Source organism: Sinomonas sp. ASV486, from assembly GCF_030908215.1.
Taxonomy (GTDB): domain Bacteria; phylum Actinomycetota; class Actinomycetes; order Actinomycetales; family Micrococcaceae; genus Sinomonas; species Sinomonas puerhi.
On sequence record NZ_JAVFJK010000006.1, the window covers coordinates 1 to 114,722 of the forward strand.

General features: G+C 69.8%; 101 protein-coding genes, 1 tRNA gene, 1 pseudogene and 1 riboswitch. Of the genes and pseudogenes, 67 read left to right on the forward strand and 36 right to left on the reverse strand.

The window, feature by feature from the left end:
* Positions 1-21: 21 nt before the first annotated feature.
* Complete coding sequence (locus tag RBS60_RS09830) at positions 22-1,230, reverse strand: IS481 family transposase (protein ID WP_307957383.1); 1,209 nt, start codon at positions 1,228-1,230, stop codon at positions 22-24.
* A gap of 277 nt (positions 1,231-1,507) precedes the next feature.
* Here RBS60_RS09830 and RBS60_RS09835 point away from each other — a divergent pair, with 277 nt between their 5' ends.
* Both RBS60_RS09835 and RBS60_RS09840 read left to right on the forward strand, forming a co-directional pair.
* Positions 1,508-2,932, forward strand: a complete 1,425-nt coding sequence (locus RBS60_RS09835; protein WP_307957384.1) for an MFS transporter — start codon at positions 1,508-1,510, stop codon at positions 2,930-2,932.
* Positions 2,922-3,323, forward strand: coding sequence for a YrdB family protein (locus tag RBS60_RS09840; RefSeq protein ID WP_307957386.1), 402 nt, complete (start codon positions 2,922-2,924; stop codon positions 3,321-3,323). The genes RBS60_RS09835 and RBS60_RS09840 overlap by 11 nt, the downstream gene beginning before the upstream one ends.
* A 49-nt stretch (positions 3,324-3,372) precedes the next feature.
* Here the strand turns inward: RBS60_RS09840 and RBS60_RS09845 are convergent, their stop codons facing one another.
* The 8 genes from RBS60_RS09845 to RBS60_RS09880 all read right to left on the reverse strand — a co-directional run bounded on the left by RBS60_RS09845 (position 3,373) and on the right by RBS60_RS09880 (position 12,146).
* Positions 3,373-4,083: a metal-dependent transcriptional regulator gene (locus RBS60_RS09845; protein WP_374049261.1), complete on the reverse strand. Its 711-nt coding sequence runs from the start codon at positions 4,081-4,083 to the stop codon at positions 3,373-3,375.
* Between the two features lie 16 nt (positions 4,084-4,099).
* Positions 4,100-5,362 carry an Nramp family divalent metal transporter gene (locus RBS60_RS09850; RefSeq protein WP_307957387.1) on the reverse strand — a complete coding sequence of 421 codons (1,263 nt, stop codon included), beginning with the start codon at positions 5,360-5,362 and terminating at the stop codon, positions 4,100-4,102.
* Between the two features lie 110 nt (positions 5,363-5,472).
* Positions 5,473-6,237, reverse strand: a complete 765-nt coding sequence (locus RBS60_RS09855; protein ID WP_307957388.1) for a class I SAM-dependent methyltransferase — start codon at positions 6,235-6,237, stop codon at positions 5,473-5,475.
* Between the two features lie 117 nt (positions 6,238-6,354).
* The gene (locus tag RBS60_RS09860) at positions 6,355-7,803 is read right to left on the reverse strand and encodes an aminotransferase class V-fold PLP-dependent enzyme (protein WP_307957389.1); all 1,449 of its coding nucleotides are present in this window, start codon (positions 7,801-7,803) and stop codon (positions 6,355-6,357) included.
* Between the two features lie 35 nt (positions 7,804-7,838).
* A riboswitch (SAM riboswitch) is annotated at positions 7,839-7,953 on the reverse strand.
* Positions 7,954-8,059: 106 nt separating this feature from the next.
* A complete protein-coding gene (hisN, locus tag RBS60_RS09865) occupies positions 8,060-8,878 on the reverse strand; it encodes a histidinol-phosphatase (RefSeq protein WP_307957390.1) in 819 nt (272 codons plus the stop codon).
* Positions 8,879-9,002: 124 nt separating this feature from the next.
* Positions 9,003-10,172: a ribosome small subunit-dependent GTPase A gene (locus RBS60_RS09870; RefSeq protein ID WP_307957391.1), complete on the reverse strand. Its 1,170-nt coding sequence runs from the start codon at positions 10,170-10,172 to the stop codon at positions 9,003-9,005.
* 1 nt (position 10,173) lies between these two features.
* Positions 10,174-11,538 (reverse strand): 3-phosphoshikimate 1-carboxyvinyltransferase, encoded by a 1,365-nt coding sequence (gene aroA, locus RBS60_RS09875; protein ID WP_307957392.1) that lies wholly within the window; start codon positions 11,536-11,538, stop codon positions 10,174-10,176.
* Complete coding sequence (locus RBS60_RS09880) at positions 11,535-12,146, reverse strand: DoxX family protein (RefSeq protein ID WP_307957393.1); 612 nt, start codon at positions 12,144-12,146, stop codon at positions 11,535-11,537. Before RBS60_RS09880 ends, aroA begins: the two co-directional genes overlap by 4 nt.
* Positions 12,147-12,385: 239 nt before the next feature.
* Between RBS60_RS09880 and RBS60_RS09885 the strand changes: the two genes are divergently transcribed.
* On the forward strand, positions 12,386-13,063 hold the full coding sequence (locus RBS60_RS09885) for a sigma-70 family RNA polymerase sigma factor (protein ID WP_307957394.1): 678 nt from the start codon (positions 12,386-12,388) through the stop codon (positions 13,061-13,063).
* A complete protein-coding gene (rsrA, locus tag RBS60_RS09890; protein ID WP_307957395.1) occupies positions 13,060-13,317 on the forward strand; it encodes a mycothiol system anti-sigma-R factor in 258 nt (85 codons plus the stop codon). The genes RBS60_RS09885 and rsrA overlap by 4 nt, the downstream gene beginning before the upstream one ends.
* A gap of 106 nt (positions 13,318-13,423) precedes the next feature.
* On the opposite strand, the gene RBS60_RS19640 is transcribed toward rsrA, so the two are convergent.
* The 5 genes from RBS60_RS19640 to RBS60_RS09910 all read right to left on the reverse strand — a co-directional run bounded on the left by RBS60_RS19640 (position 13,424) and on the right by RBS60_RS09910 (position 19,889).
* The gene (locus RBS60_RS19640) at positions 13,424-13,498 is read right to left on the reverse strand and encodes a 50S ribosomal protein bL37 (protein WP_369299106.1); all 75 of its coding nucleotides are present in this window, start codon (positions 13,496-13,498) and stop codon (positions 13,424-13,426) included.
* 84 nt (positions 13,499-13,582) lie between these two features.
* Positions 13,583-14,308 (reverse strand): PadR family transcriptional regulator, encoded by a 726-nt coding sequence (locus RBS60_RS09895; protein WP_307957396.1) that lies wholly within the window; start codon positions 14,306-14,308, stop codon positions 13,583-13,585.
* The gene (locus RBS60_RS09900; RefSeq protein WP_307957397.1) at positions 14,305-15,138 is read right to left on the reverse strand and encodes a DUF4097 family beta strand repeat-containing protein; all 834 of its coding nucleotides are present in this window, start codon (positions 15,136-15,138) and stop codon (positions 14,305-14,307) included. Before RBS60_RS09900 ends, RBS60_RS09895 begins: the two co-directional genes overlap by 4 nt.
* 150 nt (positions 15,139-15,288) lie before the next feature.
* A complete protein-coding gene (locus tag RBS60_RS09905; RefSeq protein ID WP_307957398.1) occupies positions 15,289-15,891 on the reverse strand; it encodes a GDSL-type esterase/lipase family protein in 603 nt (200 codons plus the stop codon).
* 167 nt (positions 15,892-16,058) lie between these two features.
* Positions 16,059-19,889, reverse strand: coding sequence for a multifunctional oxoglutarate decarboxylase/oxoglutarate dehydrogenase thiamine pyrophosphate-binding subunit/dihydrolipoyllysine-residue succinyltransferase subunit (locus RBS60_RS09910; protein ID WP_307957399.1), 3,831 nt, complete (start codon positions 19,887-19,889; stop codon positions 16,059-16,061).
* A gap of 418 nt (positions 19,890-20,307) precedes the next feature.
* Between RBS60_RS09910 and RBS60_RS09915 the strand changes: the two genes are divergently transcribed.
* From RBS60_RS09915 to RBS60_RS09935, 5 genes are all read left to right on the forward strand, one after another.
* On the forward strand, positions 20,308-21,633 hold the full coding sequence (locus tag RBS60_RS09915; protein WP_307957625.1) for a hemolysin family protein: 1,326 nt from the start codon (positions 20,308-20,310) through the stop codon (positions 21,631-21,633).
* On the forward strand, positions 21,633-22,700 hold the full coding sequence (locus tag RBS60_RS09920; RefSeq protein ID WP_307957400.1) for a hemolysin family protein: 1,068 nt from the start codon (positions 21,633-21,635) through the stop codon (positions 22,698-22,700). The genes RBS60_RS09915 and RBS60_RS09920 overlap by 1 nt, the downstream gene beginning before the upstream one ends.
* Positions 22,701-22,840: 140 nt before the next feature.
* Positions 22,841-23,818, forward strand: coding sequence for a metal ABC transporter solute-binding protein, Zn/Mn family (locus RBS60_RS09925; protein WP_307957401.1), 978 nt, complete (start codon positions 22,841-22,843; stop codon positions 23,816-23,818).
* Positions 23,819-23,928: 110 nt separating this feature from the next.
* Positions 23,929-24,729: an ATP-binding cassette domain-containing protein gene (locus tag RBS60_RS09930; RefSeq protein WP_307957626.1), complete on the forward strand. Its 801-nt coding sequence runs from the start codon at positions 23,929-23,931 to the stop codon at positions 24,727-24,729.
* On the forward strand, positions 24,726-25,637 hold the full coding sequence (locus tag RBS60_RS09935) for a metal ABC transporter permease (RefSeq protein WP_307957402.1): 912 nt from the start codon (positions 24,726-24,728) through the stop codon (positions 25,635-25,637). Before RBS60_RS09930 ends, RBS60_RS09935 begins: the two co-directional genes overlap by 4 nt.
* Positions 25,638-25,676: 39 nt before the next feature.
* On the opposite strand, the gene RBS60_RS09940 is transcribed toward RBS60_RS09935, so the two are convergent.
* Positions 25,677-26,150 carry a Fur family transcriptional regulator gene (locus RBS60_RS09940; protein WP_307957403.1) on the reverse strand — a complete coding sequence of 158 codons (474 nt, stop codon included), beginning with the start codon at positions 26,148-26,150 and terminating at the stop codon, positions 25,677-25,679.
* A gap of 137 nt (positions 26,151-26,287) precedes the next feature.
* Here RBS60_RS09940 and RBS60_RS09945 point away from each other — a divergent pair, with 137 nt between their 5' ends.
* The gene (locus RBS60_RS09945; protein ID WP_307957404.1) at positions 26,288-26,959 is read left to right on the forward strand and encodes an MBL fold metallo-hydrolase; all 672 of its coding nucleotides are present in this window, start codon (positions 26,288-26,290) and stop codon (positions 26,957-26,959) included.
* 18 nt (positions 26,960-26,977) lie between these two features.
* Here RBS60_RS09945 and RBS60_RS09950 read toward each other — a convergent pair whose 3' ends face one another.
* Positions 26,978-28,096, reverse strand: a complete 1,119-nt coding sequence (locus RBS60_RS09950) for a pyridoxal-phosphate dependent enzyme (protein ID WP_307957405.1) — start codon at positions 28,094-28,096, stop codon at positions 26,978-26,980.
* A gap of 75 nt (positions 28,097-28,171) precedes the next feature.
* Here RBS60_RS09950 and RBS60_RS09955 point away from each other — a divergent pair, with 75 nt between their 5' ends.
* Positions 28,172-29,092 (forward strand): sulfurtransferase, encoded by a 921-nt coding sequence (locus RBS60_RS09955; protein ID WP_307957406.1) that lies wholly within the window; start codon positions 28,172-28,174, stop codon positions 29,090-29,092.
* Positions 29,093-29,208: 116 nt separating this feature from the next.
* The gene (locus tag RBS60_RS09960; protein WP_307957627.1) at positions 29,209-29,637 is read left to right on the forward strand and encodes an HIT family protein; all 429 of its coding nucleotides are present in this window, start codon (positions 29,209-29,211) and stop codon (positions 29,635-29,637) included.
* 29 nt (positions 29,638-29,666) lie between these two features.
* On the opposite strand, the gene hrpA is transcribed toward RBS60_RS09960, so the two are convergent.
* Positions 29,667-33,821, reverse strand: coding sequence for an ATP-dependent RNA helicase HrpA (gene hrpA / locus RBS60_RS09965; RefSeq protein WP_307957407.1), 4,155 nt, complete (start codon positions 33,819-33,821; stop codon positions 29,667-29,669).
* Between the two features lie 68 nt (positions 33,822-33,889).
* On the opposite strand from hrpA, the gene RBS60_RS09970 reads away from it, so the two are divergent.
* Positions 33,890-34,636, forward strand: coding sequence for a DJ-1/PfpI family protein (locus tag RBS60_RS09970; protein ID WP_307957408.1), 747 nt, complete (start codon positions 33,890-33,892; stop codon positions 34,634-34,636).
* Here RBS60_RS09970 and RBS60_RS09975 read toward each other — a convergent pair.
* The 6 genes from RBS60_RS09975 to benA all read right to left on the reverse strand — a co-directional run bounded on the left by RBS60_RS09975 (position 34,591) and on the right by benA (position 43,171).
* Positions 34,591-37,563 carry a LuxR C-terminal-related transcriptional regulator gene (locus RBS60_RS09975; RefSeq protein WP_307957409.1) on the reverse strand — a complete coding sequence of 991 codons (2,973 nt, stop codon included), beginning with the start codon at positions 37,561-37,563 and terminating at the stop codon, positions 34,591-34,593. The two genes, RBS60_RS09970 and RBS60_RS09975, sit on opposite strands and share 46 nt — an antisense overlap.
* An 88-nt stretch (positions 37,564-37,651) precedes the next feature.
* Positions 37,652-39,097 carry an MFS transporter gene (locus RBS60_RS09980; protein ID WP_307957410.1) on the reverse strand — a complete coding sequence of 482 codons (1,446 nt, stop codon included), beginning with the start codon at positions 39,095-39,097 and terminating at the stop codon, positions 37,652-37,654.
* Between the two features lie 198 nt (positions 39,098-39,295).
* On the reverse strand, positions 39,296-40,147 hold the full coding sequence (locus RBS60_RS09985; protein ID WP_307957411.1) for a 1,6-dihydroxycyclohexa-2,4-diene-1-carboxylate dehydrogenase: 852 nt from the start codon (positions 40,145-40,147) through the stop codon (positions 39,296-39,298).
* Positions 40,144-41,220 carry a benzoate 1,2-dioxygenase electron transfer component BenC gene (gene benC, locus RBS60_RS09990; protein ID WP_307957412.1) on the reverse strand — a complete coding sequence of 359 codons (1,077 nt, stop codon included), beginning with the start codon at positions 41,218-41,220 and terminating at the stop codon, positions 40,144-40,146. The genes RBS60_RS09985 and benC overlap by 4 nt, the downstream gene beginning before the upstream one ends.
* 14 nt (positions 41,221-41,234) lie before the next feature.
* Positions 41,235-41,753 (reverse strand): benzoate 1,2-dioxygenase small subunit, encoded by a 519-nt coding sequence (gene benB / locus RBS60_RS09995; protein WP_307957413.1) that lies wholly within the window; start codon positions 41,751-41,753, stop codon positions 41,235-41,237.
* Between the two features lie 35 nt (positions 41,754-41,788).
* The gene (gene benA / locus RBS60_RS10000) at positions 41,789-43,171 is read right to left on the reverse strand and encodes a benzoate 1,2-dioxygenase large subunit (RefSeq protein ID WP_307957414.1); all 1,383 of its coding nucleotides are present in this window, start codon (positions 43,169-43,171) and stop codon (positions 41,789-41,791) included.
* 268 nt (positions 43,172-43,439) lie between these two features.
* On the opposite strand from benA, the gene catA reads away from it, so the two are divergent.
* Entirely contained in the window at positions 43,440-44,297 is an 858-nt protein-coding gene (gene catA, locus RBS60_RS10005) for a catechol 1,2-dioxygenase (protein ID WP_374049262.1), read from the forward strand.
* A 226-nt stretch (positions 44,298-44,523) separates the two neighbouring features.
* Here catA and RBS60_RS10010 read toward each other — a convergent pair.
* Positions 44,524-44,596, reverse strand: a tRNA-Arg gene (locus tag RBS60_RS10010).
* Between the two features lie 120 nt (positions 44,597-44,716).
* Positions 44,717-44,959: a DUF2630 family protein gene (locus RBS60_RS10015; RefSeq protein WP_307957416.1), complete on the reverse strand. Its 243-nt coding sequence runs from the start codon at positions 44,957-44,959 to the stop codon at positions 44,717-44,719.
* Positions 44,960-45,045: 86 nt separating this feature from the next.
* Between RBS60_RS10015 and RBS60_RS10020 the strand changes: the two genes are divergently transcribed.
* The 25 genes from RBS60_RS10020 (at position 45,046) to RBS60_RS10140 (ending at position 74,555) form a co-directional block, all read left to right on the forward strand.
* On the forward strand, positions 45,046-46,338 hold the full coding sequence (locus RBS60_RS10020) for an MFS transporter (protein WP_307957417.1): 1,293 nt from the start codon (positions 45,046-45,048) through the stop codon (positions 46,336-46,338).
* Between the two features lie 5 nt (positions 46,339-46,343).
* Positions 46,344-48,002, forward strand: coding sequence for an arginine--tRNA ligase (argS, locus tag RBS60_RS10025; RefSeq protein ID WP_307957418.1), 1,659 nt, complete (start codon positions 46,344-46,346; stop codon positions 48,000-48,002).
* A 12-nt stretch (positions 48,003-48,014) separates the two neighbouring features.
* A complete protein-coding gene (locus tag RBS60_RS10030) occupies positions 48,015-49,586 on the forward strand; it encodes a diaminopimelate decarboxylase (protein WP_307957628.1) in 1,572 nt (523 codons plus the stop codon).
* 78 nt (positions 49,587-49,664) lie between these two features.
* Positions 49,665-51,035 (forward strand): homoserine dehydrogenase, encoded by a 1,371-nt coding sequence (locus RBS60_RS10035; RefSeq protein WP_307957629.1) that lies wholly within the window; start codon positions 49,665-49,667, stop codon positions 51,033-51,035.
* Positions 51,035-52,195, forward strand: a complete 1,161-nt coding sequence (gene thrC, locus RBS60_RS10040) for a threonine synthase (RefSeq protein WP_307957419.1) — start codon at positions 51,035-51,037, stop codon at positions 52,193-52,195. The genes RBS60_RS10035 and thrC overlap by 1 nt, the downstream gene beginning before the upstream one ends.
* Complete coding sequence (thrB, locus tag RBS60_RS10045) at positions 52,195-53,208, forward strand: homoserine kinase (RefSeq protein WP_307957420.1); 1,014 nt, start codon at positions 52,195-52,197, stop codon at positions 53,206-53,208. The genes thrC and thrB overlap by 1 nt, the downstream gene beginning before the upstream one ends.
* A gap of 366 nt (positions 53,209-53,574) precedes the next feature.
* Positions 53,575-55,758, forward strand: a complete 2,184-nt coding sequence (gene rho / locus RBS60_RS10050; RefSeq protein WP_307957421.1) for a transcription termination factor Rho — start codon at positions 53,575-53,577, stop codon at positions 55,756-55,758.
* A gap of 93 nt (positions 55,759-55,851) precedes the next feature.
* Positions 55,852-56,925: a peptide chain release factor 1 gene (gene prfA, locus RBS60_RS10055; protein WP_307957422.1), complete on the forward strand. Its 1,074-nt coding sequence runs from the start codon at positions 55,852-55,854 to the stop codon at positions 56,923-56,925.
* A complete protein-coding gene (locus RBS60_RS10060; RefSeq protein WP_307957423.1) occupies positions 56,922-57,974 on the forward strand; it encodes a HemK/PrmC family methyltransferase in 1,053 nt (350 codons plus the stop codon). Before prfA ends, RBS60_RS10060 begins: the two co-directional genes overlap by 4 nt.
* Before the next feature lie 41 nt (positions 57,975-58,015).
* Entirely contained in the window at positions 58,016-58,921 is a 906-nt protein-coding gene (locus RBS60_RS10065; RefSeq protein WP_374049263.1) for an L-threonylcarbamoyladenylate synthase, read from the forward strand.
* Positions 58,914-60,764 (forward strand): glycosyltransferase, encoded by a 1,851-nt coding sequence (locus RBS60_RS10070; RefSeq protein ID WP_307957425.1) that lies wholly within the window; start codon positions 58,914-58,916, stop codon positions 60,762-60,764. Before RBS60_RS10065 ends, RBS60_RS10070 begins: the two co-directional genes overlap by 8 nt.
* Positions 60,765-60,767: 3 nt before the next feature.
* Complete coding sequence (locus tag RBS60_RS10075; RefSeq protein ID WP_307957426.1) at positions 60,768-62,300, forward strand: MraY family glycosyltransferase; 1,533 nt, start codon at positions 60,768-60,770, stop codon at positions 62,298-62,300.
* Between the two features lie 90 nt (positions 62,301-62,390).
* Positions 62,391-62,903, forward strand: coding sequence for a hypothetical protein (locus tag RBS60_RS10080; RefSeq protein ID WP_307957427.1), 513 nt, complete (start codon positions 62,391-62,393; stop codon positions 62,901-62,903).
* Positions 62,896-63,186, forward strand: a complete 291-nt coding sequence (locus RBS60_RS10085; protein ID WP_307957428.1) for an AtpZ/AtpI family protein — start codon at positions 62,896-62,898, stop codon at positions 63,184-63,186. The genes RBS60_RS10080 and RBS60_RS10085 overlap by 8 nt, the downstream gene beginning before the upstream one ends.
* Before the next feature lie 88 nt (positions 63,187-63,274).
* A complete protein-coding gene (gene atpB, locus RBS60_RS10090) occupies positions 63,275-64,075 on the forward strand; it encodes a F0F1 ATP synthase subunit A (RefSeq protein ID WP_307957429.1) in 801 nt (266 codons plus the stop codon).
* Between the two features lie 68 nt (positions 64,076-64,143).
* The gene (gene atpE / locus RBS60_RS10095) at positions 64,144-64,347 is read left to right on the forward strand and encodes an ATP synthase F0 subunit C (protein ID WP_307957430.1); all 204 of its coding nucleotides are present in this window, start codon (positions 64,144-64,146) and stop codon (positions 64,345-64,347) included.
* A gap of 57 nt (positions 64,348-64,404) precedes the next feature.
* Positions 64,405-64,953, forward strand: a complete 549-nt coding sequence (locus RBS60_RS10100) for a F0F1 ATP synthase subunit B (protein WP_307957431.1) — start codon at positions 64,405-64,407, stop codon at positions 64,951-64,953.
* Positions 64,953-65,783 carry a F0F1 ATP synthase subunit delta gene (locus RBS60_RS10105; RefSeq protein WP_307957432.1) on the forward strand — a complete coding sequence of 277 codons (831 nt, stop codon included), beginning with the start codon at positions 64,953-64,955 and terminating at the stop codon, positions 65,781-65,783. Before RBS60_RS10100 ends, RBS60_RS10105 begins: the two co-directional genes overlap by 1 nt.
* Before the next feature lie 91 nt (positions 65,784-65,874).
* Positions 65,875-67,512, forward strand: a complete 1,638-nt coding sequence (gene atpA, locus RBS60_RS10110) for a F0F1 ATP synthase subunit alpha (protein WP_307957433.1) — start codon at positions 65,875-65,877, stop codon at positions 67,510-67,512.
* A 77-nt stretch (positions 67,513-67,589) separates the two neighbouring features.
* Positions 67,590-68,480: a F0F1 ATP synthase subunit gamma gene (locus tag RBS60_RS10115; RefSeq protein WP_307957434.1), complete on the forward strand. Its 891-nt coding sequence runs from the start codon at positions 67,590-67,592 to the stop codon at positions 68,478-68,480.
* Between the two features lie 67 nt (positions 68,481-68,547).
* A complete protein-coding gene (gene atpD, locus RBS60_RS10120) occupies positions 68,548-69,999 on the forward strand; it encodes a F0F1 ATP synthase subunit beta (RefSeq protein ID WP_307957435.1) in 1,452 nt (483 codons plus the stop codon).
* Between the two features lies 1 nt (position 70,000).
* A complete protein-coding gene (locus tag RBS60_RS10125; protein WP_307957436.1) occupies positions 70,001-70,282 on the forward strand; it encodes a F0F1 ATP synthase subunit epsilon in 282 nt (93 codons plus the stop codon).
* Positions 70,283-70,292: 10 nt separating this feature from the next.
* On the forward strand, positions 70,293-70,724 hold the full coding sequence (locus RBS60_RS10130; protein ID WP_307957437.1) for a DUF2550 domain-containing protein: 432 nt from the start codon (positions 70,293-70,295) through the stop codon (positions 70,722-70,724).
* Between the two features lie 7 nt (positions 70,725-70,731).
* Positions 70,732-72,051 (forward strand): alpha/beta hydrolase-fold protein, encoded by a 1,320-nt coding sequence (locus tag RBS60_RS10135; RefSeq protein ID WP_307957438.1) that lies wholly within the window; start codon positions 70,732-70,734, stop codon positions 72,049-72,051.
* Positions 72,048-74,555, forward strand: a complete 2,508-nt coding sequence (locus RBS60_RS10140; RefSeq protein ID WP_307957439.1) for a DUF2156 domain-containing protein — start codon at positions 72,048-72,050, stop codon at positions 74,553-74,555. The genes RBS60_RS10135 and RBS60_RS10140 overlap by 4 nt, the downstream gene beginning before the upstream one ends.
* Before the next feature lie 135 nt (positions 74,556-74,690).
* Here RBS60_RS10140 and RBS60_RS10145 read toward each other — a convergent pair whose 3' ends face one another.
* From RBS60_RS10145 to nucS, 3 genes are all read right to left on the reverse strand, one after another.
* Positions 74,691-74,894, reverse strand: a complete 204-nt coding sequence (locus RBS60_RS10145; protein ID WP_307957440.1) for a cold-shock protein — start codon at positions 74,892-74,894, stop codon at positions 74,691-74,693.
* 320 nt (positions 74,895-75,214) lie between these two features.
* Positions 75,215-76,453: an amidohydrolase family protein gene (locus tag RBS60_RS10150; protein WP_307957441.1), complete on the reverse strand. Its 1,239-nt coding sequence runs from the start codon at positions 76,451-76,453 to the stop codon at positions 75,215-75,217.
* 92 nt (positions 76,454-76,545) lie between these two features.
* Positions 76,546-77,241 (reverse strand): endonuclease NucS, encoded by a 696-nt coding sequence (gene nucS, locus RBS60_RS10155; protein WP_307957442.1) that lies wholly within the window; start codon positions 77,239-77,241, stop codon positions 76,546-76,548.
* Between the two features lie 67 nt (positions 77,242-77,308).
* Between nucS and RBS60_RS10160 the strand changes: the two genes are divergently transcribed.
* Together RBS60_RS10160 and RBS60_RS10165 are read left to right on the forward strand one after the other, a co-directional pair.
* Entirely contained in the window at positions 77,309-77,653 is a 345-nt protein-coding gene (locus tag RBS60_RS10160) for an ATP/GTP-binding protein (RefSeq protein ID WP_307957443.1), read from the forward strand.
* Positions 77,654-77,743: 90 nt separating this feature from the next.
* Positions 77,744-78,532, forward strand: coding sequence for an alpha/beta fold hydrolase (locus RBS60_RS10165; protein ID WP_307957444.1), 789 nt, complete (start codon positions 77,744-77,746; stop codon positions 78,530-78,532).
* Between the two features lie 42 nt (positions 78,533-78,574).
* Here RBS60_RS10165 and RBS60_RS10170 read toward each other — a convergent pair whose 3' ends face one another.
* Positions 78,575-79,891, reverse strand: a complete 1,317-nt coding sequence (locus RBS60_RS10170; RefSeq protein ID WP_374049264.1) for an AI-2E family transporter — start codon at positions 79,889-79,891, stop codon at positions 78,575-78,577.
* Positions 79,892-80,082: 191 nt separating this feature from the next.
* Between RBS60_RS10170 and RBS60_RS10175 the strand changes: the two genes are divergently transcribed.
* From RBS60_RS10175 to RBS60_RS10215, 9 genes are all read left to right on the forward strand, one after another.
* Positions 80,083-81,825, forward strand: a complete 1,743-nt coding sequence (locus RBS60_RS10175) for a hypothetical protein (RefSeq protein ID WP_307957445.1) — start codon at positions 80,083-80,085, stop codon at positions 81,823-81,825.
* 127 nt (positions 81,826-81,952) lie between these two features.
* Positions 81,953-82,945 carry a tetratricopeptide repeat protein gene (locus RBS60_RS10180; protein ID WP_307957446.1) on the forward strand — a complete coding sequence of 331 codons (993 nt, stop codon included), beginning with the start codon at positions 81,953-81,955 and terminating at the stop codon, positions 82,943-82,945.
* Between the two features lie 81 nt (positions 82,946-83,026).
* On the forward strand, positions 83,027-83,815 hold the full coding sequence (locus tag RBS60_RS10185) for an ABC transporter ATP-binding protein (protein WP_307957447.1): 789 nt from the start codon (positions 83,027-83,029) through the stop codon (positions 83,813-83,815).
* Complete coding sequence (locus RBS60_RS10190; protein ID WP_307957448.1) at positions 83,800-85,413, forward strand: transporter; 1,614 nt, start codon at positions 83,800-83,802, stop codon at positions 85,411-85,413. Before RBS60_RS10185 ends, RBS60_RS10190 begins: the two co-directional genes overlap by 16 nt.
* Positions 85,414-85,541: 128 nt before the next feature.
* On the forward strand, positions 85,542-86,324 hold the full coding sequence (gene nagB, locus RBS60_RS10195; RefSeq protein ID WP_307957449.1) for a glucosamine-6-phosphate deaminase: 783 nt from the start codon (positions 85,542-85,544) through the stop codon (positions 86,322-86,324).
* 36 nt (positions 86,325-86,360) lie between these two features.
* Positions 86,361-86,672 carry a DUF3039 domain-containing protein gene (locus RBS60_RS10200; RefSeq protein ID WP_307957450.1) on the forward strand — a complete coding sequence of 104 codons (312 nt, stop codon included), beginning with the start codon at positions 86,361-86,363 and terminating at the stop codon, positions 86,670-86,672.
* 6 nt (positions 86,673-86,678) lie between these two features.
* Positions 86,679-88,142: an MFS transporter gene (locus RBS60_RS10205; protein WP_307957451.1), complete on the forward strand. Its 1,464-nt coding sequence runs from the start codon at positions 86,679-86,681 to the stop codon at positions 88,140-88,142.
* A complete protein-coding gene (locus RBS60_RS10210) occupies positions 88,139-90,013 on the forward strand; it encodes a DEAD/DEAH box helicase (RefSeq protein ID WP_307957452.1) in 1,875 nt (624 codons plus the stop codon). The genes RBS60_RS10205 and RBS60_RS10210 overlap by 4 nt, the downstream gene beginning before the upstream one ends.
* Positions 90,014-90,122: 109 nt before the next feature.
* Positions 90,123-90,713 carry an isochorismatase family protein gene (locus tag RBS60_RS10215; protein ID WP_307957453.1) on the forward strand — a complete coding sequence of 197 codons (591 nt, stop codon included), beginning with the start codon at positions 90,123-90,125 and terminating at the stop codon, positions 90,711-90,713.
* A 65-nt stretch (positions 90,714-90,778) separates the two neighbouring features.
* On the opposite strand, the gene RBS60_RS10220 is transcribed toward RBS60_RS10215, so the two are convergent.
* Complete coding sequence (locus RBS60_RS10220) at positions 90,779-92,107, reverse strand: nicotinate phosphoribosyltransferase (protein ID WP_307957454.1); 1,329 nt, start codon at positions 92,105-92,107, stop codon at positions 90,779-90,781.
* 89 nt (positions 92,108-92,196) lie between these two features.
* Here RBS60_RS10220 and clpS point away from each other — a divergent pair, with 89 nt between their 5' ends.
* From clpS to rdgB, 6 genes are all read left to right on the forward strand, one after another.
* A complete protein-coding gene (gene clpS / locus RBS60_RS10225) occupies positions 92,197-92,514 on the forward strand; it encodes an ATP-dependent Clp protease adapter ClpS (RefSeq protein ID WP_307957455.1) in 318 nt (105 codons plus the stop codon).
* On the forward strand, positions 92,507-93,088 hold the full coding sequence (locus tag RBS60_RS10230) for a DUF2017 domain-containing protein (protein ID WP_307957456.1): 582 nt from the start codon (positions 92,507-92,509) through the stop codon (positions 93,086-93,088). The genes clpS and RBS60_RS10230 overlap by 8 nt, the downstream gene beginning before the upstream one ends.
* The gene (gene murI / locus RBS60_RS10235; RefSeq protein ID WP_307957457.1) at positions 93,081-94,031 is read left to right on the forward strand and encodes a glutamate racemase; all 951 of its coding nucleotides are present in this window, start codon (positions 93,081-93,083) and stop codon (positions 94,029-94,031) included. Before RBS60_RS10230 ends, murI begins: the two co-directional genes overlap by 8 nt.
* Entirely contained in the window at positions 94,028-94,825 is a 798-nt protein-coding gene (locus RBS60_RS10240) for an MBL fold metallo-hydrolase (RefSeq protein ID WP_307957458.1), read from the forward strand. The genes murI and RBS60_RS10240 overlap by 4 nt, the downstream gene beginning before the upstream one ends.
* An 88-nt stretch (positions 94,826-94,913) precedes the next feature.
* Entirely contained in the window at positions 94,914-95,678 is a 765-nt protein-coding gene (rph, locus tag RBS60_RS10245; RefSeq protein WP_307957459.1) for a ribonuclease PH, read from the forward strand.
* A 47-nt stretch (positions 95,679-95,725) separates the two neighbouring features.
* A complete protein-coding gene (gene rdgB, locus RBS60_RS10250) occupies positions 95,726-96,379 on the forward strand; it encodes an RdgB/HAM1 family non-canonical purine NTP pyrophosphatase (protein ID WP_307957631.1) in 654 nt (217 codons plus the stop codon).
* A 111-nt stretch (positions 96,380-96,490) separates the two neighbouring features.
* Here rdgB and RBS60_RS10255 read toward each other — a convergent pair whose 3' ends face one another.
* Positions 96,491-97,267 (reverse strand): VTT domain-containing protein, encoded by a 777-nt coding sequence (locus tag RBS60_RS10255; RefSeq protein WP_307957632.1) that lies wholly within the window; start codon positions 97,265-97,267, stop codon positions 96,491-96,493.
* 69 nt (positions 97,268-97,336) lie between these two features.
* Between RBS60_RS10255 and RBS60_RS10260 the strand changes: the two genes are divergently transcribed.
* Together RBS60_RS10260 and RBS60_RS10265 are read left to right on the forward strand one after the other, a co-directional pair.
* The gene (locus tag RBS60_RS10260; RefSeq protein WP_307957460.1) at positions 97,337-98,371 is read left to right on the forward strand and encodes an exonuclease domain-containing protein; all 1,035 of its coding nucleotides are present in this window, start codon (positions 97,337-97,339) and stop codon (positions 98,369-98,371) included.
* 96 nt (positions 98,372-98,467) lie between these two features.
* The gene (locus RBS60_RS10265) at positions 98,468-99,091 is read left to right on the forward strand and encodes a DUF4395 domain-containing protein (protein WP_307957461.1); all 624 of its coding nucleotides are present in this window, start codon (positions 98,468-98,470) and stop codon (positions 99,089-99,091) included.
* Positions 99,092-99,175: 84 nt separating this feature from the next.
* Here the strand turns inward: RBS60_RS10265 and RBS60_RS10270 are convergent, their stop codons facing one another.
* A complete protein-coding gene (locus RBS60_RS10270; protein ID WP_307957462.1) occupies positions 99,176-100,246 on the reverse strand; it encodes an ADP-ribosylglycohydrolase family protein in 1,071 nt (356 codons plus the stop codon).
* A 162-nt stretch (positions 100,247-100,408) separates the two neighbouring features.
* Between RBS60_RS10270 and RBS60_RS10275 the strand changes: the two genes are divergently transcribed.
* The 6 genes and pseudogenes from RBS60_RS10275 to RBS60_RS19645 form a co-directional block, all read left to right on the forward strand.
* A complete protein-coding gene (locus RBS60_RS10275) occupies positions 100,409-100,765 on the forward strand; it encodes a DUF202 domain-containing protein (protein WP_307957463.1) in 357 nt (118 codons plus the stop codon).
* Positions 100,762-101,130 (forward strand): DUF202 domain-containing protein, encoded by a 369-nt coding sequence (locus RBS60_RS10280; protein ID WP_307957464.1) that lies wholly within the window; start codon positions 100,762-100,764, stop codon positions 101,128-101,130. The genes RBS60_RS10275 and RBS60_RS10280 overlap by 4 nt, the downstream gene beginning before the upstream one ends.
* Before the next feature lie 77 nt (positions 101,131-101,207).
* Positions 101,208-102,203 carry an aquaporin gene (locus tag RBS60_RS10285; RefSeq protein WP_307957465.1) on the forward strand — a complete coding sequence of 332 codons (996 nt, stop codon included), beginning with the start codon at positions 101,208-101,210 and terminating at the stop codon, positions 102,201-102,203.
* A gap of 82 nt (positions 102,204-102,285) precedes the next feature.
* Positions 102,286-103,446: an exonuclease SbcCD subunit D gene (locus RBS60_RS10290; protein ID WP_307957466.1), complete on the forward strand. Its 1,161-nt coding sequence runs from the start codon at positions 102,286-102,288 to the stop codon at positions 103,444-103,446.
* Positions 103,443-106,724, forward strand: a complete 3,282-nt coding sequence (locus RBS60_RS10295; RefSeq protein ID WP_307957467.1) for an SMC family ATPase — start codon at positions 103,443-103,445, stop codon at positions 106,722-106,724. The genes RBS60_RS10290 and RBS60_RS10295 overlap by 4 nt, the downstream gene beginning before the upstream one ends.
* Positions 106,725-106,971: 247 nt before the next feature.
* Positions 106,972-107,805: pseudogene (locus RBS60_RS19645) on the forward strand (MFS transporter); the annotation flags it as partial.
* Positions 107,806-108,051: 246 nt separating this feature from the next.
* On the opposite strand, the gene RBS60_RS10300 reads toward RBS60_RS19645, so the two are convergent.
* On the reverse strand, positions 108,052-108,765 hold the full coding sequence (locus RBS60_RS10300; RefSeq protein WP_307957468.1) for a helix-turn-helix domain-containing protein: 714 nt from the start codon (positions 108,763-108,765) through the stop codon (positions 108,052-108,054).
* A gap of 376 nt (positions 108,766-109,141) precedes the next feature.
* On the opposite strand from RBS60_RS10300, the gene RBS60_RS10305 reads away from it, so the two are divergent.
* From RBS60_RS10305 to RBS60_RS10315, 3 genes are all read left to right on the forward strand, one after another.
* Entirely contained in the window at positions 109,142-110,506 is a 1,365-nt protein-coding gene (locus tag RBS60_RS10305) for an MFS transporter (RefSeq protein WP_307957469.1), read from the forward strand.
* Between the two features lie 191 nt (positions 110,507-110,697).
* Positions 110,698-111,105, forward strand: a complete 408-nt coding sequence (locus RBS60_RS10310; RefSeq protein ID WP_307957470.1) for a hypothetical protein — start codon at positions 110,698-110,700, stop codon at positions 111,103-111,105.
* Between the two features lie 54 nt (positions 111,106-111,159).
* On the forward strand, positions 111,160-111,945 hold the full coding sequence (locus RBS60_RS10315) for an alpha/beta hydrolase (protein WP_307957471.1): 786 nt from the start codon (positions 111,160-111,162) through the stop codon (positions 111,943-111,945).
* Positions 111,946-111,996: 51 nt separating this feature from the next.
* Here RBS60_RS10315 and RBS60_RS10320 read toward each other — a convergent pair whose 3' ends face one another.
* The 3 genes from RBS60_RS10320 to RBS60_RS10330 are packed head-to-tail and all read right to left on the reverse strand — an operon-like array spanning position 111,997 to position 114,690.
* Positions 111,997-113,049: an alpha/beta hydrolase gene (locus RBS60_RS10320; protein ID WP_307957472.1), complete on the reverse strand. Its 1,053-nt coding sequence runs from the start codon at positions 113,047-113,049 to the stop codon at positions 111,997-111,999.
* A gap of 58 nt (positions 113,050-113,107) precedes the next feature.
* Positions 113,108-114,070, reverse strand: coding sequence for a helix-turn-helix domain-containing protein (locus RBS60_RS10325; protein ID WP_307957473.1), 963 nt, complete (start codon positions 114,068-114,070; stop codon positions 113,108-113,110).
* Entirely contained in the window at positions 114,067-114,690 is a 624-nt protein-coding gene (locus RBS60_RS10330) for a TetR/AcrR family transcriptional regulator (protein ID WP_307957474.1), read from the reverse strand. Before RBS60_RS10330 ends, RBS60_RS10325 begins: the two co-directional genes overlap by 4 nt.
* Positions 114,691-114,722 lie beyond the last annotated feature (32 nt).

Consider the following 114,722-nt stretch of genomic DNA (forward strand, 5'->3'; position numbering starts at 1 on the left):
TGTGATGACTCGGGACATCCTTCACGGATGAGTCGGGACATCGGTAACACCCCCGGTCTTCGGACCGGGGGTGTTGTGTTTTTTGGGCTGGTAGCCCTTGGTGGGGTCGATGGTGAATTCGGCGAGGATCTCGCCGGTGCCGTGCTCGATGGCGGTGACGTCGGCGTCGTGGACGAGCAGGATGAGTCTCTTGTGCCTGTGGGCCCTTCCGATGCCGAGGTGTCTGAGGCGTCCTGCGTGGCGGAGGGTTACCTTGCCGTCGGCGTCGACGCGGTCGGTCCGGACGCGGAAGTGTTCCCCCTGGGCGGCGATGGCGGGGGCGGCCTTGGGGGTCTGGGTATAGGCCTCGTGCGGGGTGTGCCGGCCGATGGCCCTGTGGGGGCGTTCGTGGTTGTAGATGTGGCGGAACTTGGCCAGGAGCTCGTTCAGGTGCGCGATGGTGTGGGCCTGGGGCTGGGAGGCAAGCCATTTCTTGAGGGTCTGGTGGAACCGCTCGACCTTTCCCTGGGTCTGGGGGTGGCCGGGGGACCCGTTCTTCTGGGCGATCCCGAGGGAGGCGATGAGGGTCTCGAAGGCGTTGCGGCCTCCTCTGCCGCCTGCCAGACGGGTGGTGTAGACCATGCCGTTGTCGGTCAGGGTGGAGGCGGGGAGGCCGTGGGCGGCGGCGGTGTCCAGGAAGGCCTCGATGACGATCGGGCCGGTGATGCGCGGGTGGGCGCTGAGGTGGAGCAGGTAGCGGGCGTGGTCGTCGAGGAAGTCGATGATCTCGGTGTCGGTGCCGTCGGCGAGGTGCCAGTGGGTGAAGTCGGACTGCCAGGTCTCGTTCGGCTGGGCCGCTTCGAAGCGGTGCAGGGAGGACTTGGGCCGCTTGCGGGGCTCCGGGGCGACGAGCCCGGCGGCGGTGATGATCCTGCGGATCGTGGAGACCGCCGGCGCCGTGCTGCCCTCCTTCTCGAGGTGCCATGCGATGGTCGCCGGCCCCGCGTCCAGGCCCTCGGAGACCAGCTCGGCCCGCAGTGCCAGCACACGGGCACGGACCTCTTCGCCTGTCGCGTGCGGGCTGGTGCGGGGTCGGCGGGAGCGGGCCTCCAGTCCGGCGTCCCCATGCTCGGCGTGGCGGACGAGGAGCTCGTGGACCCAGCGGCGGCTGACGCCGTACCGTCGCGCTGCTTCTGATCTGGACATTCCGCCCTCGAGGACCGCCAGGACGATGACCTTGTTCTTCGACATGGCCCATGCTCGGGCCCACCACCGGAGCGGGAACGATGCCGCGACTCACCCCGCGGCCGGTGAAGCATGTCCCGACTCACCGGTGAACGATCACCCGTGAACGATGTCCCGACTCATGCGGGAACGATGTCCTGAACTCACACACCCCCATCTCCACGTTGGTGAACAGAACACCCCCGGTCCTCGGACCGGGGGTGTTCTGTTTTCTGCGGTGGGGTGAAGATGCTCTCGCGTACGCCGCCTGTGCAACGGGGCCCCGGAAGGGCAGGATGGGCTTGTGAGCCCTTCAGCTGGCGGCAACCTGCGGCGGGTCCTGCTCGTGGCGATCGCCTCGAGCTGCCTCGTCATCATCGACTCGAGCGCCGTGAGCCTTGCGCTGCCAGCCATCCAGCGAGAGCTCGGCGGCGGCCTTGTCCTCCAGCAGTGGGTCGTGGACGGATACCTTCTCACTCTCGGCGCGCTCATCCTCGCCGCCGGTGCCCTCGCCGACCGCTTCGGGACCGCGAGGCTCCTCGCGGTCGGCACACTCTGGTTCACCGTGACGTCCGTGGTCTGTGGCCTCGCCCCCGCGGGATGGGTGCTCGTGCTCGGCAGGCTCACGCAGGGCGCCGCAGGTGCCGTCATTACGCCGAGCGCGCTCGCACTCATCACTGCCGCAGCGACGGGTGCGACGAGGGCCAGGCTCATCGGGCAGTGGACCGCGTGGATTGCCGCGGCCTCGGTCGCGGCGCCATTCTTCGGCGGGGCGGCTGTCGACCTCGGGAGCTGGCGCCTCGTCTTCCTCATCAACATCGTTCCGGCCGCGCTCATGTGGCGGCCGCTCGCCCGACTCCGCCGCGAGGCCCGGCCGCCCGCCACCGTGAAGGAGCCGTTCGACGTCTTGAGCGCCGTCCTGACCGCCTGCGGGCTGGGCGGCATCGTGCTGAGCCTCATCACCCAGTCGTCGCTCGGCTGGACCCACCCACTCGTCGCGATTCCGCTCATCGGTGGCGTGCTCCTCATGGCCCTCTATGTGCTGCGGCAGCGCCGTTCGGCGGCGCCGCAGCTGCCGCTGGGGCTCTTCCGCTCAAGGGCATTCGCGGCGGGAAATGGCGCAACGCTGTGGGCCTACGGCGCCCTTGGCATGGGTGGCTTCCTCGTGGGCCTCTACCTCCAGCAGCGCATGGGACTCACCGCGTTCGAAGCGGGCATCGGGATGCTTCCGGCGACGATCCCTATGCTCCTGCTCTCAAGCTCGATGTCCAGGCTCATGATCCGGACTGGGCCGCGCCTTCCGATGGCTCTCGGGCCCGCCGTGGCGGGTGCGGGGTACACGTGGCTCGCGTTCGCCGTGCCGCCGCTGGCCTACTGGCGTGACGTGTTCGGCCCCATGGTCCTGCTCGGGCTCGGGCTGGCGATCATGGTCGCGCCGCTCACGGCGACTGTCCTCTCGGCGGTTCCGCCGGGGTCTGAGGGCGTCGGTTCCGCCGTCAACAATGCGGTGGCGCGGATCGCCTCGCTCGTGGCGATCGGCGCCGCCGGGGCGATCATGGGCGGAGTGCTCGACGACGGCGGGTTCCGCCGCGGCGTCAGCGCGACGGCGATCCTCTTTGCCGCCGCAGCCGTGACCTCGGCAGTCTGGATTCCGACCGCTAGGATCGTGGCACCACCTGCGGGGGACGGTGAACCGTCGGAAGCGCGAAGGGGAGTCCATGACGAGTGATGGCACACGTCGGCGCGATGCACGGCGCCCCGCCTTCGATCCCGAGATGCGCGCGGGGGCGTGGGGCATGCTCCACGCCGTCCTCGCATTCGCCCTCGAGGTCGGAGCGCTCGGCGCCTTCTGGTATGCCGGCAGCAGGCTGGCCCCCGGCGCCGGAGGCCTCGTGGTGGGGTTCCTCGCAGCCGCAGTGTTCGTCGCGCTGTGGGCGATGTTCCTTGCGCCGCGGGCCCGCCGGCGGATTCCGTGGCCATGGCGCCCGGTCGTGGCGCTGGCCCTCTTCGTGCTGGCCGGAGCGTGGCTGCTGGCCCTCGGGCAATGGGCGGGCGCGGGCCTGATCGTCGTCGGCCTCGTGGACACGGCGCTCGGGTACTGGCTGCGCCGCCGCGATTAGCCGCGCAGCCTCGCCGCGGCCGGTGCAGCCGGCGGTGTCGGCGCCGGCGTCACGCCCGAACCGCGGTGCAGCCGGGGTGCGGGCGGTCGTTGTGGATCCAGACGGCGTCGGCCACCTCGTCCGGGACGTCGAAGTCCCGTGCTGTGCCGCCCTGGCCGATCCGCACCACAAGCGGTCCGCCGAAGGGCTTGCGGCGCACCACCGTCAGCTGGGTGTCGAGCGCGATCTGCTCGGCAGCGAGATAGCGCAGCATGTCGGGGTTCTCGTCGCTGATCCGGGTGATCGTTCCCTCGTGCCCCGGGTCGAGCTCGCTGAGCAGGCGGGCATCGACCAGCGGGACGACGCCGTCCGCGGTGGGGATGGGGTCGCCGTGCGGGTCCCGCTGCGGGTCGCCGAGCTTCGCTGCGAGCCGCTCGACGAACAGGTCCGAGACGGCGTGCTCGATCCGCTCCGCCTCGACGTGCACCTCGTCCCAGCTGTAGCCCAGCTCAGTGACCAGGAACGTCTCGAGGAGGCGGTGCCTGCGCACCATCGTCAGCGCCACGCTGCGGCCCTCGGCGGTGAGATGGACGGCCCCGTACGGGCGGTGGTCCACGAGCCCTTGGTCCTTGAGCTTCCTGACCATCTCGGACACCGAGGAATTGGCGACGCCGAGCCGCGCGGCCAGCTGGGACGGCGTGATCGGCGCATCCTGCCATTCCGTGAAGGCGTAGATCGTCTTCAGGTAGTCCTCGGTGGACGAGGAGAGTGGGCTTTTCACAGCGACCAGCCTACCCTCAGCCCGTGGGGGCGACCGTGAGCCACAGGAGGGTGAGGTTGAGCACGATCACGAGCCCCGCGCTGAGCCACGAGGCGATGACAAGCGGCATGCGCAGGGTGAAGTCGCCGACCACGGTCTTGGCCGTGCTGATCCGGATCAGCGGGACGAGCGCGAACGGAATGCCGAAGCTCAGCACGACCTGGCTCACCACGAGCGCCCACGTCGGGTCAACGCCGAGGGCGAGGATCACGACGGACGGTATGAGGGTGATGACCCGCCGCAGGACCAGGGGGATCCGCCTCTCGAGGAGCCCCTCCATGATCGTGGCACCCGCGTAGGAGCCGACGGCGGTCGAGGCGAGCCCGCTCGCGAGCAGCCCGACGGCGAACACGATGCCGACCACCGGTCCGAGGGCAGCCCCGATGGCGGCGTGGGCACCCTCGATCGAATCAGTCCCCTCGCTCCCGGCGAGTGTCGACGCCGCGAGGAGCAGCATGCCGATGTTGACGACCCCGGCCACACCGAGCGCAACGACGACGTCCACCCGGGTACCGCGCAGGAGCCGGCGGACGGCGGAATCAGACACCTCGGCATCCCGGTCGGACCGGTGGCGGTCCCTCGAGAGGGCGGAATGGACGTAGATGGCATGCGGCATGACGGTGGCGCCGAGCATCGAGGCGGCGAGCAGGACAGAGTCCGGGCCATCGAAGCGCGGCAGGAGGCCACCGAGCGCCCCGGAGGCCGAGGGAGGGCTCACCGCGAGCCCGGCGAGGAATCCGACCGTGATCACCACCAACAGCCCCACGATCGCGAGCTCGAAACGCTGCTGCGTGCGGAAGTCCTGGATCGCGAGGATCGCCATGGAGAGGACCCCCACGATGACCGCTCCGAGTGGCAGCGGGATCCTGAACAGCAGGTGCAGGGCCAGCGCGCCTCCGACCACTTCCGCAAGGTCCGTCGCGAGAGCCACGATCTCGGCCTGCGCCCAGTAGAGCCTGCGGATGCCCGGACGGAATCGCTGGGCCAGGAGCTCCGGAAGCGTGTGTCCGGTGACGACGCCCAGCTTGGCGGAGAGGTACTGGATGAGCATGGCCATGAGGTTCGCGACCACGAGCACCCAGACGAGGAGGTAGCCGTACCGGGCCCCTGCCGTGAGGTTGGCGGCGACGTTGCCCGGGTCCACGTACGCAACCGATGCGACGAAGGCGGGGCCGAGGACGCCGAGGAGGAGCGCGGAACGAGTCGCCCGCCTGCCGGACTTTGCCGTCCTGTTCGCCACCTTCAGCCCCTCTGCTGTCTGCCGTCCGCCGACTTAGATACGCCGGAAGACAATTTTTCGGTACACCGAAATCATACGGGGCCGGGCATCCGTCAGCAATCCGCGTGGCGTCAGCCCAGAGTCTCAGTGGCCCGCCACGCCTGGCTGATGTACGGGAGGGCCAGCGTCTGGCCGGGGGAATGGCCGAGGTGCTCGAAAAGGTACCACGCGAGGTTGTCTTCGACCTTGCGGCGGTGCTTCTCCGACGCGCGCAGATAGTAGCTGCGGGACTTGGTCAGCTCGATGATGCCCTCGGGCGTGATCGGGTCCTCCCAGCGCACCTCGACCTGCTCCCACCCGTGGAGTTCGGGGCCCGACGGCGGGCGGTAGTCGGGCTTGTGGACGTCGCCCGCGTGCATGATCCGGGACAGTCGGTGCACCCAGGGAACCCGCGTGTCGAGCTGATTCCACACAAGCCCCACACGGCCGCCCGGCTTCAGGAGGCGGGCAGCCTCCCGTGTGGCGGCGGCAGGATCGAACCAGTGCCAGGCCTGGGCCGCGACCACCACATCCGCGGACGAGCCGGGCAGACCCGTGTGCTCGGCAGGGGCCTGGACACAGTGCACTCCGGGAAGCCTCCGGGCCAGCTGGGCCAGCATGTCCGCGGACGGGTCCACGGCGGTCACGTCGAGCCCTTCCGCCACGAGGAGCTCGGTGAACTTCCCGGTCCCGGCGCCGAGGTCGACCGCCGTGCGGGCACCAGGAGGGATGATCCATGCGGCCGCCTCTTGCGGGTACCCGGGACGCACCTTCTCGTAGTGCTCCCCGCCGGCAGCGAACGCGGCGGCGAGCTCGCGCCGTCGCTCGTCGTCGAATTTCGGCCCGCCCCGCCACATCTTTGCCCTCCCGCAGTGATCCTGTCTCCCGCAGGAATCCGGGACCCTACTCTACGGGGACTTCCCGGCGCCCGGCACGCACGTGCCCGGGACCGGGCAGCGCGCGGACGACGGCGATCACTCGCCGACGAGGCACGGCGCGGCGCCCGCGGTGCCGGGCGTATTGGGCGCCCACGCCGGGAACGGCCGCGGATCGTGGGCCGGGACCCAGCGGCCCTCGTCGACGGTGTAGTCGATGCCGAGCCCGTGGGTGCGCAGCTCCCGCACGCCCGCGAGGAGCCGCTCCACGTCCTCGAGCCGCGATCCGAGGCCGAAGCTCGCGCGCAGTGACCCAGCGGGCAGGCCTAGACGGGCGAGGAGCGGGTGCGCGCAGAACTTGCCGTCCCGCAGCCCCACGCCGTGCTCGGCCGAGAGGTATGCGGCGACCAGACCGGCGTCGTGCCCGATCACCGAGAAGTTCACGACGCCGATCGCCGACTCGGAGTCCTCGAACAGGCGGTGGACCGTGATGCCTTCGATCTCGCCCAGCCCCGTGACGAGCGCGTCGCGCAGCTGCTGCTCGTGCCGGTGCCACGCACCCGGATCGAGGGCGCCGAGGGCCTGGGCGGCCCGTGCGAGGGTCGCCGCGCCGAGCACGTTGGGCGAGCCGGCCTCGTGCCGCGCCGGACCCACGGCCCAGTTCACGGACTCGAGGCGCACCTCGCGCACCGCCCCGCCGCCCGCGAGGTGCGGCCGGCCGGCGTCGAGCCAGTCCGGCCTGCCCACGAGAACGCCCGAGCCGAACGGCGCGTAGAGCTTGTGGCCCGAGAACGCGAGGTAGTCGATTCCCGTGTCCGTGCCGTCCGCTCGGCTGGTGCCCGTCATGTCGATCCGACGATGCGGGGCGAGCTGCGCGGCGTCGACCGCGATCCTCGCGCCGTACTCATGGGCGAGGGCCGCGAGTTCTGTGAGCGGCAGGATCTCGCCCGTGACGTTCGAGGCGCCCGTGACGGCGAGCAGCCCGATGCCGCCACCCTCGAGCTCAGCGCGGAGCCGCTCGAGGGTCTCGGCGAGCGTGCCCGCGGCCCCCACGCTGCGGTGCGCGCGGGCCTGCCAGGGGAGGAGGTTCGCGTGGTGCTCGATGTCGAGGTACAGGACGTCGAGGCCGTCGGGGACGCACCCGGCCAGGAGATTGAGCGAATCCGTCGTGTTGCGCGTGAAGACCACGGCGTCCTCGGCGCGGGCGCCGACGAATGCACGCACCACGCTGCGGGCGTTCTCGTACACGCTCGTGCTGATCTGCGACGCGTACCCGGCGCCGCGGTGCACGCTAGCGTAGAACGGCAGGATCTCCTCGAGGTGTTCGGCGACCTCGACGAGTGCCGGGGCGGATGCGGCGTAGTCGAGGTTCGCGTACCGGACCTCGCCGCCGCCCACGAGCGGGGCTTGGAGGTTCGCGCCCACTACGGCCGCGAGCGGCTCCCGGGCGTCGGGGTACCGATCCGTGCCGGCATGACGGACCGCATCAGGACGACGGTCGACGTCGCGGGGCTGGGAGAGAGAGGGTGCGGACAGGGCTGCGCTCACGGCGTATACCTCATCAGATGGGGGACCCGGGGACGGGTCCGCGCTTGCCGTATCCATTCCGGACCGGCCCGGTCGTCACCCGGGGCACCCCGCCGCGTTCAGGAGGGTTGCCGGCCAGCAAACCGGGGTTTCGCGCTGGCACTCGTGACCTTGGAAGAGACACTAGGCCACGCGGACGCCTCAGCGCACGCGTGGCCCGGTGTGTGGGGCCGAGTATGACGAACGGTGACTCAGCCTCCGGGGGAGGGGCGGGGCGTCAGTGCGGCAGCAGGTCGTCGTGCTCAGGGCTGAGCTTCTTGAGCACCTCGGAATGCAGGATCCCGTTCGTCGCGAGCGCGCTGCCGCCCCAAGGACCGTCCTGGCCATCGAGCGAGGTGAAGCGGCCCCCGGCCTCCGTGACGATCGGCACGAGCGCGGCCATGTCGTAGAGGGCGAGCTCAGGCTCCGTCGCGATGTCCACCGCACCCTCGGCGACGAGGCAGTAGGACCAGAAGTCGCCGTAGGCGCGCGTGCGCCAGACATCGTCCGTGAGGCCGAGGAAGCTGTCGAGGCTGCCGCGGTCCTTCCAGCCGGTCAGCGACGAGTAGGACAGGGATGCGTCCTCGAGCGTGGCCACGTTCGAGACCTTGAGGCGGGTGGCGGAGGCGAGGGAGCGTCCCGTATAGGCGCCGCCGCCCCGGACCGCCCACCAGCGGCGGTTCAGCGCGGGCGCGCTCACGACGCCCACGACGACCTCGTCCCCGTCCGCGAGGGCGATGAGGGTGGCCCAGACCGGAACGCCGCGGACAAAGTTCTTCGTGCCGTCGATCGGGTCGATGATCCATCGGCGCGAGCCGTGCCCGGTGGTGCCGAACTCCTCGCCGACCACTGCGTCCCTGGGGCGGGAGCGGGACAGCTGCCCGCGGATGGACTCCTCAGCGGCGCGGTCGGCGTCGGTGACCGGGGTGAAGTCCGGCTTCGTCTCGACCTTGAGGTCGAGGGCCTTGAACCGCTCCATGGTCTGGGCGTCGACGGAGTCCGCCAGCACATGGGCGAGGCGGAGGTCGTCGTTGTACGTCTCGGGCGCAGGGGTCATGGGCCCACGCTATCCCGTACCGGCGGCCGTGCGGGCGAGGCGCCCCGCGCGAAGCGCTGCTGCAGGTGCAAGCCCAGGGGCCCGGCTCAGCGGCCTCAGCTGCTCGGGCGGGCCACGGGTCCTGCTACGAGCCCAGTTCCTTGGCCTCCTGGGCTTCGTCGCGCGGGTCCGTGCCGAGGAGCCGCCGCAACGACGCGAGGCGGGCAGGGCCGGCGTCGCCCGCGTTCCCTTCGGCGACCCATGCATCGAGGCCGCAGCCCACCGCGGAGGCCGTGTGCCGGCAGCCGCGCTCGCAGGCATCTATCCCGGGCTCGAGGTCGGGGAAGGCCTGCAGGATCCGGTCCGGGTCCACGTGGGCGAGGCCGAAGGAGCGGATTCCGGGGGTGTCGATGATCCAGCTCCCGGCGGTCGCGTCGGTGAGGCGCAGGGCAAGGGCCGAGGAGGACGTGTGCCGCCCGCGGCCCGTGACCGCGTTGACGCCCCCGGTCGCCCGGTCGGCGCCCGTGAGCGCGTTGACCATGGTGGACTTCCCCACGCCCGAGTGCCCGAGCAGGACCGTGACATGCCCGTCGAGCTGGTCGTGGAGCGCCGCGACCGCCGCGGCGTCGAGCTTCGCCGAGGATCCGTCAGCGCCGCGTGCGTCGATGGCGTCCAGCGCGTCAGGGCCGTGAGACCCATCAGGGCCGTCAGCCGTATCGGCGCCGTCTTCATCGGCCAGCGGCTCCGTCTCGGCGGTCCGGCTCACGACGACGGTCAGCGGCAGCTGCTCATAGTTCGCCAAGAGGCCAGCGGGATCCTTGAGATCGGCCTTGGTCACGAGGAGGAGGGGCTCGATCCCGGCGTCGTAGGCTGCGACGAGCGCCCGGTCGATGAACCCCGTGCGCGGCTCGGGGTTCGCGGCGGCGACGACGATCACGAGCTGGTCTGCATTCGCGACGACGACACGCTCGATCGGGTCCGTGTCGTCGGCGCTGCGACGCAGGACGGTCTCCCGCTCTTCGACGCGCACGAGCCGCGCGAGGGTGTCCGGACGCCCGGTCACGTCCCCGACGAGGCCCACGAAGTCGCCGGGGACCACGGGCATCCGGCGCAGCTCGCGGGCCCGCGCGGCGATGACGAGCCGCTCGTCGGGGGTGTCCTCGTCCAGGATGGCCCTGTAGCGGCCGCGGTCCACGGTCACGATCCGGCCGATGACGGCGTCGTCGTGGCTGGGACGGTCCTTCGTGCGGGGACGGGTGCCCCGCTTGTTCGGACGGACCCGGACGTCGCTCTCGTCCCACTCGCGCTGGCCCATGCTAGGCGCGGGCCTCCGCATCGGTCCCGGCGGCGGGATCCGTGTGCTGCGCGAGCATGCGGGACCACATCTGCGGGAAGTCGGGCATCGTCTTGGATGTCGTTGCGATGTCCTCGACCTGGACCCCCTGCACGACGAGGCCCCAGACGGCGCCCGCGGTGGCCATGCGGTGGTCGGCATAGGAGCGCACGACGGCGCCGTGCAGCTTCGCGGGCCGGATGACGAGGCCGTCGGTGGTCTCCTCGGCGTCGCCGCCAAGCCGCGTGATCTCGTTCACGAGGGCCGCGAGCCGGTCGGTCTCGTGGCCGCGCAGGTGCGCGATCCCGGTCAAGTGGGAGGGCGTGTCGGCCAGCGCGCACAGTGCCGCGACGGTCGGCGCGAGCTCGCTCGTGCCGGCAAGGTCGGCGCCCGTGATGCGGTCCCCGCCGCGGACGGTGAGGGTGCCGCCGTCGAGCGTGACGGACGCGCCGAGCTTCGGCAGGATCTCCCGCCACGCATCGCCCACCTGGGTGGTAGGGGAGGGCCAGTTGGGGATACGGACCGTTCCTCGCGTTGCGAGGGCCGCTGCGAGGAACGGTCCGGCATTCGAGAGGTCCTGCTCGATCCGCACATCGAACGCGCGGATCGGCCCGGGCATGACGCGCCATTGATTCGGCACCGAGTCGTCGACCTCAACCCCGACACCGCGCAGCACCTCGACGGTCATGGCGATGTGGTCGAGGCTCGGAACCGGCGGCCCGACGTGCTCGAGGTGCAGGCCCTCGGCGAAGCGCGCGCCCGCCAGCAGGAGGGCCGAGACGAACTGGCTCGAGCCGCTCGCATCGACCACGATGTGGCCGCCGGCCACCTCACCGGTGCCGTGGACAGTGAAGGGCAGCGACATCGGTTCGGTGCCATCGGGCCCGGAGAGCTTGACTCCGAGGGCCGCGAGGGCCTCGATCACGGGACCCATGGGGCGGACGCGGGCGTGGGGGTCGCCGTCGAAGGCGATCTCCCCGCGCACGAGGGCCGCGACGGGGGGGACGAACCGCATGACCGTGCCGGCGAGTCCGCAGTCCACGGACGCTTTGCCGAGTCCGGGCGCCGCCGAGTCCTCGGCGGTTCCGCGGGTGGGGAGGGGGACGATCTCGAGGTCGGGCCCGTACTCGCCGTCGCCCTCAACTTCGGTGACGGTCGCGCCCAGAGCCCGCAGCGCGCCTACCATGAGCGCGGAGTCGCGCGAGTGCAGCGGGGCGCGCAGGCGCGAGGGGCCGTCCGCGAGGGCGGCGAGGACGAGGTAGCGGTTGGTCAGCGACTTGGACCCAGGCACTGTGACCGTGGCGTCCACCGGCCGCGCCGCGAAGGGCGCGGGCCAAGCAGCGGTCACGCGAAGACGTCCGAGGCCGTGCTGGCCACGTCATGCGCGGCCGAGCGCACGGTGTGCTCGGCACGGTGCGCTGCACTCTGGACGGCCTTCTGGGTCTTCCGCGCGGTCTTCTGGACTGTCTTCTGGGTTGCCTTCTCGACATCCGCAAGCTGGCGCCGCCCGGCCTTCGCCGTGTCCGCGGCGAGATGCTGCGCGCGCCACGCGAGAGAGGGCGCCCCGTTCGTGTCGACGCTCGCGAGGAGCACACCGCCGAGGAGGGAGAGGTTCTTGAGGAGGCCGGACCGGCGCGCACCGCGTCCTGCGGCGGTGCTGATGTCCGCGCTGCGCCACTCGACGAACGCGTTCAGCGCGCTGGTGATCGCGAGCACCGAGGCGGACAGCCGTGGGGCCTTCCCGAGCGCGAAGAGCACGCCGGCCCCGAGCTGCGAGGCACCCACGGCCCGGGCGAGGACCTTCTCGTCGACTCGGATCGGAAGGGCATCGGCGGCCCGACGGAGAACAGGGGAGAGCTGCTCTGCCGTGTCGTCCGCGTTCTTCAGCTTTCCCGCGCCGGCAACGATGAACGACGAGCCGAGGAGCGGGCGGGCGAGGATTCGGACTGCGGACATATGGCCTCCTGAGACGTGGATGGGCGGGTTCCGACGGGTCCCAGTCTCGCACCTTTGGGGAATATTTTCCTTCCATCGCCGCGTTGTGGCTGGTGTCTCCACGTTGGGTCGGGACAGCCGACGAGCCGTGTGGACTGACGTGATGCACGCGACTAAGAGGAAGGAACCGGGTGCTGGTCCTTGATCGTGCCGTTGGCATCGCGGAGCGCGCGGCGGCCGCGCCAGTAGACTGGGCGGCAATGAGCACTGCTGAGCCCCGCGAACGCCAGGTCCCGGACAACAGCCGGGAGGAGTCTCCCGTGCGCGACATCGCGTCCGAGACCGATGACGAGCGGCGTGAGCGCTTCGAGCGGGACGCAATGCAGTACGTTGACCAGCTCTACTCGGCGGCTATGCGTATGGCGCGCAATCCCGCGGACGCCGAGGACCTCGTGCAGGAGGCCTACGCAAAGGCCTTCGCGGCGTTCCACCAGTACAAGCCGGGGACCAACCTCAAGGCCTGGCTCTACCGGATCCTCACGAACACGTACATCAATCTCTACAGGAAGCGGCAGCGGGAGCCCCAGCAGGCCCAGACGGACACCGTCGAGGACTGGCAGCTCGCGCGGGCCGAGTCGCACACCTCGTCGGGGCTGCGCTCCGCCGAGGCGGAGGCCCTCGACCACCTTCCGGACTCCGACGTCAAGGACGCCCTCCAATCGATTCCCGAGGAGTTCCGCCTCGCGGTGTACTTCGCGGATGTGGAGGGCTTCGCCTACAAGGAGATCTCGGACATCATGAACACACCGATCGGCACGGTCATGAGCCGACTGCATCGCGGACGCAAAATGCTCCGTGACCGTCTTGCCGACTACGCCGCAGAGCGCGGATTCGCTGGTGCCCGCACTGCGGCAGCGTCACAGGAGAAGGAAAAATGAGCGATTGCCAGGGCCTGGGCGACTGTGACGACAGCCGCCTCCACCGGTTGTACGAGTACCTGGACGGGGCGCTGCCCGCGCACGAGGTCGCTGAGATCCGGACGCATCTCGAGTCCTGCTCGGACTGCCTCAGCGAGCACGATCTCGAGTGCATGATCCGCTCCGCCATGAAGCGGAGCTGCCATGAGCAGGCTCCAGCGTCCCTCAAGGATTCCATCCTGACCAAGATCCACACGGCGCGCAGCGAGGCCTGACCCGCCTCACGGCTGGGTACTGGACAGCGTCAGGCCCGACGAAGCGAGGCCCCGGACCATCAGGTCCGGGGCCTCGTCACGTTCCGCATAGCGGACCAGGCTGCGCTCAGGTGTTGGGGCGCTTGCCGTGGTTCGCGCCGCCGCGCTTGCGGTCACGGCGCTTGCGTGCACGCTTGCTCATGGCTGGCCTCCTTCTCTTGACTTCACTGATGGCCCCGGAACTTCCCCGGAACCGGACGAGTGGCCCAGAAGGCCATCGTCAAGTCTAGCGGATCGGGCCCCGGAGTGCCGTCCGGATGGCCGTCCGGGTGGCGTCGAGCGACTGGCGGAGTGCCTCGAGCGTCACATCCGTCATGGTGTGGGCTGCCGCAAACTCGCGCAGCTCGAGCCGCATGTCGTCTCGGAACCCGCGGATGAGCATCTCGGCCTCGGCCAGGGCACCGCGGTTGTCGCGGAGTGACTCGGCCCGGCCGCGCGGTGTGGGGGCGTTCGGCGAGCTCGCGGCCGGTTCGCCCGATGGGCCGCTCTCGGGGCGTCCCGCTGCTTCTGACTGCGTGCCCCCTGCGGACGACGGCGCGCCTCCGGCCTGCTTGGCGGCCTGCCGGGCCGTCTCGGCCGTGGCAGCGAGGTCGGCGCGCAGTCCGCGCATGCTCGACCTCAGCTCGTCACGTAGGGTGTCCGCCAGCCGTCGCACCGATGCTGAGATGTCCTGTTCGACGTCCTCGAGCTCCCCGCGCCGGTCCTCGACCTCCGCGCGCCCGGCGTCCGTGATCGAGTACACGGTGCGCCGCCCGTCCTGGGAGGTGGCCACGAGACCCTCCTCCTCGAGCTTGCCGAGCCTCGGGTACACCGTCCCGGCGCTGGGCGAGTACGTGCCGCCGAACCGGTCGCCCAAGGCCTTGATGAGCTCGTAGCCGTGCTTGGGTCCGTCCTCAAGCAGGGCCAGGAGGTACAGCCGCAGGGCGCCATGGGCGAAGACCGGTGGCGTCATGAGTGCTCGCCCTCGGGCTGCTGCGCCGGGGCTGGCGCATGGACCACGGAGATGTCCCCCGACACGGACTTCGCACGGACGGCAGTGCGGCGGTCCGCTGGGCCCAGAGTGGCGGACACCTTTCCGCCCGAGGTGCGCAGGCGGTCGTCGTCGACCACGACATGGCCCGACACCATGCTCGCGGAGAGGTCCACGCCGGTATCGTGCGGGACGCGGACGGTGAGGTCCCCGCTCATCGTGCTCACCGCGAGCGTCCGGCAGAATCCGCTCAGGTCGAACGAGAGCCCGCCGGAGACCGAGGTGGCCCGGACATCGGTCAGCGCGCCCGAGGCGGTGATCTCGCCCGAGACCGTCTTGGCCGTGAGGACGCCCGAGTGGGCGCGGGCGATGATGTCGCCCGAGACGGTGTTGAGGTGCATCTCGCCGTCTGTGTCGTCCGCGAGGAGGGACCCGGACACGGTGTTGAGCCGCGTGGTGGGTCCGGCGCCGGCCACAAAGCCCTCGCCGGTGACCGTGGCGATCTCGATGATGGTGCCGCGCGGCACCGCGATGCTCACGATGGCCGAGTTCATGCTGCTGCCGCCCACGGTGTTGAGGAGGCTCTTGAGCCAGCCCTGCGGGCCCTCCTCGCGATGGCGGACCTCAAGACGACCGTCGATGAGGGAAACGGTCAGCGGTTCCCCCTTCACCTCGGACACCTCGATACGGGCGCCCGGGCCGTCCCGGACGATGACGTCCAGCCGCCCGTCGACGATTCCGGCGCGCAGCGAGTCCACGGACTCGATGTCGATGGTCTGCGGTCCCGTCACGGACCAGGTTTCCGGTTCCATGTCCCCTCCTGGGATTAGACGCGATATATCGCGTATTAGGAACAAGATATATCGTGTCTGGGGACATGGCAAGGGCCGCGGTGACAGAACACCGCGGCCCTGGGAGAGCGCTGGATCTGGGGCCACCATCTGGAGCCCAGGAGCGCGGGGCTACTGGGGCTGGGGAAGCCGGAGCCAGGGGAACCATCCGCGGTGCAGGACGAGCCACGCGATGAGCCCGTAGCCAGCCTGCCCGGGGGTGCCGGCATTGGCCGCGAGGTCCCCGCGCCACTGCTCATGGTTCAGCAGCGGCGAGAAGGTGTCGACGTAGTAGTAGTTCCTGCGGGTCGTGACATCTGCGAACGCGGTATTGAGCTCTGCGAGGCGACGGTTCTGCGACGGATCCAGCGTAGGCGGGGGGCCGACCACGAACACCTCCGCGCTGTTCTGCTGGGCGGAATCGAGGATGTTGGCCACGTTGAGGCGGCTGCGTGCAGGGGAGAGGCCGAACTCGATGTCGCGTCCGGAGAGCCCGATCACGAGGCGGTTCTCATACCCCGCGCCGAAGCGTCGCATGACCTCGTTCTCCCAGCGCACCGCCAGGGTCTCGGTGCCCTCCTCCGGCGCGGCGAGCACGTAGGACTCCAGGACGAGCTCCTCACGCGGAGTCCGCGCCAGGACGCGGCCGAGCCAGCCGAGGGCCCGTGGATCCCCGTTGCCGGCCAGCAGCTCGTCGCCGATCGCTGCAATGCGCAGCTTCCTCTCGTGGGCCATCCACACTCCCCTCATCGTGGGGGCCAGCTTGCCCCGTCCTCGCCTTCACGAGTCTAGCGAAGCCGCCAGTGCGCTCCGGGGATTGAGGTCTATCGGGGCGAGCACAGCAAGGGCGGTCGGCCCCCTCGAGGGGACCGACCGCCGTCGTGCGCTGTCAGTGCTGGCGCTTAGCGCGCGAACACCTCGTGGACGAGGCCGTTGCCCTCGGCCGTGTGGCGCTTCATCGACCCTGCGCTCGTCGCGGCCGAGGCCGCGCGCGAGATGAGGCGCAGCCGCTGCTCGAGCGTCGGAGCAAGCGCGACCGCCATGTAGGGCCAGGGCCCCTGGTTCGCAGGCTCGTCCTGGGCCCACACCACCTCGGCGTTGGGGTACTTCGCGAGCTCGGCCTTGATCTCGGCCTCGGGCAGCGGGTAGAGCTGCTCGACGCGGACGAGCGCCGTCTTGACGTCCTTGGCCTTGGTCCGCGCGGCCAGCAGGTCGTAGTAGAGCCTGCCGGAGACGAGGACCACGCGGTCCACCGTGCTCGCGTCAAACTGCTCGTGCTCGCCGATGACCGGGCGGAACGTGCCCTGCGTGAAGTCCTCGACCGACGATGCCGCCGCCTTGAGGCGCAGGAGCTGCTTCGGCGTGAAGACGATGAGCGGCTTGCGCGGGCGGCTGAACGCCTGGCGCCGGAGCAGGTGGAAGTGCGAAGCCGGCGTGCTCGGCTGGGCAACGACCATGTTCTGCTCGGCGCACATCTGGAGGAATCGCTCGATGCGCGCGGACGAGTGGTCCGGGCCCTGCCCCTCGTAGCCATGCGGCAGGAGCATGACGAGCGAGCTGCGCTGGCCCCACTTCTGCTCGGCCGAGGAGATGAACTCGTCGATGATCGTCTGGGCCCCGTTGACGAAGTCGCCGAACTGCGCCTCCCACGCCACGAGGGCATCGGGACGCTCCACGGAGTAGCCGTACTCGAATCCGAGGGCGGCGTACTCGGACAGGGACGAGTCGTAGATCGCGAGCTTCGCCTGGTCCTCGGAGAGGTTTGCGATCGGGGTCCACTCGTTGTCGTTCGTCCGGTCGTGGAACACCGCGTGGCGCTGCACGAACGTGCCGCGCCGCGAGTCCTGGCCGGCGAGGCGCACCGGGACGCCCTCGGCGATGAGCGAGCCGAGGGCCAGGAGCTCGCCGAAGCCCCAGTCGATTCCGCCCTCGCGGGACATCTGCTCGCGCCGTTCGAGGATCTGCCGCAGCTTGGGGTGGACCGTGAAGCTCTCCGGCACCTCGACGTGGGCCTGGCCGATCCGTGCGAGCAGCTCTGGGCTGATCGCCGTGGGGCGCTGGATGCCGCCCGCGGCGTCGTCCTGCTGCTGGGCCAGCGGGCGCTCGAGGTCCGAGACGGCCTTCGAGTCCGCGGTGATGATCGGCAGCGGCGAGGTCTGCGCCGCGTGAGTCTCGGCGAAGACCCGCTCAAGGCGCTCCTGGTAGTCGCGCAGCAGCTGCTCGGCCTCGTCCTGCGTGATGTCGCCACGTCCGATCAGGCTCTCGGTGTAGAGCTTGCGGACGGAGCGCTTCGCCTCGATGAGGTTGTACATGAGCGGCTGGGTCATCGACGGATCGTCGCCCTCGTTGTGGCCGCGGCGGCGGTAGCACACGAGGTCGACGACGACGTCCTTGTGGAACCGCTGGCGGAACCGGTACGCCATCTGGGCGACGCGGACCACTGCTTCCGGGTCATCGCCGTTGACGTGGAAGATCGGGGCCTGGACCATCTTGGCCACGTCCGTCGAGTAGACCGACGAGCGCGAGGCCGACGGCGACGTCGTGAAGCCGACCTGGTTGTTGACCACGATGTGGATCGTGCCGCCCGTGCGGTAGCCGCGCAGCTGCGAGAGGTTGAGCGTCTCGGCAACGACGCCCTGGCCCGCGAAGGCCGCATCGCCGTGGACGAGGATCGGCAGGACGGGGAAGGCCTCGCCCTGGTCGAGCCGGTCCTGCTTGGCGCGGACGATGCCCTCGAGCACGGAGTCCACGGCCTCGAGGTGGGACGGGTTCGCGGCGAGGTAGACCTTGGTCTGCTTGCCGTTCTCCGCGGTGAAGGTGCCCTCGGTGCCGAGGTGGTACTTGACGTCTCCCGAGCCCTGGACGCTCTTCGGATCCTGCGTGCCCTCGAACTCGCGGAACACCTGGGCGTACGTCTTGCCCGCGATGTTCGTCAGGACGTTGAGGCGGCCGCGGTGGGCCATGCCGATCCCGACCTCGTCGAGTCCGTCTTCGGCGGCCTCGGAGAGCGTGGCATCGAGGAGCGGAATGAGGGACTCGCCGCCCTCGAGGGAGAAGCGCTTCTGGCCGACGAACTTGGTCTGCAGGAAGGTCTCGAACGCCTCGGCCGCGTTGAGCCGCGACACGATGCGCAGCTGCTCGTCCCGGCTGGGCTTCTTGTACGGGTGCTCGAGCTCGTCCTGGAACCACTTGCGCTCGGCGGGCTCCTGGAGGTGCATGTACTCGATGCCGGTGGTGCGGCAGTAGGCGTCGCGGAGCACGCCGAGGATATCGCGGAACTTCATCTTCGGCTTGCCGCCGAACCCTCCCGTGGGCCACTCGCGGTCGAGGTCCCAGAGCGTGAGGCCGTACGTCAGGACATCGAGGTCCGGGTGGCGCCGCTGGACGTACTCGAGCGGGTTGGTGTCCGCCATGAGATGGCCCCGCACGCGGAACGCGTGGATGAGCTGCTGGATCCGGGCCACCTTGTTGATGGTGTCCTCGGGGTTGACCTGGAGGTCGGGGCTCCAGCGCACGGGCTCGTACGGGATGCGCAGCGACTCGAAGATCTCGTCGTAGAACCCCTGCTCGCCGAGGAGGAGCTGGTGGACGATCCGGAGGAACTCGCCCGAGCCGGCCCCCTGGATGACGCGGTGGTCGTACGTCGAGGTGAGCGTGATGATCTTGCCCACGGCGCTCAGGGCCAGGACCTTCTCGGACGAGCCCTGGAACTCGGCCGGGTACTCGAGGGCCCCGACGCCGATGATCGCCGCCTGGCCCTTGGACAGGCGCGGCACCGAGTGCACCGTGCCGATGCCTCCCGGGTTCGTGAGGGAGACGGTCGTGCCGGCGTAGTCGTCGGCCGTGAGCTTGCCGTCGCGGGCCCGCTTGATGAGGTCTTCGTAGGTGTGCCAGAAGTCCGAGAAGTTGAGGGTCTCGGCCTTCTTGATGTTCGGGACCACGAGGAGGCGGGAACCGTCCGGCCTGGGCAGGTCGATCGCGATGCCGAAGTTGACGTGCGCGTGCTGGATGGCGACGGGCTTGCCGTCGACCTCCTCGTAGGAGACGTTCATCGACGGCATGAGCTTGAGTGCGCGGATGACCGCGAAGCCGATGAGGTGCGTGAAGGAGACCTTGCCCCCGCGCACGCGCGTGAGGTGGTTGTTGATCACGATGCGCTCGTCGATGAGCAGCTTCGCGGGGATCGCGCGCACGGTCGTGGCCGTCGGGACCTCGAGGCTCTGGACCATGTTCGTCGCGATGGCCTTGGCCGGGCCGCGCAGGGGCGAGACGACGTCTTCCTCGGTCGATTCGCTCTTGGCGGTCTTGGGCAGCTGCGCCGGGATGAGTCCGGTCGTTCCTGCCTTCGCGCCGTCGCGCACGACGGCGGCCGCTCCCTTCTTCGGGGCGGGCGCCGCGGGCGCTGGCGCAGAGGCAGCAGGCGCAGCCGACGCAGGCGCGGCCGGCGCCGCGGGGGCAGGAGCTGGGGCGGCCGCGGGAGCAGCGGCGGCGGGTTCAGGGGCCGCAGCCGGCGCCTTGACCGTAGGAATCTGCCGCGTGAGGGTGTCAACGGCCTGCGCCTTGGCGGTGCCGTTGGACGTGTGGCCGCTGTCCGAGTCGAAGGACTCGAACAGCGGCCACCACTTGGCGTCAACTGAGTTCTTGTTCTGCTGGTACTGCTCGTAGAGCTCGTCCACAAGCCACTCGTTGCCGCCGAATTCCTCGGGCAGGCGGTGGGTTGGCAGTTCTGGCACTGGAGATACGCCTCTTCCATCGATACTTAGGCCCGCGTATCAGCGGCTCCGCGCCTCCACCCCCGCACCGCACGCCTGTGTGCTCCACCGGGCGATGCCAGGGGCTGGCCGTATCCGCCGACCGCCGTGGGCGCCGTGAGGAGCCCACACTCAAGAGGACAGTCTAGTAAAGACAGACACGATTCGTGTGATTGTGAGTCGGCTGTCACACCAGACACTTGTGACACTCGCCTGAGCGCCCACTGATAATCTGGATTCACTATGGACGGCACCTCTAGATGCCGGCCCGGTCGTGGGGGCGCCAGTCGCCCGCTCGGCCGCCGAGCCGGCATGCCCCGTGAACTTGCCCACCTGATTCCTGCGCCGGCGATTCCCCCGCGTGCCAGCTGTCCCCGCCTGGAAGAGCGGTGCTCCTGACGTGGAATGGCTCCTTCTCGCGGTCGGCATCCTGCTCATCCTCGGCACTGGATTCTTCGTCGCCGTCGAGTTCTCCCTCGTCGCCTTGGACAAGTCGACCGTCCAGGGCAGCGTCGAGGCAGGGGAACCGGGTGCCCGAGCCCTCCTGCACTGTCTCGCCACACTCTCGACCCAGCTCTCGAGCTGCCAGCTCGGCATCACCCTGACCACGCTCCTGACCGGCTTCGTCATGGAGCCGTCGGTCGGACACCTCCTCGAGGTGCCGCTCACGTCGCTGGGCATCCCAGGGGCCACTGCCGTCTCTCTCACGCTCGCGATGATCTTCGCGACACTCCTGTCGATGCTCATCGGAGAGCTGGTTCCCAAGAACCTGGCGATTGCCCGCGCGCTCGTGGTGGGCCGCGCCGTCGCCCGTCCCCAGTTGGTGTTCACCGCGATCTTCAAGCCTGCGGTGCTGCTGTTCAACGGTTTCGCGAACTGGGTGCTCGGCCTCATGGGGATCGAGGCGAAGGAGGAGATCTCCGGCGCCCGCTCGCCAGCGGAGCTTTCGTCCCTCGTGCGCCGCTCCGCCGAGCTCGGCACCCTGGATGCAGGGACGGCGCGGTTCATCTCGCGCACCCTCCGCTTCTCCGGGCGCACCGCGGCGGACGTCATGACCCCGCGCAACCGGGTCACCATGGTCGACGTCGACGAGCCCGTGGCCGCCGTTGTCGAGGCGGCGCGGGAGACCGGCCACTCGCGCTTCCCGGTCATCGGGGATTCGCCCGACGATGTCCGCGGCGTCGTGCATGTCAAGAAGGCCGTCGCCGTCCCGGCCAAGAAGAGGGGCAAGGTTCCGGCGGGCGCCATCATGACGGAGATCCTCCAGGTGCCCGAGACGATCCACCTCGACTCGCTCATCTCGCAGCTGCGAGATGGCAACCTCCAGCTCGCCGTCGTGCTCGATGAGTATGGGGGCACCGCAGGGATCGTCACGCTCGAGGACCTGGTCGAGGAGATCGTCGGCGAGGTTGCGGACGAGCACGACAGGCGGGCCCCCGGCGTTCTCCAGAGCTCGGCGGGGGACTGGTATTTTCCCGGGCTCATGCGGCCGGACGAGGTGTCGGAGCAGGTGCCGGGCCTCGGCGTCGTCGATGACCCTGCCTACGAGACCGTGGGCGGGTACGTCATGAGCGCGCTCGGCCGAGTGGCACAGGAGGGCGATTCCCTCGAGGTCGGCGGCGGAACCCTCACTGTGGTCCGCATGGACGGTCGCCGGGTGGACCGCCTCAAGTTCTCCCCGCCCGAGCCGCCCGGCGCCGAGCACGGCGGCGGGAGTGCAGCCTGATGGGGGACTGGGGAGGAATACTGTGGCTCGCCCTGCTGCTGCTCGGCAACGCCTTCTTCGTCGCCGCCGAGTTCGCCATCATGAGCGCGCGCCGCAGCCAGATCGAACCACTCGCGGACGCAGGATCGGCCCGCGCCGCGACCACGCTGCGTGCCATGGAGAACGTCTCGCTCATGCTCGCCGCCGCCCAGCTGGGCATCACCGTGTGTTCGCTGCTCATCCTGCAGGTGGCTGAGCCGGCGATCCACCACCTCATCGGCGGCCCGCTGCACGCCGTCGGCGTCCCGCTCGAGCTTGCGGACTCTCTGGGTTTCGTCGTGGCGCTCATCGTCGTGACGTTCCTGCACGTGACGCTCGGAGAGATGGTCCCCAAGAACATCTCGGTCTCCGCCGCAGACCGCGCCGCGGTGCTCCTCGCCCCGGTGCTCCTGAGCATGGCGCACCTCGTGCGGCCCGTGATCTTCTTCCTCAACGGCAGTGCCAACGCCGTCCTGCACCTCATGCGCGTCGAGCCCAAGGACGAGGTGACCTCGAGCTTCACCCTCGAGGAGGTCCAGTCGATCGTCGCCGAGTCGACCCGGAGCGGGCTCGTCGACGACGAGTCTGGGCTCCTCTCCGGGGCCCTCGAATTCTCGGACCAGAGTGCCGAGTCGATCATGGTGCCGCTCGGTGACCTTGTGTCCCTGCCCACCACCGCGACTCCGGCCGAGTTCGAGAAGGCCGTCTCCCGGACCGGATTCTCCCGCTTCCCGATGGTGGACGACGACGGCGAGCTCGTGGGCTACCTCCACCTCAAGGACGTCCTTGCGATCGCCCCTGACCAGCGCGCCCGGCCGATCGGGGAGAGCCGAGTCCGTTCGCTCGCGAACCTTTCGCTCGACGCCGAGATCGAGGACGCGCTCTCGGCGATGCAGAAGTCCGGCTTCCATCTGGCCCGCGTGATCGGACCCGAGGGAACGACCCACGGCGTGGTGTTCCTCGAGGATGTCATCGAGCTGCTCGTGGGCGAGATCCGGGACGCCACGCAGAGCCGCGGGTCGTGGAGGGCGCACCACGGATCGGCCTGAACGCGGAGGATTGGCAAACCTAAATGGGAATTGTTCGCAAGACTGGGTACAGTGGTCCTAATGCGATCGGTTCTCACCGATGCTCTCCTGACGCGGGACCCGTGCCCCGTCCTGTGACAGACCTAGAACTGAGGACTCCTGTGCGTTCCTTCACCGCCTCTCTTGCCAAGGCCCGCCCAAGCGTGATTGGCGTCGTTGCCGCCGCGGCGGTGCTCGGCCTCGCCGCCTGCGCCCCCGGCGCCACGACCGGTTCGAGCAGCGCGGGGGCCGGTGGGGCGATCGCCGTCGTCGCCTCCACGAATGTCTACGGAGACCTGGCCAAGGCCGTCGGCGGCGATCGGGTCTCCGTGACCGCGATGATCTCCAAAGCGAGCCAGGACCCGCATTCCTACGAGGCCACGAGCCAGGACCGGCTCGCCGTGTCCAAGGCGAAGCTCGTCATCGAGAATGGCGGCGGCTACGACCCCTTCCTGGACACGCTCGCGCGCGAGGGGAAGGTGGGGCCGGACAGCATCATCACCGCCGTGCAGATCGCGGGCCTCGAGCAGCAGGGGAGCACTGGAACCGCGAGCACTGCCTCGGGCCAAGCGCACGCGTCCTACAACGAGCACGTCTGGTATGACGTCGCGGCGATGAGGAAGATCACCGCCGCGGTCGCCGACCGCCTCGCCCAGCTCGACCCCTCGGGCAAGGGCACGTTCGAGGCCCAGGCCAAGGCTGTTGACACGAGGCTCGCTGCCCTCGAGGGCCAGATCGCGGGCCTCAAAGCCCACGCAGCGGGCAAGAAGGTAGCCGTGACCGAGCCTGTCCCGCTCTACCTCCTCGAGGCAGCGGGCCTCACCAACGCGACACCCGAGGCCTTCACCTCTGCGGTGGAAGAAGGGCAGGATGTCCCTCCGGCGGTCCTCAAGGAGATGCTGGACCTTGTCGGCTCGAGGGATGTCGCCATGCTCGCATACAACCCGCAGACGGCGAGCCCGCAGACGGAGCAGCTGCGCAAGGCTGCGGAGTCCGCGAAGGTCCCCGTCGTCGACTTCACGGAGACCGTCCCCGAGGGCACCGGCTATCTCGACTGGATGCAGTCCAACGTGGATGCCCTGGGCAAGGCGCTGTCGTGACCGATCCTCATTCTCAGCATGGACCTCTAGACTTGGCCACCATGACAAGCGCAGCGCCTGCGCCGTCGGCTCGCGAGGGTACCCCGTCCGGCGTCGGTGGCCCTTCCGTGGTGCGGCTCCGCAACGCGTCCCTCGCCTTCGGCGACAGGACCCTGTGGGCGGGGCTCGACCTGGACATCCGCGAGGGGGAGTTCTTCGCCATCCTCGGGCCCAACGGCAGCGGCAAGACGACGTTCCTCAAGGCGCTGCTCGGCGCCGTGCCCCTCACCACGGGAACCGTCGAGGTCGGGGGCCGTGCGCCGGGACGCAGGGGCGATCACGTCGGATACATCCCGCAGCAGAAGATGTTCGCTCCGACCACGCCGATGCGCGCCCGGGACCTCGTGGCGCTGGGAATCGACGGACACCGGTGGGGGATCCGGCTCCGGTCCGGCGCCGTCGACCGCCGGGTCGACGCGCTCCTCGCGAAGGTGGGGGCCATCGAGTACGCGAAGGTCCCCGTGGGCCTGCTCTCGGGCGGCGAGCAACAGAGGCTCCGAGTGGCACAGGCGATCGCCGACAACCCGAGGGTGCTGCTCTGCGACGAGCCGCTCCTCTCGCTCGACCTCAACCACCAGCAGGCCGTGAGCGGCCTCATCGACGCCCAGCGGAGGGAGGGCGCGGCCGTTGTGCTCGTCACGCACGAGATCAACCCGATCCTCGACTACCTCGACCGCGTGCTGTACATCGCCGACGGCAAGTTCCGCATCGGCACGGTCGAGGAGGTCATGACCACCGAGGTGCTCTCCGAGCTCTACGGCAGCCGCGTCGAGGTCTCGCGCGTCAACGGGCGGATCGTCGTCGTCGGCCTGCCGGACGCCACAACCCATGCGCACGCCCCGGAGCCCCACCAGGAAGAGCAGCCCGCATGAACTTTGCAGACTTCTGGGGAACCGTGTTCTCGTTCGAGAACTACGGCGATATCCTCGCGCTCGTCATCGACTCGGTCTGGGCCGGGGCGATCCTGGGCCTCCTCGGCGGCGTCGTGGGGACGTTCGTCATGAAACGGGACCTCGCGTTCGCTGTCCACGGGATTTCCGAGCTCTCGTTCGCGGGTGCCGCGTTCGCGCTCCTCGTGGGGGCAGACATCGTCACGGGTTCCCTCGTCGGATCCGTCGCGGCCGCACTCGTCGTAGGGCTCATGGGCGGACGGGCCCGCGAGAAGAACTCCGTGATCGGTGTCCTCATGCCGTTCGGCCTTGGGCTCGGCATCCTGTTCCTCGCGCTCTACCAGGGCAGGGCAGCGAACAAGTTCAGCCTCCTCACGGGGCAGATCGTTGCCGTGGACACGGTCCAGCTGCAGACCCTCGCCATCGCGGCGGCCGTGGTGATCGCGACCCTCATCGCGGTGTGGCGGCCGCTCACGTTCGCCAGCGTCGACCCGGAGATGGCATTCGCGCGGGGCGTTCCGGTGCGGTTGCTTTCGATCGCGTTCATGGTGGTGCTCGGGGTGAGCGTGGCCCTGTCGATCCAAGTGGTGGGCGCGCTCCTCGTCCTTGCGCTGCTCATCACACCGGCTGCCGCCGCACTCAGGGTCACGTCCTCGCCGAAGCTCGTCCTCCTGCTCAGCGTGCTCTTCGCGATGGCGGCGACCGTGGGCGGCATTCTGCTCGCGCTCGGCGGGCGCCTGCCGATCAGCCCCTACATCACGACGCTCTCGTTCCTGTTCTACGTCGTGTGCGCGGTTATCGGCTGGGTACGGCACCGCATGGGTCTGACCGGGCGAGTCGTCCGTCCTGCCCGGGAGTCGAGCGAACGCACGACGCCGGTCGCCGCCTGAGGCGCGCGTCCCGCCTCAGGCGGGGCCCGCCGTCGTCCATTAGGACCGCGTTGGAGCGCCCCCCGCGCCCATGCCGCCCCCGGCGGTCCGGGGAGTACCCTCGCGGGCGACGATGAGGGTGCACTCGGGGCAGAGCCCGAAGATCTCGACGGTGTGCTCGACCGCCGTGTAGCCATGCTCGCCAGCGACGCGGCTCGCCCACGTCTCGACCGCCGGCGCCTCGACATCCACGGCCTTCCCGCACCGGCGGCACACGAGGTGATGGTGGTGTCCCGTGGCCTCGCACCGGCGGTAGACGGCCTCGCCGTCGTCGCTGCGCAGCACGTCGACGAGGCCTTCCTCGGCCATCGACTGGAGGATGCGGTAGGTCGTCGCCAGGGAGACGGCCGTGCCTTGGTCGTGGAGCAAGCGGTGCAGCTCCTGAGTGCTCACGAAGTCCTCGAGCCGGTCGAGGGCTCCTGAGACTGCGAGCCGCTGCTTCGTCACACGCTGCTCGCGTGTCCGTTCTGCCACCGACCCCTCCTTGCCGTGTCCGGACAGCGCTGTTCCGGATCTGCTGTGTTTGAACCCGCTGTGTCCGGACCTGCTGTCCGGGCCTGCATGCCTTCCGAGGCCTACCAGCTTAGCAAGAACGGTTCTAGACTTTCGCCGTGCGCATGACCAAATACACCCACTCGTGTGTCCGGTTCGACAAGCCCGGGACGGATGGAGGCCGATCCACCCTCGTGGTAGATCCCGGGTCCTTCTCGGAGGTCGAGGAAGCCCTCGACGGTGCGCAGGCCCTGCTCGTGACGCACGAGCATCCCGACCACATCGACGTGGTGCGGGCCGCCGCAGCGCTCGAGAGCAGCGCTTCCCTCGAGGCCTGGGCGCCGGCGAAGACGGCCGGGCAGCTGACGGAGGCCGCGCCGTCGGCCGCGAGCCGGATCCACGTTGCAGAGCCAGATGCCGAGTTCGAGGCGGCAGGCTTCCACATCAGGACCTTCGGGAGCCAGCACGCCCTCATCCACGCGAGCGTGCCGGTGGTGGCGAACATCGGCTACCTGATTGACGGCGAGGTGTTCCACCCGGGGGACTCGTTCACCGTGCCTTACGGTGTGGCCGTCCCAACGCTCCTCGTACCGATCCACGCACCGTGGAGCAAGGTGGGCGAGGTGCTCGACTACGTCATCGCGGTGCGCCCGCAGCGGGCCTACCCCATCCACAACGCGCTCATGAACGATCTCGGGACCGGGCTCGTCGAGGGCCACGCCCAGCGGATCTCGGGCCTCTACGGGACCCAGTTCGCGCATCTCGCGCCGCGCGAGTCTGTCGAGCTCTGAGCGAGACACTGGCCGCGGTCAACCGCGCCAGCGGCCCGTCGCGAAGAAGTCCGCGAGCACGGTGCCGTGGTGTTCCGGGTCCAGCCCGTGGGCCTCGAGCCAGGCGTCGTCGCCGTACGAATTCCGGTACCGCGCGCCGCCATCGCACATGAGCGTCACAATGCTGCCGCGCTCACCGTTCTCGACCATCTCCGCGACGAGCTGCCACACGCCCCAGAGGCTCGTGCCCGTGGAGGGGCCGGCGGTGAAGCCGAAGCGCGCGGTGAGGTCCCGCATCGCGGCGACGGACGCGCCGTCGGGCACCCTGAACATGCGGTCGACGATCCGCGGATTGAAGCTCGGCTCGAGCCTCGGCCGGCCGATCCCCTCGATCCTGGACGCGCTGCCGACCGCCGGAGCACCGGATTCCCAGCTCGGGTAGAACGCCGAGTTCTCGGGATCGACCACTGCCAGCTGGGTCGCGAGCCGTCGGTAGCGCACGTACCGGCCGATCGTCGTGCTCGTGCCGCCCGTTCCGGCGCCGACGACGATCCATCGGGGCACCGGATGGGGCTCGAGCGCCAACTGGTCGAAGATCGTCTCGGCGATGTTGTTGTTGCCGCGCCAGTCCGTGGCCCTTTCGGCGAACGTGAACTGGTCCAGGTAGTGCCCGCCGCTTTCCCGGGCGAGCCGCGCAGCCTCCCCGTAGACCTCGGACGCCGACTCGACGAAGTGGCACGTGCCGCCGTACTGCTCGATGAGCGCGATCTTCTCTTCGCTCGTCCCGCGCGTCATGACGGCTGTGAACGGGATGCCGAGGAGCCGCGCGAAGTAGGCCTCGGAGACCGCCGTGCTCCCGCTCGAGGCCTCGACCACCGGCGTGCCCTCACGGATCCACCCGTTGACGAGGGCGAAGAGGAAGAGCGACCGGGCGAGCCGGTGCTTGAGGCTGCCGGTGCGGTGCGTCGACTCGTCCTTGAGGTAGACGTCTACGCCCCACTCGCGGGGCAGCGGGATGCGGTGCAGATGGGTGTCGGCGCTGCGATGTGCGTCGGCCTCGAGGCGGCGGATCGCCTCGTTGACCCAGGCGCGATCGGGCAGGGCGCGGTCTGGCACGGCGCGGTCAGAGGTGTCGTGGCTCGCGGCGCGGGGGTCCATTCGGACAGCGTATCCGTCTCGTGCACGTGCCTCTCCGCCGTGCCCCCCGCGCGGTGGCGCGGCTAGGGTGGGGTCATGGGCGCAGAACAGGTTCTCTTGGCGGCGGATGATCTCGCAGCACTCCTCGCGGCCGGCACGCCGATCGTGGTGCTTGACGTGCGGTGGGCCCTGGGCGGCCCGTATGGCCGCGGGGAATACGAGGCGGGGCACATCCCGGGCGCCGTGTTCGCCGACCTCGAGACGGAGCTTGCCGCACCGGTGGCCCCCGGGAGCGCAGAGGAGGCCGCGGGCGGGCGCCACCCCCTCCCGACGAGGGAGGCCCTCGAGGACTCGGCGCGTCGGTGGGGGATCGACGACGGCGACGCGGTGGTCGTGTACGACGCGACCTCGGGCCAGGCAGCGGCGCGTGCGTGGTGGATGCTGCGCGACGCAGGCCTCGCTCAGGTGCGGATCCTTGACGGCGGCCTCGCGGCATGGACACGAGCCGGCGGGGAGCTCGAGGCCGGCCGCCGTGAGGCCGAGCCCGGCACGGTCACGCTCGGCGAGGGGCACATGCCGCGGATCGACGCGGCCGCGGCGGCCGCCTTCGCCGCACCGCGGCCCTCCGGGATCGGCGGTGTCCTCCTCGACGCGCGCGCGGCCGAACGCTACCGGGGCGACGTCGAGCCCGTGGACCCGCGCGCGGGACACATCCCCGGCGCTGTGAGCGCGCCGACGTCGGGCAACCTCGCCCCGGACGGGACGTTCCTGCCAGCCGTGGCCCTGCGCGAGCGGTACGCGCGCCTCGGGGCCGTGGCCGGGGAACCGGTGGCTGTCTACTGCGGCTCGGGCGTCACTGCGGCGCACGACGTCGCGGCGCTGGCCATCGCGGGCATCGACGCCGCGCTGTACCCCGGATCGTTCTCGCAATGGTCCCGCGACCCATCCCGGCCCGTGGCCGTGGGGGACAGCCCCGGTGGGGCTGCCGGACCGGATGCGATAGCGTCGGACCGATGAACCCCGGACGGCCCGTCATCCCGGGCGCGGACAAGATCCGCGCAGATCTTGTTTCGGCCACCGCGACGCGGGACTCGCGCACGGCGGGCACCCAGAACACACCTGACAGGAGAGCCATGAGCACGCTGTTCACCCGGATCATCGAGGGCGAGCTGCCCGGACGCTTCGTCTGGAAGGACCCGGACGTCGTCGCCTTCCTGAGCATCGGCCCCCTCGCGGACGGGCACGCGCTCGTGGTGCCGCGCGCGGAGGTCGACAAGTGGACCGATGCCTCGCCCGAGCTTCTCGCGAAGGTCACGCTCGTCGCGCAGACCATCGGCCGGGCACAGATGGAAGCCTTCGGTGCTCCGCGCGCCGGCGTGATCATCGCGGGCTTCGAGATCAATCATCTGCACCTGCACGTGTGGCCGTCGTTCTCCGAGGCCGAGTACGACTTCAAGAAGGTCCAGCAGAACCCGGATCCCGCCGTCATGGACGCCGCAGCCGAGAAGATCCGTGAGGCCCTGCGCGCCGCTGGACACGGCGAGAACGTCCCCGCCGCCTAGCCTCGCCTCACCGAGGTGCCTCATCCCCGTCAGGCTGGGGCGAGCGCCTCGCCGAGGGCCTGCCGGACTCGCTTCTCCGAGACCTTCCCGGCCGTGCCGAGTTCGACGGCGAAGAGGCTTACCCGGAGCTCCTCGATCATCCAGCGGACCTGCTCGAGCAGCCCCTGACTGCGTCCCGTTGGTGCGAGCGCGGCGACCGCGTCGTCGTAGTCGTCCTCGAGGGCCTGGACAGCAGCCATGGCGACGGCGTCGCGCTGGACGTTCGTGGGCAGCTTCTCGAGCCGCCGCTCGATCGCGCGGAGGTACCGCGGCAAGTGCTCGAGCTGAGCGTAGCCCGTCTGTGCTACAAAGCCCGGGTACACGAGCTGCTCGAGCTGGGCCTTGATGTCATTCAGCGCGCTGATGAGCGCGAGGCTCGTGGTGCCCTTGAGCGCCTTGGCGATGCGCGCCGAGGCCGCGAGGACCTGCTCGACGATCGCCGTGACCTTGAAGACGGTGTCGATGAGCTCGGCGCGGACATCGTCGAAGAGTGCGTCGAACGCCGCGCGGTCCCACGGGAGTTCGGTGGGGACGAGACGGTCGATCGCAGCGAGCGAGCAGTCCGCAATGAGGTCTGTGACGGAACCGTGCGGGTTCTGGCTGAACGTGAGCTTCTCGCGGTTGTTGAGGTGCTCGAGAACGTACCGGTCGGGCGGCGGGATCCTCACCGCAAGGAGGCGGATGACGCCGCCCCGGTGGGCGCGCAGCTGGTCCTGACTGGTCTGGAACACGCGGAGGCCCACCGTGCCGCGGGGCGCGGCCTTGGTGCGGCCCTCATCGATGAGCGCGGGGTACCCGGTGACCGTGTGACCGGCGACGACGGTGCTCGCCGTCCGCGGAACCGTGCCGACGCTCCAATCGGTCAATCCACTGCGCTCGGCTAATCCGCTGCGCTCGGCGAGGCCCGAGCGGCCGGTGGCGGGCGCCGTCGTGCGCCCATCCGGTGACGTCGCGCCCGCACGGGGTGACGTCGCGCCCGCACGGGGTGACGTCGCGCCACCACGGGGTGACGTCGCGCCACCACGGGGTGACTTCGGCGCGGCGGTCGCGGGGGTGGCGCCGAGGGACTCCGCGATCGCGCGGCGGGTGGCGGGTGCGAGCTGCTCCTGGAGGGCCACGAGGTCCTTGCCTGCGCCAAGCACCTTCCCCGTCGGGTCGACCACGCTGAAGGTCATCTTGAGGTGCGGTGGGACGGCGTCCCAGTTCCACGAGCCGGGCGGGATGATCTGCCCCTTGAGCCGGCGCAGCACGAGCTCGAGGGACTCCTCGAGGGAGTCGCCGGCAGAGTCGAAGTCGGCGTCGAGGGCCGCGACGGACTGGCGCGCGACGTCCGGCGCGGGCACGAAGTTCTTGCGGATCTGCTTGGGCAGGGACTTGATGAGCGCCGTCACGAGTTCGACGCGCTGGCCGGGGATCTGCCAGCGGAACGGCTCGGGCTCGAGCTGGTTGAGGAACAGGACCGGAACCTCGGCGGTGACGCCGTCCGTCGGATCGGGAGTGCCCCCCGGGGCGACCGGATGGAACTCGTAGGCCAGTGGCAGGTCGAACCCGCCCTGCCGCCACACCGTCGGGTAGGCGGCGTCGGCGGTCTCGGCGGTGCCTGCCGCCGCCTCGCCGAGCACGAGCGCACGGTCGAAGTCGAGGAGGTGCTCGTCCGCGTGCCGCGCCTTCTTCCACCACGCGTCGAAGTGCCGCTCGGACACGACATCGGCCGGGACGCGGGCGTCGTAGAACTCGAAGAGCGTCTCGTCGTCGACGCGGAGGCCGCGGCGCCGTACGCGCGTCTCGAGCTCGTCGACCTCCTCGAGCAGCTCACGGTTGCGCTTGAAGAAGTGATGGCGCGTATTCCAGTCGCCCTCGACGAGGGCGTGGCGGATGAACAGCTCACGTGCCAGCTCGGGATCGACGCGGCCGTAGTTGATGCGGCGCTGCGCGACGAGCGTCACGCCGTAGAGCGTGACCTTCTCGAACGCCTGGACCGAGCCGGCGCGCTTGGACCAGTGCGGCTCCGAATAGCTGCGCTTGACGAGGTGCGGGGCCACGAGCTCGCCCCACGCCGGGTCCATCTTGGCCGCGGTCCGGGCCCACAGCCGGCTCGTCTCGACGAGCTCGGCCGCCATGACGAACGTGGGGTTCTTCTTGAAGAGCGCCGATCCCGGGAAGATCGCGAAACGGGTGCCGCGGGCGCCCAGATAGTCCCGCTTGCGCTCGTCGAGGAGCCCGATGTGGCTCAGGAGACCGGCCAGCAGCGACTGGTGGACGGCGTCGTGCTTGCCCACCGGATCGGTATCTCGCGCCTGCCCCAGTGAGATTCCGAGCGGCCGGGCGAGCTGCCGGAGCTGCGTGAAGAGCTCCTGCCACTCGCGCACCCGCAGGTAGTTGATGTACTCGGCCTTGCACAGGCGCCGGAACGCGGAGGAGGAGAGCTCGCGCTGCTGCTCCTGGAGGTAGTTCCACAGGTTGAGATAGCCCGTGAAGTCGGAGTTCTCGTCCTTGAACCGCGCGTGCTTCTCGTCCGCGGCCTGGCGCTTGCCGGTTTCCTGCGACGGGCGCTCGCGTGGGTCCTGGATGGTCAGCGCCGCAGCGAGGACCATGACCTCGCGCGCGCAGTCGCGCCGAGCGGCCTCCACGATCATGCGTCCGAGGCGTGGATCGACCGGCAGCTGGGCGAGCTGATGGCCGACGGCGGTGAGGCCGCCTCGGGTGCCCCGCCTACCGGCCTCGACCGCGCCGCCGGCGCGCCGATCGCGGCGGTGAGCGCCGCCGTCGGGCGCTGCTTCGCCGGGGGTTCCCCCTCCGTCGCCGGCCGAGCCGTCAGCGAGCGCGCCGAGTTCGCGCAGGAGGGTCACGCCGTCGTTGATCGCGCGCGACTCGGGCGGCTCGACGAAGGGGAAGGCCGCGACATCCTGCGGCCCGCGGGCGATCCCCATGGCCGTCATCTGGAGGATGACGGCCGCGAGGTTGGTGCGGAGGATCTCGGGGTCCGTGAACTCGGGCCGGGAGAGGTAGTCCTCCTCCGAGTACAGGCGGATGCAGATGCCGTCCGAGACGCGGCCGCAGCGGCCCGCACGCTGATGTGCGGAAGCCTGTGAGACCCGCTCGATGGGCAGGCGCTGCACCTTGGTGCGGTGGGAATAGCGCGAGATGCGCGCGGTGCCTGTGTCGACAACGTACTTGATGCCCGGCACCGTGAGCGAGGTCTCGGCGACGTTCGTGGCGAGGATGATGCGGCGCCTGCCGCCGGGGGAGAACACGCGGTGCTGCTCGGCGAGCGAGAGTCTGGCGAAGAGCGGGAGGATCTCGGCGCCGGCCATCCGCGGGTTCTTCTGGATGGAGTTCGCGAGGGCCTCTGCGGCGTCGCGGATCTCGCGCTCGCCCGAGAAGAAGATCAGGATGTCCCCGGGCGCCTCGCGGGAAAGCTCGTCGACAGCGTCGCACACGGCGTCGACAGGGTCGCGGTCCTCCTCGAGGGCGTCGTCGCTCGCGTTCTCCTCGTCTTCCGTCCCCGTGCCTGCAGGATCGGCGACCAGAGGCCGGTACCGGACCTCGACGGGATACGTGCGGCCCGAGACCTCGACGATCGGTGCCGGCTCGGAGCTGCCGTCGGGGAGCTCGCGGGCGAAGTGCCGGGAGAACCGCTGCGGATCGATCGTCGCGGACGTGATGATGACCTTCAGATCGGGCCGCTGCGGCAGGATGCGCCTGAGGTAGCCGAGGATGAAGTCGATGTTCAGGCTGCGCTCGTGGGCCTCGTCGATGATGATCGTCGAGTAGCGCGTCAGGAGCTTGTCGCGCTGGATCTCGGCGAGCAGGATGCCGTCGGTCATGAGCTTGACCTTGGTCTCCTTGGACACCTCGCCCGTGAAGCGCACCTGGAAGCCGACCTCTTGGCCCAGTTCGACGCCGAGCTCCTCCGCGATGCGTTCGGCAACCGTCCGCGCGGCAAGGCGCCGGGGCTGCGTGTGCCCGATGAGCCCCTTCTCGCCGAGGCCGAGCTCTAGGCACATCTTCGGGATCTGGGTCGTCTTCCCCGAACCGGTCTCTCCTGCGATGATCGTCACCTGGTGGGCGGCGATGGCCTCCATGAGCTCGTCGCGGCGCTCGGAGACCGGGAGGTTGGCGGGGTACGTGATCGTCAGTGCCATGGCTGATCCAGTCTAGTGGTGGCACGCTGCGGACACGCCCTGTCCGCGTCCAGGCCTAGCCTCGAGGCATGGATACACGAACCGATGAGCGCACGACGGCGGTGCCCGCCGACCCTGTCAGCGCGCCCGCGAGGGTGCTCGTCTACCTGCCGGAGGGAATGGCCGACTGGGAGGTGGGGTACCTCATGAGCGCGCTGCGCCAGCACGATGTGACCGAGCGGGCCGCCGAGCTCACTACAGCGACGGCCACGGGCCAAGCGGTCGTGAGCATGGGCGGACTGACAGTCAGCCCGACGGCGGCCCTCGCCGACATCGTCGACGAGCGATTCGACGCGCTCGTCCTGTGCGGCGGCACATCGTGGTACGACGACGACGACGACGACAACAACAACAACGACGACAACAACGCAGCCGCGAACCGCGAGGTGCTCGACCTGGCGGGGCGATGCAAAGCCACGGGCGCCTTGGTAGCGGCGATCTGTGGGGCCGTCGACGCGCTCGGCAGGGCGGGACTCCTCGACGATGTCGAGCACACGGGGAACGACCTCGGCCAGCTCGAGCGGTGGCCGGGATACCGCGGGAGCGCGCGGTTCGTGCGCGAGCCGCATGCGGTGAGTGGCGTGACGCCATCGGGCGGAGTGCTCGTCACGGCTGGATCGTGGGCTCCGACCGACTTCGCCGCCGCGGTCCTCGCTGAACTCGGGGCGCTATCGGCGACTCGTGCGGCCACTTGGCTGCGATTCTGGCGGGACCGCGACGCGGCTGCGATCTACGAGCTGTTCGTGGCCGAGGACTCATCCGCCGGCGGACGGTAGACGGCGGCAAGCTCCGCACGCGAGCCGATCCCGAGCTTCGCGTAGATCCGTGTGAGGTGGTACTGGACCGTCTTGACGGACACGAACAGCTCTCGGGCGGCGTCACGATTGCTCAGGCCCGCCGCGACGAGGCGGGCCACGGCGGTCTCCTGGGCCGTGAACGCGGGCACCGACGGACCAGAAGAGGAGCCGGTCTCGGGAGCCTGGGCGGGATGCGGGGCGCCGGGGTCGTGGCCACCCCGGTGTGGGGCTCCGGGTTGCTGGGTGCCTGGGTACTGGGCACCTGGGTGCTGCGCTGCGGGGTACTGCCCCACTTGGTGTTGGCCCCGCTGATAGTGGGGAGCAGTGCGGAAGATTCCGGTACCCGCGGCCTGGAGCTCACGCTCGCACCGCGCTACGTAGACCTGCGCCCCGACGCCCGCGAAGGCGTCCCGGGCGGCGGCCAGGACCTCGGTCGCGTCGCGGCGCCGTCCGAACCGCCTCAGCGTCTGCCCGTAGGCGAACCGCCCGCGGGCCGTGTTGTAGGGCAGCGGCAGCCCATCCAGCGCCGCGAGAGCGCCCTCGAAGCACGCGACCGCGTCGTCGAGCGACCCCTGCGCGCCGAGGATCCGGCCCCTCACGTACCCGAGGCGGGCGATCGTGCTCCGGTGTTCCGCCGATCGTGCGGCGGCCTCGAGCGGGCGCAGGAAGGCGTCCGCGTCGTCGATGCGTCCGGTCATGACGAGCGCGTTGGCGTACACATCCTGCCAGGGCCAGAACCCCGGCGCGTCGATGCCCTGCGACCGGTCCATTCGCACGATCGGCTCGAACGCCCGCAGCACCCCGGCGTAGTCGCCCAAGCTTTCGGCGACCGCTGCCGCTGCGAGCGCACCCGCCAGATGCATGACGGGGTAGGCCTCAGGCCCAGGCTGGGCGAGCCTGCTCTGCTCTGCAGCCTCGGCCGAGTCGCCGCGCAGCGCGTGGATCTGCGCGGCAGTGAAGTGCAGGATCGGGGCCAGGAGGTCCATTCCCACGGGCGCATTGAGGGTGATCCCGGTGCGGGCGGCGGCGAGCGCCTCGTCCCAGCGGCCCACCGAGAACTCGGCGCGGGCGAGCCACGCATAGGCCCACAGGGTGATGCGCAGCGAACCGGGGCTGCGCGCCGAGGTGATCGCCGCACGCAGCTCGAGCCGAGCCTCGTCCAACTCGTCGACGCCCAGCGCGAGCCAGCCGCGGCCGAGGTGGAGCCGCTGGTCGCGCGCTCCGAGCGCCGGAGTCGCCGCGAGCTCTTCGTAGGCGGCGCGTGCCTCGGCCAGACGGCCAGCCGAGCCGAGGCCAAGGCCGAGCATCGCGCGTGCCTCGACCCCCGCAGTACTGTCCGGGCCCGCAAGGCGCACGGCCGTCTCGGTCCAGTCCAGGAGGGCGGGGATGTCCCACTCCGCGAGGGAGTCGAGGACACGGTACTGAGCGATGCGGGCGGCGAGGTCCGTGGAGCCGAGCGGGGCGCGCGTCTCCCACGCCCGGGCGAGAAGCGCCCCGGCGCGGCGGGCGTGGCCCTTGTGGATCGCGTAGTAGGCAAGCACGGCGTCCCTTGCCGCGCTCTGCGGAAGGGACTCGATGCGCCGGGCGAGCGGTGTGGCCCTGGGGAGGTCGCCGGCGCCGACCATGGCCTCGGCAGCGCGCAGGAGGCGGTCCTCGCGGAGGGCGGGGTCCACATGCAGCTGGCTCGCCGCGACGAGTGCGTCCGCCACCGCACTCCAGTCGCCTTCGCCGGCCTCCTCGGCCGCGAGCCGATCCGCCTCGGCGGCCAGCCCGGCGTCGGGCATGACGGCCGCGGCGACCAGGTGCCGCAACCGGTCCCGCGTGGAGCCTGCGAGCTCGGCAGCGCGAGTGTGCAGTGCCGCGCGCTCAGCCGGGCCAAGGGCCTCCTCGACGGCATCCCGCAGGAGAGGGTCGCGGATCGTGAGCTGGAGGGTTCCCGCGACGGTGCGGCATTCCAGAAGCCCGGCCGACCACGCGGCGTCGGCCGCGGCAAGGAGCGCCTCGGCATTGCCCTCGGGCAGGCCAGCGAGCTGGGCAGCTACCGCTCCCGTCGGCGTGCCACCGAGCACGCTGACCGCCTCGACGAGCGCGCGGGCGCCTGGGGGAAGCCGCGCGAGGGCGGCCGCCGCGCGGGCGGCGACGGATGGCACGACGGAGGGCACGACGGCGCGCGGTCCGTGGGCGGCGAGGCCTTCCGCGCCGATCGACTCGGCGCCGTTCGCCAGCGCCTCCAGTGCCAGTGCCGGGTTGCCCCGGCTCACCCGCCACAGCGCCTGAGTCGCCTCCGGAGTCAGATCCACCTTCGCGCGTGCCGCGGCGAGCTCGCGGAGGGCTTCGGGCGCCAGGGGATCGAGAACGATGCGTCGGGCCCTCACAGCGTCGGCGAACGCGGCAGCCGGGCTGCCAGGGACACTCCCCGCCGGGCCGTGCGTCGCCAGCACGACGAGTGGGTCATGGACGCGCCGCACGGCGTAGGCCAAAGCCTCGAGGGACAGCGTGTCGGCATGCTCGATGGCGTCGAGCACGACGAGCGCGGGCCCGTTCGCGGCGAGCCGGGAGAGCGCCTCGAGGGCCGCGCGGCCGGCGGGCAGCCACGAGGGCTGGTCCGTATCCCGTCCCCAGGAATCCTCGGTCGGTCCGGCGTCTGCCGAGTACGCCGGTAGCACGCCGAGCTGCGCGAGGATGCCGCCACGGAGGCCGTGCTCCCACGCCGATGCCTCGGCCCGGCGTACCGCGAGCTCCGGGTGGCGCGCCGCGAACGCCTCACAGAGGGCTGTCTTGCCGATTCCGTGGGGTCCTTCCAGCACGGCGCACTGCGCGGCCCCGGACGCGGCTACGCCCAGGAGCGTGTCCAGTTCGGACAGCTCCTGGGCGCGCGAGACCACGTCCTCGTGGGGTGTCAGCATTCCTCGACGGTAGTCGCCGCGGTCACACAATGCATCCTCAGGGACCCCGCGCAACCGTCACGGGTCCCGACCGTAGCGCTCAGCGGGATCACCGGACGGCGGGCTCCGGCTCGCCGTCGGGCACGGTGCCCTCGACGGGGACGGTCTCCGCTTCGGCGGAAGGGAGTCCGGTGGGGGCCTTCGCTCCGGAGCGGCTCGCAGCAGCGACGTCGTCGTGGGCCCGACCTCGCGGGCGCGGGACGAGGGCCGTCACCACGGCGCCGAGCAGCGCGACTACGGCGAAGAGGTAGAACGCCGTCTGGCCGGTCACGCCGGCGGAGAGCAGGAGGCCGCCCGCGAGCGGACCGAGGATCCCGCCGAGCCGCCCGAATCCAGCACACCACGCCACGCCCGCGGCGCGCGTCTGGGTCGTGTAGAAGTTCGAGACGAAGCCGTAGACGAGCACCTGCGTTCCGATGGTCCCGATCCCGGCGATGCCCACCGCTGTGAGGAGCACCGGGAATGGCATGTGGAACGTCAGCAGGACGAGGGCCACTGCCGCGAGGGCGAACGTCCCGGTGATGATCCGCTTCGGGCCCGTGCGGTCCACGGTCGCGGCCGCCGCGAGCCCGCCCACGATCGCCGCCGCGTTGAGCACGAGCAGGAACGTCAGGGAGTACGCCTTCCCAAAGCCGTATTGGCCCATGATCTCAGGAAGCCACGTGTTCAGTCCGTAGGTCAGGAGCAGTCCCGCGAAGCTCATGAGACCGAGGAAGGCGGTCGGAAGGGCGAACCGCCGCGTGGCCAGGCCCGCGAAGCCGGCGCGCTCGCCGCCGGCCGCGCCCGCCGCGGGGCGGGCCCGGTCCGGTGCCGCCTCGGGGAGCACGACGCCGGCACGGCGGCTCAGCTCCTCGGCCTCCGGGCGCCGGCCGCGCGCCAGCAGCCACAGGGGGGACTCGGGCAGCTTGGCCACGGCAAGCGGGAGGATGACCGCGAGCGGAGCCGCGCCGATCAAGAAGAGCGGCCGCCAGTTGCCGCCGTTGTCGAAGGCAAGGGCGAGGACCGAGGCGAGCACGCCTCCTGCCGGCACTCCGGAGTAGACGATCGCATTGTAGAAGTTGCGTCGGTTCTTCGGCGCAAACTCGGCGACGATGGCGCCGGCGGTCGCTACGAGCGAGCCGACGCCGATGCCGGTGAAGAAACGGAACGCGCCGAACATGGTGACGTTGGTGGTCAAGGCCGTGGCAGCCATGCCGATCGAGAACCACGCGAGGGCCGCGAGCATGACCTTGCGGCGGCCGACGAAGTCGCCGATCGCGCCCGATGCGAGCGCGCCGACCATGACGCCGATGAGGGCGTAGCTTCCCAGGGCGCCGGCGCTCGCGGGGTCGAGGTGGCCGATCTGGCCGGGGTCCCTCAGGAGGCCCGAGACGACCGTGCCGTAGACGACAAGGTCGTAGCCGTCGAAGGTGAGGGCCGCCGCGCCCAGCGCGACAATCCATGCCAGGGTGCTGCGCTGACGCTGCCCGAGGGCAGCCTGTGCTGAAGATGACATGCAAGACTCCGATGTCTGTGCTGGGATCTGGAGCTGGACAACTGCTGGTAGTGCGTCATGATGCTCGGTCGTGCCTGGTGCTGCTGCTGGTGATTGGTGCTGCCGGTGGTACTCGTCACCCGGAACAGGCCGGCTGGTTCGACGCCGCCCCCGAACCCAGAGGTCCGGGGGCGGCAACGCTTGGGGGGTACCCAGGCCTCAGCCGAGGTCGCCTCCGGCCACGGGCAGGACCGTGCCGGTGATGTACGAGGCCTCGTCCGAGGCGAGGAAACAGATTGCCGCGGCCTGCTCGGCGAGCGTCCCATAGCGCTTCATGAGCGACGACTCGACCGTCTGGTCGACGATCTGCCGGTACCAGGCCTTCTCTTGGTCCGAGGCGGGAAGGGGGCCGCGCTGGACGGCGCGCGGCGGCGCTTCGGTCCCGCCCGGGGCTGTCGCGACGACCCGGACGCCGTGGGGGGCCGCCTCGAGGGCAAGCGCCGTGGTGATGGCGCGCACCCCGCCCTTGGACGCCGCGTACGGGACGCGGTTGACTCCGCGCGTTGCGACCGAGGAGACGTTGACGATCGTCCCGGACTCCTGGGCGATGAGGTGGGGGAGTGCCGCGCGGCACATCCACAGCGTCGGGAAGAGCGAGCGGCGCACCTCCTTCTCGATCTCCTCTGGCGTGTAGTGCTCGTACGGCTTCGCCCAGATCGTCCCGCCGACGTTGTTGACCACGACGTCGATGCGCCCCGCCGAGGCGACCGCCGCCTCGACAGCCGCGAGCGCGCCGTCGAACGTCTCGAGATCCGCGGTCACGCTGTGCACAGGGATGTTGGGCACAGTCGTGCCGGCCGTGCGCACGCCGTCTGCGACCTCGTGGACGAGGCTCGCGCGGTCGACGAGTGTGACCTCTCCGCCCTCGGCGGCGATGCGCTCCGCGACGGACCGGCCGATACCCTGGGCCGCGCCGGTCACGACGACGGACTTGCCCGCGAACCGGCCGTGGTGGACCGAGGGAACCGAGGAGGCCGCCGTGTCCGGCCGCGAAGACGCGGTCGTCGTCATGCGGCGGCTCCCGCGAGGGCGGGGGCAGCGACGACGCCTACCGCGAACCGCTCGTAGTAGAAGTTGGTCGGGTCGATGCCCTCGCCGGTGAAGTACTTCCGCACGGCGTCGACCATCGCGGGCGGTCCGCACAGGTAGACGTCGACATCGCCGTCGTTGAGATGCCCCGGCAGCAGGTGCTGGGTCACGTAGCCCTTCTTGGGGTGGCCGGACGCGGGGTCGGCCACGATCGCGTCGAACGTGAAGCCCGGAATGGTCGCGGCGTAGCGCTCGAGCGCCTCGACTTCGACGAGGTCCTTGTCCCACGTGGCGCCGTAGGCGAGGTGGATCGGGAACGCGGGGACCACGCCGGATGCGGCGAGCTTCTCGATCTTCTCGAGCATCGCGAGCTGTGGCGCGATGCCCGTGCCGCCGGCCAGCATGAGCACGGGACGCTTGACGTCACGCAGGAAGAAGCTGCCCTTCGGGCCCTCGAGCGTGAGGGTGTCGCCCTCGGCCGCGCGCTCCCTGAGATACGTGGTCATGACGCCGTCAGGCGCGGTGCGGACGAGGAACGTGAGCTTCTCGGCCTCGGGGCCGCTGCTGAACGAGTAGCTGCGCTCCTCGTCGGTGCCGGGCACCTTGACGTTCATGTACTGGCCCGGGAGGTAGTTGAGCTTGTCGCGGTCCTCGACAGAGAGCGTGAGGCCTGCCGTGTTGTCGGCGTACCAGTGCAGCTTCTCGATCGTGGCCTGGAAGGTCCCGATCCCGCTCTTGGCCATCTCGGCGGTGCCCGAGACCCGCAGCACGAGGTCGCTCTCAGGCGTCATCTGGCAGGGGAGGCAGTAGCCGGCGTCGGCCTCGTCGTCCGTGAGCGCGTCTTCGATGTAGTCACCGCCATCGTACGTGCCGGACTCGCAGAAGGCCTTGCACGTCCCGCACGCGCCGTCGCGGCAGTCGAGCGGGATGTTGATGCGCGCCCGGTAGGACGCGTCGGCGACCGTCTGGCCGGGTGTCACACTGATGAAGCGCGTGACGCCGTCCTCGAATGACAGGGCAACGGTGTGGTTCACGGAATCATGGGCTGTAGTCATGTCCTCGCTCCTTCTCAGATGTGGTAGATGTCCACGACGTGGTGGATGTAGTCGTTCTTGAGAATGACCTTCTTCTTCGTGATGACCGGCTGGGTGCCGGCGAAGTCGACGGTGTAGAAGGAGACGCCGAAGTATGTGTCCACGGTGTTGTAGCGGTAGTAGAGCGTGAACCAGTTGAAGCGGACGTCGACGACGTCGCCGTCCTGGCGCAGGATCTCCACGTTGGTGATGTTGTGGCCCGTGCGCGGGTCCGGCAGGCTCGTGGCGCCCGAGCGCTCGGTCTTGATGCGGAAGACGCGGTCCTCGAGACCGCCGCGGTTGGGGTAGTAGATGAGCGAGATCTCGCGCTGCGGGTCCTCGGTGAGCGTGTCGTCGTCGGCCCACGCGGGCATCCAGAACTCGGCGTCGGGGTGGTAGCAGTCCACCCAGCGGTCGAACTCGCGGTCGTCCAGGAAGCTCGCCTCGCGGTAGAGGAACTGGCGCACGTCGTCGAGTCCGATCGTCCCGGGCTCGATCGTTGTCATGAGGGTCATCGAAAGTCTCTCCTGTCTCAGTGGTGTCGGAGGCGTCAGTTGGACTCGGGGGAGGACTGCTCGGCCTCAAGCTGCTCTTCGGCCTGGACGGCCGCCTTCATCCGCTCTCGCCAGTAACCGTGCTGGATCGGGTAGAGGCCCTCGTCCTCGGTCTTGGCGCCGCTCGAGATCGGGTGGAGCCCGAGGCCCTTGGCGGTCTCGTCGGGTCCCGTGATCTGGTGCATCTGGCCGCGGCTCATGTCGTTCCACGGCGCCGCGCCGGCGAGGTAGGTCTTCTGGCACGAGCGGAATTCCTCGAGGTCGTCCGGGGTGGCCATGCCGGTGGCGTTGAAGAAGTCCTCATACTGGCGGATGCGGTTGGCGCGGGCCTCCGCGGACTCGCCCTTCGGGGCGATGCAGTAGATCGTGACCTCGGTCTTGTCCACCGAGATCGGGCGGAAGTGCCGGATCTGCGAGCTGAACTGGTCCATGAGGTAGACGTTCGGGTAGAGGCACAGGTTGCGGGACGCTCCGATCATGAACTCTGCTCGTTCGGCACCGAACTGCGCGGTCCACTCGTCCTTCTTGTCGTAGTTCGGGCGGTCCTGGGGGTTGCCCCACCACATCCACAGGAGGAGGTGGCCGTGCTCGAACGAGTAGTAGCCGCCGCCCTGCTTTCCCCACGTGCCGGCGTCCATGGCCTTGGTCTCGTTCGTCGACTCGCCCGTGCCGCGGCGCGAGGTGGTGGCGGCGTAGTTCCAGTGCGTCGCGGAGACGTGGTAGCCGTCGGCACCGTTCTCGGCCTGGACCTTCCAGTTGCCGTCGTAGGTGTAGGTCGACGCTCCGCGGAGCACCTCGAGTCCCTCAGGGGACTGGTCGACGATCATGTCGATGATCTTGGTCGACTCACCCAGATGCTCTTCGAGCGGCTTCACGTCTGGGTTGACGCTGCCGAAGAGGAAGCCCCGGTAGGTCTCGAAGCGGGGCACCTTCGTCAGATCGTGCGAGCCCTCCTTGTTGAACTGCTCCGGGTAGCCCGCGCCCTTCGGATCCTTGACCTTGAGCAGCTTGCCGGTGTTCGAGAAGGTCCACCCGTGGAACGGGCACGTGAACGTGGTGCGGTTGTCCGTCTTGCGCCTGCACAGCATGGCTCCGCGGTGGCTGCAGGCGTTGATGTTGGCGTGGAGCTCCTCGTCCTTGCCGCGCGAGATTACGATCGGCTGCCGTCCGATGTAGGTCGTGAAGTAGTCGCCGACGTTCGGGATCTGGCTCTCGTGCGCCAGATAGACCCAGTTGCCCTCGAAGATGTACTTCATCTCGAGTTCGAACAGCTCCTCATCGGTGAAGATGCTGCGCTTGGCGCGGTAGGTGCCCGTCGACGCGTCCTCGATAAGTGCGTCAGAGAGCTGGGCGCGGACGTGGTCCAGGGTTTCCGTCATTGGTTCTCTCCCTTGCCTGTTGCCATCCACGACGTCCTCGTCGCGGGCTGTGAAAGATCCTGTCAACGAGTGAGAACAATCACACTGGGTATTTGCCTAGGGTTGACCAAGGGTGGTTTTGGAACGTGGGAGATATCAATTCAATAGAACTAGGTATTTGTGCAGACGCAATGAATGCTCCTAGCGTGAAGTCAGAGCGAGCACGAGTGCCGCCCATCACACTAGGTACCGGCACCAGCACCGGCACACATCATCAAGGAGGATGACCATGAGCCAGACAGCCACCGAATTCGACGCGAAGGCTGCCGAGTCCGGCAACAAGGCCACTGAGCGCTTCAAGGAGAGCGGCAAGCGCGCCGGCATCGACGTGCCGAAGGAGCGCGTTTCGCTGCTTGCCCGTGAGGTCCTCGAGGCCGTCTATTCGACGATCCGCGAGCACAAGGTCACGTACGCCGAGTACAACGCGCTCAAGGAATGGCTCATCTCGGTTGGCGAGGACGGCGAGTGGCCGCTCTTCCTGGACGTGTGGGTCGAACATGTGGTCGAGGATGTCGCGACCGAGAACCGGAAGGGCTCCAAGGGCACCATCGAGGGCCCGTACTACGTCCCGGACTCGCCGGCGCAGAACACTCCGGCACGCCTGCCGCGTCGCGATGACGAGCCCGGCACCGAGCTGACCTGGAAGGGCCAGATCCGCGACCTCGACGGCAACGGTCTGCCCGGCAAGGTGGAGATCTGGCACGCGGACGGTGCGGGCTTCTACTCGCAGTACGCCCCGGGGCTGCCCGAGTGGAATCTCCGCGGGACCGTCCTGGCGGACGAGAACGGCAATTTCGAGATCCAGACGATGCGTCCGGCCCCCTACCAGATTCCGACCGACGGCGCCTGCGGCAAGCTGATCGCCGCCGCAGGATGGCACGCGTGGCGCCCCGCGCACATCCACGTGAAGGTCTCGGCCCCGGGCCACGAGCTCATCACCGCACAGCTGTACTTCCCGGGCGACGCCCACAACGACGACGACATCGCCTCGGCCGTCAAGCCCGAGCTCATCCTCGACCCGAAGCCTGCTGCCGACGGCAAGGGTGAGGAGATGGTCTACGACTTCATCCTGGACCCCGAGGACTGAGCTCAGTCCGCGGACCATCTGCACACACGCTTGGGAAGGCCCAGTGCGGAAGGCCCGCAGCCGTGAGGAACGGGCAAGGCCCCGCCGTTGCGCTCGGCGGGGCCTTGCCTGTTGGTTCTGCGCTTGCGCCCGCTCCCTTTGCCCGCACGGGGCGACCTCGGCGGAGGAGTGGGGCGCCCCTGAAGACCACAGCACCCCCGGTCCGTGTGGACCGGGGGTGCAGCTGTGCCCTCGATAGGATTCGAACCTACGGCCTTCTGCTCCGGAGGCAGACGCTCTATCCCCTGAGCTACGAGGGCAGCTCGTCCAGCCGGTCTTCCCGGCGCGGGACTCATCGAGCTTAGCAGGTGCCCGGGCAGTCCATGCAAACGCCACGCGTGAGGGCCCGAGGCGCGATCGACGAGGGAGCAGCGCCTCGCCTACTCGCGGTAGTTCTCCACGACGCTCGCGGGACGCACGGCCGCCTCGCCCGGGTCCTCGCCGAACTCGCGCTTGGCACGCCGCTGGCGCAGGAGGTCCCAGCACTGGTCAAGCTGGGTCTCCACGTCGCCGAGACGGCTCGCGGTGGACGCGTCATCCTCCGGGCCCGGAGTGTGGGCGGTCCTGAGGCGGTGTTCCTCGTCGATGAGCGATCGGATGCGGTCCTGGATGTCTTGGTCCATGCGCTCAGGGTACCCCCGCGCCTTTCCGCCCCGGCGGTGGTGGACGCGCTTACCGGGCGCGCCGCCTTCCGGTATACCGTCGGCTCGTGAACCAGAAGCGCGTGAGGGATGCAGCAGCTCGCCCATGGCGTGGCCGCCTGCTCGTGATGGCCGGCGTCCTCCTCGTCGCCTTCACCCTCCGCACCGCCGTGACGAGCGTGCCCCCACTGACGCCGCTGATCGGCGGGGAGATCCTCCCGCCGTGGCTCCTGGGCCTGCTCGGCATGGTCCCGACGGCCCTCTTCGGAGTTGCTGGCCTCCTCACGCCCCTCATCATGCGGGCGTGGAGCGTCGAGGCGATCGCGGTGGCCGCGATGGCGGTCTCGGGCGCCGGACAGATCCTGCGGGCCGGATCGGGGGAGACCGGACTGTTCTTCGCCGGCTCGATCCTCGCGCTCGCGGGCATGGGCGTGGGCAACGTGGTGCTCCCGCCGATGGTGAAGAAGTACTTCCCGGACCGCGTCGGCCTCGTCACCGCTCTGTATGTGACGGTCGTGAGCCTGGGCACCGCCGTGCCGCCGCTTCTCGCCGTCCCCGTGGCCGAAGCGGCAGGGTGGCGTACATCGATCGGCTGGTGGGCCGCGATCAACGTGCTCGCGATCCTTCCCTGGCTTCGCGTGTGGCCGCCCCGCGGGCGCGGTGGCATGGGGGCGGCAGCGGCGCAAGCTGCGCGCGACGCCGCGGACGCACCACGCGTCGTTGTCCGGCCCTGGCGTTCTCCCGCGGCCTGGGCGCTGGCCCTGCTCTTCGGCTGCACCTCCCTGAACACGTACACGATGTTCGCGTGGCTCCCCACGATCGTCTCCGAGGCCGGCCTCAGTGCGGGCGCGGCCGGCTTCCAGCTTGCACTGTTCGCCGGTCTAGGCCTCCCGACGAGCCTCTTCGTCCCGGTGCTGGCAGGGCGTCTGCGCAACCCGTTTCCCCTCGTCGTCTTCGGACTCGCGTGCTTCGTGGGCGGGTACCTCGGGCTGTGGCTCGCGCCCGGCACGGCGACGTGGGTGTGGGTGAGCCTCGCAGGCCTCGGCCCCACGACGTTCCCCCTCGCCCTGGTCCTGGTCAACCTGCGCACCCGAACGCATCAGGCCTCCGGGGCTGTCTCCGGCTTCGCCCAGGGCATCGCGTACACGATCGCGTGCGCGGGACCCCTCGTGGCGGGGCTCCTGCACGAGGCCACCGGAGGGTGGACCGCGATGTTCGGTTTCCTCGCGGCCACGCTCGTGGTCCTGGGAGTCTCCGGATGGGTCATCTGCAGGCCGCATTTCATCGACGAGCAGCCCCGTGTCGTCGAGTTCGCAGAGCGTCCGCGGTTTCAGCCCGACGCCGCGCCGCCGGTAGGCTAGGGCGCGTGACTCCCGAAGAACTTTCCACCGCCATTTCCGCCTGTCTCGCCGACGCCGTGCGCGCCGGCGAGATCATCGTGGACGTGCCGGACGGAATCCGCGTGGAGCGGCCCAAGAACAGGGAGCACGGTGACTGGGCCACGAACATCGCGCTGCAGCTCGGCAAGCAGGCCGGCATGGCCCCGCGCCAGTTCGCCGAGGTCCTCGCGGCACGTCTGGCGTCGATGGACGGCGTCGCAGCGGTCGAGGTCGCCGGCCCCGGCTTCCTCAACATCACCCTCGACGCCGCCGCGGCCGGCGCGCTCGCCAAGGCCATCGTCGAGGCCGGCGCCGCGTACGGGACCACCGATGCGCTCGCGGGCCATGTGGTCAACATGGAGTTCGTCTCCGCGAACCCGACCGGACCGCTGCACATCGGCCACACGCGCTGGGCCGCGCTCGGCGATTCGATCGCACGCGTGCTCAAGGCCTCAGGCGCCGATGTCACCCGTGAGTACTACATCAATGACGCCGGCAATCAGATGAACACCTTCGGGAACTCGGTCCTCGCGCGCCTTCACGGCCGCGACGTGCCGGACGGCGGCTACCCGGGGCAGTACATCGTGGATCTGGGCCACGAGGTGCTCACCGAACACCCCGACGTGCGCGAGCTCACCGACGAGGCCGCGCTGCCGATCGTGCGCGAGGCCGCCTACACGGCGCAGATGAAGGACATCAAGGACACCCTCGCCGCCTTCGGGGTGACGTTCGACGTCTACTTCTCCGAGAGGCAGGGGCTCCACGAGTCCGGCGCGATCGAGACGGCGGTCAAGCGTCTGCGCGAGCAGGGTCACGTCTTCGACTCCGAGGGTGCCGTGTGGCTGCGCACCACCGATTTCGACGACGACAAGGACCGCGTCCTCATCCGGGCCAACGGCGAGCCGACCTACTTCGCCGCTGATGCGGCGTACTACCTCTCCAAGAAGGACCGCGGCTTCACCGAGAAGGTCTACCTGCTCGGCGCCGATCACCACGGCTACGTCAACCGCCTCAAGGCGATCGCCGCGTGCGCGGGCGACGATCCCGAGGCGAACATCGAGATCCTCATCGGCCAGCTCGTCTCTGTCAACGGCGCAAAGCTGTCCAAGCGCGCCGGGAACATCATCGAGCTCAAGGACCTCATCGACTGGCTCGGCAAGGACGCGGTCCGGTATTCGCTCGCGCGGTACCCCGCCGACTCGCCGCTCACGCTCGACCCTGAGCTGCTCAAGAAGAACTCCAACGAGAACCCCGTGTTCTACGTCCAGTACGCGCACGCGCGCTCCCGTGGAGCCGCGAGGAACGCGGACGCCGCCGGCGTCTTCCGCACGGTCGACGGTCATGACACGTTCGACGGCGCGCTCCTGACCCACGCCACGGAGAACGACCTCCTCGCGCATCTCGCCGCGTACCCCTCGATCGTCGCGAAGGCCGCCGAGTTCCGCGAGCCGCACCGGGTGGCCCGCCACCTCGAGACGATCGCGAGCGCCTACCACTCGTGGTACGACAACTGCCGCATCTCCCCGCAGGGCGACGAGGAGGTCACCGACCTCAACCGGACGCGTCTGTGGCTCAACGACGCCACGAGCCAGGTCCTCGCGAACGGGCTGGACCTGCTCGGCGTCTCCGCACCGGAGAGGATGTAGCCAGTGGCAGACCTGACTTCAGAGGGGGCGTCGCCGCTCGCCCCCGAGTGGCTCGCCGTCCCCGCGGACCTCAACAGGCTGGTGCCGGAGCTCTGGGCGCACGACGTCGCGCGGCGCCCCGGCGGCGGCGTCGCCTCCGGGGAACTGGCGGTCGGAGGCCTGGGCGTCGGCGACATCAAGTCCGCGTACGGCTCGCCGGTGTTCGTCCTGAGCGAGCCGGACTTCCGGGCCCGCGCACGTGCCTTCAAGACCGCCTTCGATGCCGCGTTCGCGGACATCTGCGGGGGAGTGGACGTCTACTACGCCGGCAAGTCGTTCCTGTGCACGGCCGTCGCGACCTGGGTGCGCGAGGAGGGGCTGCGGCTCGACACGGCCTCCGGCGGCGAGCTCGCCGTCGCGGAGCGTGCCGGGACGCCGGGCGAGCTCATCGGACTGCACGGGAACAACAAGTCCGACGCCGAGATCCGACGCGCGCTCGACTACGGTGTGGGCAGGATCATCGTGGACAGCCTCGACGAGCTCGAGCGCGTGGCGCGCATCGCCGCCGAACGCGGCACGGACACCCCCGGGGCCGTGGATGGCACCGAGGCAGCGCGTGCCAAGGTCATGCTCCGGCTGACCCCGGGCATCCACGCCCACACGCACGAGTTCATCGCGACCGCGCACGAGGACCAGAAGTTCGGCCTCTCGATGGCGCCGGGCACCGCAGGTACAGGGTTCAGCGGCTCGGGCTTCGATGGCGAGACTGGGGCTGGCACAGCGAGCATGGCCGAGGAGGCCGTCGCGGCGGCCGCGGGCCACGACAGCATCGAGCTCCTTGGCGTCCATTGCCACATCGGCTCGCAGATCTTCGAGCCCGAGGGCTTCGAGGCCGCGGCCCTGCGGCTCATCTCATTCGTCGCCGCCATGCGGGAGGCCTACGGGGTCGGGCTGCCCGAGATGGACCTCGGCGGCGGCTACGGCATCGCCTATGTGCCGGGGGACGCGCCACGACCGCCGGCCGAGATCGCGACGGCGCTCGCCGCCGTCGTGCGCGACGCGTGCGCGCGGCACGGAATAACCCCGCCGCGGATCTCGATCGAGCCCGGCCGCGCGATCGTGGGTTCGACGACGTTCACGCTGTACGAGGTCGGGACGGTCAAAGACGTAGTCGTTGATGTGCCAGTCGTTGATGTGCCAGTCGTCGATGCACCGGACGGTGCGACGCCGGGCCTGACCGCCGTGCGGCGCTACATCTCGGTTGACGGCGGCATGAGCGACAACGCCCGCCCCGTCCTGTATGACGCCGACTACTCGGTGGTCCTCGCGAACCGGACCTCGCACGCCGCGGCGCAGCTCACGCGCGTGGTCGGCAAGCACTGCGAGAGCGGCGATATCGTGGTCCGCGACGCCTACCTTCCCTCGGATGTGCGAGCGGGCGATCTGCTGGCGGTCCCGGGCACCGGCGCGTACTGCTGGGCGCTCTCGAGCAACTACAACTACCTTGCCCGGCCCGGCGTTCTGGCCGTCCGGGACGGCGCGGCCCGCTGGATCGTCCGTGGAGAGACCGAAGACGACCTGCTCTCCCGCGACATGGGCGTGTAGCCCGTGAGGGACGAGACAGTGAGCGAAGAGACAGAGGGAGAGACGATGACGGAAGCGGCGGACACGGTCACGCGGGCGATGGCCGAGGGCAGCACCCTCACCGAGGCGCCCCGTGTGCTGAGGGTTGCACTGCTGGGCGGCGGGACGGTCGGATCCCAGGTGGCGAGGATCCTCCTCGACGACGCCGAGGCGCTGGCCGCCCGGGCGGGCGCACGGCTCGAGCTGGTCGGGATCGCGGTGCGCAACGTCGATGCGCCCCGTGACGTCGAGCTGCCGCGTGAGCTCTACACGACGGACGCAGAGTCCCTCGTGGCGTCCGCGGACCTCGTGATCGAGCTCATGGGCGGCATCGAGCCGGCGCGTACGCACATCATCGCGGCCCTGCGCCGCGGTGCCTCCGTCGTGACGGGCAACAAGGCCCTGCTCGCCCAGGACGGCGCAACGCTGTTCGACGAGGCGGACGCGCACGGCGCCGAGCTCAACTTCGAGGCCGCTGTGGCGGGTGCGATCCCCATCATCCGGCCGATCCGTGAGAGCCTCTCGGGCGACCGCATCACCCGCGTGCTGGGAATCGTCAACGGCACCACCAACTTCATCCTGGACGCGATGGACACGACGGGCGCGCAGTTCGAGGACGTCCTCGCCGAGGCCCAGCGGCTCGGCTACGCGGAGGCAGATCCGACGGCGGACGTCGAGGGGCTCGACGCCGCGGCGAAGGCTGCGATCCTCGCCTCGCTCGCGTTCCACACGCGGGTGACGCTCGAGGATGTGCGCTGCGAGGGCATCACGGGCGTCACCGCCTCGGACATCGCCGCCGCCCAGGACGCCGGGATGACCATCAAGCTCCTCGCCATCGCCGAGCTTGTTCCGGCCGGCGCCGCGGGCGACGGGGTGAGCGTGCGCGTCCACCCGACGCTCCTGCCGGCCAAACACCCGCTCGCGGCCGTGCGCGGCGCCTACAACGCCGTCTTCGTCGAGGCAGAGAATGCCGGCGCCCTCATGTTCTACGGCGCGGGCGCGGGAGGTGCTCCGACGGCGTCGGCCATCATGGGCGACGTCGTCACGACCGCACGCCGCATCATCGCGGGCTCCCCGGGCCGCGCCGGAACCACCCGCACCCTGCCGATCGTGGGCCTCGAGTCCGTCACCACGAGCTACAGCATCGGGCTCGAGGTCGCCGACGAGCCCGGCGTGCTTTCGCGTGTCGCTCAGGTGTTCGCGGACCACGGCGTCTCGATCGAGACGATGCGGCAGAAGCTGGAGCAGAAGATCGGCCGCGGCGATGTCCTCTCCGCAGCCGAGGAGGGCACCCCCGGTGCCGGCCGAGCAGAGCTGCGCTTTGTGACCCACCGGGCCTCGGAGGCCGCGCTCGCGGCGACCGTGGCCGACATCAAGAACCTCGACGTCGTCGAATCCGTGACGAGCGTCCTGAGAGTCGAAGGAATCTAGTGGCCCACCAGTGGCGCGGAGTCATCCGCGAGTATGCAGACCGCCTGCCCGTCACCGAGTCCACGCGTGTCATCACGCTCGGGGAGGGCGGCACCCCGCTCGTTCACGCACAGAAGCTCTCCGAGCTGACGGGCTCGACCGTCTACCTCAAGGTCGAGGGCATGAACCCGACCGGGTCCTTCAAGGACCGCGGCATGACCATGGCGATGACCGCCGCGGTCCAGGCCGGGGCGAAGGCCGTGGTGTGCGCCTCGACGGGCAACACATCCGCGTCTGCCGCCGCCTATGCGACGTCCGCGGGCCTTGCGTGCGCCGTCCTCGTGCCAGAGGGCAAGATCGCCATGGGGAAGCTCAGCCAGGCCATCGCGCACGGCGCCACCCTGCTGCAGGTGGACGGCAACTTCGACGACTGCCTCGAGATCGCGCGGAAGCTCTCCGACTCGTACCCGGTCTTCCTCGTCAACTCCGTCAACCCGGCGCGTATCCAGGGCCAGAAGACGGCGGCCTTCGAGATCGTCGACGCCCTCGGCGACGCCCCGGACATCCATGTGCTGCCCGTCGGGAACGCCGGCAACATCTCCGCGTACTGGAAGGGCTACAAGGAGTACGCGACGGAGACGACCTACTCGTTCGGTGCGGACGGCAAGGACAGCCAGGACGGCGCGGAGCACGACGCCGCCCACGAGCGCACGCTGCCCGCTGTCTCCACGAAGCTCCCGGTCATGTGGGGCTTCCAGGCGGCCGGCGCTGCCCCCTTCGTCGCCGGGCACCCCATCACTCACCCCGAGACGATCGCGACCGCGATCCGGATCGGCAACCCGGCCTCGTGGGACACGGCCGTCGCCGCGCGCGACGAGTCCGGCGGGCTCATCGACGCCGTGACGGACGGCGAGATCCTCGCCGCGCACCGCTGGCTGTCCGCGAAGGAGGGCGTGTTCGTTGAGCCGGGCTCGGCCGCGTCCGTCGCTGGCCTGATAAAGATGCACGAGGGCGGCAGGGTCCCCACTGGCAAGACGATCGTGTGCACCGTCACCGGCCATGGCCTCAAGGACCCGCAGTGGGCCCTCCGCACCGCCGACGGCGGCGAGGTCGTTCCCGTCAAGGTGAGCAACGACGTCGTGAGTGTCGCGGACGCACTGGGGCTGGAGTCCGGCGCCTGATGACAGCTTCGAGCGAGCCGCGCGTCGGGACAGCACTGCGCCCCGTGGCGCCGGGACAGCGCGTCACGGTGCGCGTCCCGGCGACCAGCGCCAACCTCGGTCCCGGCTATGACAGCCTCGGCCTCGCCCTCGCCCTGTATGACACGGTGACCGTCGAGACGACCGACGACGGCGCGCTCTCGTTCGATCTCGCCGGTGAGGGCGCCGACACGCTCCCGCGCGACGGGAGCCATCTCGTGGTCCGGACGCTCGACGCCGCGCTGGCCCGCCTCGGCTACGCGCGCTCGGGGCTCGCGCTCACCGCGGACAACGTGAGCCCGCATGGCCGCGGCCTCGGCTCGTCAGCCTCCGCAACGGTGGCGGCGGTGCTCGCGGCGGCTGCCCTCGTCGAGCCGGAAGACCGCCCCGACCGCGCGTGGGCACTGCAGCTGTGCAGCGAGATCGAAGGGCATCCCGACAACGTGGCCCCGGCCATCTTCGGTTCGCTCGCGCTGTCCTGGCAGGACGGCGAGGCCTTCCACACGGCGGTCGCCGAGGTGGCGCCCAGTGTGGTGCCGATCGTCGCGATTCCGGACTTCGAGCTCTCGACGGAGCTAGCGCGCTCCCTCCTCCCCTCGTCGATTCCGCACACTGCGGCCGCGGCGAACTCGGGCCGGGCCGCGCTGCTCGTGCACGCCCTGACGAAGGAGCCCTCGCTGCTGCTGCCGGCCACCGAGGACTATCTCCACCAGAGCTACCGCTCGGGCGCCATGGAGCCGAGCGCGCGTCTCATCGGGCAGCTGCGGTCCGAGGGACATGCGGCGGTCGTCTCGGGTGCCGGCCCCACGGTTCTGGCCCTCGCGGACGGCGAGGAGGAGGCGGACGAGGTGCAGGGCGCCGTCGAACGCTTCACGGGGTATCTGGCCGAGGGGCTGTTCGATGCGGAGCAGGGCGGCGAGTCTGTGACACGCTGGCGCGTGCTGCGTCTCGCCGTTGACCGCGAAGGTGCTAGAGTGGACGTGCATCCACGGTAAATCAGCGGTAAATCTGCTCAGTGGTGAATCTCCCCGGCGAATCTCTTCAACGGTGAACCCGGTGATTCTGCGCATTCGTGATTCTTCAGGCCACACTGTGAGGGCATGCTGCGCAACCCCAGTCCAGCTTTCCGTCAGGGATGCCGCCCCTCCAGCGCTGCAGCCGGTCTGGCTGCCTGCGGTCGATCCGCACGCAGGCCCAGACACGATTCAGGACCTCGCACGCTCGGGGCGGGCTGAACTACTCAGGCCCTGCCTGGCCATCAGGCCCCGCAGGCCACAGCCTGGCCGCCGCTCCAGTCGGCGGCCACGACCACGATGCGCCGGCTCTGCAATGCCGGCGTTTCGACTCCGGAAGGACCATCCGTGACACAGACCACTGAGCTGAACCCAGCAGTGGAAGCCTCCTCCGCGTCCGAGTCCAAGGGAATCGCCGGCCTCAAGCTCGCGCAGTTGCAGGCCTTGGCATCCCAGCTGGGCATCACCGGTGGATCCCGCATGCGCAAGGGCGACCTTGTTACCGCGATCACCGCCCACCAGAAGGGTGAGCCCGTGGGCCGCCCGGCCGCGCGCCGGGCCGCTCCCACCACGACCGAGACGCCCGCCGAGCTTCCGCTCCCCGAGACGGGCACAACTGTGCAGGCGGCGCGTACGGCGCAGCCGGCACGGACTGCGGAAACGGCCGACGAGGCCTCGGAGACCGGGGCGGCGCCTTCCCGCACGCGCGGCCGGGCCCGGCGTCGCGCCGGCAGCGACGGCGTCGTGACGCCCGGAGCCGCGCCGGCCGCCGAGGAGGCAGCCCCGCAGGTGGAGGCCGCCCAGGCCCCTGCTGCGCCGCAGGCCGAGACCCACACCGAGGCTCCGGCCGAGTCCGGGACGCGCCAGAGCCGCACCCGCTCCCGCAACCGCCGCCCCGAGTCCGGCGAAGCCTCGGCCGAGACGGCGCAGGCTCCCCACGGGGACGCCGCAGAGGCTCCCTCGCACGAGCGCGGCCAAGCGGTTGGCACCACCGAGGCCCCCGCTGAGGGCGCCCGCCAGGACGAGCCCGGCGAGGGCCGGAACCGACGTGGGGACCGGACCCAGCAAGACCGCCAGCAGGACCGCCAGGGCGGCCAGCAGTCTGATCGCCAGGACCGTCAGCAGGACCGGCGCCGCGACGAGTTCGAGGGCGAGGACGGCGGTTCGCGCCGTTCGCGCCGGAACCGTCGTGGCCGCGACCGTGACGACGTTCAGGGCCAGCAGGGGAACCGGAACGACCGCTTCCGCGACCGCAACGAGCGCATGCGCGACCGGAGCGGACGCCGCAACGCCGGCCCAGAGGTCGACGAGACCGAGGTGACCGAGGACGACGTGCTGCTTCCCGTGGCGGGCATCCTCGACGTCCTCGAGAACTACGCCTTCATCCGCACGTCCGGCTACCTCCCGGGCCCGAATGACGTCTACGTCCCTCTGACGCAGGTCAAGAAGTACGGCCTGCGCAAGGGTGACGCCGTAGTCGGTGCGATCCGCGCCCCCCGCGACGGCGAGGAGAACCAGAACCAGAATCAGGGCCAGAGCCACGGCGGCCGCCAGAGCCACAGCAATCGCCAGAAGTTCAACGCCCTCGTCCGCGTCACGAGCGTCAACGGCAAGAGCCCCGAGGAGATGAAGGGCCGCGTCGAGTTCACCAAGCTCGTACCGCTGTACCCCTCCGAGCGCCTGCGCCTCGAGACGGACCCGAAGAAGATCGGCCCCCGCGTGATCGACCTCGTGGCCCCGATCGGCAAGGGCCAGCGCGGCCTCATCGTCTCGCCGCCGAAGGCCGGCAAGACGCTGATCCTGCAGTCCATCGCGAATGCGATCACCATCAACAACCCTGAGGTCCACCTCATGATGGTGCTCGTGGACGAGCGCCCTGAAGAGGTCACGGACATGCAGCGCTCGGTCAAGGGCGAGGTCATCGCCTCGACGTTCGACCGTCCGGCCGAGGACCACACGACCGTGGCCGAATTGGCCATCGAGCGTGCCAAGCGGCTCGTCGAGATGGGCATGGACGTCGTCGTGCTCCTCGATTCGATGACCCGCCTCGGCCGTGCGTACAACCTCGCCGCGCCGGCGTCGGGACGCATCCTCTCCGGCGGTGTCGACTCGGCCGCGCTCTACCCGCCGAAGCGCTTCTTCGGTGCGGCGCGCAACATCGAGAACGGCGGCTCGCTCACGATCCTCGCCACGGCGCTCGTCGAGACCGGGTCCAAGATGGACGAGGTCATCTTCGAGGAGTTCAAGGGCACCGGCAACATGGAGCTCCGCCTGTCCCGCCAGCTCGCGGACAAGCGCATCTTCCCGGCGGTGGACGTCAACGCGTCCGGTACCCGCCGCGAGGAGAACCTGCTCTCTCCGGAGGAGGTCCGCATCATGTGGCGCCTGCGCCGCCTCCTCTCGGGCCTCGACACGCAGCAGGCCCTCGAACTGCTCACGTCGAAGATCCGCGAGACGGGCTCGAACGTCGAGTTCCTCCTGCAGGTGCAGAAGACGACTCTCGCGTCCAAGTCGGAGAGCGACAAGCACTAGCGCCCCGCCCACGGCGGCCGGCCCCGGACACCACCGGCGCCGGCCGCCGTCGTCGTTCGTTGAACACACCCACCCCCTGACGAAAGGCCCCACATGTTCGAGTCCGTGCAAGGACTTCTGGACGAGCACGCCGAGCTCCAGAAGCAGCTGAGCGATCCCGCGGTCTACCAGGACCAGGCGCTCGCGCGGAAGCTCGGACGTCGTTCGGCCCAGCTGAACGGGATCGTCGAGGCGTACAACCGCTGGAAGACACTCGGCGACGACCTCGAGGCCGCGCGCGAGATGGCCGCCGAGGACCCCGAGTTCGCGGCCGAGGTCCCGGACCTCGACGCGGCACACGAGGAGGCACAGGAGAAGCTGCGCCGACTCCTCATCCCGCGCGACCCCAACGACGCCCGCAACGTGATCCTCGAGGTCAAGGGTGGCGAGGGCGGCGACGAGGCTGCCCTCTTCGCGGGCGACCTCCTGAGGATGTACACCCGCTACGCGGAGTCGAAGGGGTGGAAGACGGAGATCCTCTCCTCGACCGAGTCGGACCTCGGCGGCTACAAGGACGTCCAGGTCGCGATCAAGGGCTCCTCCAACGATCCGGCGGAGGGTGTGTTCGCCCACCTCAAGTTCGAGGGCGGTGTGCACCGCGTCCAGCGCGTGCCCGTGACGGAGTCGCAGGGCCGTATCCACACGTCCGCCGCGGGCGTGCTCGTGTTCCCCGAGGTGGACGAGCCGGAGGAGATCGAGATCAGTCAGAACGACCTCAAGATCGACGTCTACCGCTCCTCGGGCCCGGGCGGCCAGTCCGTCAACACGACCGACTCTGCTGTGCGCATCACCCACCTCCCCACGGGGATTGTCGTAGCGATGCAGAACGAGAAGTCGCAGCTGCAGAACCGCGAAGCGGCGATGCGTGTGCTCCGCTCGCGCATCCTCGCGCACCAGCAGGAGCAGATCGACGCGGAGAACGCCGACCTCCGCAGGTCCCAGGTCCGCACGATGGACCGCTCCGAGCGCATCCGCACGTACAACTACCCGGAGAACCGCATCGCGGACCACCGCACCGGGTACAAGGCGTACAACCTCGACGCCGTCATGAACGGCGATCTCGGCCCTGTCATCACCTCGTGCATCGAGATGGACGAGCAGCACCGCCTCGACGCGATCGGCGAATGAGCACACCGTCGGCCGGATTGGGGCCGGTGGGTGACCCCGAGGACCTGGGTGCGGCGCTGCGGCGTGCTGCCGCCATCCTCGCCGAGGCCGGGGTCCCGAGCCCGCGCGTGGACGCCGAGCTCCTCGCCGAGCACCTGCTCGCCCGGCAGCCCGACGGCGGGGGGCTCGGCGGCGGTGGCCTCGGCCGCCTCAGGGCGCTCGCCATCACCGGAGCCCGGGTGCCAGAGGGATTCTGGGACCTCGTGGCCGAGCGCGCCCGCCGCGTGCCGCTCCAGCACCTCACGGGGACCGCGCACTTCCGCCGACTCGCCCTCGCGGTGGGCCCGGGTGTCTTTGTGCCGCGGCCCGAGACGGAGGGGGTTGTGCAGGTCGCGCTCGACTGGATAGCCCAGCTTTTCCCGGACGCCGTCACCCCGGAGCCTGCAGGGTCAGGGTCCGGCTCGGGTCAGGGATCGGCGACGCCGTCGGATCGTGAGTCGGCGCACGACGCCGGCCGGTCGCCCCGCGCCGCCCGCTTGCACCAGACGGGTCCCGTCGTCGTCGACCTCGGCACCGGATCCGGCGCCATCGCCGCCTCGATCGCGCACGAGGCGCCGGGCGCCGTCGTGCACGCTGTCGAGTTGTCCGATCTTGCGCACGCGTGGGCTGCCCGGAACCTCGCGCTTCCCGAGGCCGGAGGACGTGTGCACCTGGTCCGCGGCGACCTGCGGACGGCGTTCAGGGAACTCGACGGGTCGGTGGACGTAGTCGTCTCCAACCCGCCGTACATCCCGCCGGACATGGTCCCGAGGGAACCGGAAGCCGCTCTGCACGATCCCCAGATGGCCCTCTACGGGGGCGCGGAGGGCGGTCTTGAGCTGCCTCTCGCCGCCGCCGTGACGGCCGCCCGGCTGCTGGTCCCGGGAGGCTTCTTCGTCATGGAGCACGCCGAGGTCCAGGCTGAGCGGATTGCCGAAATCCTGGGAGCGAGCCCGTCCTGGACCCACGTGCAGCGCCACAACGACCTCAACGGGCTCCCGCGCGCCACGAGCGCAGTCCGGGCCGCCTGAACGTCGAGGGGCACACCGGAGCCCGTGGAAGAATGGACGCCGTGACCACCGCGACGTACAACTGCACCGATCCGCTACAGCGCGCCGAGGGCCTCGCCCATGCACAGCGCGCGATCGCCCAGAAGCAGTGCGTCGTGATACCGACCGACACGGTCTACGGCATCGCAGCCGACGCGTTCTCTGCCCAGGCGGTCGCGACGCTCCTGGCCGCCAAGGGCCGTGGCAGGTCGATGCCGCCGCCCGTCCTCATCCCCAGGCTCCAGACGATGGACGGCCTCGCTACCGAGGTCCCCGCGGGGGGCCGCGCCCTCGCCGAGAAGTTCTGGCCCGGCCCGCTCACGCTCATCCTCCACGCCCAGCCGTCGCTGACCTGGGATCTCGGCGAGACGAAGGGAACGGTGGCCCTCCGCATTCCCGATGACGAGCTTGCCCAGGCCCTCCTGACGATCACAGGCCCCCTTGCCGTGTCGAGTGCCAACCGCACGGGCCAGGCGGCGGCGCAGACAGCCTCCGAGGCCCGCGAGCAGCTGGCCGAGAGCGTCGAGGTCTACCTCGAGGAGGGCTTCCGGCCCGTCGAAGGGACCGCGGAATCCGGAGGCCTCCCCTCGACGATCGTGGACTGCACGGGGGAGCGGCTGCGCGTGGTGCGCCAAGGCGCCCTGAGCCTCGACGCGATCCGCGAGATCGTGCCCGACGTCCTCGGACTCGGCGAGGAGCCTGAGACGCTGACTGAGCCTGAGGCAGCCCAGGATCCGCTGACGCTGGCGAAGCCTGAGGAGCAGTCCGAGCCCGAGGTGCCTGCCCGGGTCGAGCCCGCACAGGCCGAGGCCGAAGCCGCCCAGGACGAGCCCGCCCAGGACGAGCCCGCTCCGAGCGATCCCGTGGTGCCGGCCGAGCCGGTAGTGCCGACCGAGCCCGAGAACGTCAAGGGGCAGCCGCGTGACTGATCCCCGCTCGACTCGGGTTGTCGCTGTCATGGTCAGCTACAACCGGCGGGAGCTTCTTGCGCGGTCCCTCGCAGCCATCGCCGCGGGCGACCGACTGCCGGACGCCCTGGTGGTGGTAGACAACGGCTCGACCGACGGTTCGGCCGACTATGTCGCCTCGCTCACGATGCCGTTCGAGGTTGATCTCGTTCACCTCGCCGAGAACACCGGCGGTGCGGGCGGATTCACCATGGGCATGGCCACGGCGCTCGAGAAGCACAGCCCGGACCTCCTGTGGGTCATGGACGACGACACCGTCCCCCGGCCGGCCGCGCTCGCTGAGGCCGTGCGCCTCTGGGACGCGTGCACCGAGACGGACAAGCCGGCCTTCATCGCGAGCCGAGTTGTCTGGTCCGACGGTCGTGACCACCCGATGAACACGATGCGCGACAGGTGGGATGCCTCGCCGGTCGACCGGCGATTCGCCGCCGCGCACCGAGCGCGGGTCGTCCGCTCGGCGTCGTTCGTCTCGCTCTTCGTCTCCGCTGACGCGGTCCGCGCGCTCGGCCTTCCGGTGGCGGACTACTTCCTCTGGAACGACGACTTCGAATTCACCGCCCGGCTCGCGCGTCGTCGGCTGGGGCTCGCAAGCCTCGATTCGGTCGTCGAGCACCATACGAAGATCTTCGATTCGTTCACGGTCGATATCGGCGAGCGATTCCGGTTCGAGGTGCGCAACAAGATCTGGACGTTCTTCCGATCGCAGGCGCTCGCGCCCGCCGAGAAGGTGCTGTACGGCGGGTCGACCCTCCGCCGCTGGGGTCGGATGGTCGCCGGCAGCCCGCGGCCCGGCGTCGTCCTCAGATCCGGCCTCCTCGGGCTGCGGGAGGCCGTCGCCCACCCACCGCGGGCGAATGACGCGGTGCTCGCTGGGGTCGGCGGGCTGCCCCGCGGCGCGGCCCACGCCGACCCGGAGGCAGCCGGGTCCTCCGACGACCCGGCCCACCCCGGGTTCTCCGTCCTCCTTCCTGTCTACGCGGGCGACGACGCCACCCGCGTGCGCAGGGCGCTCGAGTCCGTCACGGCTGACCAGACCGTGCCGCCAGCACAGGTGGTCATCGTGCGGGACGGCCCGGTCAGCTCCGACATCGAAGCTGTCCTTGCGGATGCCGAGCGTGACGCACGCTTCCCGGCTGAGGTACTCCGGCTTCCGGCAGGCGTCGGACTGGCCGATGCGCTCGATGCTGGCCTGCGGGAGTGCCGCCACGATGTCGTGGCCCGGATGGACGCCGACGACGTCTCCGTCCCCGAGCGGTTCGCGCGCCAGCTTGCCCTCATGGCTGCCGGCTACGACATCGTCGGGTCGGCGATCGCCGAGATCGGGGACGACGAGTCCCACCGGATCGCGAGCCGGCCCGTTCCGGCCACGCACCGCGAGATCATGGCGCAGCTCGGGTTCCGGACGCCGTTCAACCATCCCAGCGTCATGTACCGAGCATCGGCGGTCTCTGCGGCCGGGGGCTACCGGGGCGTGCCGGACATGGAGGACTACTGGCTGTGGGCCCGCATGCTGCACCGCGGCAGCCTCGGCGCCAACGTCCCCGATGCGCTCGTGCTGTACCGCGTGAGCGACGGCGCCTACGCGCGCCGCGGGGGCCAGCGCATGCTGACCGCTGAGCTGCGCCTCCAGCGGCGCATGCTCGCCGCCGGCTATATCACTGGACTCACCTTCGTCCGGAACATGCTGGTGCGCGGGATCTACCGGCTGGTCCCGACGCGGGTACGGCGCCGCGGCTACCGCGCTGCCTTCACCGAGCACCCGGACATGTCCGGGAACAGAACCGCCGGGAAAGCGGCCTGCTGAGCCATGTTCATCTACCTCCTGGTGGCCATGCTGGCCGCCGTCGTCACCTACGCTGCCACCGGGGTGGTCCGGGCCGGAGCGCTCCGGCTCGGCATCGTCTCCCCGGTGCGCGAGCGCGACGTTCACACACGAACTGTGCCGCGGCTCGGTGGACTCGCCATGTTCGCCGGATTCGCGGTGGCCTTCGCGGCGGCCTCGCAGACCTTCTGGCTACGGTCGATCTTCGTCGAGACGGCCCAACCGTGGGCCGTGCTGTGGGGAGCAGGCGTGATCGTCGTCGTCGGCGCTATCGACGACATCGTGGATCTCAACAGCTGGGTCAAGCTGTGCGGCCAGCTCGTGGCCGCCGCGATCGTCGCAGTGTGGGGGCCCCGTGTGACCTTCCTGCCTCTCGGGGCGCTCCCGGTGACCGAGGAGTGGCTCCAGATCGGGCTCACGATGTTCCTCATCGTGCTGACGGTCAACGCGATCAACTTCGTCGACGGCCTCGACGGGCTCGCCGCAGGAGTGGCGGCCATCGGCGGCCTCGCGTTCTTCATCACGGCCTACTGGGTTCACCGCAACGCGCTGCTGCCCAATTACACCGACCTCGCGACGCTCCTCATGGCATTGCTCATCGGCATCTGCCTGGGGTTCCTGCCGCACAACGTCAACCCCGCGAAGATCTTCATGGGTGATTCGGGGTCGATGCTGCTCGGGCTGCTCATGGCCACGGGTGCCGTGGTCGCGACCGGCCAGATCGGGTCGGGACTCTACGACCGCGCCGAGGGCATCCCGGCCTACTTCCCGGTGATCCTGCCGATCGTGGTCATGTCCCTGCCGTTCCTCGACCTCGTGCTCGCCGTGCTGCGCCGCACCACGAGCGGACGCTCGCCCTTCTCGCCGGACCGGGAGCACGTCCACCACAAGCTCCTCGACCTGGGCTACACCCATCGGCAGGCCGTCGCCGTGATGTATGTCTGGGCCGCGTTCGTCGCGTTCGGGGGTGCGGCCTACGCCTTCGTGCCGTGGATGCCGCTCACGCTCGTCAACCTCATTGTCCTGCCCACCGTGGCGTTCCTCACGATGCACCCCTGGGTTCGGCAGACGGTGGGAAATCCATCGTCGCGGCCCACATGGCTGCACTGGAGCCTGTGGGTCCCGCGCTTCACCCTGCCCTTCGTGGCGAGTCTCGCCACGGCGACTGCGTTGGGCTTCACGGGGCTCGCCAACGGGGGAGTGGCCTTCCTCTACTCGACCTTCCTCGGGCTCGGCATCGCCGTTCTGTGCGGCGGTGCGCCGGTGGTGATCCTCCACTTCGCGGCGCCGACCCTGCCCTTCACCGGCAGGACCCTCATCGCGGATCTGCTCATGAAGCTCGCCGCCCTGGCCATCGCTCTCTTGCTCGTCGGCATCCCCGGGTGGGCCAAAGCCGAGTGGTACTGGTTGTCGCTCGTAGCCTGCGGGGCCGTGTGGCTCATGGCCCAGGCCCTGGTGGCGCTCGCACAATGGCGCCCGACGGCGCCGGGGCGCCGGGCGAACCGGGTCGGGGCTTGAGTTCTATCCTGTGTAGAATAGGCATGCACCCACCCTCCACGCCGGCGACCTGGCAGCAGGTCACCGGCGATCTGGCATGAAATGGACCCTATGACGCATCCACACGGCTTCTCAGGCCGTCCTGGCGTCGGCGGTTCCGCAAGCCACGGCTCGCCGTGGCTCCGCCTCGCAGCCCAGTGCTCGGGGGCGTCCGCGGGGGCCGCAGCAATCCTCGCGATCGTGGCGTTTGCCACAACCGGCGCTGGCGCCGGGGGCAGCGTGCTCTTCTCGGCGGCAATCGTCATCGTCTTCTTCGCCCTGAGCCTCATTGCGGGCCACCTCGCGGGCCGCAACAACCCCTCGGGTGCGATCGGCGTCTTCGCCGTCGTGTATGCCATCAAGATCTTCGGGTTCGCTGCGCTCCTGCTGTGGCTCGGCAAGCCCGCGTGGATTGTCGGCCCGTGGTTCGGGGCGTCCGGGATCGTGACGGTTGTCGTGTGGCAGGCGGTCGAGGTCTTCGCCTTCAGCAGGCTCAGGCTCCAGATCTTCGACGACGCACCGGCGGCTTCGGCCGACCGAGGCGACGCCCCGTCGTCGTCCGAGGAGGGCGATTCGCATGACTGAGAAGACCCCTCCGAAGGGGCCTGCCGGCAAGCCTGAGAGCGATTCCGGATACAACTCCGGAATGGCCGTCTTCAGCTATGTAATTGGCGGGATCGTAGTCTGGAGTTTGATAGGGTGGGGGCTGGACAATCTCCTGAAAACGCACTGGCTCGTGCTCGTCGGTGCACTGGTGGGGATTGCAGGCGGCATCTATCTGACCATGAAGCACGGGCTCCTGACGCACACCAAGGGTCCTGCCGAGCCTCAGGGCCCAGGGGACCGCGCCGACGAGGACAGCCGCTGATGGAGCACCCAAAAATTTCACATGTGGGGGTCGAAAGCTACTCGCCCCGGCATCTGCCCGATGATGGACACTGCAGAGAGGAAACGCGTTGACCCCGCTCACGCTTCCGGCCGAAGACTCCGGCGCTTTCACCCCGCCCACTCTTGAGGACATGCACCTCCCGGCAATCTTCCCGTGGGGCGAACATGACGGCTTCTCGAAGCAGATGCTCATGGTCCTGCTGTCCGTCGTCATCATCGCCTGGTTCTTCCTCGCCGCGTCCCGCAAGGGACAGCTCGTGCCGGGCAAGCTCCAGTTCGCCGGGGAGTACCTCTACGGCTTCGTGCGCAACTCGATCGGCAAGGACATCATCGGCGGGCGCGACTTCATGAAGTTCGTGCCCCTGCTGTTCGCCCTCTTCTTCTTCATCCTGGTGAACAACATCTACGGCGCGATCCCGTTCCTCCAGCTGCCCACCATGTCCCACGTGGGCGGCGCGTACTTCCTCGCTGGCCTCGTGTACGTCACGTGGATCGGGGTTGGGCTCAAGAAGTTCGGCCCGAAGTTCATCAAGCTCACGGTCGTCCCGTCCGGTGTCCCGTGGTTCATCATGCCGATCGTGGTGCCGATCGAGATCATCTCGAACTTCATCGTCCGCCCGATGACGCACAGCCTCCGACTCTTCGCGACCATGCTCGCCGGGCACCTCGTCGTCGCCCTCGCTGGCTCGGGCATCGCGTTCCTCATCGAGCAGGAGAACGTCCTGCTCAAGGGAGCTTCGATCCTCGTCCTTGCCGGCGCCACGGCGATGTACATGCTCGAGGCCTTGATCATGGTCCTGCAGGCCTATGTCTTCACCCTGCTGACCGCGATCTACATCCAGGGCGCGCTTCACGCCGACGCCCACTGAGAATTCCCCCTGAAGGGGGATGAACCGAACACGAAAATCGCCCCTTTGGGCAACCTGAAAGGAACACAATGACCGGCAACATCAACCTCGTCGGGTACGGTCTGTCTGCCATTGGCGGTGCCATCGGTGTGGGCCTCGTCTTCGCGGCCTACATCAACGGCGTCGCCCGCCAGCCGGAGGCGCAGCGCGTGCTCCAGCCGATCGCCTTCCTTGGCCTCGCACTGACCGAGGCGCTCGCGATCCTCGGCCTCGTGTTCGCCTTCGTGCTCTGACCCTTTTCCCACAAGGCACACTCAGCCAGAACCGAGTAGAGAGGAGGGGTGCACCACATGCATCAGTTCATTGTTCGTGCCGCCACTGAGGGCGCGAACCCGCTCATGCCCAACTGGTGGGAAATCCTGGTCGTCGCCGTCGGCTTCGCCATCCTGCTCTGGATCGTCGTCCAGTTCGTCGTTCCGGCGTTCGAGAAGACGTTCGCCGAGCGCGCGGAGGCCATCGAGGGCGGCATCGCCAAGGCCGAGAAGGCCCAGGCGGAGGCATCCGCTGCCCTTGAGGAATACAAGCAGCATCTCACCGACGCCCGTGCCGAGGCCAACCGCATCCGCGAGGAAGCCCGCGCCGAAGGCGCGCAGATCCTGGCGGAGCTCAAGGAGAAGGCCGCCGCTGAGGCAGCCCGTATCACCGAGCAGGCACACGTCCAGATCGAGGCCGAGCGGCAGCAGGCTGTCGCCTCGCTCCGCGCCGAGGTCGGCACGCTGGCCACGACGCTCGCGGGCCGCATCGTCGGCGAGTCACTAGACGATGATGCGCGATCTGCCCGCGTGGTCGATCGCTTCCTCGCGGAGCTCGAGACCCAGAACGCGGGTGCGGTGAAGTAATGGCAAGAGCATCGAGCGAATCGCTGGCCGCCGCGCTGGCGGACCTGGAGACCAAACTGCCCACGGCCTCGCTGTCGCTGGCACGGGAGCTCTTCAGCATCCTGGGTGTCCTTGACGGCTCCGCCGGCCTCCGCCGCGCGCTGACCGATTCGTCCCGTGAGGGCGCGGAGAAGTCGGCACTCGTGCACGGTCTGCTGGACGGCAAGGCGAGCTTCGACGCCGTCGAGATCACGGCCAGCCTGGCCGCCTCGCGCTGGGCCGATGCCCGCGATGTCAGCGATGCACTCGAGACCCTTGCCTCGACCGTGGCGATCGCCGTGGCCGAGCAGGGCGCCGGTGCAGATGGCCACGGTGGACTGGAGAAGCTCCAGAACGACCTGTTCGCCTTCATCAGCACGGTCGAGTCGAACCATGACGTGCAGGCAGCCGTAACGGACCAGCAGGCCCCGGAGGAGGCGAGGCGCGCACTCGCGCTCCGCCTTGTTCCGGGAGCCTCCGAGGAAGCGAAGCTTCTCATCGGGCAGGCAGTGACGGCTCCGCGCGGCGCCAAGCCAACGGCCCTCGTCGAGAAGTTCGCTTCTCTCGCCGCCGGACGCCAGAAGCGCTGGATCGCCGACGTCGCCGTCGCGCGCCCCCTCTCGGAGGCGCAGACCCAGCGGATGCAGGCGGGGCTCAACGGCCTCTACGGGCGCGAGCTCAAGATGAACACGACCCTGGATCCGTCGCTCGTCGGCGGCGTCCGCGTTTCGGTCGGCGACGAGGTGCTCGATGCCTCGACGGTGACTCGGCTTGGCGAGCTGCGTCGTCAGCTCGCAGCTCAGGCACGCTGAGGCAACAGCACACTTCGTATCAGACAATTCGGTCATCGCAGGCAGTACGGCTCTTCGATGACCACGAGACTCAAGAGAGCAGGACTGCAAGATGGCCGAATTGACCATCAATGCCGACGACGTCCGCAGCGCGCTGAACGACTTCGCGGCTTCCTACGAGCCTGGCACGGCTGATCGCGTCGAGGTCGGCCATGTCACGTCTGCCGGTGACGGCATTGCCCGCGTCGAGGGCCTCCCCTCGGTGATGGCGAACGAGCTCCTCCGTTTCGAGGATGGCACGCTGGGCCTCGCCCAGAACCTCGACGTCCGCGAGATCGGCGTCATCATCCTCGGCGACTTCGGCGGCATCGAGGAGGGCCAGGAGGTGCACCGCACCGGCCAGATCCTCTCCGTGCCGGTCGGCGACGCCTTCCTTGGCCGCGTCGTGGACCCGCTGGGTGCCCCCATCGATGACCTGGGTCCGATCGCGGCCGAGACCACCCGCGCGCTCGAGCTCCAGGCTCCCGGCGTCACGCAGCGCAAGTCGGTCCACGAGCCGATGCAGACCGGCCTCAAGGCCATCGACGCGATGATCCCGATCGGCCGCGGCCAGCGCCAGCTCATCATCGGTGACCGCCAGACCGGCAAGACGGCCATCGCGGTCGACACGATCATCAACCAGAAGTCCAACTGGGCCTCGGGCGACGCCACGAAGCAGGTCCGCTGCATCTACGTCGCGATCGGCCAGAAGGCCTCGACGATCGCGGCTGTGCGCCAGACCCTCGAGGACCATGGTGCTCTCGAGTACACGACGATCGTGGCCTCCCCGGCGTCCGACCCGGCGGGCTTCAAGTACCTTGCCCCCTACGCCGGCTCGGCCATTGGCCAGCACTGGATGTACGGCGGCAAGCACGTCCTGATCATCTTCGATGACCTCTCGAAGCAGGCCGAGGCCTACCGTGCCGTCTCCCTCCTCCTCCGCCGCCCGCCGGGCCGCGAGGCGTACCCGGGCGACGTCTTCTACTTGCACTCCCGCCTGCTCGAGCGCTGTGCCAAGCTCTCGGACGAGCTCGGTGCGGGTTCGATGACCGGCCTGCCGATCATCGAGACCAAGGCGAACGACGTTTCGGCGTACATCCCGACCAACGTCATCTCGATCACCGACGGCCAGATCTTCCTCCAGTCGGACCTGTTCAACGCGAACCAGCGCCCGGCGGTCGACGTCGGCATCTCGGTTTCCCGCGTGGGCGGCGCTGCCCAGGTCAAGGCGATGAAGTCGGTCTCCGGCACGCTCAAGCTCGACCTCGCGCAGTACCGCGACATGCAGGCCTTCGCGATGTTCGCCTCGGACCTCGACGCAGCGTCCCGCCAGCAGCTCACCCGCGGAGCCCGCCTCATGGAGCTGCTCAAGCAGGGCCAGTACTCGCCGTACCCGGTCGAGGAGCAGGTCGTGTCGATCTGGGCCGGTACGCGTGGCTACCTTGACGACGTCCCTGTCGAGGACGTGCGCCGGTTCGAGGTGGACTTCCTCGACTACCTCAAGCGCAAGACGTCGATCCTGACGACCCTTGCCCAGACCGGCAAGCTCGAGGACGACACCGTCGAGGCCCTCAAGACCGCTGTGGCGGACTTCAAGGTCGGCTTCTTCGGCGAGGGCGACAGCCAGCTGGTCGGCGCCGGCCACGAAGAGCACGAGGCTCTTCCCGAGGGCGACGTCAACCAGGAAAAGATCGTCAAGCAGAAGCGCTGATTCCCTGCGTCTGACTGGGCGGGCCGGAGCCCACGGCACCGGCCCGGCCAGTCAGCGAGGGTGAGGAAAGGACAAGAATGGGAGCCCAGATCCGGGTCTACCGCCAGAAGATTGCCTCGACATCGTCGATGCGCAAGATGTTCAAGGCGATGGAGCTGATTGCTACCTCCCGCATCGGCAAGGCGCGCGCCCGCGTGGCCGCCTCCCTGCCGTACGCGAATGCCATTACTCGCGCCGTTTCTGCTGTCTCCTCTTCGTCCGAGATCGACCACCCGCTGACCACCGAGCCCACCCAGGTGCGGCGCGCGGCAGTGCTGGTCCTCACGGCAGACCGGGGCCAGGCCGGCGCCTACTCGGCCAGCATCATGAAGCAGGCCGAATCGCTTGTCGAGCTCCTCCGCGGAGAGGGCAAGGAGGTGGCCACGTACCTCGTCGGCCGCAAGGGCCAGGCCTACTTCGACTTCCGCAACCGCGACTATGTGCGGGTGTGGACCGGCGGAACCGACAACCCCGATTTCGCAACCGCGCGGGAGATCAGCAAGGTCCTCCTCGAGGCCTTTGCCGCGCGTTACGAGGACGGCGGGGTCGACGAGATCCACGTCGTCTATACCCAGTTCAAGTCAATGGTGGTGCAGGAGCCTACCGTGATCCGCCTGCTTCCCCTCGAGGTCGTCGAGGAGAACGCTGCGGACGCGAAGGAGATCCTGCCGCTCTACGAGTACGAGCCCGAGCCCGAGCAGGTGCTGGACGCCCTGCTGCCGCGGTATATCGAGTCGCGGATCTTCGCGGCCATGCTTCAGGCCGCTGCGAGCGAGCTCGCCTCGCGCCAGCGGGCCATGAAGAACGCGGGCGACAACGCCACGGATCTGATCAAGAAGTACACGCGACTGCGCAACACCGCCCGCCAGGCGGAGATCACGCAGGAGCTGACTGAGATCATCGCTGGCGCCGATGCGCTCAACGCCTGAGCGCACGGTCCGTGCGAGCACCCACCGATAGACTGATTACACGCCATCTACTGAAGAAGTGAGAGAGATGACTGCCACTGCCTCTGAAGCGGTTGCGACCGCTGGCGCGACGGGCCGCATTGCCCGCGTGATCGGGCCGGTTGTCGACGTCGAGTTCCCGGCCGACGCGATCCCGGCGATCTACAACGCACTGACGACGACGATCACCCTCGGTGACCACACCCGCGAGATCACGTTCGAGACCGCGCAGCACCTCGGCGACAACCTCGTCCGCGCCATCTCGCTGCAGGCCACCGACGGCCTGGTCCGCGGCACCAAGGTCGTCGACACGGGCGCCCCGATCTCGGTCCCCGTGGGCGACGGCGTCAAGGGCCACATCTTCAACGTCCTCGGCAAGCCGCTCGACGTTGCAGAGTCGGAGATCAACGCGTCCGACCACTGGCCGATCCACCGCAAGGCACCGTCCTTCGCCCAGCTCGAGGGCTCGACCGAGATGCTCGAGACCGGCATCAAGGTCATCGACCTCCTCACCCCGTACATCAAGGGCGGCAAGATCGGCCTGTTCGGTGGTGCTGGCGTCGGCAAGACCGTGCTCATCCAGGAGATGATCACCCGTGTTGCCCGCAACTTCGGCGGCACCTCGGTGTTCGCCGGTGTTGGCGAGCGCACCCGTGAGGGCAATGACCTCTGGGTCGAGATGGAGGAGGCCGGCGTCCTCAAGGACACCGCGCTCGTGTTCGGCCAGATGGACGAGCCGCCGGGCACGCGCCTCCGCGTGGCGCTCTCGGCGCTGACCATGGCGGAGTACTTCCGCGATGTGCAGAACCAGGACGTGCTGCTCTTCATCGACAACATCTTCCGCTTCACGCAGGCGGGCTCCGAGGTGTCGACCCTTCTGGGCCGCATGCCTTCGGCCGTTGGCTACCAGCCGAACCTCGCCGACGAGATGGGTCTCCTCCAGGAGCGCATCACCTCGACGCGCGGCCACTCGATCACCTCGATGCAGGCGATCTACGTCCCGGCCGATGACTACACCGACCCGGCTCCGGCGACGACGTTCGCACACCTCGACGCGACGACCGAGCTCTCCCGCGAGATTGCCTCGCGTGGCCTGTACCCGGCCGTTGACCCGCTGACCTCGACGTCGCGGATCCTCGACCCGCAGTACATCGGCCAGGCGCACTACGACACGGCCGTGCGCGTCAAGCAGATCCTCCAGAAGAACAAGGAACTGCAGGACATCATCGCGATCCTCGGTGTCGACGAGCTCTCGGAAGAGGACAAGATCGTCGTTGCCCGTGCCCGTCGTATCCAGCAGTTCCTCTCGCAGAACACCTACACGGCGAAGCAGTTCACCGGCGTCGAGGGTTCGACCGTGTCCATCAAGGACACCATCGAGGGCTTCACGGCCATCTGCGACGGCGAACTGGACCACGTGGCTGAGCAGGCGTTCTTCAACGTCGGTGGGCTCGACGATGTCGAGCGCAACTGGGCCAAGATCCAGGAGCAGACCAAGTAGCATGGCTGAGCTCGAGGTCGAGATCGTCGCGGCGGACCACTTCGTGTGGTCCGGCCCGGCGAAAATGGTCAAGGCCCGCACCGCGGACGGCGAGATCGGGATCCTTCCGGGACACACCCCGGTCCTCGCGATCCTGCATGCGGGCGAGATTGAGATCGAGCCGGTCTCCGGCTCGAGGATCACTGCGACGGTCGACGGCGGATTCTTCTCCGTCGATTCGGACCGCGTCGTGATCGTCGCCGACAACGCCCAGATCGGCGAATCGGCCGCGGGGACTCGTTAGCAAGACCTCGATGGACGATTCCGCCATTCCGTTCGTCGTCCTGGCAGTGGTCTTCCTGCTCCTCGTGGCGATGCTCTGCACTCTCGGGGTGCGCCGCTTCGTTCTGCGGCGCACTCTGGGGACGGTGGATGCCTCCATCTCCAAGGCCTCCGGGCCCTGGCGGATGGGGGTTTGCCGTTATCAGGACGCAGAACTCGAATGGTTCAATCTGCTCTCCCTGAGTCCGGTCGCAGGGCACCGGTTCACGAGGAGCTCGCTTGAGCTCCTCGGGCGGAGGGCACCCACGGAGGCCGAACGGACTCGCGTGCAGGCCGACGTGGTAGTGGTCGAACTGCGTTATCTGGGCGAGAGCGTGCGCTTCGCCATGGACTTCAGCGCCTACGCTGGACTCGCTTCGTGGCTTGAGGCCGGACCGGTCATCGGCGTCGGAACCTGGCGCTGACCCCGCCATGGACTGGTTCTACGACCTGAGGCTCGTCGATGGTCCTGTCGCCGTGGCGTGCTGGACTCTCGGTGTCGCGGGGACCGTGTTCCTCGTGGGCCTGGTCCTCCTCAGGCGTCCGATAGCGCGCGGCGCGTTCCTGCTGGTGGCGGGTGCTGCGCTGGCGGTCACGGTGACCCTCACCGTTCACTGGCTGCTCGTGGACATCCTGAACGTCTTCCCCGAGGACCTCCCGGGCGACGTCCTCTTCTCGTCCGCCTTCGGCGTCCTCGGCGTCGTGCTCGCTGTCGTCGGAATCGTCCGCCTGGGTCTGACGAGGCGTGTATGGGGCCGGCGGGCCGTGGCCGTCGTCTCTGCGCTGACCGTCGCGCTCCTGTCCGTGCAGCAGATCAACGCGTACTTCGGCCTCAATCTCACCGTCGCGGATCTCGCCGGTGTGGCGGTCAACCGTATCCAGGCCCTCGTACCCACGCTGGAGAGGGCCGGAACGCCCTCAGTTCCCATCGCCTCGTGGAAGGCACCGGACGGACTGCCGGACAACGGCGAACTCCGCAAGGCCCACCTCCCCAACACGGCATCGGGCTTCTCCGCGCGGGACGCGTACATCTACCTTCCCCCGGCGTACTTTGCGACCACGCGGCCTGAACTGCCGGTCCTGCTGCTCATGGCAGGCCAGCCCGGCAATCCGTCGGACTGGCTGGGCGGCGGGCAGCTCCGGATCACCTTGGACCGCTTCGCGGCGAAGCACGGCGGCGTGGCACCCATTGCCGTCGTCGTCGACCCGCTTGGAGCGCCGGGCAACAACACGCTGTGCATGGATACGAAGCTCGGCAAGGCAGAGACGTATCTTACCCAAGACGTTGTCCCCTGGATCAAGGCGCACCTCACCGTGGCGATGGACCCTCGAGAGTGGTCCGCCGGGGGATTCTCCTTCGGCGGGACGTGCGCGGTCCAGCTCCTCGCCAAGCATCCTGAGATCTTCGGCTCCGCCTTGGGTTTCGCCGCCGAGAAAGAGCCGGCGCTGGCCAAGGATCGGCGCAAGACCATCGATGGCGCCTTCGGCGGGGACACCGCGGCCTTCGAGGAGCAGATTCCCGCACACTTCTTCGCTCTAGGGGGCCATGAGGGACAGTTCCTGTTCCTCGCCGCGGGCACCCGTGACACTGACTTCATGGCCCAGGCGGACATCATCGCGGGCCAGGCGCGGGGTGGCGGCGTGGAGGTGCACGAGGAGTTCGTCCCCGGCGAGGCCCACTCGTGGGAGATGATCGCCAAGGCGGTTCCCGTGGGGCTTGACCTTCTGGCGTCACGCTGGAGCCTGCCGTGACCGGGATCAAGTCGCTGGTTTCGGCGCTGAAGGCGGCTCTCCGCGGCGCCCGGAGGGTTCCGTTCACCGTTGGCGTCATCGCGACCCTCTGGATCACGGGGATCGCCACGGGCAGCATCCTCTCCGGTCCCAGCCCTGCCGTCCTCGACATCGTCGGTGGCGACCTCGGGTCGCTGCGCTCGGGCCAGTGGTGGGCCGCGCTGACGTCCATCTTCTTCGTTACGAACCCCCTCGCCTACGTCGCTGCGACGGTCGTGGTCGGCACGCTCGTGCCGGTGGCCGAGACGGCCTACGGCTCCCTCAAGGCCGCGGCGCTGTTCTTCCTCGGGGACTTTGCCACGGTCATGGTGTTCTTCACCGTGACCCAGCTCGCCCGCATCGGCGGCGACGGCTGGCTCGGGTCGATGGTCGAGGACCCTGTCCTCGGCCCGTACCCGGCCGCGGTCTTCACCGCCATGGCAGCGAGTCCCTCGCTCGGCGTCCTCTGGCGGAGGCGCCTGCACACCGCAGTGATCGGCATCGCCGCGATGCTCACGCTGTATGTGGGGCACTCGGAGACCGTCCTCGGGCTCATGGGAGCCCTGCTCGGAATCGTTGCGTCGTGGTGGTCCACGCGCCGGCGCCAGGACGCCCATGTTGTGGTGCCGTCTGTCCGAGAGCGCCGCAACATCCTCGTCGTCATTGTCACGCTTGCAGCGGTGGGCCCTGTCCTCACGGCTCTCACCCGCAGTCCTTCGGGGCCGTTGGCGCTCGTGAGGGACATGGTGCTGAACCCCCTGCCGGTGCTGACCCAGCTGCAGCAGGACTGCGGGGGCACCGTTGATCCCGCATGCCTCCAGGCGGCCCAACCGACCTTCCTCTCGCCCGAGGGATACCTGACCTCCCTCGTGCCCATGGCCATCCTCCTTGTCTGCGCCGAGGGCCTGCGGCGCGGCCGCATTATTGCACTGCGGCTGGCCATCGCGGTACAGCTGGCAGTCGGCACCCTCGCGGTCGGCTACCTTGCCCTGTTCCTGAGGGTGCGCGCCTCGCCGGGGCGGCCCCGCTTCTCGGCCCTGGCCTCGGGATTCGCCCACATCCTGCCCATCGCCCTCACGGCGATAGCGCTCATCGTGGTGCTCTGGCTCAACCGCGACCTGTTCCCGGTCCAGACCGCCCGGGGCATGCGACGTCGCCTGGGCGCGGTCGCCGCCGTGGTGGCTGGCGGCCTCGTCCTCGCCTACACCCTCCTGTGGTGGCAGAGCGGGGGCCTGGGGCGCCGTGATTCGGTCTGGGGCCTCGTGGGAGAGCTCGTCCGGCAGTACCTCCCCTCGCCGATTCCCAGAAGCTACGAGACGCTCTTCAGGAACCGCAGCGAAGCGGAGCTCTGGCTCTTCACGCACAGCGGACTCATCGTGTGGCTCGTGGGACTCGTGCTCGTCGCCGTCGTCGTGCTCCGTGGGCGTCAGTCGCTCGGCGCGCGCGATGACAGCCTGCATCTCGCCCGCAGTCTCGTGCGCAAGGGAGGGGGAACGCTCTCATGGATGACCCTGTGGCCCCCAAACCAGTTCTGGTTCGACGATCATGCGACGGCGGGCCTCGCCTTCCAGCTGCACGGAAGGGTCGCCCTCTCGGTGGCGGGACCGATCGGTGCCCCGGGCCGCGGGCCAGCCGCGGTGGTGGAGTTCATCGGACATTGCGCACGCAATGCGCTCGTGCCCTGCTTCTATTCGCTCTCAGCCGACCTGTGGCCGGTCCTGCGCTCGAGAGGCTTCCACCGGGTCGAGGTGGCGCAGGAGACGAGGCTGAGGGTCCGGGAGCTGGAGTTCGTCGGCAAGGAGTGGCAGAACGTCCGCACTGCGGTCAACAAGGCTGGCAAGCTCGGGGTCCGCGCCGTGTGGACGAGGTACCACCAGCTGTCGCCCGCGCAGCGCCAGCAGCTGAGCGCGCTCTCCGAGGAATGGTCCGCTCAGAAGGCCCTGCCGGACATGGGCTTCACCCTGGGAGGGGTCGATGAGCTCAATGACCCCGAAGTCCTCCTGTGCCTTGCCTCCGACGAGCAGGGAAGGATCCGCGGTGTGACGAGCTGGCTGCCCGTGTTCGAGGATTCCCGCGTGGTGGGCTGGACCCTCGACTTCATGAGGCGCGGCCCGGACTCCTTCCCGGGAGTCATGGAGTTCCTCATCGCGTCGGCCGTGACCGAACTGCGTAGCAGCGTTGACTGGATCTCACTGTCGGGGTCTCCGCTCGCGGCCGATCCGACGGGTGAGCGCGCCGAGGTGGACGCCGGCGACGAACTCCTCTCGCGGCTCCTGAACGCTGTGGGGCACGCCCTTGAGCCCGTCTACGGCTTCCGCTCCCTCGCAAAGTTCAAGTCGCGGTTCCAGCCCGAATACCATGCGCTCTACATGTACTATCAGGATCCTCTCCAGCTGCCCGCCATCGGACAGGCACTGGCCCAGGCCTATCTGCCGGGCCTGACGATGAGGCACCGCATGCGGATCCTGCGCCAGATTGTCAGTTAGCACGGATTGCCGGAAGGCGCGACAATTCGGCACCGCAGATGATTCTTTACATTTCAAGTAAAAAATGAAGGAAAAAAGAGGGGCTCCGGTTCTCCGGAGCCCCTCTAGCGGCTCTAGGCCGATTCAGTCAGTCGCTCAGAGAGCGATGACCCCCGTGGCCTGAGGCCCCTTGGCGCCCTGACCGATCTCAAACTCGACACGCTGGTTCTCTTCCAGCGTGCGGAAGCCGTTCGACTTGATCTCCGAGTAGTGGACGAAGACGTCCGACTGGGCGTCATCTGGAGTGATGAAGCCGAAGCCCTTCTCGGCGTTGAACCACTTAACGGTTCCCTGTGCCATGTCCTGCGTTCTCCTGTGGATTGCTACCAGACGCCGACACTTATGTGCCGGCCGAGTTACTCCGCGGGAGACCCGGCCGGCCGGGAACTCCACGCTCGCAACGGTCTTGCGAGCATGCATTGCATGAAAAACATTGCTACCTACATCAAGACTGCTCTTAGCCAATCACGCTCTGCAGGTATGGTCAACGGCATCGACAGACTTTGTTCTCAAAGGTCTGGAGAAATACAGGAGAACGCCAAGAGAACGGATTCGACGGCGGTCCTCCCGGTTGCCGAATGGCATTCCGGGGCGCTCTGCTCTCGGCGTTGAGCCCAGGCCTAGGCCGAAGGGAGGAGCCTGCCAGCACGCACGACGGCTACAAGCCTCAGGTCCGCGTCCGTCGCCACGATGTCGGCCCGGAGCCCGCGGCGGAGGCTGCCGAACTCGTCCGAACGGCCGAGCACTCCGGCTGGAACCGCGGTGGCGGAGACAACGGCCTCGGCCAAGGGCACTCCCGCGGCGGTCGTGCGTGCCACGACGTCCAGGAGCGTCGCCGTCCCTCCCGCGATCGAACCCGTCGCGTCCAGTGTTGCCACCCCGCCGGCCACCGTTACGGGGGAGCGGCCGAGCATGTAGTGGCCGTCGCTGAGCCCAGCCGCCGCCATCGAGTCGGTTACGAGGGCAATGTTCCCGAAGCCCACGAGTTCGAACACGGTGCGCACCGTGGCAGGTGCCAGGTGGACGCCGTCGGCCACGAGTTCGATCACGGCCATCCCGGCTGCTGCCGCGCGCAGGCACGCGGCCACGGGGCCGGGGGAGCGGTGGTGCAGCGGAGGCATGCCATTGAAGAGGTGGGTCACCGTGGGAATTCCCTCGGCGCCGTCGAATCCCGCCGCGGCGAGCCCGTCCCGTGCCCGCTCGAGCGAGGCCTCGGCCGTCGCATCGTCGCAGTCGGTGTGGCCGAGGGAGGGGGTCACGCCATGGGCAGTCAGCAGGTCGACGAGGTCCGATGCCCCTGGAAGTTCGGGCGCGTAGGTCATGGTGGCCAGCGTGCCTTCCGCGGCCTCGATGAGCTCCATCGCGAAGTCCACGTCGGGCTCGAGGAGGAAGGCAGGGTTCTGGGCCCCGCAGCGCGTGTGCGAGAGGAAGGGCCCCTCCGCATGGACCCCGGCGACGAGGCCCTCGCCGTCGAGCTTGGAGAAGACGGCGACGCCGCGCAGCAACTCGTCCTTCGACGCGGTGACGAGACTCGCGAGCAGCGTTGTGGTGCCTCGACGGTGGAGGAACGCCAGTCCACGGCGTGCTTCGTCCTCGTCGCTGCTGGGGAAGTCGACGCCGTCCGCGCCGTGGCAGTGGAGGTCCACGAGCCCCGGGAGGAGCCGTGCTCCCTCGGGGAGCGGCACTTCGGTGCCTCCGAACTCCGCAGAATCGAACTCGGCCGCCGGCCCCGCGTACTCGATCCGGTCGTCCTCGACGGCGACCAGCCCGTCGCCCAGCGTGACGCCGTCGCTCACGATCGTTCCACGCAGGATCAGGCGGGCTGGAGCTTCCGGGGCGCGCGTCTCGGCGGAGGTCATGGCACTACCTTAGGCGAGTGCCGACGTCGTGCGTATGGGGCCGAGCAGGATCCCCATGCCGCAACAGTGTCCGCGGAAGGGGGCCCTGGGCCTCAGAAGAGGCGCGACTCGACGTCGTCGACCCCGCGCATCGCGTCGTAGTCGAGCGTGACGCAGTCGATGCCGCGGTCCTGGGCCAGCACCCGTGCCTGCGGCTTGATCTGTTGTGCGGCGAAGATGCCGCGCACCGGGGCCAGGCGCGGATCGCGGTTGAGAAGCTCGAGGTATCGGGTGAGCTGCTCCACGCCGTCGATGTCGCCGCGCCGCTTGAGCTCGATGGCCACCGTGGCCCCGGAGCTGTCACGGGCGAGGATGTCGACCGGACCGATCGCGGTGTAGTACTCGCGCCGGATGAGCGTGTAGCCGGCACCGAGTGTCTCGATCTGCTCCGCGAGGAGCCGCTGCAGATCGGATTCGACGCCGTCCTTGATGAGGCCGGGATCGACGCCGAGCTCGTGGCTCGTGTCATGGAGCACTTCATGCAGGTTGACGATCAGCCGGTCGTCGGTCTTGGCGGACTGGACGGTCCACTGCTCGGCGACGCCGTCCTCGAGATCGGCCTCATCAGGCGAGAGAACGCGCAGGGTGGCCGGGGGGCTCATCCAGTTGAGCGGCTTGTACGATCCGCCGTCGGAGTGCACGAGCACCGAGCCGTCCGACTTGACCACGAGCAGCCGCGTGGCGAGGGGCAGGTGGGCCTTGAGCCGGCCCACATAGTCGACGGAGCATCGGGCAATGACGAGTCGCACCCGAGAACTCTACCGTGGGGCGTGCCTGGCCGAGGCGCCGCGGTTCGCGAGACGGCAGAATGGACGCATGCCTCGCTCGAACCGACCCCGACGCCGACCGGACCCCCCGCGGAGCGAGCGCGCGGCGTCGGATGCCCGCGAGGATCTCGACGACTTCAACCCCGAACGTGTGCTGGCGGGGTTCGCTCGCCTCGAATCGGCGCCCGACGGCGAGTGGCGCGTGCGCCAGGTCACCACGCGGAACGCGGCCAAGGTCTACACGTGCCCCGGGTGCTCGCGCGCCATTCCGCCCGGGACGGCGCATCTGGTCGTGTGGGCCGATGACAACCTATTCGGCGAGGAGGCGGGAATCGCCGAACGCCGCCACTGGCACACCCACTGCTGGCGAACCCGCACCTTCCGCTACCGCTAGGGGCACGACGGCGCCCCTCAGGCCGGGTGGGCGGCCTGCGGTCCCGCTGGATTCGATCGCGGTCCGGCTGGTTTCGATACTGTGGGGCGCATGAGCTTCGACCCCGCCTCGTATGCGTTCACCAGTTCCGACGCCCCCCTGCCGATCCGTGCCAACACGGTGCTGCCGGCGCGCCGCGAGAACGTCGAACTGCACACCGAGGACGGGCTCACGCTGGTGGGCGAGCTTGCGCTGCCCGAGGACCGGGACCCGATTGCGACACTGGTGACGTTGCATCCGCTGCCCACCCATGGCGGTTTCATGGACTCGCACGTCTTCCGCAAGGCATCGTTCAGGCTGCCGGCGCTCGCCGGGATCGCCGTCCTGCGGTTCAATACCCGCGGCACGTCGAGCCCGCGGGGCACGAGCGGGGGACGGTTCGAGGAGGGCGTCGGGGAGCGCGCCGACGCCGAGGCCGCCGTGCGCTTCGCGGCCGATCGGGGCCTGCCTCACCGCTGGCTTGTGGGCTGGTCCTTCGGGACTGAGCTCGTCCTGAAGTACGGCGCCACCACGCCGATCGGGGATCAGATCGACGGCGCGGTCCTCCTCTCGCCGCCCCTGCACCGGGCGGTCGACGCCGACCTCGATGCCTGGGCTGCCTTCGGCCAGCCGCTCACCGCTCTCGTGCCGGAATTCGACGACTACCTGCGCCCGGCAGAGGCAGGGGACCGTTTTGCGCGCGTTCCGCAGACACGTGTGATCGGCATCGACGGCGGCAAGCACCTGTGGGTCGGTGAGAAGTTCGTGCAGCGGGCCCTGAATGAGGTTGTCTCCGCCGTCACGGGCACTGCGGTCGAGCTCCCGACGACGTGGGTCGGCCCCGCGGCGACAGCGGGCTGACACCGGGGGCGTCGGCCTCGCTCGGCGTTATAGCAGACGAGGTCAGCGCCGGTCCTGGCGCGTGATGAAGACCTCGCGGATCAGGAGCATGACCGAGGCCGCGGTGGGGATGGCGATGAGCGCGCCGAGGACGCCAAGGAGGCTGCCGCCGGCAATCACCGAGATGACGGCGACTGGTCCAGGGACGGCCACGGCGCGCTGCATGATGCGCGGCGACACGAAGTAGGCCTCGAACTGCAGGTAGCCGAAGTAGGCGATGGCCATGATGAGGCCTGTCTGCCATCCGCCCGTGAGCGCGACGAGCGAGATGATGACGCCGGCCACGACCCCGCCCACGAGCGGAATGAACGCGAGGAAGCCGACCACGAACGCGAGCAGCGCGGCGAACGGCACATTCAGGATGGTCATGACGATGAATGCGAACCCCGCGTTGATCACGGCGACGCACACCTGGCCGATCACGTAGTTGCCGACCGAGCGCGTGATCTCCTCGCTCAGCGCCTCGACCCGACGACGGCGCGAGCGGGGCGCGAGCCGGTACGCCCACACCTTCATGGCCGGCATCGCCGAGAGGAAGTACAGACTGAGCACCACGACGACGAGGACGCCGAACAGCGAATTGGCGATCGTCGACCCGACGCCGAGGACGCCGCCGAAGAGGTTCGTGACCGTGGTGGAGTCCTGCCCGAGCTTCTGCAGTTCCTCGGTGATGCGGTTCTTGATGCCGAATTGCTCGTCGATACTGCGGTAGAAGTCGGAGCCCAGGAAGTCCTGGATCCACGTCGGGACGTTGTTCACGAGCTGGGTGATCTGGTCCACCATGGTGGGAATGAGCGTGCCGAAGAATGCGCCGAGAACGGCAAGGAGCGCGACGATCGTCACGGAAATCCCGAGCGCGCGCGGGACGCGATGCGACTCGAGCCAGCGGACCACCGGATCGAGGCCCAGCGCGATGAAGAGGGCCGCGAGGATCCACAGGAGGAGCTGGGTCGTGTGGGCCGCGATGTAGTAGAGGGCAAGGGCGATCCCGACGCCGACAGTGCCCATGAGTCCGACGTAGATCGGATTGCCCTTGGAAACGCGGGGCCCTGGCTCGCCGAGGTCGGTACCGCCGTCTTCGGCGTCGTTGCCATCGTCTTCGTTGGCTTCCCGCAGCGGCGGCATCTCGAAGCGGACCCGCGGCTGGGCGCCCGGAATCGGGGTCCGGAGCCGATGGGCGATGTCCTGTGCGAAGCCGAGCACTCCATGGTGCGCCTTGCGCTGGCCGCCGCCGAGCACCGGCTGTTCGACAGCGGGGTTGGCCCCCGACGCCGCGGGAGACTCCGGCTCGATGGGTCCGGCTGTGTGGTTCTCTCCCACGCGTCTCGCCTTCTGCTCGTCAGGGGTCCGGCGGAGGGCGCGTTCCGCTACGCGTCATGCTGCCTGCGGCGTGGCACGGCGCAGGCCCCCGGACCTTACGCGCACAGGCTACCAGCCGGTCCGATGCGACTCGATGATCACGATTTGGTTACCATGGAGGGGTTCCCTTCCCCCGACGTGAGGTTATTTCTGTGCGACTGAAGACCGTAGCTGCGCTCGTGCTGCTCGGCCTCGTAGCCCTAGTAGCAGGCATCGGCCAGCTGACGTGGTGGGCACCGGACGAGCAGGTCACTGCGACCCTCCCCGCCGATACCCAGGCTGCGCCGCTGACGGTGATCGACACCAAGCTCCGTGACCTCCGAGGGGGAGAGGCAACCCTGACGATCCACGGAGACGGCAACTACGTCTTGGCCGCCGCGCGCCCCGACGACATGGCCGCATGGGTAGGAAAGGCCGCCCACACGACGATCGATGGCGCGTCCCCGGACGGCAAGGTGCTCTCCGCTACCCATGCCGACGGCGAGGCGACCTCCCCGAACCCGGCCGGTGCCGACCTGTTTGCCATGACCCAGAACGCCAACGGCACGCTCGAGTACCACTGGGATCTCCCCGACTCCGGCGACTGGCAGCTCCTGCTCGCGAGCGACGGCACGGCGCCTGCCCCGCAGGACGTGACTATCACGTGGCCGAGCCACGCGACCATGCCGTGGGCCGTGCCGCTCATCGTCATCGGCGCCATTCTCGTCCTCGGTGCCGCCGCGATCGCGGTGTTCGGATTACCGCGCCGCCGCGGCACGGGTGGATCCGGTCCCGCGACAGGTGGTCGGCGCCGTCCTGCGTCTGCGGCTGGCGATTCCGGGACAGCACCCATCCCGCATGTTGAGCGTCCGGCAGGCACGGCCGAGCTCACCGCCGCGGCCGTGCGCCGCGGCCCTGCCGCCAGGGTGGCTGCGGCCCTCGCCGTGGTGCTTGGGCTCGCGGGCTTCGGCGCGATTCCCGCGCAGGCTGACACCTCGCCGGCCCCGTCGCCCAGCGCTTCGCCCAGCGCGTCGGAGCAGGCCAAGGCCCGGGTCGTGACCGAGGACCAGCTTTCCCGGATCCTCGACCAGACCGCGAGTGCGCTCCAGGCCGGCGATGACGGGAAGGACGCCGGCAAGCTCGCCCCGCGTGCCGACGGATCGGCGCTCCTTGCGCGCACCCAGAACTACAAGGTGCGCGCCTCCGTCTCGACCGCACCCGCGATCGCTCCGGTCCGCGCGTCCAAGCTGCTCACGACCGTCGTCACGACCCAGCGCTCGTGGCCGCGCACCATCGTCGCGGTGACGCAGGGCGATGGCAACAGCACACCGCAGCTCCTCACGCTGCGCCAGGCCACGGCCCGCGACAACTTCAAGCTCACCGAGGCCGCGCCGCTCCTGCCCGGTGCAACGATTCCTGGGACGCCCAAGACCGGCGCCGACCAGATCGCGCTGGATGACAAGTCCGGCCTGGCGGTGAGCGCCAAGGACGCCCTCGGGGGCATTGCCGACAGGCTGACCAGTGCGGACAGCGGCTGGAAGGACAAGATCCCGGACAACGCCTATATCAAGGACACATTCGGCTACCAGAGCGATATCGCCAAGGCCGCGAACGCGAACTTCACGTTCAAGCACTCGCTGGTCGGAGACGAGGCCGCGGCCTTCCGCACGGCCGACGGCGGCGCGATCGTGGTCGCCCCGCTCGACTTCACCGTCGAGGGAACGCCCAAGTCCGACGGCGACAAGGTCACCCTCCAGGACGACGCCGCGGCGCTCGCCGGGGGCAAGGAGGCGAAGACCAAGATGACGCTGACCTTCCGGGAGTCCCTCATGCTGTACATCGGCAAGGACGGCGCCGCGCAGCCGGTGCAGCTCATCGGGGCCACCCGTAACCTCTCGGGCGCGAGCGTGAGCTGACGCGCTCGATCCTCGGACGCGCTGGGCGTCCAGGAGACGCACTGCGCCTCCACACCAGGCGGGGCCGCACTTCCGGTGCGGCCCCGTCTGTGCGACTTCGCCCTGCCGCCTCGCTAAGCTGGACCCCATGAGCGTTCCCGGTTCCCGCCAGCCCGAGCCGCAGCTGAACTTCCGCGGCGCGATCGACCTCTCAGCCCTCAAGGCGCGTGCGACGGCGACGCCACCGGCCTCCTCGGCGAGTGCACCGGGTGCCCCGCGCGTGGGCGCCGCCGCGGAGGGGGGCCCCGGCGCACCCCGGGCCGAGTACGGCGACAGGATCGACCTCGACGAGCGATCTTTCGGAGACGTCGTGCAGCGCTCGGCGACGGTGCCCGTCGTCGTGCTCCTCTGGGCCTCCTACTCGCCCGAGTCGCAGCGGATCCGCGACGACGTGGCGTCCTGGGTCTCGTCCTATGGCGGCCGCCTCCTCTACGCGGCGGCGGACGTCGAGGCCTTTCCCCAGCTGGCGCAGGCGTTCCAGGCCCAGGCGGTCCCGACCGCCGTCGCGATCCTCAAGGGCCAGCCGATCCCGCTGTTCCAGGGTGCTGCCTCCGAACAGCAGGCACGTCAGCTCCTGGACGAGCTGCTCAAGGTCGCTGCGGCGAACGGCGTGACCAGCACGGTCGACGGCGCCCCGGCACCTGCCGCTGAACCGGAGCTCCCGCCGCTGCACCAGGAGGCGTTCGACGCGATCGACCGCGGTGACTTCGCCGCAGCCGAGGCCGCGTACCGCAAGGCCCTTGCAGAGCAGCCGGCGGACCGCGAGGCCAAAGCCGGCCTCGCGCAGGTCCAGCTCATGGCACGCGTGTCCGACGTCGACCAGACCGCCGCCGAGCGCACCCGCGCTGTGGCCGCCTCGGCGCTGGACGATCTCGAGGCGCAGCTCGCCGTCGCGGATCTGGATGTGGCTGGCGGCCATGTCGAGGACGCGTTCTCCCGGCTCGTGGGCTATATCGCCCGGAGCACGGGGGACGAGCGCGAGGCGGCGCGAGTGCGTCTTCTCGAGCTCTTCGAGGTCATCGGTGCCACCGATCCCCGCGTGGCTGCCGCGCGCCAGCAGCTCGCCCGTGCGCTCTTCTAGAGGCACTCATCCCGAAGGCGGAGCGCGTTGTTCATCCTCCCGGCTGATCCGTCCAGCCGCGCGCGTTGCTAGCGTGGGGTCATGGATGATCCCAGCCTGACTGTTCGCGCGCCTGTTGGGCTGTCCGCGCTCTCGTTGCGAGGCCTCGTCAAGTCCTTCGGGGGCAAGCCCGCCGTCAACGGCATCAGCCTCGAGGTCCCGGCCGGGTCCTTCTACGGCCTCGTCGGCCCGAACGGCGCGGGCAAGACCACGACGCTCTCGATGGCCACGGGACTCCTGCGCCCCGATGCCGGGACTGCCGCCGTCCTCGGCGTGGACGTCTGGGCCAATCCGCTCGCGGCCAAGCAGATCCTCGGTGTCCTCCCCGACGGCGTCCGCCTCTTCGACCGGCTCACCGGCGAGCAGCTCCTGACCTACTCGGGCCTCCTGCGTGGCCTCGACCGGGAAACCGTGGCCCAGCGAGCCCGCGACCTGCTCACAGCGTTCGACCTGGCTGCGGATGCACGCACGCTCGTCGTCGACTACTCGGCTGGCATGACCAAGAAGATCGCCCTCGCCGCGTCGCTCGTCCACGCACCCAAGGTCCTCGTCCTCGACGAGCCCTTCGAGTCAGTGGATCCCATCTCGGCGGCGAGCATCCGGGCGATCCTGACCGACTTCGTCCACTCGGGCGGGACGGTCGTGGTCTCGAGCCACGTGATGGACTTGGTCCAGCGGATGTGCGACCACGTGGCGGTTGTAGCCCGGGGCGAGATCCTGGCCGCGGGGACGGTGGACGAGGTCCGCGGAGGCGCATCGCTCGAGGACCGGTTCGTGGAGCTTGTGGGCGGTCCCGGGCGCACGGAGGGCCTGTCGTGGTTGCACACCTGATCCGCCTCAAGCTCCTCCTCGTCCGCAACGGCCTGCGGCGCAGCCCGTGGCAGCTCGTCGGGATCGTGATCGGGGCCCTTTACGGACTGTGGATGCTGTTCCTCGCCGTCGTGGGCCTGATCGCGCTCAGTGTGGTCCCGACCGGCCTCGCCGGGACGGTCCTGGTCCTCGCTGGCACGGTGCTCGTCGTCGCATGGGCGCTCACGCCCATTGTCTTCTCAGGCATTGACCTCACCCTGGACCCCGCCCGTTTCGCGCTGTTCCCGATCCCCATGCGCCAGCTGCTCGTGGGCCAGGCCATCGCGGGACTCATCGGCGTCCCCGGCATCTGCACGGCCCTCGCCCTTGGAGCCTCGACGATTACGTGGGCCCGGGGCGTGTTCCCCTTCGTTGTGGCGGCGCTCGGTGCGCTCCTCGCGCTCGGGCTCTGCGTCGTGCTGAGCAGGCTCATCGCGAGTCTCGCGGCCGAGCTCGCGACCTCGCGCAGGTTCCGCGACGCCAGCCGCATCGTGATGATCATGCCGATCATGCTTTTAGGGCCTGGTATCTCGCTCCTGGCGCGGGGAATCCAGGGCGGTGGGGCCGCGGCGATCTCGGGCAGCGCGGGCATCCTCGGATGGACGCCGCTCGGCGCGCCGTTCTCCGCTCCGGCCGACGCGGCCGAGGGACGTGTGCTCGAGGCACTCGTGAAGCTCATCATCGCCGCAGCGGGACTCGGCCTCGCCGCGTGGGGCTGGTCCTGGGCCCTCGCCCGGGCGCTCGAGAGCCCGGGGAGCCGCTCGGGCGGCGGCCGCACAGCGGGTCGGGCTGGCGCGGGGGGCCGCGGGCTCGGCGCCTTCGGCTGGATGCCCGCGACGCCCGCGGGCGCCGTCGCGGCACGGGCCCTCACCTACTGGTTCCGCGACCCGCGGTACACGGTGGGCCTCATCGTCGTGCCGCTCCTGCCCGTCATCCTGTACGTCTCCTCGCTCGCGGGGCGGGCTCACCGGGCCTCGCTCCTCGAGAGCCCGTTCATCATCTCCGGTCCGCTCGCGGCGTTCGTCCTCGCCTGGTCCATCTCGGCCGACGTCTCCTATGATTCGACGGCCTTCTCCCTGCACGTCGCCGCCGGCGTCAAGGGGCGTGCGGACCGCCTCGGGCGTGCCGCCGCGCTGCTGCTGTTCGCCGTGCCCGCGATCGCGGTGATCGCCGTGCTGCCGTTCCTTCTCGCGGGGGACTGGCGCCTGTTCCCGGCGTTCCTCGGGCTTTCCCTTGGAGTCCTGTTCAGCGGGGTTGGGCTCTCCTCCGTTGTCTCGGCCCGGTACACCGTGGCGGTGCCCCAGCCGGGGGAGAGCCCGTTCCGCAGGCCGGCCGGCACGAGCGCCCAGACGCTGCTCGTGCAGTTCGGCGGAATGATCGCCCTCGCCATCCTGTGCGTGCCCGAGCTCGTCCTTGCGGTCCGCGCAGCGCTCACCGGAGACGTGGGCCTGGCATGGGCGGCTCTCGGGGTTGGTGTCGTCTTGGGAGCAGGGCTGCTCGCAGGCGGGGTGGCGCTGGGCGGGTACCTCATGGACCGGCGCGCGCCGGAACTGTACGCGAGCCTCGTGAAGGCTGGCTGATGCACGACGGCGACCACTCGCCGTCGTGCGAGAGCTGGCCGCAACGAGGTTGTGGGACGTAGGATATCTAGAGTGGACTGCGCTGAGGCCGTGCGCGCCGCCGGGCAACACGATGGGAGACCCCACGCATGGAAGTTGTGATCCTCAAGGACGCCCGAGAGGTCGGCCGAGCCGCGGCAGGGGTGTTCGCGGCGCTGCTGCGGCGCAAGCCCGACGCCGTGCTGGGGCTCGCCACGGGCTCTTCGCCCTTGCCGGTCTACGACGAGCTCGCCCGCCTGCATGTCGAGGAGGGCCTCGACTTCTCGCAGGCCTCGGGCTTCGCGCTCGACGAGTATGTGGGCCTGCCCGCCGACCATCCTGAGTCGTACGGATCCGTGATCCGTCGTGATTTCGCCTCTCGTGTGAACATCGGCCCGGCCAGTGTCCACACCCCGGACGGCACGGCCGCCGACCTCGAGGGCGCGTGCGCGGCGTACGAGGAGGCGATCGCTGCCGCCGGGGGAGTGGACCTCCAGATCCTCGGCATCGGCACCGACGGCCACATCGGCTTCAACGAGCCTGGCTCCTCCCTTGCCTCGCGCACCCGCATCAAGACGCTCACCGAGCAGACCCGCCGGGACAACGCGCGCTTCTTCTCCTCGATCGATGAGGTCCCCCACCACGTCGTCACCCAGGGCGTGGGCACCATCATGGAGGCGCGGCATGTGGTCCTCGTCGCGACAGGCGCAGGGAAGGCCGACGCGATCCACGGCCTCGTCGAGGGGCCCGTCACGGCGATGTGCGTCGGCTCGGTGCTGCAGTTCCACCCCCACACCACAGTGCTCATCGACGAGGCGGCAGCGTCGTCGCTCAAGCACGCCGAGTACTACCGCCACGTCTACGACAACAAGCCGCGGTGGCAGGACCACTGACCGCCTACAGTCCGGTCCGCACCCGTGGGGTCTAGCATGGAATGCATGACCACGATGCCTCCAGACCCCTTCGCCGACGACCCCCGGGACCCGTCCCGCGGCGGCTCCACCGCGACGATCGAGCGCGAGGAGCTCCGCGAAGAGCTTGAGCCCGGAGACCGCGAGCGGTTCTCCCACTACGTGCGCAAGGAGAAGATCATGGAGTCCGCCCTCACCGGCGAGCCCGTGATCGCGCTCTGCGGCAAGGTGTGGACGCCTGGCCGCGATCCCAAGAAGTTCCCTGTCTGCCCCACGTGCAAGGAGATCTACGAGGGCCTGCGCCCCGGCAAAGACAATGACAAGTCCTAGGTGAGGGTGTCTGGTCGTCCGGGCCTGCTGTCCAGGGAGTACCGCGGCCTCGTCGTCGGCCTGCTCGCCATCGTCACATGCAGTGCGTTCGAGGCAATGGCCGTCACGACGGCGATGCCTGTGGTCGCCACGGATCTGGGGGGAGAACACGGCTACGGCCTCGCGTTCTCGCTGTTCCTGACGGCGTCCCTCGCCGCGACCGCCGCGGCAGGCCCGTGGTGCGACCGCGCAGGACCCCGGCCCTCGCTCCTCGTGGGGCTCGTGCTCATGACCGGGGGGCTCGTGCTGGCCGGGGGAGCCTGGGACTTCGCCGCGTTCACGTTCGGGCGGATGGTCTCCGGCGCGGGGACTGGGTTCATGATCGTCCCCCTGTACGTCATCATCGGACAGACGTTGCCGTCCGCCCTCCAGCCTGTGCTGTTCAGCTGGTTCTCGGCAGCATGGGTCGTACCGTCCCTCGTGGGTCCCTACGTCTCCGGCATCCTGGCCCAGCACGCCAGCTGGCGCTGGGTGTTCTTCGGGGTCGCACCGATCGTCGTGGCCGCCGTGGTCCTCACGTGGCCGCGGGTCCGCGGGCTCGGCGCGCCCGAAGCGACCACCATCGACCCCGGAGAAGGCCGACGCCGCTCCCTCCTCGGCGTCATCCTCGCCGTCGGTGTTGCCGCTGCCCAATGGGCTGCCCTCTCATGGGGCGACCCGCAGGCCAGAGCGGCGTTCCCGCCCGTGGCGCTCGGCGCCGTCGTGCTTGCCGGGGCGGGCGCCGCGACGATGACCGCACCCCGGCTCATGCCGCCCGGTGTGGCACGCATCGCCCGCGGCCTGCCGGCCGTCATGGTCACCCGCGGCTTCATGACGCTGGCCTTCTTCGGTGCCGAGGCCTTTATTCCGCTCATGCTCGTCGACCGGTACGGGCTCGAGCCGTCGATCGCAGGGCTCGCCCTGACTGGCGGTGCCCTGGGCTGGACCGCGGGCTCCTTCGCACAGGCTCGGGGCTGGCTGAGGAAGCCGACGTTCCTCGTGCTCGGCTCCACCGTCCTGGCCGTGGGCCTTGCCCTGATCTCAGCCGCCCTATCGGGTGCCCTCTCGCCGTGGCTTGTCGCTGTGGCGTGGGTCATTGCAGGCGCGGGCATGGGGCTGACAGTCACCACGACGTCCGTCCTGGTCCTCGACCTGAGCGACACGGCCGACCGCGGCCGGAATTCGGCCTCCCTCCAGATGGCCGATATGCTCGGTGGAGTGATTGGAACCGCCGGAGCTGGAACGCTGTACTCGCTGCTGCTGACCCCAGAGCGTACCCCCGGTCCGGGTGTCTTCTCCCTGCTTGCCGGCGCCCTCGCCGTCTCGGCCCTTCTCGCCGCCGTGGCCGGCGCGCGGGCGGGCACCACCGCCGCCAAGCCGGTGTCATCGGCTGGGCCCGCGCCCGCGCCCTCATCCGAGACCACGTCCCCGGCGCCGGAGGATCGCGCGTGACCGACACGCTCTTCGGTGACCCGCCTCCGGACGCGGGCCGCCCCGCCCCGGCGTCGCACGCCCACCCGCAGACTTCTCCCACCCTCCCGCAGGCTTCTCCCACCCTCCCGCAGGCTTCTCCCACCCTCCCCCCTGCATTTCCCGATCGCGCCGCCTGGGGCACCGCCCCCAAACTCCGCGCATGGCAACAGGAGGCCCTCGACAAGTACCTCGAGGGGGCCCCTCGTGACTATCTGGCCGTCGCGACACCGGGCGCAGGCAAGACGACGTTCGCGCTGCGCGTCGCCTCGACCCTCATCGAGCGCGGCGTGATCAAGCGGCTCACGGTCGTCGCCCCGACGGACCATCTCAAACGCCAGTGGGCCGACGCCGCGGCACGTGTCGGGATCGCCCTCGACCCGAACTTCAAGAACTCCGACGGCCAGCACGGGCGCGACTTCATGGGCGTCGCCGTGACGTACGCCCAGGTCGCGAGCAAGCCGCTCCTGCACCGCGCCAAGACCGAGGCCGCACGGACTCTCGTGATCCTCGACGAGATCCACCACGGCGGCGAATCGCTCTCGTGGGGCGACGGCCTGCGCGAGGCGTTCGATCCCGCAGTCCGCCGGCTCGCGCTCACCGGCACGCCCTTCCGTTCCGACACCTCGCCCATCCCGTTCGTCGAGTATGCCGAGGACAAGGACGGAATCCGCCGCTCGAAGGCGGACTACACCTACGGCTACGGCGAGGCTCTGCGCGACCACGTGGTCCGGCCGGTCATCTTCATGGCGTACTCGGGCCAGATGCGCTGGCGGACCAGCGCCGGCGAGGAGATGGCCGCGTCCCTCGGCGAGGCTGCCGTGACCAAGGACGTCACGGCGCAGGCCTGGCGCACGGCGCTGAACCCGCAGGGGGAGTGGATCCCCGCCGTCCTCGCGGGCGCGGACCGCCGGCTCACGGAGGTGCGACGCACGGTGCCCGACGCCGGCGGGCTGGTCATCGCGACCGACCACGACGACGCGCGCGCCTACGCGGGCCTTCTGAAGAAGATCACGGGGGAATCGCCGTCGGTGGTCCTCTCCGACGACGCGAAGGCCTCCCACAAGATCGACGAATTCTCGGCGAGCGAGAAGCGGTGGATGGTCGCCGTCCGGATGGTGTCCGAGGGCGTCGACGTGCCGCGCCTCGCCGTCGGCGTCTACGCGACCTCGACCTCCACGCCCCTGTTCTTTGCGCAGGCGGTTGGCCGCTTCGTGCGCGCACGACGCCGCGGGGAGACCGCCTCGGTCTTCCTCCCATCGGTGCCCCAGCTCATGGCTCTCGCGAACTCCATGGAGGCCGAGCGCGACCACGCCCTCGACCGCCCGTCCAACGACGAGGACGGCCTCATGGACCTCGAGGAATCCCTCATGGACGAGGCCAACCGCGAGGAGAAGGCCTCGGACACGCTCACCAAGGGCAAGTACGAGGCCCTCGAGTCCCAGGCTGCGTTCGACCGCGTTCTCTTCGACGGCGGCGAGTTCGGCACGGGCGGCGAAGTGGGCTCCGACGAGGAGCTCGACTTCCTCGGCATTCCCGGGCTCCTCGACGCCGACCAGGTCACCACGCTCCTGCGGCAGCGCCAGCAGGAGCAGGTGTCCCGGCGGAAGTCGCGGCCCTCGGCGGCTACTTCCGGTCCGTCGGGCGTTCCTGACCACCGACGCCTCATGGACCTCCGCAGCGAGCTCGCCAAGAACGTCTCGGCCTGGAGCGCCCGGACCGGGACTCCCCACGGGATGGTGCACAACAAGCTGCGCGAGATGTGCGGTGGGCCGGCCGTGGCCCAGGCGAGCGAGGCACAGCTCAAAGCGCGGCTCGAGAAGCTCGCAGACTGGTTCGTGGGCCGCACCTGACGCCGCCCCCACCCCGTCTGGAAGTCATCTCCTGGGAGTCAGCTCCTGTGGGTCATTCCTTGTGGGTCGCGTTCCGCGGATGCCCCGATGAAGGGGCCACAATGGTGCCATGGCAGGATTCCGCGCTCTCGTGATCGTCGATGTCCAGAATGACTTCTGCGAAGGCGGTTCGCTGGCGGTCGACGGCGGTGCCGCCGTTGCCGAGCGGATCACATCATTCCTCGCGGAGCACGCACATGATTACGACGCCGTGGTGACCACACAGGACTGGCACGTTGATCCCGGTCCTCATTTCTCGGACAGCCCCGACTTCATCGACTCCTGGCCGGCGCACTGTGTGGCGGGGACACCCGGGGCGGACTTCCACCCGGCCCTCGAGCTGGCTGGAGTCGATGCGATGTTTCGCAAGGGCCAGTACGCTGCGGCCTACTCCGGCTTCGAAGGACACGCCGCCCAGTACGGGGACGCCCAGGGCGCTTCAGATGATTCCGACACCCTCGACGAGTGGCTCCGCGCGCACGGCATCGACTCGGTCGACGTCGCGGGCATCGCGACAGACTACTGCGTCAAGGCGACAGCGCTCGACGCCGCCCGTGCGGGTTATGCGACCCGTGTTCTGACCGATCTGTGCGCAGGGATCGCCGAGGATCTCGCACCCACGTACGCCGATCTCGAGGCGTCGGGCGTCGCGCTCGTGTGACCGTCACCCGGATTCTGAAGCTCATCTCCTGAGCGCCACGTCTGAGGATCACCTGACGGCGTTGGTTAGTCCTCCTCGTACACCGTCGGGATCGCGGGCTCGCCGCGGTGCATTCGCTGCACCGAGGAGGGGAGCTCGGCGAGCGACGCCGCATGGCGCTCCCGCGCGCGCGTCACCCCTTCGTGGCCGGTCCACCCGGGCTTGAGCGCGCCGTCGACGATGAAGTGCTCGAGGAGCGCGCGGTCGTTGCCGTCGTCGTGCGGCGGGTACCCGACGCCGATGAGCTCATGCGTAGCCCGTCCCAGCCCGTCTAGGCGCCGGAGGGCGTACTTGCGCCCGCCCACGGTCGCCTTGTTCTTGGCGGACTTCGCAACAGAGACGAAGTGGCCGCTGTCGTCCGTGCGGCTCACGAGCTTGTACACCATGGACGCAGTGGGCGCGCCGGAGCCGGTGACGAGCGCGGTCCCGACGCCGTACGCGTCCACGGGCGCGGACTGAAGGGCGGCGATGGCGTATTCGTCGAGGTCCGAGGTGACCATGATGCGCGTGTTCACGTTGCCGAGCTCGTCGAGGAGCCGGCGGACCCAGTGCGCCTGTTCGATGAGGTCTCCTGAATCCAGACGGACGGCGCCGAGCTTGTCTCCGGCGATCTCGACCGCCGTCCGCACGGCCTTCTCGACGTCGTAGGTGTCCACCAGGAGCGAGGTCCCGACGCCCATCGAGGCGACCTGGGCCTCGAAGGCGTCCCGCTCGGTGTCGTGCACGAGCGTGAAGGAGTGCGCCGCGGTGCCGACCGTGGGGATGCCGTAGCGAAGTCCCGCCTCGAGGTTGGACGTGCTCGCGAACCCTGCGATGACGGCGGCCCGCGCGGCGGAGACCGCGGACTCCTCGTGCGTGCGGCGTGACCCCATCTCGATGCACGGGCGGCCTTGGGCAGCTGCGGTCATGCGCGACGCGGCCGAGGCGATCGCCGAATCGTGGTTGAGCACCGAGAGGACGTACGTCTCGAGGATGCAGGCCTCGGCGAACGTGGACTCAACGATGAGGATCGGCGAGTTCGGGAAGTAGGCCTCTCCCTCCGCGTAGCCGTAGACGTTGCCGGAGAAGCGGTAGTCGGCAAGGAAGTCGAGTGTCTCGCGGCTCACCACCCGGGTGCGTTCGAGGAAACCCAGTTCGGCGTCGGTGAAGCGGAAGCCCACGATGCCCTCGAGCAGGCGCCCGGTCCCCCCGACCACGCCGTACCGCCGCCCATCGGGGAGCCTGCGCGCGAATGCCTCGAACACGCAGCGTCGGTGCGCCGCGCCCGAGTGCAGCGACGCCTGGAGCATCGTGAGCTCGTAGTGGTCGGTGAACAGTGCAGTGCGGGGCTGCGCCCACGGACTCGTGTCGGTCACGGTGTCACCTTATCCAATGCCCGTCCGGGTGCGAGTGCAGGCGCCCCCGTGGCCAGCCCCCGACCGGGGCCCTGCCTAGAATGGAACCCATGAGCATGAGCGTTGCCACTGAGCCCTCCCAGGAGGTCGCCGGGCAAACCGAGACGAGGGAGGAGACCGCGCGGGCGGCCCCGTGGAACCTCGTCGTCTGGAATGACCCGGTCAATCTGATGAGCTACGTCAGCTACGTGTTCCAGACATACTTCGGCTACCCCGAGGCCAAGGCCGACGCCCTCATGATGCAGGTCCATACCGAGGGGCGCTCCATCGTGAGCCACGGCGCCAAGGAGACGGTCGAGCAGCATGCGGTCGCGATGCATACCTACGGGCTGTGGGCCACAGTGGAGAGGGGCGGCCAGCATGGCTGAGCCGTTCATGTACGGCCGCCGCGGCATCACCGGACGCCTCGAGGATCCGGAGCGGGAACTCCTTCGGGGGCTCTTCAACGATGTGGTCGGCATGCTCGATCCAGGCAAGGCGGCGGAGGACCCGCTTGAGGCCCTCGTCGGGTTCAGCCCGAACGCGAGCGAACCCGAGGACCCTGCGCTCGCCCGGCTGCTCCCCAACGCGTACAAGGACGACGCCGAGTCGTCGCTCGATTTCCGCAGGCTCACCGAGCGCTCCCTCAGGGAGGGCAAGGCCGGGGCGCTGCGGGCCGCGTCGCTCTCCCTCGAATCTGGGTCTCTCGTGCTCGACGACGCGGCCGCGCGGCACTGGTCGACGGCGCTCAACGACGTCCGTCTGGTCCTCGCCGAGCGGCTCGGCATCCGCAGCGAGGAGGACGCCGAGAAGATCCACGCCGTCACGGACTGGGCCGAGGCCGACGACGTCGACAAGTACCTCGCGCTCGTCTACAACTTCGTCACGTGGCTCCAGACGACGCTCATGGACGCCATGCTGGATGCCCACAGGCTGCGCTCCCAGGGAGGCGGCCATGAGTGAGCTCGCCCGCTCCGAGCGGCCCATCGGAATCTTCGACTCGGGCGTCGGCGGGCTGACGGTGGCCCGCGCGGTCATCGACCAACTGCCCCAGGAGTCGATCGTCTACGTCGGGGACACCGCTCACGGGCCCTATGGACCGCTTCCCATCGCCGAGGTGCGCGCCTTCGCCCTCGGGGTCATGGACGAGCTCGTGGACTCGGGGGTCAAGGCGCTCACGATCGCCTGCAACTCGGCGTCGGCCGCCGTCCTTCGCGATGCCCGCGAACGATACACGGCCCGGTACGGGATTCCCGTGATCGAGGTCATCCAGCCCGCCGTGCGCCGCGCCGTCGTCGCGACCCGCAACGGCAGGGTCGGGGTGATCGGCACGAGCGCGACCATCGGGTCGCGCGCCTATGAGGACACCTTCGCTGCCGCGCCGGACCTGCAGATCACCTCGGCCGCATGCCCCGAATTCGTCCCCTTCGTCGAGGCCGGGGTCACCACGGGGGCCGAGCTGCTCGACGTCGCCGAGGGCTATCTCGCCCCGCTCAAGCACGCCGGCGTCGACACGCTCGTCCTCGGCTGCACCCACTACCCGCTTCTGACGGGTGTCATCTCGTATGTCATGGGCGACGGCGTGACCCTCGTCTCGAGCGCCGAGGAGACTGCCAAGGACGTCTACCGGGCGCTCGTGCGGCATGATCTGACGCGCAGGGCCAGCACGCCGCCCACCCACAGCTTCGTCGCGACGGGGGACCCAGTGCAGTTCGAGGTCCTCGCGCGCCGCTTCCTCGGCCCGGAGGTCCAGGGCGTGCAGCAGGCAGACCACGTCGCCGCGCGGTATCCGACGGCGAGCCTGGCGCAGATCACCCCCGAGATGCTCGAGGAGGCCCGCGCCCGCGGCGGGTCGAGCAGGATCTCCCACTTCGCCCGGCACGATGCGGGCAGGATGGCACCGTGAAGCTCACCATCGTCGGTTGTTCGGGTTCGTTCCCGGGGCCGAGCTCGCCCGCGTCGTGCTACCTCGTCACAGCGAATGACGGCGAGCGCGACTGGCGGATCCTGCTCGACCTGGGCTCCGGCGCACTGGGCGTGCTCCAGCGTTATCTGGACCTCAGCGACCTCGACGGTGTCCTTCTGAGCCATCTGCACCCGGACCACTGCATGGACCTCACGGGCCTCCACGTGGCCGTGCACTGGGACCCTAGCGGCTGGACCGCGGGCCGGGTTCCCGTCTGGGGTCCGGCGGCGACGAAGAAGCGCATCACGACGGCTCTTGACATGCAGCCGGAGATGGACCTCGACGACGACTTCGAGTTCCACCACTGGACCGCGGGGGAGCCCATCGTGTTCGGCCCCTTCCGCTTCGAGGCGTACGCGGCACGCCACCCCATCGCCGAGGCATACGCGCTGCGCATCGAATGCTCCGAGCCCGACGGCGCGGGCGGCCTCGAGCGGCGCGTGCTCGCGTACTCGGGGGACACCGACACCTGTCAGGGCCTCGTCGACGCCGCGGTGGACGCGGACCTGTTCCTGTGCGAGGCCGCCTACCATGAGGGCCGCGACGACGCGATCGAGGGCGTGCACCTGACGGGCCTGCGCGCGGGCCAGGCAGCGCGCGACGCAGACGCGAAGCGCCTCCTGCTCACCCACCTCCCCGTGTGGAATGACCCGAACCGCTCGGTCGCGGAGGCGCAGATGGCCTACGAGGGGCCAATCGCGGTCGCGGTCGCGGGCGTGCACTACCTCGTCTGAGTACCTGCGCCCCCCGGGCACGGTCCGGGGCGCCCACACGGAATGCCTGTTCGCGGGGCCCGCAGCCCGGGGACACTAAGCTGGTCCCATGACCCCGAGCACATCTGGAAGTCCTTCTGCTGCGCGCGCCGACGGGCGTGCCCCCGACCAGCTCCGGCCCATCTCCATCACGCGCGGGTGGTCCAAGCAGGCCGAGGGCTCGGCGCTCATCGAGTTCGGCAACACGCGAGTCCTGTGCACAGCGTCCTTCACCGAAGGCGTGCCGCGCTGGCTCAAGGGCGAGGGCCGCGGTTGGGTCACGGCGGAGTACGCGATGCTTCCGCGTGCCACGAACACCCGCTCCGACCGCGAGTCCGTCAAGGGCCGCATCGGCGGCCGCACGCACGAGATCTCCCGTCTCATCGGCCGCTCGCTCCGCTCGATCATTGACACGAAGGCCCTCGGCGAGAACACCATCGTCCTGGACTGCGATGTCCTCCAGGCCGACGGCGGCACCCGCACCGCCGCGATCACCGGCGCCTTCGTGGCACTCGCCGAGGCCGTGCGGTGGGCCAAGGAGCAGGGCCTCGTCGAGCTGGGCGCGGAGCCGCTCGTCGACACGGTCTCCGCTGTGTCTGTGGGCATCATCGACGGCGTCCCGATGCTCGACCTGCCGTACGTCGAGGATGTGCGCGCCGAGACCGACATGAACGTCGTGGTGACCGGGTCCGGCAAGTTCGTCGAGGTGCAGGGCACGGCCGAGGGCGCGCCGTTCGACCGTGACGAGCTCAACAGCCTCCTCGACCTCGCCCTCATTGGCACCGCGCAGCTCGCCGATATCCAGCGCGAGACGTTGGCCGAGGCACTGCGGTGAGCGCTGCCGCCGCTGGAGGCGACGGGAAGGAGCGCAGCGGCACTGCGGTGAGCGCTGGCGCCGCCACGCCAGCCCCGAGGCTCGTCCTCGCGACCCACAATCAGGGCAAACTCGCGGAGCTGCGCGACCTCCTGCGCGATCAGGTCCCCGGGCTTGATGTTGACGCCCAAGTGGTGGACGCAGGGGCTGTGGGGGCTCCCGATGTCCTCGAGGATGGCGTGACGTTCGCGGAGAACGCCCTCAAGAAGGCACGCGCCGTCGCGGACGCGACGGGCCTACCGGCGATTGCGGACGACTCTGGGCTCGCGGTCGCCGTCCTCGGCGGTGCGCCCGGCATCTTCTCGGCTCGCTGGGCTGGCACGCACGGCGACGACCGCGCCAACCTCGAGCTCCTTCTCGCCCAGCTCAGCGATGTGAGGGATGAGCATCGGCAGGCGGCCTTCGTGTGCGCGGCCGCCCTGGCCCTCCCCGGCGCAGACGCGGCGGGGTACCGCGAGACGGTCGAGCTCGGCGAGATGCCCGGGACCCTGCTGCGGGAGCCCCGAGGCAAGGGCGGCTTCGGATACGACCCGATCCTGCGGCCAGAGGGGCTCGATGTGAGCTGCGCCGAACTCACGCGTGAGGAGAAGAACGCCATCAGCCACCGAGGCCGCGCGTTCCGCGCGCTCCTGCCGGCGATCGTCGAGGCCCTCAGGCCCTGAGGCTCCCGCCGTTTCCGAGACCGAGACCGAGACCGCCGAGAAGACGACTGCGAACGCGAGAAGGCTCGCCCCTGCCGGTGCGGGGGCGAGCCTTCTCGCATTCTCGGAGGGCTACTTCCAGTCGGGGTGTGTCTTGCGCTCTTCGATCGGCTCGTGCTCCTCGATGAACTCGTCCAACGGATCGGTGCCGAACGTGGCGGCCTGGCGCTTTGCAGAGCGGCCGCGGAAGAACTCGACGACGATGGGCAGGATCGAGACGAGGACGATCGCGATGAAGATGAGGTCGATGTTCTGCCCGACCCACGCGTACTGGCCGAGCCAGGCGCCCAGCAGGGTGACACCGCCGCCCCACAGGACAGCGCCGATCACGTTGTACAGGAAGAACTTGGCACGGTTCATACCGGCCACGCCCACGATCACGGGGACGAAGGTGCGGATGATCGGCACGAAGCGGGCGAGGACGAGGGCCCTGCCGCCGTGCTTCTCGAAGAACGCATGCGCCTTCTCGACGTTCTCGCGCTTGAAGAGCCGCGAGTCGGGCCGTCTGAAGATTGAGGGGCCGGCCTTGGCCCCGATCAGGTAGCCGCACTGGTTGCCGATGATCGCTGCGATGACCACCAGCAGGGCGAGAAGCCACAGGTTGAACTTGATGGTTCCCGTCGCCACGAGGAGGCCGGCGGTGAAGAGCATCGAGTCGCCAGGGAGGAAGAACCCGACGAGCAGGCCCGTCTCGGCGAAGATGATCCCGCACACGATCAGCACGACCCAGGGCCCCAGCTGCGGATCGCTGAGGAAGACCTGCGGGTCGAGCCAGCTGGGCAGGAACGAGGTCTTGGGCTGGACGGCCAGCGTGAGGACAGAGGCGGCGTTGGCCAGGGCTGCAGGGATCACCCTCCAAGGGTACCGGCCCGCGTGGCGGTACCCGGTCTCGGGCAGCGGCGGCGCTAGGCTCGTCGCGTGCCTTTGGACTTCACCGCGATCGACTTCGAGACGGCGAACGGATTCCGGGGATCGCCCTGCTCGGTTGGCGTTATCCGGGTGCGCGGCGGCCGCGCGGTGGAGCGTGCCTCGTGGCTCATGCGGCCGCCGGCGGGCCACGACGAGTTCGATCCCCGCAACGTCGCCATCCACGGCATCAGGCCGGACGACGTCGCACAAGAGCCCCGCTTCGGCGACCTCTTCGCCGAAATCGGCGGCTTCATCGGAGACGACGTGCTCGTTGCCCACAACGCGGCGTTCGACCTGGGGGTGATCCGCTCGGCCCTCGAGGTCAGCGGGATGGAGGCACCGGCCTACGACTATGCCTGCACGGTGGTGCTGTCGCGCAAGACGTACAGGCTCGTCTCGCATTCCCTGCCCTTCGCGGCCCGCGAGGCCGGTGTGCGGCTCGAGCACCACCATGACGCGACCGAGGACGCCGCGGCCTGTGCGGGCATCCTCATCGACATCGCCGGCCGACACGGGGCCGATACCGTCGAGGATGTCTACCGCGCCGTGGGCCTCTCGCTCCCGCGGCAGGCAGCGTTCGCGCCCGGCGATGCCCTCTCGGCCGCGACGGTACGGGCCCTCGCCGGCAGCGCCGCGTCAGGGCCCGGCGTACGCACGACGGCGCGTGGCGGCCCGGGTGCGCCCCGGACATGGGCGCCGTGGCCGGACGAGGGGACGAACCCGCCGGCGAACTCCGCCGCGGACCCCCACCACCCTCTGTTCGGGCAGCGCGTGGTCTTCACCGGAGCCCTCGGCATCACGCGGAGCGAGGCCAAGGTGCGGGCAGCGGAGGTTGGGGCGCAGCCGGCGAGCTCGGTCACCCGCGCAACGACCGTGCTCGTGGTCGGCGATGGATTCGTTGCGGCGGACCTTGCCTCGGGCCGTGTGACGACCAAGGCGCGGAAGGCGCTCCAGCTGCGCGAGCGCGGTCAGCGCGTCGAGGTGCTCTCCGAGGGGGAGTTCCTCCAGATGCTGGGCGGGCACTGGCCCGCGGCCAGCGCCTGAGCGGACTCACGGCTCGGCGGGCTCCCTGGTCCCCCGGGACGTCACGTGAGGCAACAATCCTTCGGCTCCGGGCCCTCGCGTCCCTACCATGGCTGAATGGTTCCCCCCACTGCAAGCGACAGCTCCGTGGACACGTCATCCCGCGTTGAGGCCCTGTTCTCCGGCCCGCCTGCGGTCGAGATCGAGCCGATCGACGCCGCGCGTGGCAGTTTCCTCGCACGGGCGTTCGCCTTCCCCAATCCCGTGAACGAGTTTGCGGCACGCTCGACGGCGGGAATCGTCGTCGTGCTCAGCTGCATGGTCCTCGCGCTTGGGCTCGCCACGGGTGCCGGATGGGGCCTCTGGGTGATCGCGGCGGGGTTCTGGCTCCGCGTGGCCGGCGGACCGCGCTATTCGCCGGTGGGCCGTCTGGCCGTTCATGTCATTGCGCCGCGCCTAGGGAAGGCGCGCCTTGTCGCCGGTCCGCCCAAGCGCTTCGCGCAGGGCATCGGCGCCTTCGTCTCGACGGCCGCCGTCGTCCTCTACGTGCTCGGCCTGGCTCCGGCGGCGTGGGCCGCGCTCGCGGTGCTCATCGTCGCGGCCTCGCTTGAAGCCTTCGCCGGCTTCTGCCTCGGGTGCTGGATCTTCGGAAGACTCCAGCTCGCGGGTCTGGTGCCGGCGTCGGTGTGCGAGGCGTGCAGCGACATCGCTCTGCGCAGCAAGGACCGCACGGCCCGGTAGACCGGCCCGATGTGGAGCGTGCCGCTTCCAGCGCGTCCGCCTCGTCTCTGAGAGGGTGAGCGCCAGCACCGCGGGAGTCGCTCGTCAGGCTCCGGTGACCTCTGCGAAATGCACGGCGACGCCCTCGGCGGCGATCATCCCCGCGGTGCGGGTGATCCACTCGGTGGGGACTGCCTCGTAGCCCCACCCCGTGCCCAGCAGGGCACCCGCGATGGCCGCCGCGTCAGAACCATGGGCGGCGGCGAGCCGAATGCCCGCGGCGAACGCGTGCTGGCGTGGGTCGCCGGACGCGTGGGCGCTCTCTGCCGCGAGCACAGATGCGACGGCGCCTGCGAGTATCGCTGCGGCATCGGCACGGCCTTCGACTCGGGCGCCTGCTGTCCCTCCGGCGCTGCCGGGTGCATCACCTCCCACACTGCTGCCGGTCGACGCCGACCCCGCCTCGCCCGCCGCGTCGAGAGCGGCGAGCACGGCGTCATGGGGGGACCGCAGGGAGGCAATCTGGGCGTACGCCGAGCCGGCGGCAGTGCGGTAATCCGCACCGAGCGTCAGGAAATGCGTCATGCATGCGACGGCCGCGGCGGCCTGAAGTGCCACCGGCGCACTATGGGTGAGTGCCGCGCCGTCGAAGGCCATCTTTGCCACCGTGGCTGCAGGGACGTGGGCTATGAGGCCGAAAGCGGCGGCATGAGCGGCGGCGCCCGCGTCGTCGCAGTCCGAGCCACTCGGGCGACCGGGGAGGCCCATCTCGCCGCTGGCAAGCGACCCGAGCCAGACGGGCCGGACGGCGGCGGGGACCAGGACGCCGTCCTGTGCATCCAGCCACCGTGGCTGGGCCATCGGCGCGCTCGGAGAGAGGGGCACGCCCTGCGCGGCGACCCAGCGCAGCGAGGCCAGCCACACGCCGGCCGCCTCGTCGGCGTGCACGCCGTCGTTGGCCCACTCGATGACTTCGGCGAGGCCGTCCGCGGTGAACAGGGTGAGCTGGCCCGCGGCTCCGAGGGGCCGCAGGGCGGCATCCCCCGCGAGAGCCTCACCGGGCCCCCACACCTCTCCGGAGGCGTCGGCGGAGAGCCCTGCGATCGCTGCCGCCTCGGCGACGGCTGTGCCCACCAGGCAGCCCTGGATACGGGAGGCGGGCGTGGGCGACGTCATGTGCCACAATCTACCCGTTCAGCAGTCACTGCCCGCGGTCCCTGTCCGGTGAGTGCCGGGTCAGGGTCGGGGCGGTGTCGCGCCGATGGCGCCACTCGCCCGCACGATATCCTGCGTGGGCGGATGGCGCCGCCCCACCGCGAGAGGATCGAGGAGACGCGCATGCGGGAACCACAGTGGCGTAGGAGCGGAACGACTCCCGACTACCGTTTCTCGCTGGCCAATGAGCGTACTTTCCTTGCCTGGCTGCGGACGTCGCTCGCTCTGTTGGCAGGGGCCGTCGCGCTGGACCAGCTCACCCCGAACATCGCCCCGACGCTCGTGCGCGGGGTCCTCGCTGTCGCGCTTGCCGGCGTCGGGGCCACCTTGGCGGTCCTTGCCTATCGTCGCTGGGCCCACGCCGAGCAGGCCATGCGTCACGGGCGCGAACTGCCGTTCTCGCGGGTGATGCTCGGCATGACGGTCGTCGTCTTCCTCGCGGCGCTTGTCTTCGCCGTCCTCGTCGTCGTGCGGCCGTGACGGTCCCCCCAGCGCCGGGGGAGGGGCGCCCCGCCCGGGATCCTGGACTCCAGCCAGAGAGGACCTCGCTGGCGTGGCGGAGGACCGTCCTGTCCCTCCTGGTCCTCGATCTCCTCGTCTTCAGGGCGTGGCTCCTCGCCATCGAGGGCCGCGGCGCGCACGGACCGGGCATCGTCGCCGTGCTGGGAGTGTGTGCCGCGGCTGCCGTGCTCGCCACCGCCGCCCTCGCCACGTGCGCGCGCGTGAGGGCACGTGAGCTTCGTCACGGCACGACTGCGCCGCCCGCCGTCGTCATGCGCGTTGCCACCGCCTCGTTCGCCCTGCTCGGACTCGCGACGATCGCCGTCGTCGTGCTCGGACGATAGTCTTCTCACGGACCGGCGCGCCCCGCGGGCTCGCAGGCGCTCCGTTGTGACCAACCAACGAAAAAAGGACTCGCGCTATGACCGCAGATGTGGCCGCTCCCGCGGCCGTGAAGACTCCTGCCCCCTTTGGCATGATCGCCAAGCTCGTCGCTGAGGCCTTCGGCACCTTCCTGCTCACTTTCGGTGGCCTGGGCGTGGCGCTGTTCAGCAACCCCTCGGCCGCGCCGATCCCCACGGCCTTCGCCGTCGGCCTGAGCATTGCAGTGGGCATCGCCGCCGTGGGCCACATTTCGGGCGGCCACTTCAACCCGGCCGTGACCCTCGGGCTTGCCGTTGCGGGACGCACGAACTGGCGCCTTGTTCCGGCCTACATCGTCTCGCAGATCGTCGGGGGCCTCGTCGGCACCCTCCTGCTGTGGGTGACCGTGAGGACCCTGCCCAACCTGAGCAACGTCCAGACGATCTTCACGCAGCTCTCCAACGGCGTCGATGATCTCTCCCCGAGCAAGTTCCCGATGGCCGGCGGCCTCCTCGCCGAGATCGTCGCGACCGCCGTGTTCGTGGCGATCATCCTCTTCGTGACCAGCAAGCGCGCGGTCAAGGGCATGGCGCCGTGGGCCATCGGCCTCGGCCTCGCGATCCTCGTTCAGGCGATCTCGCCGATCACGAACGCTTCGCTCAACCCGGCCCGCTCGACCGCCACCGCGCTCTTCGCCGAGGGCAACTCGATCGGCCAGCTCTGGGTCTTCTGGGCCGCACCGCTCCTCGGCGCTGTCATCACGGGCCTCCTCTTCCGCGGCTTCGGCTCCTCGGACGAGCTGCACGGTGCGACTGCCGGCGGCATCGCCGACATCACGGCCGAGGCCACCCGTGACGACAGCGTGCGGGTCTCCGACGTCGAGGCCGCGGATGCCGCGGCCGAGGTCGCGGCTGAGACGCCCGCCGTCGTAGCGGAGACCGCGGACGACGACGCGCAGGCACCCTCGGGTGACGCGGCACCTGCCGCTGGCACCGCCGCTACCGAGCGGACGGGCGACGACGAGGCGCGCGAGTTCTTCGACAAGAGCCACTGAGCCCAAGGCTCACGGCCGCACCATCGCGGCACGCGCCGGTGGCACCGCAGGAATGTCGGTGCCACCGGCTAGCGTCTGAACCATGAAGATCCTGCACACGTCGGACTGGCACCTCGGCCGGTCGTTCCATGGGGTCGGCATGCTCGCGGCCCAGACTGCTTGGCTCGACGGACTCGTGGAGTGCGTCGAGTCGGAGGGCGTGGGCGCGGTGCTCATTGCGGGCGATGTGTATGACAGGGCGCTTCCCGCCGTCGACGTGGTCGAACTCCTCGACCGGACGCTCGTGCGCCTCGCCGAAGCCGGCGCCCAGGTCATCATCACGAGCGGGAACCACGATTCGGCGGTGCGGCTCGGCTTCGCGTCCAAGCTCCTCGAACGCGGTGGAGTCCATCTGCGGACACGGATCGAGGACATCGCGAGTCCCGTCCTGCTGCCCATCGGGGACGCGCACGTCGCCGTGTACGGGCTCCCGTACCTCGAGCCCAGGCTCGTCGCCGAGGCGCTCGGTGCGAGCGGCGCGGGGCATATCCCCGTCACCGCAGCAGCTCTCGACCGCGCGCGGGAGGACCTCGCCCGCCGTCGATCCGAAGGCACCGTCCACGCGATTGTCATGGCCCATACGTTCGCCGGTGGAGGCGCGCCCAGCGAGAGCGAGCGGCTGCTGTCGGTCGGTGGACTCGACGTCGTTCCGCTGGCGCTGTTCGAGGGGTTCGACTACGCGGCGCTCGGCCATCTCCATGGGCGCCAGGAGCTCGCCCCGGGCATCCGCTACTCCGGCTCGCCGCTTGCCTATTCGTTCTCCGAGGCACGGCAGGCCAAGGGGGCCTGGATGCTCGACGTCGGGCCCGACGGAATCACGTCGATCAGCCCGATTGGCTGGCCCAGCAGGCACCGCCTCGCCGTCCTGCGCGGCACCCTCGAGGAACTCCTTTCGGATGGGGCACATTCCGACGCGGAGTCCGCCTATTGCCACATCACGCTCACCGATCCCGAGCGGCCCCAGCGCGCCATGGAGCGCCTCCGCGTGCGGTTCCCGCTCGCCGTCGCCCTCGCCTTCGATCCGCAGGGCGTCACGCGGAACGCAGTGGCGAACTACAGCGAGCGGGTCGCGTCGGCGCGGAGCGACCTGGACCTCTGCTGCGGCTTTCTCGACCACGTCCGAGGCCGTTCTGCAAACGAGACTGAACAGGCCGCTCTGGCCGAGGCGCTCGAGGCCGTGAGGCTCGCGGAGGTGTCCCGATGAGGCTGCACCGGCTGGAAATCAGCGCGTTCGGGCCGTTCGCCGGGAACGAGCGGATCGACTTCGACGCTCTCGCAGAGCATGGGCTGTTCCTGCTCAACGGACCGACAGGTGCCGGGAAGACCAGCATCCTCGACGCCGTGTGCTTCGCGCTGTACGGGAGCCTGCCAGGGGCCAGACAGGGGAGCAAGGCGCTCAAGAGCCACCACGCGGCCGCGGAAGCGGAACCATCGGTCCTCCTTGAGTTCACTGCCCAGGGGCGTCGCTTCGAGGTCAGGCGGAGCCCGGAATGGTCCCGGCCGAGCGCCCGCTCGTCGGCGGGCTGGGTTATTCAGAAGGCGTCGACCCACGTCCGCGAGTTCAGCGACGGGGAGTGGCGCCCGCTCACGTCCCGTAATGACGAGGCGGGCGCACTCCTGGGCGACGTCCTGGGAATGGCACGCGAGCAGTTCACGCGGGTGGTCCTGCTGCCGCAGGGGGAGTTCGCTTCCTTCCTGCGGGCGAAGGCCTCGGAGCGGGTGGACCTGCTCGAGAAGCTGTTCGGCACGCAGCGCTTCGCTGAGGTGGAGGCACAGCTCGGGGTCCTAGCCCAATCGGCCCGAGCAGCCGCCGAGATTGCGGAGCAGGCGGCCCTGGCCCACGTCATGAGGCTCGAGGCCGAGGTCGCGGCGCACGCCGGGCCGTCCGCCGGCGTACGGGGCTCCAGTCGTGAGGACTCAGATCACACCGGCTCTGATCACAGCGGGTCTGATCACATTGGGTCTCATGACATTGGGTCTGATCACATGGGGTCTGGTCACCCCGCGTCGGTCTCGGTCCCCGCGCTTGATCCAGATGCGCCGGTCGAACCGTCCCAGGTCAGGGCGCTGTTCGCGTGGGCGGACGAGGTGTTCGGGTGGCAGCACGAAGTCGCTGTCGAGGAACGCGAGACCGCCAACAAGACGGTGGCTGCCGCGCGCGCGGAGGCCGAGGCGCTCGAGCGAGCTCTCGAGGATACCGGTGAGCTTGAGCTCGCGCGGGCCCGTAAGGCTGCGTGGGAGGCGGGTGCGGAGGAGCATCTCGAACGGCACCGGCGACTTGCAGGCCATCGGGCGGCCAGCAGCCTGCGCGCGGCCCTGACCGAGGCCGACCGGTCGTCGAAGGTGCTGGCAACGGCCACGGTTGGCGCGCTCGCAGCCCTCGAGGCCGCCGCCGCGGTGGGATGGACCCCAGAGCCGAGACTCGCGGCACCGCTCGGTGCAGCGGGGGAACCGGGAACTGGGCCGGGGACCGGCGACCTATGGGACCCCGGAACTGGGCGGGGGATCCAGAGTGACGAGGAACCCTTGATCCCCGCGGTCGAAGAGGCGCGGAGGGCAGCCTCGTCTGCCTCTGCTGATGCCGCGGTCTTGGCAGAGCGCGTCTCCGTCGAACGGGAGCTCACCGAGCTCGAGGCCAGGGTCGGCGCCGATCGTGCGCTCCTTGCCGCAGCCACGGCCCGTGCCACGGCCTTCGCCGAGTCCGCGGACGCGCTTGACGCCGAACTCGCCGCGCTCGAGGAGGAACGCGCGCGCCTTGAGCCGGCAGCGGCGGCGCTCGCTGTCTCGAGGTTCGAGGCGGAATCTGCCGAGGCAGTCGTTACGGCGGTCCAGGAGCACGCGCAGGCCCTGCGGACGGTGCATGAGGCCGAGATGCAGTACGACGGGCTCCGTGCCGCGGCCCTGAACGCGAGGCAGTCGTGGCTCGAACTTCGGGAACGCAGGCTCGAGCAGACCGCGGCAGAGCTTGCTGCGCACCTCGCCGAAGGCGCACCGTGCCCCGTCTGCGGCTCACCCGAACACCCAGCGCCCGCCGTCGGCGCCGAGAATCCGCTCCTCCTGGTCGATGCCGAACGGGCTGCGGCCAGCGAGTCGGAGGCCGCGGTGGAAGATGAGCGCCGAGCCCGTGACGCCGTGGCCTCTGCCCGGGCGCGCCTCGCCGGCGTGGACGCCCGCGGGGGAGCAACCGATCCCGACAAGGCCGTGCGCCTCCGTGAGGAGAAGCTCGCAGGGGTGCAGAGGGCGGTTGAGGCGCAGGCGCGACTGACGCTCATCACGGGACGTAGGGGCGGGCTGGTCCAACGGCGCGACACCGCGCTGGCCGGGCGGGACGAGGCATCCGCCCTGCGCATCCGAGCCGAGGAGTCCGCGCTCCGCGCGAGCGAGGAAGTCGAGCGCAGGCGCGCTGAGGTGGAAGTGCTCCGCGCCGGATTCGCGACTGTCGAGGCACGCCGGGTCGACGTCGCGGCGCGTGCACGAACGCTCGGCGCGCTTGCGGACTCCCTCATAGGACGCCGCAACGCGGAGGTCGCGAAGACTCGCGCCGCTGAGATTCTCAGCGCCGCGCTGGCGGAGACCGAGTTTCAGGATGAGGCTGCCGCGAGGTCCGCGCTCATGGACGCCGCAGACGCGGCACGAGCGGAGTCGCAGGCCTCGGATTACGACGCAGAGGGCCAACGGCTGAGCGGACTTTTCGGCTCGGCGGCCGTGCGCCGCGCCCTCGCCGCGGAGTCAGGGGGCGTCGTACCCTCCCGCGACGACCTCGCGAGGCTGCGCGCTTCTGAAGGGGAAGCAGAGCGCAGGCTCCGGGACGCCGATCTGGCAGCGACGGACGCCTCTGGAGCCCGGAAGCGGTGTCTCGCTCTGCGAGAGAGGTTCGAGGACTCGGTGCCGGCGCTCGAGAAGACCAAGGCGCGCTCCCACGCGCTGGGGGAGCTGGCTCGGACGGCCCGGGGACAGGGCGACAATGAGCGGCGCATGTCCCTCCACAGCTACGTCCTGGCCGCGCGCCTCGAGCAGGTCGCCACGGCCGCGACCGAGCGGCTGCTCGCCATGAGTGACGGCCGCTTCAGCCTTGAGCACTCCGACGCCCTCGCCGCGCGGGGTGCGGCCTCAGGACTCGGACTCGAGGTAGTGGACGGATGGACGGGCCAGAAGCGCGATCCGTCGACGCTCTCCGGCGGCGAGTCCTTCATGGCCTCGCTCGCCCTCGCGCTCGCCTTGGCCGATGTGGTCCAGCACGAGTCGGGGGGGATAGACATCGAGACCCTCTTCGTCGATGAGGGATTCGGCAGCCTCGACGAGCAGGCCCTCGAGCAGGTCATGGACGCGATCGAGGGCCTGCGGGCTGGCGGCCGGGTGGTGGGCCTTGTCAGCCATGTCCCGGAACTGAAGCAGCGCATCCCCGCCCAGATCCGCGTCAGCAAGGGGCGGGATGGGTCCCACGTTGAGTCGGTTGGGCTCGTGCCGGCGGTCCCGGCCTGAGGTCCCCTGCGGTCGGCCGGCCCCACCGTCCGGCAGGCGCCCTGCGAGCGGCACACGGTCGAAGCAGGCCAGACGTTAGGATATGAGAGCTACCGGGTCCAGCACGGCGGGTGGCAGGGACGCCGTGCGTGTCGTTGAGGTGTCCGTGGCCGTCCGCGTCTCCTTGCTGTCCCGCTACGCCGTGCTGCCTCGGCTCGCCGGAACCAGCTTCATTCCCCTTGCGCTCATGGCACGCCTTCCGCTGGCCATGCTCACCCTCGGCACTCTGACCCTCGTGTCGGTTGCCTCCAGCTCGTATGCGCTCGGCGGCCTCGCCGCTGGCGGCGTCGGCGTCGGTGCTGCGATCGGCGCCCCGGTCCTCGGGTGGATCGCCGACCGCACGGGGCAGCGCCGCGTGGTCCTCATTGCCGGCCTCGTCGATGCGGCCGCGATGGCGGCCATCGTCGCCGCATGCTACCCGCCCGGAGGGCTCCATGAGCCGCATGCGGGCACGGTGCTCCCGGCGGCTCTTGCGGCCGGTCTCACGAATCCCCAGGTGGGTCCACTCGCGCGGGCCAGATGGATGGCGCTCACCGAATCGCGGCCGCTCCGCGAGCTTGAGCGTGACGCCGCGTTCTCCTACGAGGGAACGGCGGACGAGCTGACGTTCGTCCTGGGCCCGGCGCTCGTCGGCGCACTGGCCGCCTTCGTCGCGCCGTGGCTGCCGCTCGTCGTCGCCGCACTAGTCTCGGCCGTCTTCGTCACGGCCTTTGCACTGCACTCCACCGCCGCGTCGGTTCGCCCCAAGCCGGGTCCGCGTGTACCACCTGCCGGGTCCCGACGGCCGGGAGCCTCGGCCGTCGTCCTCGTTCCGATAGGCGCAATGCTCGCCATGGGCGCCTACTTCGGCGGCACGCAGACCGCCCTCACGGCGTTCGCGGGCGGGCTGCGCTCGGCCGAGGCCGCCGGACTCCTCTATTCCGCGCTGGGCCTGACCTCCGCGGTGGCGGCGCTCAGTGTCGCGGCGTGGCCATCCCGCTTCGTGCTCCCGGCTCGGTGGTCTGCCAGCGCCGCCCTCCTCTTGGGCGCCACGCTGCTTCTCTTCACGCCGCAGACCCTTGGCGCCATGACGCTCGTCATGCTGCTCGTTGGAATCCCCGGCCGAATCGGGCGGCCCGCAGTCTGCGTACACCGTTCCGATCACGGCGGCCGGGGTACTCCTCCTCCTGGGCGTCGTCGTGATGGTCCTGCGCCGCGGACGAGGCTGACCTGTCGGGAGGCCCGCGCTTGGCTCCGGCGCATGGTTGGGGCGCTCAGCCGGCGGCCCCCGCCAGGATCCCGCGGCCGCTCAGCCGACGGCGCTGGCTATCCGCGTCGCCGCGGCCCGGAGTGCTGCCCCGATGGGGGCGCTGTCGACGGCGTCGGCACTGAGGTAGACGACGGCCAGCGCGGCCGGCCGGTGGTGGGGCAGCAGGAGCGGGACCGCGACCGAGGCCGTCCCCGGGATCACTTCGTCATGGCTCAGCGCGTACCCGCGCACGCGCGACTCGTCGGCCTCGCGCCGGTAAGGCACCCCCGGCACACGCTGTTCCCACTCCGTGCGGCCGAGCGCCGACTGGATCGCGATGCCGGGTCCGCCCCGGTCGAGGGGGTGGCGGGTCCCCGGGTGCTGGGCGAGGGTGGCCCCGTTGTGCTGGGGCTCCACCGTGGCGAGGGTGATGCAGTCCGTGCGGTCCCACAGCGCCACGAACGAGGTCATGCGCAGCTCTGCGGCGAGCCGCCCGAGCTCGGGGAGTGCGGCGGCCTGGAGGTCCCGGGACACCGATCGGGCCAAGACGGCGAGCCCTGCACCTGGCTGCAGTCGACCCGAGTCGTCGCGCGTCACGAGGGCGTGGTCCTCGAGCGTGCGTACAATCCGATAGGCGATCGAGCGGTGCACGTCCAGCTGGGCCGAGAGCTCCGCGATCGTCAGGGGAGTCCGGGCCTCGGCGAGGATCTCGAGGGCGCGGATGCCGCGCGAGAGGGTCTGGGAGTGCGGGCCGGTCTCGGCGGTGCGGGGCATGGGTACGTCCTCACGAAGGTCTGGCCCGACTGGAGCGCCATGCGTTCTATATCGGCACACCCAGTTCAAATATCGAACAGTGGTTCCAAGTATCGGGCAGGCATGCCGGCGGTGCAAGCAGCCCCGGTTCGGGGGCCGTCGTGCCCCCTAAGCCCGCGAGCCATTCGGCGCACCGACCGCACCGCTCGCCGCACACCTCGGCCGAGGGGAATGCTACCGGTGTGCCCCATCTCACATCTCGTGTATCCTGCTCTTTATTGACCGACCAATCGGTAAGTAAATCGGTAAAGCAATTGCCGAGAGGCGGCTGCCTCGAGGCAGGTCGAGTCAATGCCTTTTGGCCCCCGTGCCCCGCACCCTAAACCACGGAGTTCGAATGACCCAGGCAGTCAACGCTGGCCGACCCTCTTCCGCGATGTCGCGTGAGGAGCGTCGGGTTCTGGCCGGCACTCTCGTCGGCACCACGATCGAGTGGTACGACTTCTTCATCTATGCCCAGGCGGCCGGCGTCGTGCTCGGCCCGCTCTTCCTCGCCCCCGTCGCCAAGGAGAACCCGGGCCTGTCCCAGGTGATCGCCTTCGCGACGATCGGCATCTCGTTCCTCTTCCGCCCCCTCGGGGCGATCGTGGCCGGCCACCTAGGCGACCGCCTGGGCCGCAAGCAGATGCTCGTGTTCACGCTCATCATGATGGGCCTCTCCACGTCCCTCATCGGCGTGCTGCCCACCTACGCGCAGGTCGGGGCCCTGGCGCCGGTCCTGCTGATCCTGCTCCGTGTGCTGCAGGGCTTCTCAGCCGGTGGCGAGTGGGGCGGAGCAGCGCTCATGTCCGTCGAGCACGCGCCGAAGGGCCGCCGCGGCTACTTCGGCGCCTATCCGCAGATCGGCGTTCCGATCGGCATGATCCTCGCCACCTTCACACTCTGGCTGCTGACCACCGTAATGGGCCCGGCCTTCGCCCAGTGGGGCTGGCGCCTGCCCTTCCTGTTCTCGATCGTGCTGATCGTGGTCGGCTACATGATCCGCCGCGCGGTGGAGGAGAGCCCGGTCTTCCTGGCACTCCAGGAGCGCCGCAAGGAGTCCTCGGCCCCCCTCGGGCAGCTGTTCCGGTACAACTGGAAGGAAGTCATCCTCACCGCGGTCATCTTCATCGCGAACAACGCGGCCGGCTACCTGCTCATCGCCTACTTCGCCACCTACGCGGTCAAGGTGCTCAAGATGGACCAGCCCACGGTCCTGCTCGCCACGACGCTGGCCTCCTTCGGCTGGCTCGTCTTCACGCTCTGGGGCGGGCTGATCTCCGACAGGCTGGGCCGGATCCGCACGTTCCAGATCGGCTACGCGTTCCTCGCGCTGTGGGCGGTGCCGATGTGGTTCCTCATCGACACGAAGGACATCGTCTGGTACTTCGTGGCCATCTTCGTCATGACGATCGGCCTCGGCTTGTCCTACGGCCCGCAGTCGGCACTCTACGCCGAGATGTTCCCTGCCCGGGTGCGCTACTCGGGGGTCTCGATCGGCTACGCCCTCGGCGCGATCCTCGGCGGCGCGTTCGCCCCGATGATCGCTGAGATGCTCATGAACCAGTTCAAGATGTCCTGGACGATCGGCGTCTACATCGCGATTGCCGCCGTCATCTCCCTCATCGCCGTCTCGCTCGTGAAGGAGACCAAGGGGGTCGACCTCCACGTGGAAGAGGCCCACGCCGACTACGTCCGCGAACACCCCGATGCCGTGCACTGAGCCAGCAGGGGCCGCCCTCACCTGATCGGGCGCACGACGGCGGGCCGTCCCTCCCGGGGTGGCCCGCCGTTGCGCTGTGGCCGCCGCGCTGCCTGCGAGGCTGGGGCGGACTCCGGGTCTGTGCGCGCGTCGTCAACCGCCGTGCGCGTGGACCGCGGCGCCCGTCCACGGACCTGCGGGACAGTGGTGGCATGGAGCACAGGATGTCAGGGCGCTGGGCCGCCGTCGCAGCAACCGCAGGCGGAGCCGCCCATCTGGCCATGGTCCCCGCAGGCGGCTGGATGGCCATCCTCGCGGGCGCGATGGCCGCCGCGTGCACGCCCTGTGCCTGGCACTTGTGGCGCGGACCCAGCCTGCGCGCGGGCCATGCAGTCATCGCCATGTCGGTGGCCATGGCGCTCGTCCACGCGGTACTCGCGTTCGGCGGGGCCCACGGCGGAGGGCACGCCCACGGCGCCCAAGCCGCGCTCTCCGGGGGCCCAGGGGACGGCCATGCGACGACCATGCTGGCGGTCATCGCGGTCGAGCTCCTCACCGCCTTCGCCGCCGCGGCATGGGTGCGCCGACAGCGGCTGACGCGCGGCGCCGTCGTGCGCTGAGCGATCCGTCACAGCGAGCGCCGTTCCGCGGCAGCACGGCGGTAGGGTGTGCCGGTGAGTACGACCCAGAACCCCGCCGACGGTACCGAGATCTCGTACGACGCCGCGGGGAGCGGCCCCGCCGTCGTCCTCCTCCACGGATCAGCGCTCTCAAGGGCAATCTGGCGCGGGCTCGGCTATGTCAGGGCGCTCGACGGCTTCACGGTGGTGCGCATCGATCTGCGCGGCCACGGCCGCAGCGGCAAGCCCGACCACGCGGCCGCGTACCGCATGCCGCGGCACACCGGCGATGTCCTTGCCGTCCTCGACGCCGAGGGGATCCCCCGGGCCCACGTGGTGGGCTACTCGCTCGGCTCGCGCGTCGCCTTCTCGCTCGCAGCCACCGCACCCGATCGCACCACCTCCCTGACCGCACTCGGAGGCACCTTCAGGCCGCAGCGCGGCGAGGTGGCCAAGGTCTTCTTCCCGGGGTACCTCGAGGCGCTCGAGTCCGGCCGGATCGAGGCCTTCGTGGAGGGGCTCGATGCCGCAGGAAAGCGGTTGGACCCAGCCACCCGCCAGGCGTTCCTCGCCAACGACCCCGCCGCGCTCGCCGCGTGCTTCGCCGGCACCGAGGACGACCCGGGGCTGCCCGAAGCCGTCGTCGCCCAGCTGGCGCTGCCCGCCCTCCTCATGGCAGGCACGCGCGACCCGCAGCGGCTCGAGGATTCGCGGCGGGCTGCGCAGCTGATGCCGAATGCTCGTTTTATCGAGCTGCCCGGGCGCACCCACGCCGGCACCCTCGCGCCGGCGGGGCCGATCCTCGACGAGCTGGTGCCGTTCCTGCGGGCGGCGTCGTAGGCGGACCCGCGGGGTCCTCAGGACGGCTTGGCTCCGCGCGGGCCGCCGCGCCTACAGCCCGTCGACGCGCTCTGCCCAGGCGTCCGGGCCCCCGAGGCGCAGCGCGCCCGCCGTCCACGCGGCCATGCGGGCGTAGGCGCGGCGCCGGATGGGTGCGGGCGAGAGGAAGATGTCATGCATCGCGCCGGGCACCCGCACGATAGTGACGTTCTCGCCCAGTGAGAGCGCGCGGTGGGCCACCCTGTCGACGTTGATCGCCACGTCGGCCGACGCCGCGTCGTCGCGCCACTGCGGGGACAGGTAGCTTTTGTCCGAGAGGAGCACCAGCACCGGGAGCTCGAGCCTGAGCCCTTGGGCCACCTGGTCCTGGCCGACGAAGACCGCAGCGAGGAATGCGGGAGGGAGCTGGAAGGCCTTCGCCGGCCGCCAGAGCGCGTTGTACGTCCATTCGCCGCCGAGCTCTGCCGAGGTGGTCCGCGCGTAGTTGCCCGAATCGATGCCCGGCAGCGCACGGTGGGGCAGGAGCCTCGCATGGGCCTCAAGAAGGGGGGCCATGGCGCGGCGGGCGATCTCGGATGCCTGGAATTCGAGCCACGGGCTGTTGAGGACAACGGCGTCGACCGACTCGGGGTGCCGCGCGGTCCAGAGGCTCAGGATGAGCCCTCCCGTCGAGTGGCCGAGCAGGAGCAGCCGACGCCGCGGCGCGCGCGAGGAGGCCGCGTCGTCGTGCGTCGGTTGTCCCATGGCCGTCAGGGCGGAGGCAATGTCGGCATCGAAGTCGGTCAGGCTCGAGGCGTCGCCGGGTACCTTGCCGGGGCGGAGGCTCCGACCGAAGCCATGCAGGTCCAGGGCATAGAAGCGCGCCCCGGCACGGTGCCAGAACTCGGCAAGCGGGCGCTGGAAGAAGTAGTCGCTCCATCCGTGCACGTACAGCACGTCCGTGCCGATGGCCGGCTTGCGCCACCACCGTCTCGACGTCCCCCGGTACCGCACGAGGGTGGCGGGCTCGCCGTCGTGGCCCCCGAGCGTCAGCTGCTCGAAGCCGTCTCCGAGGCCGTCCGGAACCCAGTCCCGCGCCTGGTCCCCCGTGCGGATCCGTGCCATGGAGTCGATGCTAGCTGCGGGCGGGGCCGCGCGGGAAAGGTTCAGGCTCCAGAGCCGATCACCCTCCCGCCGCCCGGTAGGACGTCGGAGGAAGTCCGTAGGCGGCCCGGAAGATCCGGGAGAAGTGTGCCGAGTCGGTGAATCCCCACCGGGCGGCGATCGCAGTGACCGGCCGGTCGGCCAGCACCGGGTCGCGGAGGTCGCGCCGGCAGCGCTCGAGCCGGCGCTCGCGGATGGACGCCGAGACGGTGGTCCCGAGCTCCCGGAAGAGGTCGTGGAGGTGGCGGGTCGAGATGAAGTGTGCCGCCGCGATGGAGCCGGGGGAGAGGGCCTGATCGGGCAGGTGGACCTCGATGTAGTCGTGGATCCGCGCGAGCAGCATCTGGTGCGGATCGCGGGAGGCGGCCGAGCGGAGGTCGAGCTCTCCGTTGAACAGCGTCGTGACGAGGTCGAGCGCGTTGTTGATGAGCCGTGAACCGTTGGGGCCGGCCACGGCGGCCAGATTCTCCGACAGCCGCACGAGGAAGGGAGCCACGAGCGCCCCGAGGCCGTCGGAGCCGCTCATGGACGTGGCCGTGATCTGGGCCATGGCGTCCGGAGGGAGGTCGAGGGCCGCGTGGGGGAACATGAGCACGAGCGAGCGGAAGTCGCCGTCGAACGCGAGCGTGTACGGCCGGTCCGTGGAGTAGACGGCGAGGTTGCCGGGCGTGAGGACCGCCTCGCGGCCGTCCTGCAGGAGGAGCCCCGTTCCCGCGAGCTGGATGCTCAGCTTGAAGTACTTGCGCTCCGACGCGGCGACGAGCTCGCTCGTGCGCAGCACCGTGTGACTGCTCGCCGCGACCTCGATCATGCTCAGGTCCCGCGAGGCCAGATGCCTGCCGCGCATGCTGCCCTCGAACCCCGACCGACGGTCGGCCTCGACGTGGAGCGGGACGAAGGAGGCCGAGACCGCGCGCCGCCACGAGTCGAAGTCGTGGGCGAGCGTGACCTCGAGGCCCTCGGCAGTCTGGATAGCGCTCATGCTGCCACCCCGGCCAGGAGGCCGTCGAGGAGGCAGTCCAGCTGGGCAACGAGCTGGCCCGTGCCGTGGTGGCCGGGGGAGAGCGTGGCCGTGATCTGGGCACCGAGCACGAGGTCCATGACGGCGCCGACCGCCGCGGTGAGTTCCGCCGCGGATCCCTGCCCGGCGGCGTCGTGCGCCTGCGACCCGGTGAAGCCCGCCTCGCGCAGGAGGCCGGCGAGGGCCGAGCGCCACTGGTCCATGGACCGCTCGTGCAGCGCGGCCTTCGCAGGATCGCGCAAAGCCTTGTTCCAGAAGGCGATGGCCACGCGAGCCTCGGCGAGGCGCTCCTCGTCGAGCGGCAGGATCTCGTGACAGTAGGCCCGCAGCGCGTCACGGCCGGACAGCCCGGCGGTGGCACCGTCCATGCGCCGGTTGGTCTGGGCGAAGACGTGCTCGAAGGCGAAGTCCAGCAGTCGGTCCTTCGAGTCGAAGTAGGGCTTGAGGGCGCCGTTCGCGAAGCCTGCCTCCGCCGCGATCTCGCGCATCGTCGCGGCGTCGATCCCGCGCTCCGCGATGACCCGCCACGTGGCGTCGACGAGCTCGAGTCGCCTCTGGTCGTGGTCGACGATCTTCGGCATCTGCCCTCCCACCTCTTTTTTCTACAACCGTT

What these genes read in the sequence shown, in the direction of transcription:
- RBS60_RS10300 (WP_307957468.1), bottom strand. Translation starts at nt 108,765, where the DNA reads ATGCCCCGCACCGCCGAGACCGGCCCGCACTCCCAGACCCTCTCGCGC.
- atpD (WP_307957435.1), top strand. Translation starts at nt 68,548, where the DNA reads ATGACTGCCACTGCCTCTGAAGCGGTTGCGACCGCTGGCGCGACGGGC.
- RBS60_RS10015 (WP_307957416.1), bottom strand. Translation starts at nt 44,959, where the DNA reads ATGGACCAAGACATCCAGGACCGCATCCGATCGCTCATCGACGAGGAA.
- RBS60_RS09830 (WP_307957383.1), bottom strand. Translation starts at nt 1,230, where the DNA reads ATGTCGAAGAACAAGGTCATCGTCCTGGCGGTCCTCGAGGGCGGAATG.
- RBS60_RS09975 (WP_307957409.1), bottom strand. Translation starts at nt 37,563, where the DNA reads ATGCTGACACCCCACGAGGACGTGGTCTCGCGCGCCCAGGAGCTGTCC.
- RBS60_RS09885 (WP_307957394.1), top strand. Translation starts at nt 12,386, where the DNA reads ATGAGCACTGCTGAGCCCCGCGAACGCCAGGTCCCGGACAACAGCCGG.
- RBS60_RS10035 (WP_307957629.1), top strand. Translation starts at nt 49,665, where the DNA reads ATGGCCGAGGGCAGCACCCTCACCGAGGCGCCCCGTGTGCTGAGGGTT.
- benC (WP_307957412.1), bottom strand. Translation starts at nt 41,220, where the DNA reads ATGACTACAGCCCATGATTCCGTGAACCACACCGTTGCCCTGTCATTC.
- atpA (WP_307957433.1), top strand. Translation starts at nt 65,875, where the DNA reads ATGGCCGAATTGACCATCAATGCCGACGACGTCCGCAGCGCGCTGAAC.
- RBS60_RS09955 (WP_307957406.1), top strand. Translation starts at nt 28,172, where the DNA reads ATGGGCGCAGAACAGGTTCTCTTGGCGGCGGATGATCTCGCAGCACTC.
- RBS60_RS10100 (WP_307957431.1), top strand. Translation starts at nt 64,405, where the DNA reads ATGCATCAGTTCATTGTTCGTGCCGCCACTGAGGGCGCGAACCCGCTC.
- benB (WP_307957413.1), bottom strand. Translation starts at nt 41,753, where the DNA reads ATGACCCTCATGACAACGATCGAGCCCGGGACGATCGGACTCGACGAC.
- RBS60_RS10180 (WP_307957446.1), top strand. Translation starts at nt 81,953, where the DNA reads ATGAGCGTTCCCGGTTCCCGCCAGCCCGAGCCGCAGCTGAACTTCCGC.
- RBS60_RS10145 (WP_307957440.1), bottom strand. Translation starts at nt 74,894, where the DNA reads ATGGCACAGGGAACCGTTAAGTGGTTCAACGCCGAGAAGGGCTTCGGC.
- RBS60_RS09935 (WP_307957402.1), top strand. Translation starts at nt 24,726, where the DNA reads ATGAACTTTGCAGACTTCTGGGGAACCGTGTTCTCGTTCGAGAACTAC.
- RBS60_RS10185 (WP_307957447.1), top strand. Translation starts at nt 83,027, where the DNA reads ATGGATGATCCCAGCCTGACTGTTCGCGCGCCTGTTGGGCTGTCCGCG.
- RBS60_RS10085 (WP_307957428.1), top strand. Translation starts at nt 62,896, where the DNA reads ATGACTGAGAAGACCCCTCCGAAGGGGCCTGCCGGCAAGCCTGAGAGC.
- RBS60_RS09905 (WP_307957398.1), bottom strand. Translation starts at nt 15,891, where the DNA reads ATGGCCCACGAGAGGAAGCTGCGCATTGCAGCGATCGGCGACGAGCTG.
- RBS60_RS10285 (WP_307957465.1), top strand. Translation starts at nt 101,208, where the DNA reads ATGACCGCAGATGTGGCCGCTCCCGCGGCCGTGAAGACTCCTGCCCCC.
- RBS60_RS09920 (WP_307957400.1), top strand. Translation starts at nt 21,633, where the DNA reads ATGGGGGACTGGGGAGGAATACTGTGGCTCGCCCTGCTGCTGCTCGGC.
- RBS60_RS09980 (WP_307957410.1), bottom strand. Translation starts at nt 39,097, where the DNA reads ATGTCATCTTCAGCACAGGCTGCCCTCGGGCAGCGTCAGCGCAGCACC.
- hrpA (WP_307957407.1), bottom strand. Translation starts at nt 33,821, where the DNA reads ATGGCACTGACGATCACGTACCCCGCCAACCTCCCGGTCTCCGAGCGC.
- thrB (WP_307957420.1), top strand. Translation starts at nt 52,195, where the DNA reads ATGACAGCTTCGAGCGAGCCGCGCGTCGGGACAGCACTGCGCCCCGTG.
- RBS60_RS10135 (WP_307957438.1), top strand. Translation starts at nt 70,732, where the DNA reads ATGGACTGGTTCTACGACCTGAGGCTCGTCGATGGTCCTGTCGCCGTG.
- RBS60_RS10215 (WP_307957453.1), top strand. Translation starts at nt 90,123, where the DNA reads ATGGCAGGATTCCGCGCTCTCGTGATCGTCGATGTCCAGAATGACTTC.
- RBS60_RS09870 (WP_307957391.1), bottom strand. Translation starts at nt 10,172, where the DNA reads ATGGGCCAGCGCGAGTGGGACGAGAGCGACGTCCGGGTCCGTCCGAAC.
- RBS60_RS10230 (WP_307957456.1), top strand. Translation starts at nt 92,507, where the DNA reads ATGGCTGAGCCGTTCATGTACGGCCGCCGCGGCATCACCGGACGCCTC.
- RBS60_RS09985 (WP_307957411.1), bottom strand. Translation starts at nt 40,147, where the DNA reads ATGACGACGACCGCGTCTTCGCGGCCGGACACGGCGGCCTCCTCGGTT.
- rsrA (WP_307957395.1), top strand. Translation starts at nt 13,060, where the DNA reads ATGAGCGATTGCCAGGGCCTGGGCGACTGTGACGACAGCCGCCTCCAC.
- RBS60_RS09900 (WP_307957397.1), bottom strand. Translation starts at nt 15,138, where the DNA reads ATGGAACCGGAAACCTGGTCCGTGACGGGACCGCAGACCATCGACATC.
- RBS60_RS10165 (WP_307957444.1), top strand. Translation starts at nt 77,744, where the DNA reads ATGAGCTTCGACCCCGCCTCGTATGCGTTCACCAGTTCCGACGCCCCC.
- RBS60_RS10075 (WP_307957426.1), top strand. Translation starts at nt 60,768, where the DNA reads ATGTTCATCTACCTCCTGGTGGCCATGCTGGCCGCCGTCGTCACCTAC.
- RBS60_RS09840 (WP_307957386.1), top strand. Translation starts at nt 2,922, where the DNA reads ATGACGAGTGATGGCACACGTCGGCGCGATGCACGGCGCCCCGCCTTC.
- RBS60_RS10270 (WP_307957462.1), bottom strand. Translation starts at nt 100,246, where the DNA reads ATGACGTCGCCCACGCCCGCCTCCCGTATCCAGGGCTGCCTGGTGGGC.
- RBS60_RS10305 (WP_307957469.1), top strand. Translation starts at nt 109,142, where the DNA reads ATGACCCAGGCAGTCAACGCTGGCCGACCCTCTTCCGCGATGTCGCGT.
- RBS60_RS10105 (WP_307957432.1), top strand. Translation starts at nt 64,953, where the DNA reads ATGGCAAGAGCATCGAGCGAATCGCTGGCCGCCGCGCTGGCGGACCTG.
- RBS60_RS09950 (WP_307957405.1), bottom strand. Translation starts at nt 28,096, where the DNA reads ATGGACCCCCGCGCCGCGAGCCACGACACCTCTGACCGCGCCGTGCCA.
- benA (WP_307957414.1), bottom strand. Translation starts at nt 43,171, where the DNA reads ATGACGGAAACCCTGGACCACGTCCGCGCCCAGCTCTCTGACGCACTT.
- RBS60_RS09880 (WP_307957393.1), bottom strand. Translation starts at nt 12,146, where the DNA reads ATGTCCGCAGTCCGAATCCTCGCCCGCCCGCTCCTCGGCTCGTCGTTC.
- murI (WP_307957457.1), top strand. Translation starts at nt 93,081, where the DNA reads ATGAGTGAGCTCGCCCGCTCCGAGCGGCCCATCGGAATCTTCGACTCG.
- RBS60_RS10200 (WP_307957450.1), top strand. Translation starts at nt 86,361, where the DNA reads ATGGAATGCATGACCACGATGCCTCCAGACCCCTTCGCCGACGACCCC.
- RBS60_RS09970 (WP_307957408.1), top strand. Translation starts at nt 33,890, where the DNA reads ATGGATACACGAACCGATGAGCGCACGACGGCGGTGCCCGCCGACCCT.
- catA (WP_374049262.1), top strand. Translation starts at nt 43,440, where the DNA reads ATGAGCCAGACAGCCACCGAATTCGACGCGAAGGCTGCCGAGTCCGGC.
- RBS60_RS09895 (WP_307957396.1), bottom strand. Translation starts at nt 14,308, where the DNA reads ATGACGCCACCGGTCTTCGCCCATGGCGCCCTGCGGCTGTACCTCCTG.
- RBS60_RS10295 (WP_307957467.1), top strand. Translation starts at nt 103,443, where the DNA reads ATGAGGCTGCACCGGCTGGAAATCAGCGCGTTCGGGCCGTTCGCCGGG.
- RBS60_RS10125 (WP_307957436.1), top strand. Translation starts at nt 70,001, where the DNA reads ATGGCTGAGCTCGAGGTCGAGATCGTCGCGGCGGACCACTTCGTGTGG.
- RBS60_RS10160 (WP_307957443.1), top strand. Translation starts at nt 77,309, where the DNA reads ATGCCTCGCTCGAACCGACCCCGACGCCGACCGGACCCCCCGCGGAGC.
- clpS (WP_307957455.1), top strand. Translation starts at nt 92,197, where the DNA reads ATGAGCATGAGCGTTGCCACTGAGCCCTCCCAGGAGGTCGCCGGGCAA.
- nagB (WP_307957449.1), top strand. Translation starts at nt 85,542, where the DNA reads ATGGAAGTTGTGATCCTCAAGGACGCCCGAGAGGTCGGCCGAGCCGCG.
- RBS60_RS10275 (WP_307957463.1), top strand. Translation starts at nt 100,409, where the DNA reads ATGCGGGAACCACAGTGGCGTAGGAGCGGAACGACTCCCGACTACCGT.
- RBS60_RS09855 (WP_307957388.1), bottom strand. Translation starts at nt 6,237, where the DNA reads ATGTGGCGGGGCGGGCCGAAATTCGACGACGAGCGACGGCGCGAGCTC.
- RBS60_RS10060 (WP_307957423.1), top strand. Translation starts at nt 56,922, where the DNA reads ATGAGCACACCGTCGGCCGGATTGGGGCCGGTGGGTGACCCCGAGGAC.
- RBS60_RS10325 (WP_307957473.1), bottom strand. Translation starts at nt 114,070, where the DNA reads ATGAGCGCTATCCAGACTGCCGAGGGCCTCGAGGTCACGCTCGCCCAC.
- RBS60_RS10150 (WP_307957441.1), bottom strand. Translation starts at nt 76,453, where the DNA reads ATGACCTCCGCCGAGACGCGCGCCCCGGAAGCTCCAGCCCGCCTGATC.
- rph (WP_307957459.1), top strand. Translation starts at nt 94,914, where the DNA reads ATGACCCCGAGCACATCTGGAAGTCCTTCTGCTGCGCGCGCCGACGGG.
- RBS60_RS10320 (WP_307957472.1), bottom strand. Translation starts at nt 113,049, where the DNA reads ATGGCACGGATCCGCACGGGGGACCAGGCGCGGGACTGGGTTCCGGAC.
- prfA (WP_307957422.1), top strand. Translation starts at nt 55,852, where the DNA reads ATGTTCGAGTCCGTGCAAGGACTTCTGGACGAGCACGCCGAGCTCCAG.
- RBS60_RS10265 (WP_307957461.1), top strand. Translation starts at nt 98,468, where the DNA reads ATGGTTCCCCCCACTGCAAGCGACAGCTCCGTGGACACGTCATCCCGC.
- RBS60_RS10310 (WP_307957470.1), top strand. Translation starts at nt 110,698, where the DNA reads ATGGAGCACAGGATGTCAGGGCGCTGGGCCGCCGTCGCAGCAACCGCA.
- RBS60_RS10290 (WP_307957466.1), top strand. Translation starts at nt 102,286, where the DNA reads ATGAAGATCCTGCACACGTCGGACTGGCACCTCGGCCGGTCGTTCCAT.
- hisN (WP_307957390.1), bottom strand. Translation starts at nt 8,878, where the DNA reads ATGACCCCTGCGCCCGAGACGTACAACGACGACCTCCGCCTCGCCCAT.
- RBS60_RS09960 (WP_307957627.1), top strand. Translation starts at nt 29,209, where the DNA reads ATGAGCACGCTGTTCACCCGGATCATCGAGGGCGAGCTGCCCGGACGC.
- atpE (WP_307957430.1), top strand. Translation starts at nt 64,144, where the DNA reads ATGACCGGCAACATCAACCTCGTCGGGTACGGTCTGTCTGCCATTGGC.
- RBS60_RS10130 (WP_307957437.1), top strand. Translation starts at nt 70,293, where the DNA reads ATGGACGATTCCGCCATTCCGTTCGTCGTCCTGGCAGTGGTCTTCCTG.
- RBS60_RS10080 (WP_307957427.1), top strand. Translation starts at nt 62,391, where the DNA reads ATGACGCATCCACACGGCTTCTCAGGCCGTCCTGGCGTCGGCGGTTCC.
- RBS60_RS10330 (WP_307957474.1), bottom strand. Translation starts at nt 114,690, where the DNA reads ATGCCGAAGATCGTCGACCACGACCAGAGGCGACTCGAGCTCGTCGAC.
- RBS60_RS10115 (WP_307957434.1), top strand. Translation starts at nt 67,590, where the DNA reads ATGGGAGCCCAGATCCGGGTCTACCGCCAGAAGATTGCCTCGACATCG.